Annotated in this window: 102 protein-coding genes, 4 tRNA genes and 1 pseudogene (2 of these 107 running past the window's edge); 48 read left to right on the plus strand and 59 right to left on the minus strand. The window is 70.6% G+C overall.

The window, feature by feature from the left end:
• The 3 genes and pseudogenes from Q8A52_RS20330 to Q8A52_RS20340 all read right to left on the minus strand — a co-directional run.
• Positions 1 to 176: pseudogene (locus Q8A52_RS20330) on the minus strand (hypothetical protein) (its annotated part extends 74 nt beyond the left edge of the window); the annotation flags it as partial.
• Positions 177 to 236: 60 nt separating this feature from the next.
• Complete coding sequence (locus Q8A52_RS20335) at positions 237 to 608, minus strand: hypothetical protein (protein ID WP_316754084.1); 372 nt, start codon at positions 606 to 608, stop codon at positions 237 to 239.
• A gap of 80 nt (positions 609 to 688) precedes the next feature.
• Positions 689 to 1,060, minus strand: a complete 372-nt coding sequence (locus Q8A52_RS20340; protein WP_316754085.1) for a glycine-rich domain-containing protein — start codon at positions 1,058 to 1,060, stop codon at positions 689 to 691.
• A gap of 146 nt (positions 1,061 to 1,206) precedes the next feature.
• Between Q8A52_RS20340 and cyaB the strand changes: the two genes are divergently transcribed.
• Positions 1,207 to 1,785 carry a class IV adenylate cyclase gene (gene cyaB, locus Q8A52_RS20345; RefSeq protein ID WP_316754086.1) on the plus strand — a complete coding sequence of 193 codons (579 nt, stop codon included), beginning with the start codon at positions 1,207 to 1,209 and terminating at the stop codon, positions 1,783 to 1,785.
• Positions 1,786 to 1,876: 91 nt separating this feature from the next.
• Complete coding sequence (locus Q8A52_RS20350; RefSeq protein WP_316754087.1) at positions 1,877 to 2,914, plus strand: YDG/SRA domain-containing protein; 1,038 nt, start codon at positions 1,877 to 1,879, stop codon at positions 2,912 to 2,914.
• A 51-nt stretch (positions 2,915 to 2,965) separates the two neighbouring features.
• Here the strand turns inward: Q8A52_RS20350 and Q8A52_RS20355 are convergent, their stop codons facing one another.
• Complete coding sequence (locus tag Q8A52_RS20355) at positions 2,966 to 3,979, minus strand: SEC-C domain-containing protein (RefSeq protein WP_316754088.1); 1,014 nt, start codon at positions 3,977 to 3,979, stop codon at positions 2,966 to 2,968.
• Positions 3,980 to 4,297: 318 nt separating this feature from the next.
• Between Q8A52_RS20355 and Q8A52_RS20360 the strand changes: the two genes are divergently transcribed.
• On the plus strand, positions 4,298 to 5,119 hold the full coding sequence (locus Q8A52_RS20360) for a class E sortase (RefSeq protein WP_316754089.1): 822 nt from the start codon (positions 4,298 to 4,300) through the stop codon (positions 5,117 to 5,119).
• A 15-nt stretch (positions 5,120 to 5,134) separates the two neighbouring features.
• On the opposite strand, the gene Q8A52_RS20365 is transcribed toward Q8A52_RS20360, so the two are convergent.
• A complete protein-coding gene (locus Q8A52_RS20365; protein ID WP_408649221.1) occupies positions 5,135 to 6,619 on the minus strand; it encodes an MFS transporter in 1,485 nt (494 codons plus the stop codon).
• A gap of 68 nt (positions 6,620 to 6,687) precedes the next feature.
• Here Q8A52_RS20365 and Q8A52_RS20370 point away from each other — a divergent pair, with 68 nt between their 5' ends.
• The 4 genes from Q8A52_RS20370 (at position 6,688) to Q8A52_RS20385 (ending at position 9,430) form a co-directional block, all read left to right on the plus strand.
• On the plus strand, positions 6,688 to 7,215 hold the full coding sequence (locus Q8A52_RS20370; RefSeq protein ID WP_316754090.1) for a winged helix-turn-helix transcriptional regulator: 528 nt from the start codon (positions 6,688 to 6,690) through the stop codon (positions 7,213 to 7,215).
• A gap of 60 nt (positions 7,216 to 7,275) precedes the next feature.
• Positions 7,276 to 7,587 carry a DUF6412 domain-containing protein gene (locus Q8A52_RS20375; RefSeq protein WP_316754091.1) on the plus strand — a complete coding sequence of 104 codons (312 nt, stop codon included), beginning with the start codon at positions 7,276 to 7,278 and terminating at the stop codon, positions 7,585 to 7,587.
• A 95-nt stretch (positions 7,588 to 7,682) separates the two neighbouring features.
• On the plus strand, positions 7,683 to 8,399 hold the full coding sequence (locus Q8A52_RS20380; RefSeq protein WP_316754092.1) for a YidC/Oxa1 family membrane protein insertase: 717 nt from the start codon (positions 7,683 to 7,685) through the stop codon (positions 8,397 to 8,399).
• 173 nt (positions 8,400 to 8,572) lie between these two features.
• A complete protein-coding gene (locus Q8A52_RS20385) occupies positions 8,573 to 9,430 on the plus strand; it encodes a fumarylacetoacetate hydrolase family protein (protein ID WP_316754093.1) in 858 nt (285 codons plus the stop codon).
• Positions 9,431 to 9,515: 85 nt separating this feature from the next.
• Here the strand turns inward: Q8A52_RS20385 and Q8A52_RS20390 are convergent, their stop codons facing one another.
• The 3 genes from Q8A52_RS20390 to Q8A52_RS20400 form a co-directional block, all read right to left on the minus strand.
• Complete coding sequence (locus Q8A52_RS20390) at positions 9,516 to 10,382, minus strand: LLM class F420-dependent oxidoreductase (RefSeq protein WP_316754094.1); 867 nt, start codon at positions 10,380 to 10,382, stop codon at positions 9,516 to 9,518.
• 77 nt (positions 10,383 to 10,459) lie between these two features.
• Positions 10,460 to 10,969, minus strand: coding sequence for a heme-degrading domain-containing protein (locus Q8A52_RS20395; protein ID WP_316754095.1), 510 nt, complete (start codon positions 10,967 to 10,969; stop codon positions 10,460 to 10,462).
• Positions 10,969 to 12,039 carry a Gfo/Idh/MocA family protein gene (locus Q8A52_RS20400; RefSeq protein WP_316754096.1) on the minus strand — a complete coding sequence of 357 codons (1,071 nt, stop codon included), beginning with the start codon at positions 12,037 to 12,039 and terminating at the stop codon, positions 10,969 to 10,971. The genes Q8A52_RS20395 and Q8A52_RS20400 overlap by 1 nt, the downstream gene beginning before the upstream one ends.
• Positions 12,040 to 12,087: 48 nt before the next feature.
• On the opposite strand from Q8A52_RS20400, the gene Q8A52_RS20405 reads away from it, so the two are divergent.
• The 14 genes from Q8A52_RS20405 (at position 12,088) to Q8A52_RS20470 (ending at position 26,601) form a co-directional block, all read left to right on the plus strand.
• A complete protein-coding gene (locus Q8A52_RS20405; protein ID WP_408649222.1) occupies positions 12,088 to 13,194 on the plus strand; it encodes an ROK family transcriptional regulator in 1,107 nt (368 codons plus the stop codon).
• Between the two features lie 461 nt (positions 13,195 to 13,655).
• On the plus strand, positions 13,656 to 14,552 hold the full coding sequence (locus Q8A52_RS20410) for a hypothetical protein (protein ID WP_316754098.1): 897 nt from the start codon (positions 13,656 to 13,658) through the stop codon (positions 14,550 to 14,552).
• 61 nt (positions 14,553 to 14,613) lie between these two features.
• Positions 14,614 to 15,369: a GntR family transcriptional regulator gene (locus Q8A52_RS20415; RefSeq protein ID WP_316754099.1), complete on the plus strand. Its 756-nt coding sequence runs from the start codon at positions 14,614 to 14,616 to the stop codon at positions 15,367 to 15,369.
• A 132-nt stretch (positions 15,370 to 15,501) separates the two neighbouring features.
• On the plus strand, positions 15,502 to 16,626 hold the full coding sequence (locus Q8A52_RS20420) for a TIGR03364 family FAD-dependent oxidoreductase (RefSeq protein WP_316754100.1): 1,125 nt from the start codon (positions 15,502 to 15,504) through the stop codon (positions 16,624 to 16,626).
• 5 nt (positions 16,627 to 16,631) lie between these two features.
• A complete protein-coding gene (locus tag Q8A52_RS20425) occupies positions 16,632 to 17,348 on the plus strand; it encodes a phosphonatase-like hydrolase (protein WP_408649223.1) in 717 nt (238 codons plus the stop codon).
• Positions 17,348 to 18,394 carry an ABC transporter ATP-binding protein gene (locus tag Q8A52_RS20430; protein WP_316754101.1) on the plus strand — a complete coding sequence of 349 codons (1,047 nt, stop codon included), beginning with the start codon at positions 17,348 to 17,350 and terminating at the stop codon, positions 18,392 to 18,394. Before Q8A52_RS20425 ends, Q8A52_RS20430 begins: the two co-directional genes overlap by 1 nt.
• A gap of 115 nt (positions 18,395 to 18,509) precedes the next feature.
• The gene (locus tag Q8A52_RS20435) at positions 18,510 to 19,259 is read left to right on the plus strand and encodes a 2-aminoethylphosphonate ABC transporter permease subunit (protein ID WP_408649224.1); all 750 of its coding nucleotides are present in this window, start codon (positions 18,510 to 18,512) and stop codon (positions 19,257 to 19,259) included.
• Positions 19,246 to 20,043 carry an ABC transporter permease gene (locus tag Q8A52_RS20440; RefSeq protein ID WP_316754103.1) on the plus strand — a complete coding sequence of 266 codons (798 nt, stop codon included), beginning with the start codon at positions 19,246 to 19,248 and terminating at the stop codon, positions 20,041 to 20,043. Before Q8A52_RS20435 ends, Q8A52_RS20440 begins: the two co-directional genes overlap by 14 nt.
• A 54-nt stretch (positions 20,044 to 20,097) precedes the next feature.
• Entirely contained in the window at positions 20,098 to 21,153 is a 1,056-nt protein-coding gene (locus tag Q8A52_RS20445) for a 2-aminoethylphosphonate ABC transporter substrate-binding protein (RefSeq protein ID WP_316754104.1), read from the plus strand.
• Between the two features lie 222 nt (positions 21,154 to 21,375).
• On the plus strand, positions 21,376 to 22,866 hold the full coding sequence (locus tag Q8A52_RS20450; RefSeq protein ID WP_316754105.1) for an alkaline phosphatase family protein: 1,491 nt from the start codon (positions 21,376 to 21,378) through the stop codon (positions 22,864 to 22,866).
• 141 nt (positions 22,867 to 23,007) lie between these two features.
• On the plus strand, positions 23,008 to 23,787 hold the full coding sequence (locus Q8A52_RS20455; RefSeq protein ID WP_316754106.1) for an HAD-IIA family hydrolase: 780 nt from the start codon (positions 23,008 to 23,010) through the stop codon (positions 23,785 to 23,787).
• Between the two features lie 107 nt (positions 23,788 to 23,894).
• Entirely contained in the window at positions 23,895 to 24,443 is a 549-nt protein-coding gene (locus Q8A52_RS20460) for a hypothetical protein (RefSeq protein ID WP_316754107.1), read from the plus strand.
• Between the two features lie 14 nt (positions 24,444 to 24,457).
• Positions 24,458 to 25,123 carry a class F sortase gene (locus tag Q8A52_RS20465; protein WP_316754108.1) on the plus strand — a complete coding sequence of 222 codons (666 nt, stop codon included), beginning with the start codon at positions 24,458 to 24,460 and terminating at the stop codon, positions 25,121 to 25,123.
• Positions 25,124 to 25,602: 479 nt separating this feature from the next.
• Positions 25,603 to 26,601 (plus strand): glycoside hydrolase family 6 protein, encoded by a 999-nt coding sequence (locus Q8A52_RS20470; protein WP_316754109.1) that lies wholly within the window; start codon positions 25,603 to 25,605, stop codon positions 26,599 to 26,601.
• 71 nt (positions 26,602 to 26,672) lie between these two features.
• On the opposite strand, the gene glxA is transcribed toward Q8A52_RS20470, so the two are convergent.
• From glxA to Q8A52_RS20490, 4 genes are all read right to left on the minus strand, one after another.
• The gene (gene glxA / locus Q8A52_RS20475) at positions 26,673 to 28,610 is read right to left on the minus strand and encodes a radical copper oxidase GlxA (RefSeq protein WP_316754110.1); all 1,938 of its coding nucleotides are present in this window, start codon (positions 28,608 to 28,610) and stop codon (positions 26,673 to 26,675) included.
• Complete coding sequence (locus Q8A52_RS20480) at positions 28,607 to 30,571, minus strand: glycosyltransferase family 2 protein (protein ID WP_316754111.1); 1,965 nt, start codon at positions 30,569 to 30,571, stop codon at positions 28,607 to 28,609. Before Q8A52_RS20480 ends, glxA begins: the two co-directional genes overlap by 4 nt.
• A 304-nt stretch (positions 30,572 to 30,875) precedes the next feature.
• Positions 30,876 to 31,598, minus strand: a complete 723-nt coding sequence (locus Q8A52_RS20485; protein WP_316754112.1) for a FadR/GntR family transcriptional regulator — start codon at positions 31,596 to 31,598, stop codon at positions 30,876 to 30,878.
• 119 nt (positions 31,599 to 31,717) lie between these two features.
• Positions 31,718 to 31,791, minus strand: a tRNA-Lys gene (locus Q8A52_RS20490).
• A gap of 207 nt (positions 31,792 to 31,998) precedes the next feature.
• On the opposite strand from Q8A52_RS20490, the gene Q8A52_RS20495 reads away from it, so the two are divergent.
• The 5 genes from Q8A52_RS20495 (at position 31,999) to Q8A52_RS20515 (ending at position 37,773) form a co-directional block, all read left to right on the plus strand.
• The gene (locus Q8A52_RS20495) at positions 31,999 to 33,333 is read left to right on the plus strand and encodes a peptidoglycan-binding protein (RefSeq protein ID WP_316754113.1); all 1,335 of its coding nucleotides are present in this window, start codon (positions 31,999 to 32,001) and stop codon (positions 33,331 to 33,333) included.
• A gap of 177 nt (positions 33,334 to 33,510) precedes the next feature.
• Complete coding sequence (locus tag Q8A52_RS20500; RefSeq protein WP_316754114.1) at positions 33,511 to 34,632, plus strand: SPFH domain-containing protein; 1,122 nt, start codon at positions 33,511 to 33,513, stop codon at positions 34,630 to 34,632.
• 148 nt (positions 34,633 to 34,780) lie between these two features.
• Positions 34,781 to 35,386: a lytic polysaccharide monooxygenase auxiliary activity family 9 protein gene (locus tag Q8A52_RS20505; RefSeq protein WP_316754115.1), complete on the plus strand. Its 606-nt coding sequence runs from the start codon at positions 34,781 to 34,783 to the stop codon at positions 35,384 to 35,386.
• Between the two features lie 172 nt (positions 35,387 to 35,558).
• The gene (locus Q8A52_RS20510) at positions 35,559 to 36,023 is read left to right on the plus strand and encodes a DUF3592 domain-containing protein (RefSeq protein ID WP_316754116.1); all 465 of its coding nucleotides are present in this window, start codon (positions 35,559 to 35,561) and stop codon (positions 36,021 to 36,023) included.
• Positions 36,024 to 36,066: 43 nt separating this feature from the next.
• Positions 36,067 to 37,773: an AMP-binding protein gene (locus Q8A52_RS20515; RefSeq protein WP_316754117.1), complete on the plus strand. Its 1,707-nt coding sequence runs from the start codon at positions 36,067 to 36,069 to the stop codon at positions 37,771 to 37,773.
• A 55-nt stretch (positions 37,774 to 37,828) separates the two neighbouring features.
• Here Q8A52_RS20515 and Q8A52_RS20520 read toward each other — a convergent pair.
• From Q8A52_RS20520 to Q8A52_RS20550, 7 genes are all read right to left on the minus strand, one after another.
• Positions 37,829 to 37,902 (minus strand) — tRNA-Lys (locus tag Q8A52_RS20520).
• A 103-nt stretch (positions 37,903 to 38,005) separates the two neighbouring features.
• On the minus strand, positions 38,006 to 38,764 hold the full coding sequence (locus Q8A52_RS20525) for an IclR family transcriptional regulator (RefSeq protein ID WP_316754118.1): 759 nt from the start codon (positions 38,762 to 38,764) through the stop codon (positions 38,006 to 38,008).
• Positions 38,765 to 38,960: 196 nt separating this feature from the next.
• Positions 38,961 to 39,743, minus strand: a complete 783-nt coding sequence (gene ehuA, locus Q8A52_RS20530; protein ID WP_316754119.1) for an ectoine/hydroxyectoine ABC transporter ATP-binding protein EhuA — start codon at positions 39,741 to 39,743, stop codon at positions 38,961 to 38,963.
• Positions 39,733 to 40,383 (minus strand): ectoine/hydroxyectoine ABC transporter permease subunit EhuD, encoded by a 651-nt coding sequence (gene ehuD, locus Q8A52_RS20535; protein ID WP_316754120.1) that lies wholly within the window; start codon positions 40,381 to 40,383, stop codon positions 39,733 to 39,735. Before ehuD ends, ehuA begins: the two co-directional genes overlap by 11 nt.
• Entirely contained in the window at positions 40,380 to 41,108 is a 729-nt protein-coding gene (gene ehuC, locus Q8A52_RS20540; RefSeq protein WP_316754121.1) for an ectoine/hydroxyectoine ABC transporter permease subunit EhuC, read from the minus strand. The genes ehuD and ehuC overlap by 4 nt, the downstream gene beginning before the upstream one ends.
• A complete protein-coding gene (gene ehuB, locus Q8A52_RS20545; protein WP_316754122.1) occupies positions 41,105 to 42,028 on the minus strand; it encodes an ectoine/hydroxyectoine ABC transporter substrate-binding protein EhuB in 924 nt (307 codons plus the stop codon). Before ehuB ends, ehuC begins: the two co-directional genes overlap by 4 nt.
• Before the next feature lie 81 nt (positions 42,029 to 42,109).
• A complete protein-coding gene (locus Q8A52_RS20550; protein WP_316754123.1) occupies positions 42,110 to 43,063 on the minus strand; it encodes a D-2-hydroxyacid dehydrogenase in 954 nt (317 codons plus the stop codon).
• A gap of 268 nt (positions 43,064 to 43,331) precedes the next feature.
• On the opposite strand from Q8A52_RS20550, the gene Q8A52_RS20555 reads away from it, so the two are divergent.
• On the plus strand, positions 43,332 to 44,063 hold the full coding sequence (locus Q8A52_RS20555) for a maleate cis-trans isomerase family protein (protein WP_316754124.1): 732 nt from the start codon (positions 43,332 to 43,334) through the stop codon (positions 44,061 to 44,063).
• A gap of 479 nt (positions 44,064 to 44,542) precedes the next feature.
• Entirely contained in the window at positions 44,543 to 45,631 is a 1,089-nt protein-coding gene (locus tag Q8A52_RS20560) for an LLM class flavin-dependent oxidoreductase (protein WP_316754125.1), read from the plus strand.
• Here Q8A52_RS20560 and Q8A52_RS20565 read toward each other — a convergent pair.
• Positions 45,610 to 47,451, minus strand: coding sequence for a putative bifunctional diguanylate cyclase/phosphodiesterase (locus tag Q8A52_RS20565; RefSeq protein WP_316754126.1), 1,842 nt, complete (start codon positions 47,449 to 47,451; stop codon positions 45,610 to 45,612). The two genes, Q8A52_RS20560 and Q8A52_RS20565, sit on opposite strands and share 22 nt — an antisense overlap.
• 316 nt (positions 47,452 to 47,767) lie before the next feature.
• Here Q8A52_RS20565 and Q8A52_RS20570 point away from each other — a divergent pair, with 316 nt between their 5' ends.
• Entirely contained in the window at positions 47,768 to 49,027 is a 1,260-nt protein-coding gene (locus Q8A52_RS20570; RefSeq protein WP_316754127.1) for a M6 family metalloprotease domain-containing protein, read from the plus strand.
• Positions 49,028 to 49,132: 105 nt separating this feature from the next.
• Here Q8A52_RS20570 and Q8A52_RS20575 read toward each other — a convergent pair.
• The 7 genes from Q8A52_RS20575 to Q8A52_RS20605 all read right to left on the minus strand — a co-directional run bounded on the left by Q8A52_RS20575 (position 49,133) and on the right by Q8A52_RS20605 (position 55,580).
• A tRNA-Lys gene (locus Q8A52_RS20575) sits at positions 49,133 to 49,206 on the minus strand.
• Positions 49,197 to 49,874 carry a bifunctional DNA primase/polymerase gene (locus Q8A52_RS20580; RefSeq protein WP_332845896.1) on the minus strand — a complete coding sequence of 226 codons (678 nt, stop codon included), beginning with the start codon at positions 49,872 to 49,874 and terminating at the stop codon, positions 49,197 to 49,199. The genes Q8A52_RS20575 and Q8A52_RS20580 overlap by 10 nt, the downstream gene beginning before the upstream one ends.
• 55 nt (positions 49,875 to 49,929) lie before the next feature.
• Positions 49,930 to 50,301: a hypothetical protein gene (locus Q8A52_RS20585; RefSeq protein WP_316754129.1), complete on the minus strand. Its 372-nt coding sequence runs from the start codon at positions 50,299 to 50,301 to the stop codon at positions 49,930 to 49,932.
• Positions 50,302 to 50,574: 273 nt separating this feature from the next.
• A complete protein-coding gene (locus Q8A52_RS20590; protein WP_316754130.1) occupies positions 50,575 to 51,912 on the minus strand; it encodes an AAA domain-containing protein in 1,338 nt (445 codons plus the stop codon).
• On the minus strand, positions 51,909 to 53,498 hold the full coding sequence (locus Q8A52_RS20595) for a hypothetical protein (RefSeq protein ID WP_316754131.1): 1,590 nt from the start codon (positions 53,496 to 53,498) through the stop codon (positions 51,909 to 51,911). Before Q8A52_RS20595 ends, Q8A52_RS20590 begins: the two co-directional genes overlap by 4 nt.
• The gene (locus tag Q8A52_RS20600) at positions 53,489 to 54,730 is read right to left on the minus strand and encodes a hypothetical protein (RefSeq protein WP_408649225.1); all 1,242 of its coding nucleotides are present in this window, start codon (positions 54,728 to 54,730) and stop codon (positions 53,489 to 53,491) included. The genes Q8A52_RS20595 and Q8A52_RS20600 overlap by 10 nt, the downstream gene beginning before the upstream one ends.
• On the minus strand, positions 54,627 to 55,580 hold the full coding sequence (locus Q8A52_RS20605) for a phosphatase PAP2 family protein (RefSeq protein WP_316754132.1): 954 nt from the start codon (positions 55,578 to 55,580) through the stop codon (positions 54,627 to 54,629). Before Q8A52_RS20605 ends, Q8A52_RS20600 begins: the two co-directional genes overlap by 104 nt.
• A 191-nt stretch (positions 55,581 to 55,771) precedes the next feature.
• On the opposite strand from Q8A52_RS20605, the gene Q8A52_RS20610 reads away from it, so the two are divergent.
• On the plus strand, positions 55,772 to 56,368 hold the full coding sequence (locus Q8A52_RS20610) for a histidine phosphatase family protein (RefSeq protein ID WP_316754133.1): 597 nt from the start codon (positions 55,772 to 55,774) through the stop codon (positions 56,366 to 56,368).
• A 1,183-nt stretch (positions 56,369 to 57,551) separates the two neighbouring features.
• On the opposite strand, the gene Q8A52_RS20615 is transcribed toward Q8A52_RS20610, so the two are convergent.
• Entirely contained in the window at positions 57,552 to 58,991 is a 1,440-nt protein-coding gene (locus Q8A52_RS20615) for a hypothetical protein (protein WP_316754134.1), read from the minus strand.
• Positions 58,992 to 59,257: 266 nt separating this feature from the next.
• Between Q8A52_RS20615 and Q8A52_RS20620 the strand changes: the two genes are divergently transcribed.
• Positions 59,258 to 59,662, plus strand: a complete 405-nt coding sequence (locus tag Q8A52_RS20620; RefSeq protein ID WP_316754135.1) for a hypothetical protein — start codon at positions 59,258 to 59,260, stop codon at positions 59,660 to 59,662.
• Positions 59,663 to 59,706: 44 nt separating this feature from the next.
• Positions 59,707 to 60,576: a spermidine synthase gene (locus tag Q8A52_RS20625; protein ID WP_316754136.1), complete on the plus strand. Its 870-nt coding sequence runs from the start codon at positions 59,707 to 59,709 to the stop codon at positions 60,574 to 60,576.
• A 33-nt stretch (positions 60,577 to 60,609) separates the two neighbouring features.
• Here the strand turns inward: Q8A52_RS20625 and Q8A52_RS20630 are convergent, their stop codons facing one another.
• The 3 genes from Q8A52_RS20630 to Q8A52_RS20640 form a co-directional block, all read right to left on the minus strand.
• Entirely contained in the window at positions 60,610 to 61,218 is a 609-nt protein-coding gene (locus Q8A52_RS20630; protein WP_316754137.1) for an acyl-CoA-like ligand-binding transcription factor, read from the minus strand.
• A complete protein-coding gene (locus Q8A52_RS20635; RefSeq protein ID WP_316754138.1) occupies positions 61,215 to 62,762 on the minus strand; it encodes an MFS transporter in 1,548 nt (515 codons plus the stop codon). Before Q8A52_RS20635 ends, Q8A52_RS20630 begins: the two co-directional genes overlap by 4 nt.
• Before the next feature lie 118 nt (positions 62,763 to 62,880).
• Positions 62,881 to 63,399: a hypothetical protein gene (locus tag Q8A52_RS20640; protein ID WP_316754139.1), complete on the minus strand. Its 519-nt coding sequence runs from the start codon at positions 63,397 to 63,399 to the stop codon at positions 62,881 to 62,883.
• A gap of 122 nt (positions 63,400 to 63,521) precedes the next feature.
• Here Q8A52_RS20640 and Q8A52_RS20645 point away from each other — a divergent pair, with 122 nt between their 5' ends.
• The 3 genes from Q8A52_RS20645 to Q8A52_RS20655 all read left to right on the plus strand — a co-directional run bounded on the left by Q8A52_RS20645 (position 63,522) and on the right by Q8A52_RS20655 (position 67,197).
• Positions 63,522 to 64,229: a response regulator transcription factor gene (locus Q8A52_RS20645; protein WP_316754140.1), complete on the plus strand. Its 708-nt coding sequence runs from the start codon at positions 63,522 to 63,524 to the stop codon at positions 64,227 to 64,229.
• Positions 64,226 to 65,629: a sensor histidine kinase gene (locus tag Q8A52_RS20650; RefSeq protein ID WP_316754141.1), complete on the plus strand. Its 1,404-nt coding sequence runs from the start codon at positions 64,226 to 64,228 to the stop codon at positions 65,627 to 65,629. The genes Q8A52_RS20645 and Q8A52_RS20650 overlap by 4 nt, the downstream gene beginning before the upstream one ends.
• Positions 65,630 to 65,736: 107 nt before the next feature.
• A complete protein-coding gene (locus Q8A52_RS20655; protein ID WP_316754142.1) occupies positions 65,737 to 67,197 on the plus strand; it encodes a glycoside hydrolase family 18 protein in 1,461 nt (486 codons plus the stop codon).
• Between the two features lie 61 nt (positions 67,198 to 67,258).
• Here the strand turns inward: Q8A52_RS20655 and Q8A52_RS20660 are convergent, their stop codons facing one another.
• From Q8A52_RS20660 to Q8A52_RS20675, 4 genes are all read right to left on the minus strand, one after another.
• The gene (locus tag Q8A52_RS20660; protein ID WP_316754143.1) at positions 67,259 to 68,692 is read right to left on the minus strand and encodes a GH1 family beta-glucosidase; all 1,434 of its coding nucleotides are present in this window, start codon (positions 68,690 to 68,692) and stop codon (positions 67,259 to 67,261) included.
• 115 nt (positions 68,693 to 68,807) lie between these two features.
• Positions 68,808 to 69,710 (minus strand): carbohydrate ABC transporter permease, encoded by a 903-nt coding sequence (locus tag Q8A52_RS20665; protein ID WP_316754144.1) that lies wholly within the window; start codon positions 69,708 to 69,710, stop codon positions 68,808 to 68,810.
• Positions 69,707 to 70,732 (minus strand): carbohydrate ABC transporter permease, encoded by a 1,026-nt coding sequence (locus Q8A52_RS20670; RefSeq protein WP_316754145.1) that lies wholly within the window; start codon positions 70,730 to 70,732, stop codon positions 69,707 to 69,709. The genes Q8A52_RS20665 and Q8A52_RS20670 overlap by 4 nt, the downstream gene beginning before the upstream one ends.
• Complete coding sequence (locus tag Q8A52_RS20675; RefSeq protein WP_316754146.1) at positions 70,729 to 72,060, minus strand: ABC transporter substrate-binding protein; 1,332 nt, start codon at positions 72,058 to 72,060, stop codon at positions 70,729 to 70,731. The genes Q8A52_RS20670 and Q8A52_RS20675 overlap by 4 nt, the downstream gene beginning before the upstream one ends.
• Positions 72,061 to 72,464: 404 nt before the next feature.
• Between Q8A52_RS20675 and Q8A52_RS20680 the strand changes: the two genes are divergently transcribed.
• Complete coding sequence (locus tag Q8A52_RS20680; protein ID WP_316754147.1) at positions 72,465 to 73,520, plus strand: LacI family DNA-binding transcriptional regulator; 1,056 nt, start codon at positions 72,465 to 72,467, stop codon at positions 73,518 to 73,520.
• 120 nt (positions 73,521 to 73,640) lie between these two features.
• Here Q8A52_RS20680 and Q8A52_RS20685 read toward each other — a convergent pair.
• The 4 genes from Q8A52_RS20685 to Q8A52_RS20700 form a co-directional block, all read right to left on the minus strand.
• Positions 73,641 to 73,713, minus strand: a tRNA-His gene (locus Q8A52_RS20685).
• Positions 73,714 to 73,829: 116 nt separating this feature from the next.
• Positions 73,830 to 74,432 (minus strand): oligoribonuclease, encoded by a 603-nt coding sequence (gene orn, locus Q8A52_RS20690; RefSeq protein ID WP_316754148.1) that lies wholly within the window; start codon positions 74,430 to 74,432, stop codon positions 73,830 to 73,832.
• A 176-nt stretch (positions 74,433 to 74,608) separates the two neighbouring features.
• Positions 74,609 to 75,814 (minus strand): helix-turn-helix domain-containing protein, encoded by a 1,206-nt coding sequence (locus Q8A52_RS20695; RefSeq protein WP_316754149.1) that lies wholly within the window; start codon positions 75,812 to 75,814, stop codon positions 74,609 to 74,611.
• Positions 75,815 to 76,194: 380 nt separating this feature from the next.
• A complete protein-coding gene (locus tag Q8A52_RS20700; protein ID WP_316754150.1) occupies positions 76,195 to 76,452 on the minus strand; it encodes a hypothetical protein in 258 nt (85 codons plus the stop codon).
• 352 nt (positions 76,453 to 76,804) lie between these two features.
• Here Q8A52_RS20700 and Q8A52_RS20705 point away from each other — a divergent pair, with 352 nt between their 5' ends.
• Both Q8A52_RS20705 and Q8A52_RS20710 read left to right on the plus strand, forming a co-directional pair.
• Complete coding sequence (locus tag Q8A52_RS20705; protein ID WP_263209035.1) at positions 76,805 to 77,332, plus strand: universal stress protein; 528 nt, start codon at positions 76,805 to 76,807, stop codon at positions 77,330 to 77,332.
• Between the two features lie 127 nt (positions 77,333 to 77,459).
• Positions 77,460 to 78,023 carry a GPR1/FUN34/YaaH family transporter gene (locus tag Q8A52_RS20710; RefSeq protein ID WP_316754151.1) on the plus strand — a complete coding sequence of 188 codons (564 nt, stop codon included), beginning with the start codon at positions 77,460 to 77,462 and terminating at the stop codon, positions 78,021 to 78,023.
• A 150-nt stretch (positions 78,024 to 78,173) separates the two neighbouring features.
• Here the strand turns inward: Q8A52_RS20710 and glmS are convergent, their stop codons facing one another.
• Positions 78,174 to 79,991, minus strand: coding sequence for a glutamine--fructose-6-phosphate transaminase (isomerizing) (glmS, locus tag Q8A52_RS20715; RefSeq protein WP_316754152.1), 1,818 nt, complete (start codon positions 79,989 to 79,991; stop codon positions 78,174 to 78,176).
• Between the two features lie 45 nt (positions 79,992 to 80,036).
• Complete coding sequence (locus Q8A52_RS20720; RefSeq protein WP_316754153.1) at positions 80,037 to 80,294, minus strand: hypothetical protein; 258 nt, start codon at positions 80,292 to 80,294, stop codon at positions 80,037 to 80,039.
• Between the two features lie 186 nt (positions 80,295 to 80,480).
• Here Q8A52_RS20720 and Q8A52_RS20725 point away from each other — a divergent pair, with 186 nt between their 5' ends.
• A complete protein-coding gene (locus tag Q8A52_RS20725) occupies positions 80,481 to 82,046 on the plus strand; it encodes a purple acid phosphatase family protein (protein ID WP_316754154.1) in 1,566 nt (521 codons plus the stop codon).
• A gap of 54 nt (positions 82,047 to 82,100) precedes the next feature.
• Here the strand turns inward: Q8A52_RS20725 and Q8A52_RS20730 are convergent, their stop codons facing one another.
• Positions 82,101 to 82,982 carry a DUF4429 domain-containing protein gene (locus tag Q8A52_RS20730; protein ID WP_316754155.1) on the minus strand — a complete coding sequence of 294 codons (882 nt, stop codon included), beginning with the start codon at positions 82,980 to 82,982 and terminating at the stop codon, positions 82,101 to 82,103.
• A 92-nt stretch (positions 82,983 to 83,074) separates the two neighbouring features.
• Here Q8A52_RS20730 and Q8A52_RS20735 point away from each other — a divergent pair, with 92 nt between their 5' ends.
• Positions 83,075 to 84,643, plus strand: a complete 1,569-nt coding sequence (locus Q8A52_RS20735) for a beta-N-acetylhexosaminidase (protein WP_316754156.1) — start codon at positions 83,075 to 83,077, stop codon at positions 84,641 to 84,643.
• A gap of 66 nt (positions 84,644 to 84,709) precedes the next feature.
• On the opposite strand, the gene Q8A52_RS20740 is transcribed toward Q8A52_RS20735, so the two are convergent.
• From Q8A52_RS20740 to Q8A52_RS20795, 12 genes are all read right to left on the minus strand, one after another.
• Entirely contained in the window at positions 84,710 to 86,485 is a 1,776-nt protein-coding gene (locus Q8A52_RS20740; protein WP_316754157.1) for an IucA/IucC family protein, read from the minus strand.
• The gene (locus Q8A52_RS20745; RefSeq protein WP_316754158.1) at positions 86,482 to 87,006 is read right to left on the minus strand and encodes a GNAT family N-acetyltransferase; all 525 of its coding nucleotides are present in this window, start codon (positions 87,004 to 87,006) and stop codon (positions 86,482 to 86,484) included. The genes Q8A52_RS20740 and Q8A52_RS20745 overlap by 4 nt, the downstream gene beginning before the upstream one ends.
• Entirely contained in the window at positions 87,003 to 88,289 is a 1,287-nt protein-coding gene (locus Q8A52_RS20750; protein WP_316754159.1) for a lysine N(6)-hydroxylase/L-ornithine N(5)-oxygenase family protein, read from the minus strand. Before Q8A52_RS20750 ends, Q8A52_RS20745 begins: the two co-directional genes overlap by 4 nt.
• Positions 88,273 to 89,739: a lysine decarboxylase DesA gene (gene desA, locus Q8A52_RS20755; RefSeq protein ID WP_316754160.1), complete on the minus strand. Its 1,467-nt coding sequence runs from the start codon at positions 89,737 to 89,739 to the stop codon at positions 88,273 to 88,275. The genes Q8A52_RS20750 and desA overlap by 17 nt, the downstream gene beginning before the upstream one ends.
• A gap of 107 nt (positions 89,740 to 89,846) precedes the next feature.
• Positions 89,847 to 90,668 (minus strand): siderophore-interacting protein, encoded by an 822-nt coding sequence (locus Q8A52_RS20760; RefSeq protein ID WP_316754161.1) that lies wholly within the window; start codon positions 90,666 to 90,668, stop codon positions 89,847 to 89,849.
• 145 nt (positions 90,669 to 90,813) lie between these two features.
• The gene (locus tag Q8A52_RS20765; protein ID WP_316754162.1) at positions 90,814 to 91,872 is read right to left on the minus strand and encodes an ABC transporter substrate-binding protein; all 1,059 of its coding nucleotides are present in this window, start codon (positions 91,870 to 91,872) and stop codon (positions 90,814 to 90,816) included.
• A gap of 153 nt (positions 91,873 to 92,025) precedes the next feature.
• Complete coding sequence (locus Q8A52_RS20770; protein ID WP_316754163.1) at positions 92,026 to 92,460, minus strand: hypothetical protein; 435 nt, start codon at positions 92,458 to 92,460, stop codon at positions 92,026 to 92,028.
• A gap of 88 nt (positions 92,461 to 92,548) precedes the next feature.
• Positions 92,549 to 93,295: a peptidase inhibitor family I36 protein gene (locus Q8A52_RS20775; RefSeq protein ID WP_316754164.1), complete on the minus strand. Its 747-nt coding sequence runs from the start codon at positions 93,293 to 93,295 to the stop codon at positions 92,549 to 92,551.
• A gap of 421 nt (positions 93,296 to 93,716) precedes the next feature.
• Entirely contained in the window at positions 93,717 to 94,880 is a 1,164-nt protein-coding gene (locus Q8A52_RS20780; protein WP_316754165.1) for an acyl-CoA dehydrogenase family protein, read from the minus strand.
• A gap of 5 nt (positions 94,881 to 94,885) precedes the next feature.
• Positions 94,886 to 95,830: a hydroxymethylglutaryl-CoA lyase gene (locus Q8A52_RS20785; protein WP_316754166.1), complete on the minus strand. Its 945-nt coding sequence runs from the start codon at positions 95,828 to 95,830 to the stop codon at positions 94,886 to 94,888.
• Positions 95,827 to 97,767 carry an acetyl/propionyl/methylcrotonyl-CoA carboxylase subunit alpha gene (locus tag Q8A52_RS20790; RefSeq protein ID WP_316754167.1) on the minus strand — a complete coding sequence of 647 codons (1,941 nt, stop codon included), beginning with the start codon at positions 97,765 to 97,767 and terminating at the stop codon, positions 95,827 to 95,829. The genes Q8A52_RS20785 and Q8A52_RS20790 overlap by 4 nt, the downstream gene beginning before the upstream one ends.
• A gap of 11 nt (positions 97,768 to 97,778) precedes the next feature.
• A complete protein-coding gene (locus Q8A52_RS20795) occupies positions 97,779 to 99,395 on the minus strand; it encodes a carboxyl transferase domain-containing protein (protein WP_316754168.1) in 1,617 nt (538 codons plus the stop codon).
• Positions 99,396 to 99,490: 95 nt separating this feature from the next.
• On the opposite strand from Q8A52_RS20795, the gene Q8A52_RS20800 reads away from it, so the two are divergent.
• The 5 genes from Q8A52_RS20800 to Q8A52_RS20820 all read left to right on the plus strand — a co-directional run bounded on the left by Q8A52_RS20800 (position 99,491) and on the right by Q8A52_RS20820 (position 103,558).
• Entirely contained in the window at positions 99,491 to 100,093 is a 603-nt protein-coding gene (locus tag Q8A52_RS20800) for an SACE_7040 family transcriptional regulator (protein WP_316754169.1), read from the plus strand.
• Between the two features lie 50 nt (positions 100,094 to 100,143).
• On the plus strand, positions 100,144 to 100,719 hold the full coding sequence (locus Q8A52_RS20805; RefSeq protein WP_316754264.1) for a Uma2 family endonuclease: 576 nt from the start codon (positions 100,144 to 100,146) through the stop codon (positions 100,717 to 100,719).
• 104 nt (positions 100,720 to 100,823) lie between these two features.
• Positions 100,824 to 101,981 carry an acyl-CoA dehydrogenase family protein gene (locus Q8A52_RS20810; RefSeq protein WP_316754170.1) on the plus strand — a complete coding sequence of 386 codons (1,158 nt, stop codon included), beginning with the start codon at positions 100,824 to 100,826 and terminating at the stop codon, positions 101,979 to 101,981.
• 36 nt (positions 101,982 to 102,017) lie between these two features.
• Positions 102,018 to 102,884 (plus strand): acyl-CoA thioesterase II, encoded by an 867-nt coding sequence (gene tesB / locus Q8A52_RS20815; RefSeq protein WP_316754171.1) that lies wholly within the window; start codon positions 102,018 to 102,020, stop codon positions 102,882 to 102,884.
• A 317-nt stretch (positions 102,885 to 103,201) separates the two neighbouring features.
• Positions 103,202 to 103,558 carry a hypothetical protein gene (locus Q8A52_RS20820; RefSeq protein WP_316754172.1) on the plus strand — a complete coding sequence of 119 codons (357 nt, stop codon included), beginning with the start codon at positions 103,202 to 103,204 and terminating at the stop codon, positions 103,556 to 103,558.
• A gap of 95 nt (positions 103,559 to 103,653) precedes the next feature.
• On the opposite strand, the gene Q8A52_RS20825 is transcribed toward Q8A52_RS20820, so the two are convergent.
• Both Q8A52_RS20825 and Q8A52_RS20830 read right to left on the minus strand, forming a co-directional pair.
• Positions 103,654 to 104,451 carry a phosphatase gene (locus Q8A52_RS20825; protein ID WP_316754173.1) on the minus strand — a complete coding sequence of 266 codons (798 nt, stop codon included), beginning with the start codon at positions 104,449 to 104,451 and terminating at the stop codon, positions 103,654 to 103,656.
• A gap of 65 nt (positions 104,452 to 104,516) precedes the next feature.
• A complete protein-coding gene (locus Q8A52_RS20830; RefSeq protein WP_316754174.1) occupies positions 104,517 to 106,025 on the minus strand; it encodes a PucR family transcriptional regulator in 1,509 nt (502 codons plus the stop codon).
• Positions 106,026 to 106,232: 207 nt separating this feature from the next.
• Between Q8A52_RS20830 and Q8A52_RS20835 the strand changes: the two genes are divergently transcribed.
• Genes Q8A52_RS20835 through Q8A52_RS20845 form a run of 3 tightly spaced genes read left to right on the plus strand, consistent with a single transcriptional unit; the run spans position 106,233 to position 110,426 of the window.
• Positions 106,233 to 107,693 (plus strand): sodium:solute symporter, encoded by a 1,461-nt coding sequence (locus Q8A52_RS20835; protein ID WP_316754175.1) that lies wholly within the window; start codon positions 106,233 to 106,235, stop codon positions 107,691 to 107,693.
• Between the two features lie 56 nt (positions 107,694 to 107,749).
• Positions 107,750 to 108,718, plus strand: coding sequence for an agmatinase (speB, locus tag Q8A52_RS20840; RefSeq protein WP_316754176.1), 969 nt, complete (start codon positions 107,750 to 107,752; stop codon positions 108,716 to 108,718).
• Positions 108,719 to 108,740: 22 nt separating this feature from the next.
• Entirely contained in the window at positions 108,741 to 110,426 is a 1,686-nt protein-coding gene (locus Q8A52_RS20845) for a thiamine pyrophosphate-binding protein (protein WP_316754177.1), read from the plus strand.
• 12 nt (positions 110,427 to 110,438) lie between these two features.
• Here Q8A52_RS20845 and Q8A52_RS20850 read toward each other — a convergent pair whose 3' ends face one another.
• From Q8A52_RS20850 to Q8A52_RS20860, 3 genes are all read right to left on the minus strand, one after another.
• The gene (locus tag Q8A52_RS20850; protein ID WP_316754178.1) at positions 110,439 to 110,798 is read right to left on the minus strand and encodes a peptidase inhibitor family I36 protein; all 360 of its coding nucleotides are present in this window, start codon (positions 110,796 to 110,798) and stop codon (positions 110,439 to 110,441) included.
• 128 nt (positions 110,799 to 110,926) lie between these two features.
• On the minus strand, positions 110,927 to 111,529 hold the full coding sequence (locus Q8A52_RS20855) for a DUF7691 family protein (protein ID WP_316754179.1): 603 nt from the start codon (positions 111,527 to 111,529) through the stop codon (positions 110,927 to 110,929).
• Positions 111,530 to 111,637: 108 nt separating this feature from the next.
• On the minus strand, positions 111,638 to 113,081 hold the 3' portion of the coding sequence (locus Q8A52_RS20860; protein WP_316754180.1) for an ArnT family glycosyltransferase. 776 nt of this gene lie beyond the right edge of the window; the window shows 1,444 of its 2,220 coding nt (coding positions 777–2,220); its start codon lies off the right edge, out of view; the stop codon is at positions 111,638 to 111,640.

The following is a 113,081-nucleotide window of genomic DNA, read 5'->3' on the forward strand; positions in this document are numbered from 1 at the left end:
CCGTTTCCAGTGGCGGAAGATCGACGACCGGGAACTCCACCGCGACCTCGCGATAGCGCTGAATCAGCTCCGGCCTGCTTCCGGCTGGAGGCGGCTCCGGGATACGGAGGTCGCCGCAGGGCTTCGTCATTGAAACGCGCCTTCGGCCCGATCCATAGATAGCTGTGGTGGTGCACCGATCGTCTCATTCGGTATCGAAGATCGATGAGGTTGGATCAGACGTTGGACCTCAGACCTCAGCTCTCAGACAGCACGATCCGTCCGGTCATCAGGACCCCGTGATTCGCAAAGAGCGCGCCCAGGTCGAAGCGGCGCCGGATGTGCGCCATCCACGTCGCGTTCGGCAGATCCCTGTATGTCGCGACCATCCGAGCGCAGCTTGCCTGAGTGAGGATCCACCGTGCCCGGTCTCCCTCACCTGTGCGTCCACCGAGATCCAAAGCCAGGCGCCACAACTCTTCCCCGTCGCTTTGCTCGCTGACGACGGTGACGAGCCCGATGTCACCCAGGCAGCGCTCATCACTGGACTGCGTCGTGTAGGCGACAGTGAGGCTGTCGGGGAGGAATACCGTCACGCGGCTGGTCGCGGGGAGCTCGGTCAGGGACACGTGTGTCAGTTCGTTTCTCGCGTGGGGGTGGCGGGCCGGCCAACGAGAGAACCGGCCCGCTTTGACGGGTGGAACATGGGTCAGCAGCAGGGTCCGTCGCCGCAGCAGGCAGGCGGATTGCAGTCGGCCGCTGTACCCCACAGCCGTTCATCGACCTCGAATCCGGCTTCACGGATCCTGCCGACGACATCGACCATCAGCCCGCGAGTGCGGACATTGGAGTTTGGCTGGTGATGCAGGAAGTACCCGAAGTGCCGCTCGCACCAGCCGGCGTACCAGCTGGTGTGCAGGATGAGCGTGTGCCATCCCGGATCGACCTGTTGGGACGGGGCCATGTCGGCCCCCTCGCCCGTCGAGCCCATGACGAAGACCAGGGCAAGCGCCTGGTCGACGATACGCTCGGCGACGCAGCCTTCCAGGCCGTATTCGTCGGCGCAGAACGCGGCGAGCATGTCGAACTCGTCGTCATCGACGAGGGAACGGCCGGTACGACTCGCGGACAGTGACGGTCATCGTGTTCCCTCCCATGTGCTGCGATGTCTGAGGCCGTCATTGCCGACGCACGGCGCACGGTGTGACGACGAGAGGGGAAGGGCCCGTGATCGAGGCGGAGTTGAAGGCCCGAGTCCACTCACCGGAGTCGGTCATGAGGCACCTGGACGAGCGCGCCACGGCACGCGTCGAGGTGTACCGGGATACGTATTACGACCGTCCCGACGACGCGCTGGAAAGGGAGGACCAGGAGTTGCGCGTCCGGACGGTGCACGGGGCGGACAGCACACGGACGCTGCTCACCTTCAAGGAGGCCGCGGTTGACGAAGACTCGGGATCCAAGCCCGAGCACGAGACACTCGTTGAGGATGCAGAAGCCGCGCACGCCATCCTGCGCGGTCTCGGTTGCGTCGAGGTCATCGCGTTCGAAAAGCGCTGTCGTAACTACGAGTTCGTGACGCGCGGCCGCCGTATGCTCGCCACCCTCGTCCGTGTACCTGAGATCAACGGGACATTTCTCGAAGTGGAGACGCTTGTCGACGAGGGTGAGGTGAGCAAGGCCCTCGACGACATCCGTTCCGTCCTGGCCGAGCTAGGTATTGGGCCAGAGGACCTGACCCGCGAGACCTATACGGGTTCCGTGGCGGCGCAACGCGGCTGCCGAACTCCGGGAAGCGGTCGGTAGTTAGGATCATGGTGATCACGGACCTACAGCTACCAGCCAAGTTTTCGCTTGATGTGTGACACGAGTGATCAGCATGCGCGACCATGGGGCTATGGGAGAGCGAGTCATCGGTCACATACACGGCGTCGTCCCTGGTGCGGTCTTCCCGCGTCGGACGGATGTGAAGAACGCCAATCTGCATGGCGACACCATGCGAGGCATCTCTCGGCTGAAAGACAAGGACGGCAGCTACGTTGCGGACGCCATCGTCTTGAACGGGGGGTACGAAGACGATGAGGATGGTTGGAACTGGATTCAATACACGGGCGCCTCGCCGGATAAAGACAAGAGCAAGGACGGTAGGACGCTCCTGCGGAGCCAATCCTGGGAGTACCGAGACAATGCGGCGCTGAAGCTTAGTTTTGAGCGTGGGTATAGGATTCGAATAATTCGCGGCCCTGAAGGTGACCAGCGGTATTCGCTTCCCGACAGCTACCGATATGACGGCCTGTACGAGATCACCGCCGTCCGTACCGCCATGTCTAAATCTTCAGCCCCCGACGGCTCACCCGTCGAGATATGCCAGTTTGACTTGGAGCGACTTGCTGGCCCTGAGCAGGAGTTGACCTCCGCGGAGCGTGGGATCGCCTCGGTGTTGGAGCGGCAGGAAGAGTTGCTCGACGACGAATCGGAGAGTGGATCGGACGAGCGAAGGGATCACGAGTGGCCGGACGGGGAGAAGTTTCCGATGACGCGCGCGACGCACATACAGCGCATAGTGCGCGATGCTGCCGCGGCGCGACGCATCAAGGAACTCTACGGCGATGAGTGCCAGATATGTGGCCTTCGTTTGGCTGGTCCAGATGGGAAGTCGTACAGCGAAGGTGCCCACATAAAGCCCCTAGGTACGCCACACAATGGCCCAGACGTTGAGAGGAACATCCTGTGCCTCTGTCCTAACTGTCATGTGCGACTGGACATTGGGTCGATTCTCATCGGGGACGACTGGTCGATCATTGTGCGCGCTGGAGTGTTCGGTGAAAACGTGCGGGCAAAACTCAAGACGCACAAGAAGCACAGGGTGCACCAGGAATATATCCGGTACCACCGAGAGTGGTGGCAAGAGGTCGGTGGCCCCAGCCAGCCGTAAGGCCGGGGCTCACAGCCTCAAGTAGGACGCCAGTGTTCGGGGCTGAAGTGTCTACTCGGCTCCGTGACACGCCCCGTAGGCCTGCCCTGTCCCGCACCAACACCCCGCCCCCCTCTGCGGAGGCCAAGCCACAGCCCGCCCCCGTGCCGCCAGCGTCGTCGCATACTGCGGCAGCAAGGTCACGTCCCCCGGCGATGCCCCCTCCGACGCAGCGAACGCCTCATAAGAAGGCACCGTCCCCGTCACGATTCCCAGGTTCGGCGTCCCGGAGGACGCCAGCTCCCGCAGCGAGGCCTCTATCGTCGTGAGGTGTTCCTCGCGGGACGGGTACTCGGTCGCCAGGGCGGGGTAAGCCTCTACCAGCTCCTCCAGCTCACCCTGCGGCCAGTGCAGCACGGCCACCGGGAAGGGGCGGGACAGTGCCTCTCGGTAGGCGCCGAGTTCCGCGCGGAGGCGGGAGATCTCCGCTTCCAGTTCCGCCGGGTTGTCCGAGCCCAGGGACCACACCCGCTTGGGGTCGTGCAGCTCGTCCAGGGACACCGGTGAGGAGTGCAGGGTGTCCGCCAGGGCGTCCCAGTCGTCGTGGGCCAGGCCCAGCATGCGGCGTACCCGGTGGCGGCCGAACAGGAGGGGACGGGTCGAGTACGGGGGCTCCGTCACGTCCGTCAGGAGCAGGGTCGTCCCCTCCGTGAACGTGGCCTGCGCCGCCTCCAACTCGTCGTGGGACTCCAGGGCCTCGGCGACGATCACCCAGGGGGCCGCGTCCCGCGGGGCGGACGCGCGGACTCCGTCGATGATCGCGCGGGCCTCGGCCTCATGGCCGTACTCCCAGAGGTTCGAGGCCTTCAGGGCCCGTACCAGGTGGGGGTTCTCCAACGCGTCCGGAGTGGACAGCAGGCGGTCGTAGAGCGTGGTCGCGGCGGGGCGGTCGCCGGCCAGTTCCAGGTGGGCCGCGGACTGCAGCAGCAGGGCCTCGGCGTCCGCGGGGTACAGGCCGGCGGTCCGCTCCAGGCGTGCCGCTTCGGCGGTGTGGTCGACGTTCTCGGCAGGCGTGTCGGGGCGCATGGGGGACACCGTACTGCCGACCTATGACATAGGGAGAGGTATGCGCTGGTCGGCAGAGCTACGGAGGCGTCAGGATTTCCGGATTCCTGTGGGGCCGGGACCGGGGCCTGTGCGGCGGCTCACGCCGCCACTGCGTCCACCTGGAGCGTCTGCGCCGACTTCGCCGCGAAGGGTACGGCGACCGTCTTTCCGGAGAGAACCGTGTACGAAGCAGATGTACGGCCGGTGTCCGGCAGGAATGCCCACGGCTCTGGCGAGTTGGCGGTGTGCGCCTTATCGTGCGGGCGGCGTCCCGGGGCCGGTGAGGGAGGCGTTCGTATGCGGGCTTCCGTCGTTCGCGTGGTGCAGCACAGCAGCCGACGGAGGCGTGCCCGGCGCCGGCGGGCGGTGTGGGCCGGGGGTGAGGTCCTCGTGACCGTCGGGGTCGTACTCCTGCTGCTGGTCGTGCATCAGTTGTGGTGGACCAATCGGGAGGCCAGGCGAGGAGCCGAGCGGAAGGTGGAGGCGCTGGAGCGGGAGTGGGGGACGGGGGGCGGGGGTGGTTCCTCCGGTTCCTCCGGTTCTTCCGGGGAGTCCGCCGGCACCGAGGCGCCTTCCGTGGAGTCCTCCTCTCCGACGTTGGGCTCGGGGGCGGGCGGGCGGCAGCGGTCGTCGTACGTCACCGTCGGCTCGTCGCTTCCGCGAAGCTCCCAGGCGTACGCCATCCTGACCATCCCCCGACTCCACCTGCGTGTGCCGGTCGCCGAGGGGGTGAGCAAGCGGAACGTCCTCAACAAGGGGTACGTCGGTCACTATCCCGGCACCCAACAGCCGGGCCAGGCGGGCAACTTCGCGGTCGCGGGGCATCGGAACACCCACGGCGAGCCGTTTCGGTATCTGCCGCGGCTGCGCCCCAAGGACGTCGTGGAGGTCGAGACCAGGTCGGCGACGTACACGTACAGCGTCGACAAGATCCTTCCGCGGACCTCGTCCCGGGACTCGGGCGTGGTACGGCCCGTACCGCGCTCCGTTGTGAGGCCCGCGTACGGCTACGACGACCCCGGGTACTACGTCACCCTGACCACCTGCACTCCGGAGTTCACTTCCAAGTACCGGATGGTGGTGTGGGGGAAGCTGACTTCGATGCGGCCCCGGTCGTAGGCCGACGGACGTCGTTCAGCCACGCTCCCGCAGCGCCACCACACTCACCGCCCCCACCACGGCCAGCGCCGCCGACACCACGATCGCCACGTTCGTCCCCTGGCCGAGGCCGCCGGAAGAGGACGTGACGAGGGCGATCGTCAGGGCCACGCCCGCGCAGGAGCCGATGTAGCGGAACGTCTGCTGGGCGCCGGAGCCCATGGCCGCGCGAGCGACCGGGACCGACTCCACCGCCAGCAGGGGCAGCGCGGCGTTCAGCAGGCCGCTGCCGACGCCGCCGAGGATCAGGCCGGGGATCAGGCGGGGCCAGGAACCCGCGGCTATCGCGCCGAGCATCGTCAGGGCGCCGGCGGCGTGCAGGAGGAAGCCGATGGCCATTTGCCGGCGCGGGGCCACGCGGCCCGCCAGGCGCTTGGCCTGCAGGGCCACCCCGAAGGACAGGCCGGACCACAGGAGGAACAGCCAGGCCGTATTCATGGCCGTCATGTGCAGCGCCTGCTGCAGCACCGCGGGGAGGAAGCTGAACAGGCCGATCACCGTCAGGCCCGTGAACAGGCCGGCCGCCGAGGACGCCAGGAAGCGGCGGTGGCGCAGCAGGCCCAGGTCGATCATGGGGGTGCGCACGCGCCGCTCCACCAGCGCGAACACTCCGAGCAGCAGCACGGCCGCCACGAACAGCAGCTCGACCGGTGCCCGCAGCCAGCCGTCCCGGCCCAGGGTCAGCGCCGCGACCAGTGCCACCAGCGCCGGGCCGAAGGTGAGTGCGCCCAGCAGGTCCGGACGGCCGCCCCGCGGTGAGCGGGACTCTGCCAGGGGGCGGACGGCCAGCGCGGCCACGGCCAGCGACGCCGCGCCCAGGACGCCGTACGCCACCCGCCAGTCGGGCAGTGATCCGGCGATCAGCGGGCCGACCGCAATGCCGCCGCTGACGAAGGCGCCCCACACGCCCGTCGCGTGCAGCCGGCCACGCGGGCTCGGGAAGGCGGCCACCAGCAGGCCGAGACTGCTCGCCAGGATCGCCGCGCTGGCCGCGCCCTGGGCTATGCGGGTCAGCGTGAACACCCAGGTCGTGGTTGACAGGGCGCTGAGGGCCGTCGTCACGCCCAGGGCCAGGGTGCCGAGCAGGAAGATGCGGCGGCGTCCGTAGTCGTCGGCCAGGCTGCCCGCCACCAGGAGCAGGGCGGCGAGGCCCAGCGGGGTGCCGTTGAGGAGCCAGGCCTGGGCGGAGACGGGGGTGTGCAGGGCGGCCACCGTGCCGGGGAGCGTGACCACCGGGGCCGTGTACGTCATCAGCGCCACCGCCGTCGCGGCGCTGGTCAGGGCGAGCGTGGCCCGGGGGTGCGGGGGTGCTTCAGCCTTCGGTGCCGACTTTGGTGCCGCGTTCGCTGCCGCGTGCGCTGCCGTGTGCGCTGCCGTGTGCGCTGCCGTGTGCGGTGCGCTTTGCGTGGCTGCGGGCGTGGCTGCCTCTGCCTGGAGAGTTCTTTCATTGAACCTTGTCATGGGTGTACCGTAACACCGTCGGTTCGGTCATTGAACCAACACTTCGGAAAGTGGCTAAGGTGGACGCCATGGCACTGGGCAAGGACTACGCGACGCAGGAATGCTCGATCGCCCGCGCGCTGGAGGTCGTCGGCGAGCGGTGGACGCTGCTGGTCGTCCGCGACGCGCTCTACGGCGTCCGGCGCTACAACGACTTCCTCGTCCACCTCGGCATCCCGCGCGCCGTCCTCTCGGCCCGCCTGAAGACGCTCACCGAGGAGGGGATCCTCGAAAAGCGCCGGTACCAGGAGTCGCCGCCACGGGACGAGTACGTCGTGACCGACCGCGCCATCGCCCTGTGGCCGGCGCTGCGGGCGCTCGCGGTCTGGGGGCGCGAGCATTTCAGTGAGACCCGGCTGCGCTACTTCCGGCACGTGGACTGCGGTACGGAACTCGGGCCGTACGGCGAATGCCCCGCCTGCGGAACCTTCGTACCCCCTGCGGACGTCCTCATTACGCCGGGACCGGGACTCGATCCCGACCCGGCCGATCCGGTCAGCCGTGCGCTCCTCAAGCCCAAGCGGTTGTTGGAGCCCCTCGAGACCGGACACGCATAAGCAGCGGGAGTACGACGGGCCGTAGACCCGAGTTCAGGTCGTCGAGGGGAGGGGCAGCTCATGGTTCGCCGCTGGGCATCCCCGCGTCCCGCCGCCGTCGTGCTGCTCCTGCTGCTCGACATCGCGCTCCTCGACACCGGCACCCTCTCCGCCACCGTCGCGCTCGCCGCGACCGCCGCGGCCGGGTCCGCTCTCGCCGTCTGCTCGCTCATTGCCGCGCGCTGCGCGCCCGCCGTGCCGCCCACCCGGGTGCGTACGGCCATCCGCGACCGCGACCGCCGTACGGCCTTCCTGCCGCAACGCGATCCCGACGCCTCGGGGCGGCCGCGTCCGCGAGCGCCCGGAAACGCCCTCCCGGCGACCACCGCGTAGGGCGATCACCCCGACACACGTGGGTGACCCCGCGCGGGTCGTCATGCCGCCATCCCGCATCACTCGGCACGACGAGACCCACGGAGGGCTCACCCATGTCCGTTTTCGCCAACCTGGTCGAGCGGCTCGCCGACCTGCTCCAGCCGCTCTTCCACGCCTCCGCGGCCGCCGCCGCGATCATTGTGTTCACCGCGCTCGTACGGCTCCTCGTGCATCCACTGTCCCGGGCCGCCGCCCGTGGTCAGCGCGCCCGGGCCGCGCTCCAGCCGAAGGTCGCCGAGTTGCGGAAGAAGCACGCGAAGAATCCGGAGAAGCTCCGGAAAGCGGTGCTGGAGCTGCATGCCGAGGAGAAGGTCGCGCCGCTGTCCGGGTGTCTGCCCAGCCTCCTCCAGTTGCCCGCCTTCTTCCTCCTCTACCACCTGTTCTCGAACTCGACGATCGGCGGGGACGGCAACGGGCTGCTGACGCATCAGCTGTTCGCGGCGCCGCTGGGCGGGCGATGGGCCGATGCCCTCGGCGACGGTGGGGTCTTCGGGGGCGCCGGGCTCGTCTACCTCGCACTCTTCGCCGTCGTCGCCGCCGTCGCCACCTTCAACTACGTCCGTACGAAGCGGATGGCGGCCGCCGGCGGTCCGTTGCCGGTGGGGGACGGGGACGAGCGGGTCCCGGGGTTCGCCGCGGTCGGCAGGATCATGCCCTTCATGTCGTACCTCACGATCGTCACCGTCGCCGTGGTGCCGCTGGCCGCCGCCCTGTATGTCGTGACCAGCACGACCTGGAGCGCCGTGGAGCGCGCGGTGCTCTATCGCTGAGGGATCGCCGGCGGATCGCCGGCGGATCTTTGAGGGATTGCCGAGGCGGGTCTGGTTACGGTCCAGTACGTGAACCGGGTATTGCGGACTGGACGTCGACCTTGGAGGATCGACCAGTCCTCCGATGGCTGCACCCATCGGCGGGGCGTTCGCGATCGAGGGAGATTGTGACCATGAAGCTGCTGCGAGTCGGTACGGCGGGGGCGGAGCGCCCCGCGCTGCTCGACGCCGAGGGGACCCTGCGGGACCTGTCGGGGATCGTGGACGACATCGACGGGGCGCTGCTCGCCGACGACGCCGCGCTCGGCCGGGTCCGGACCGCCGCCGAGGCCGGGGAACTGCCCGCGCTCGACGCGCCCGGGCTGCGGGTCGGGCCGCCGCTGGGCCGGATCGGGAAGATCGTGTGCATCGGGCTGAACTACCACGACCACGCCCGGGAGACGGGGGCCGAGCCGCCCGCCGAGCCCGTCATCTTCTTCAAGGCCGCGGACACCGTCGTGGGGCCGAACGACACCGTGCTCGTGCCGCGCCGGTCCGAGAAGACCGACTGGGAGGTGGAGCTGGCGGTCGTCATCGGGCGTACGGCCCGCTACGTCGAGTCGGCCGAGGAGGCGCTCGCGCATGTGGCGGGGTACGCGGTCGCGCACGACGTGTCCGAGCGGGAGTTCCAGATCGAGCGGGGCGGCACCTGGGACAAGGGGAAGAACTGCGAGACGTTCAATCCGCTGGGGCCGTGGCTGGTGACGGCCGACGAAGTTCCGGATCCGCAGAATCTGTCGCTGAAGCTGTGGGTCAACGGTGAGCTGAAGCAGGACGGGACCACGGCCGAGCAGATCTTTCCGGTCGCGGAAGTCGTCCGGTACGTCAGTCACTTCATGACGCTGTACCCCGGTGATGTCATCAACACCGGTACGCCGGCGGGGGTGGCGCTCGGGCAGCCGGAGCCGAAGCCGTTCTTGCGGGGCGGGGATGTTGTCGAGCTGGAGATTGAGGGGCTCGGGCGTCAGCGGCAGGAGTTCAAAAACGCGTAACGGGTGGGGAACTGCGGTCGTACGGCGGCTACGGGTCCGTTGTGGCTGATCGCGCAGTTCCCCGCGCCCCTTCGGGCGCCTCCGGTCACGCCAGCACAGTCGCCAGCCTGCGCCACGCCTCCCTCGGCAGGGCGTCCCTCGAGCCGCCGTCCACCACTTGGAGCGCCACGTGGTCCGCGCCCGCCTCGAGGAAGGCGGTCACACGGTCCCTGATCCGGGCCTCGTCGCCCCATGCGTACAGCGCGTCGACCAGCCGGTCGCTGCCGCCGGAGGCCAGGTCGTCCTCGGTGAAGCCCAGGCGCAGGAAGCTGTTGGTGTAGTTGGGCAGGGTCAGGTACAGGGCGAGGCTCTCGCGGGCGAGTGCGCGGGCGCGGGCCGGGTCGGTCTCCAGGACGACCATGAACTCCGGTGCCAGCAGCGCCGCTTCGCCGAGGATCTCGCGGGCCTGGGCGGTGTGCTCGGGCGTGACCAGGTACGGGACCGCGCCCGTCGCCCGGTCCCGGCTCAGCTCCAGGGTCTTCGGGCCGAGGGCGGCGAGGACCCGGCGGTTCGCGGGGACCCCGGCCGCGTCCAGGACGTCCAGATAGGAGGCCAGGGCCGAGTACGGGCGCCGGTACTGGTCCGCGAGCTTGGCGTGGCTCACCCCGAGGCCGAGCACGAAGCGGCCGGGGTGGGCCTTGTCCACCTCGGCGAAGGCCGCGGCGCTCGCGTCGGCCTCGTACTGCCAGATGCTCTGGATGCTGGTGCCGACGGCGAGCCGGGAGGTGGCCGCCAGCAGCGGCACGGCGTGGTGGGCTGCGCTGCTGCCGCCCAACCAGGCCGCGCCGTAGCCGAGTTCCTCCAGTTCGGCGGCCGCCTCGGCGATCTCGGCGCGGCGGGCCGGGTCCTCCGAGCGGAGCCCGACGCTCCAGATGCCGTACCGGCCGACCGTTTCCTTCAGGGTGCCGCTCATCGGGTCCCTTTCCCTCCGGCTGTCAGGTGTATGGACGGTGCCAACCGGAGGGAGCCTCGGGTTAATCCCGCCGGTGACTACTGCGACGGCCGGCCCAGGAACTGCTCCAGCGCCTCCACCACGAAGCGGTGGTCCTGGAGTTGGGGCAGACCGGAGACGGTGACCGCACCGATGATGCCCACGTTCTCCACGTTGACCGGGAACGACCCGCCGTGGGCCGCGTACGTGTCGGGGTCGAGGCGGGAGGACTCCTCGAACGTCGTGCCCTTGGCCCGGAAGCGGGCGCCGACGAGGTAGGAGGAGGCGCCGTAGCGCTCCACCACCCGGCGCTTGCGGGCGATCCAGGCGTCGTTGTCGGGGGTGGAGCCGGGCAGCGCCGCGTGGAAGAGCTGCTGGCCGGAGCGGTGGATGTCGATGGCCACGGGGGCCTGGCGCTCGCGGGCCAGTTCGACGAGGAGGGAGCCGAGGGCCCAGGCGTCGTCGTGGGTGAACTGCGGGAAGACCAAGCGCCGTTCCTGGGTCTCCAGCTCCTCGACGGACGGGGTGATCTCGGGGGTGAACTTCGGGGCGATCTTCGGGTGGTGCATCAGAGGGTCACCGCCACACCGTCACGGGCGGAACGCAGGGCCGCCTCCAGCACGTCGAGGGCGGCGGCCGCCTCCAGCGCGGTCACCGGGTTGGGGCCGGCGCCGGTGAGGGCCGCGGCCACGGCCGCGTAGTAGGCGGGGTAGTCGCCGGGCAGGGTCGGCACGGGATCGCCGCCGCCGGTCAGCGGGGACTCGCCGGCGCCGAGCCGGCCCCACAGCGACTCGGGCTCCGCGCCCCACTGCGGGCCGGGCCGCAGCCCCTCCCGCAGCGCCGCCTCCTGGGGGTCCAGACCGTACTTCACATAGCCCGCGCGCGAGCCGAGAACCCGGAAGCGAGGGCCGAGTTGGGCGGTCGTGGCGGAGACGTAGAGGTGGGAGCGGACACCGCTCGTGTGGGTGACGGCGATGAAGGTGTCGTCGTCGGTCTCCGCGCCCGGGCGGCGGACGTCGGTCTCGGCGTACACCTGCGTGGCGGGGCCGAACAGGACCAGGGCCTGGTCGACGACATGGCTGCCGAGGTCGTAGAGCAGACCTCCGATCTCTGCGGGGTCGCCGGACTCGCGCCAGCCGCCCTTGGGCTGCGGCCGCCACCGCTCGAACCGGGACTCGAACCGCCATACGTCACCGAGCTCGCCGTGGCTGATCAGCCGGCGGAGGGTCAGGAAGTCGTTGTCCCAGCGGCGGTTCTGGAAGACCGACAGCAGCAGGCCGCGCTCCTCGGCGAGTGCGGCGAGACCACGGGCCTCGGCGGCCGTGCCCGCGATCGGCTTGTCCACCACGACCGGGAGGCCCGCCTTCAGGGCGGCGGTGGCGAGCGGGACGTGCGTCTTGTTCGGGGACGCGATGACGATCAGGTCCAGCTCGTCGGCGCGGTCGAGCAGCTCGTCCGGGGCGGTGGCGAGCCGGACGTCCGGGAACTCGGCGCGGGCCTGCTCCTGCCGCTCGGGGTTCGAGGTGACCACCGTGTCGAGGGCGAGGCCCTCGGTGGCGGCGATCAGTGGGGCGTGGAAGACGGAACCCGCGAGGCCGTAACCGACCAGGCCCACTCGGAGGGGTGTACCAGCAGTCATGCGTCCCACTTTCGCAACGCTGTTGCCAAAGTGCAAGTGGAGGGGAGAATGGGTGGCGTGAACAGGACGAAGAGCGGCAGCGGCCCGACGGGGGCGAATCTGCTCGCCGTACGCAGTCACAACACCGCGCTGGTGCTGGATCTACTGCGTACGGCCGGTGCGGAGGGCATCAGCCGGCTCGAGCTCGCCGAGCGGACCGGGCTCACCCCGCAGGCCGTCAGCAAGATCACGGCGCGGCTGCGGGAGGAGGGGTTCGCGGCGGAAGCGGGGCGGCGGGCGTCCACCGGAGGCAAGCCGCGGACCGTGCTGCGGCTGGTGCCGGAAGCGGGGCACGCGGTGGGGGTGCAGCTGGACCGCGACGAGCTGCGGGCGGTGCTCTGCGATCTCACCGGGGCGGTGGTCGGCGAGGTCCGGACCGGCCTGGACTTCGGGGCCGGGGCGGAGCCGGTGGTCGAGGCCGCGGCACGGGAGGTGGAGGGGCTGGTGTCCGGGGCGAGGGCGTCCCTCCTGGGGGTGGGCGTCGCCTCTCCCGGTCCACTCGACCACACCAACGGGGTTCTGCATCGCGTCACCGGCTTCCCGGAGTGGGACGGCTTCGCGTTGCGGGACGCGCTGGCCGGGCGGCTCGGGATTCCCGTCGTGGTCGACAAGGACACCAACGCGGCGGCGCTCGGGCTGGCCGTCGCGGGCGAGGGCGGCTCGTTCGCCTATCTGCATCTCGGCACGGGGCTCGGTGCCGGTCTGGTGATCGGCGGGAGCGTGCACCGGGGGGCGCGGACCGGGGCGGGTGAGTTCGGGCACCAGGTCATCCAGCTCGACGGTCCGGTGTGCGGGTGCGGGGGGCGCGGGTGCATCGAGGCGCTGTGCCTGGCGGCCGTGAGGCGGGGGGACGTGGCGGAGGCGGCCCGGGTGCTGGGGGCGGGGGCGGCGAATCTCGTCGGGCTGCTCGACATCGATCAGGTGCTTCTCGGCGGTCGTACGGTCGCCGCGGCGCCGGAGGTCTTTGTGCGGGGCGTCGCCAGGGTGCTGGCGGAGCGCGCTCGGCGGGAGGGGGCGCTCGGCGGGGCGGTTCCCGTGCGGGTCGCCTCCGGCGGGGTGGCGGAGGGGGCGGCCCAGCTGATGCTGGCGCCGGTGTTCGGGCGGGCCGACGGCTGAGGTCTGCCGCAGGCGGCGGCGCGGTTGCTTTCAGGTCGTACGTGTCCGTGTCTTCGGGGTGTGCGTGTCTGGCCCTTGAGGGCGTGCGCGTCTGAGCCTGCCGGGCGTATGTGTCCGTGTCCGCAGGGTGTGTGTGTCTGGCCCTTGAGGGCGTGCGCGTCTGAGCCTGCCGGGCGTATGTGTCCGTGTCCGCAGGGTGTGCGCGTCTGGCCCTTGAGGCCGTGGGCGCCTGAGCCTGCCGGGCGTATGTGTCCGTGTCCGCAGGGCGTGTGTGTCTGGCCCTTGAGGGCGTGCGCGTCTGAGCCTGCCGGGCGTATGTGTCCGTGTCCGCAGGGCGTGTGTGTCTGTGCCTGCCGGGCGAACGCGTCTGCGCCGATCGGGCGGATCCGCGCCGCCGTTCGAGGTGGCCGCCCGGGATGGCGCCGTACATCTGCCGCCCTGCCCGGGATGGTTATGTGTTCATGCGACTGTGCACGCCTCTGTCCCTCTGCCTCGCCGCAGCCGCCGTGCTCGCCCCCCTGCCGTCGGAGGTCGCGTGGGCGGAGTCCGCTGCCCCCTGCGCGGGCGCCGACGACCAGCGCTTTCCGCTCGCCAGCCGGATCCATGACGGTCCCACCTCCTACGAGGCCGGGGGCGGGTACGGCACCTGGTACATCGACCTGACCAACGCCACCCGCCAGACCTGCGCCGCCGTACACCCCGTCGTCGTGCTCGTCGACGACAAACGTGCCCTCAAGGCCTCGCAGCCCAAGCTGGAGTTCTACGACGGTACGACGGCCCGGAGCGTCCGCTTCGAGACCACCGACCAGAACGAGCTGGTCGGCGTGTTCGACGCGGACGGCTTCCCCGGGTTCACCGTGGGTCCCGGCAAGACCGTCTCCGTCAAGGTCCGGCTCTCCCTCACCTCCGACGCCGTGACGAACGAGGTCACCGCCAACGCGGCCCTCGTACAGCGCCACAACCAGGACGGGGACTGGATCGGGCAGTCCAACGACTACCGGTTCGGGATCGGCGTCGAACCCGGGCCCACCCCCACCGCGACTCCCCGGTCCGCCGCACCCAGCGGCTCGGGCACCCCGGTCCCCACCGCCGAGGAATCCACGCCGACCAAGGAGCCGGAGCAGACCCCGGTGGTCGAGGAGAGCGGAGGCAGTGGAGACGGCGGGGATGAAGGAGACGGAGGAGACGGAGGAGGGGGCGGGGACAGGGACGACATCCGGGCCGATGGCGGCGCCGGTGCGCGGGCCTGGGAGCTTGCGCGGACCGGGCTCGGAGCCGGGCACGGTGCTCTCGCCGGTGCCTCCGTCCTGCTGGCCTTCGGCGGGGGCGCGTATCTGATGGCACGCAGGCGGCGCTGAGCCGCCCGGGTGCGGGGGTCCGCGATCACCGCCGGTCACCCCGTCTGCGACGATCCCTCCCGTGGACTACCCGAACGACCAGGCCCCCGGCGCCCCCGTCCGCTCCGGCATCCCCGAGCACGGGCGCATCCCCAAGTACTACGCAGTGAAGGCGCGGATCGCCGCCCTCCTGGAGGAACTGGGGGAGGGCAGCCTCATCCCCACCGAGCGCGACCTCTCCGAGCGGTACGACGTCGCCCGCGAGACCGTGCGGCAGGCCGTGCGCGAGCTGGTGCTGGAGGGGCGGCTCAGACGGCAGGGCCGGGGGACCGTCGTCGCCGGGCCCAAGCTGGAGCAGCCGCTGTCCCTCGCCAGCTACACGGAAGGCGTGCGGCGGCAGGGGCGCCGGCCCGGTCGTCACCTCGTCGGCCTCGACCGCTTCCCCTGCCCGGAGGCGCTCGCCGCCGAGATCGGCATCACCCGCGGCGAACCCGTGTGGCACCTGGAGCGTGTGCTGCTCGCCGACGACGAGCGGGTCGGCCTGGAGAGCACATACGTCGCCGTCTCCCGCGTCCCGCGCCTCGACACCGACTTCGAGCCCGACTCCTCCTTCTACCTCTACCTCCAGGAGCAGGGCATCGGCTTCGGCGACGCCGACGAGCGCATCGAGACCGTGCTCGCCACCCCGCGCGAGGCCCTGCTGATCGGCACCCCGCCCGCCCTGCCGATGCTGCTGATCCACCGGGTCTCCAGGGACACCGAGGGACGGCCGCTGGAGCGGGTGCGGGGCCTGTACCGAGGGGACCGGTTCTCCTTCACGGCTCACCTCACGGGCTGAGAACGACCCGCACGGCACCCTCTGTGAATATCACGAAAAGATAACGGGTCTAGCCCAAACGTGACGGCTCGTTCACGCTCTCGTTGTCAGCCGGACCTTTCCGGTTCCCCGATCGCGAGGAGCGTTGCCGCCGTGAGAGTGACAGTCGTCGGAGCCGGCGTGGTGGGCACCATGCACGCCTGGCAAGCAGTGGAACGCGGCCATCGGGTCGTGCAGATCGAGCGGGAAGCGGAGGCGCGCGGCGCCTCGCTGCGCAACTTCGGGCAGATCTGGGTCAGTGGACGCGCGGGCGGGGAAGAGCTCGAAACCGCGCTCAGGGCCCGGGAGTTGTGGGAGGGGATGGGCGGGCGCGTGCGCGGCCTCGGGTTCCGGGCCAACGGATCCCTGACCCCCGTGCGCGGCCCCCTCGAACTTGCCGTCGCCGAGGCCGCCGTGGCACGTGCGGACGCCGCCGCCCGTGGTTACAAGCTGCTGACCCCCGGCGAGGCACGCGCCCTCAACCCCGCCCTGCGCGGTGACTTCACCGCTGCCCTGTACTGCGAGCGCGACGCCGCCGTCGAGCCGCGCACCGCTCAGCTCGCCCTGCGTGCCGAGCTGTTGAAGTCCCCGAACTACACCTTCCTGCCGGGACGCGAGGTGCGGGAGGTGGTCGGTGCGGGTGCCGTCCGCGACGACCACGGCGATGTGCACCACGCGGACGTGGTCGTGCTGTGCACCGGCGCCTGGCTGGGCGGGCTCGTCCGTGAGCTGACGGGCCCCGACCTGCCCGTCCGCCGCGTGCGGCTCCAGATGATGCAGACCGACCCGCTGGGCGAAGCGCTCACCACCTCGGTCGCCGACGCGGACAGCTTCCGCTACTACCCCGCCTACGCCTCCCCGGCCCTGGACGAGCTCAACGCCCGGCAGCAGCAGCCTCGGACCGCCGCCGAGCACAAGATGCAGCTGCTCATGGTGCAGCGCGCCGACGGCGGGCTGACCATCGGCGACACGCACGAGTACGAGCACCCGTTCGCCTTCGACACCCTCGAGGACCCCTACGACCACCTCACCGAGGTCGTCGAATCCCTCCTCGGCCGGCCGCTCCCGAAGATCCGGCGCCGCTGGGCCGGCGTGTACGCGCAGTGCACCGACACCAGCCGGGTGGTGCACCGGCAGCAGGTGAGCGACGGGGTGTGGCTGGTCACCGGGCCCGGCGGGCGCGGCATGACCTGCTCGCCCGCGATAGCCGAGACCACCGCGAACGAACTGGGCTGGTGAGGAAGTTGACCACAGACATCCGCGAGACCCGCGACGCCCGCGACATCCGGCTCGTCGTCCTCGACATGGCCGGCACCACCGTCGCCGACGGCGGCCTGGTCGAGCGGGCCTTCGAGGCCGCCGCCGCCGAACTGGGCGTTCAGCCCGGATCGGCCGACCACACCGAGAAGCTGGCCTACGTCCGCGCCACCATGGGCGAGTCCAAGATCTCCGTCTTCCGCCACCTCTTCGGCACCGAGGACCTGGCCCAGCGCGCCAACTCCGCCTTTGAGAAGGCATACGGCGGCCTCGTCGACGGCGGCCTCGTGGCCCCCCTCCCCGGCGCCCGCGAAGCCATCGAGGAACTCGCCGCCGAAGGCCGTACCGTCGTCCTGACCACCGGATTCGCCCGCGTCACCCAGGACGCCATCCTCGACGCGCTCGGCTGGCGGGACCTCGTGCCGCTGACCCTGTGCCCGGCCGACGCCGGCGGGCGTGGACGCCCCTTCCCCGACATGGTGCTGGAGGCCTTCCTCCGGACAAGGGCGGCGGACGAGGTACGGCAGGTCGCCGTCGTCGGCGACACCTCCTACGACGTGCTGACCGGCGTACGCGCCGGGGCGGGCCTCGTCGCCGGCGTGCGCACCGGAGCCCACGGGGACGCGGAGTTCCGAGCCGCCGGTGCCACGCATGTGCTCGACTCGGTCGCCGACCTGCCCGCCCTCCTCAAGGGAGCCGGCTGATGGGCATCCGCTTCGACTCCGTCACGGTCGCCTACGACGGCAACGTCGTCCTCGACTCCCTCGACCTCACCGTCGAGCCCGGCGAGGTGATGGCCCTGCTCGGGCCGTCCGGTTCCGGCAAGACCACCGCGCTGCGGGCGGTCGCCGGGTTCGTACGGCCCGCCTCGGGGCGGGTCTTCCTCGGCGAGCGGGACGTGACGGACCTGCCGCCCCACCGGCGCGGCATCGGCATGGTCGTCCAGCAGTACGCACTGTTCCCGCACATGCGGGTCGAGGACAACGTGGCCTTCGGGCTCAAGGCCCGCAAGGTCGCCAAGGCCGAGATCCGGACGCGGGTCGCCGAGGCGCTGGAGATGACCGGTATGGCCGGCTACGCCCGCCGCTTCCCGCGGGAGCTGTCCGGTGGCCAGCAGCAGCGCGTCGCCATCGCCCGCGCGCTGGCCATCCGGCCGGACGTGCTGCTGCTGGACGAGCCGTTGTCCGCGCTGGACGCCCAGCTGCGGTCCGGGATGCTGGCCGAACTTGCCCGGCTGCACCGGGAGTTGCCGGATGTGTCGATGCTGTACGTCACCCATGACCAGGTCGAGGCGCTGACGCTCGCCGACCGGATTGCCGTGATGGACAAGGCGCGGTTGCAAGCCTGCGGAACCCCGCGGGAGCTGTACCGGGCTCCGGCGAACGAGTTCACCGCTTCCTTCGTCGGGAACGCCAACCTGCTGCCCGTGAGCGTCGGCTACGGGGGCGTCGGCTTCGGGGGAGTCGACCTGAAGGTCGACACGGCGGACGCGGTCGCGGGCGCGCGGGCCACCCTGTGCGTACGGCCGCACCTCGTCGGCCTCGGTGACGGGCCCAACCGGCTCACCGGCACCGTCCGCGACATCCAATGGCGGGGCGCCACGCACCGGTTGTACGTCGAGGTGGACGGGCACGCGATCATGGCCGACGTCCGCGAACTGAAGGACCCGCCCGGGTACGGGGACGAGGTCACCGTGCACTTCGCTTCCGAGGATGCGGTGTTGCTGCCCGCCGGGGTGGGCCATGGCTGAGGCCGTCCGGAAACCGCGGGTCGGTCGTGGCCGGTCGCGCCCAGGCGGCGGCAGCCGCAGATCGAACAGAGCCGCGCGCCCCCGTGCGGCGCGGCTGGTGTGGGCCCTTCCCCCAGTGGCCCTTCTCGCCCTGTTCTTCCTCTATCCCCTGGGCCTCGTCCTCAAGCAGTCCTTCCAGCCGGACAGCGGAAGCACCTCTCTCCAGCCCTACGCCGACGTCTTCGCCTCCGAGAGGTTCCGGCATGCGCTGTGGACCACCGTCTGGCTGGCCCTGGCCTCCACCGCCGGATGCCTGGTCCTCGGGTTTCTGCTGGCGCTGGTCATCGCGTTCGTGCCGTTCCCCGGGGCGAAGGCGGTGGCGCGGTTCATCGACGTTTACCTGTCCTTCCCGTCCTTCCTCATCACGCTGGCGCTGCTGTTCATCTACGGCACAACCGGCATCATCGGTTCCTTCCAGTTCCTGACCACGCCCTGGGGGGTGCTGCTCGCGGAGGTCACCTACTTCACCCCCTTCGTGATGCGGCCGCTGCTCGCCGCGTTCTCGCAGCTCGACACCGCGCAGCTGGAGGCGGCGAGTTCGCTCGGCGCCCGTGCGCCCCGCATCGTGCGGCGGGTGATCCTGCCGGAGGCGCTGCCCGCGCTCGCGGCCGGCGGGAGTCTCGTTCTGGTGCTGTGCCTCAACGAGTTCGGGATCGTGCTGTTCACCGGCGCGAAAGGGGTCACGACCCTGCCGATGCTCGTCTACAGCAAGGCGATCCTGGAGTCCGACTACCCGGGCGCGTGTGTGGTCGCCGTCGTCAACGTCCTGATCTCCGTGGGGCTGTACGGCCTCTACCGGGTGGTGAGCCGTCGTGTTGGTGCATAGCCGCAAGGCCAAGTGGGCGGTGTGGGCGGTGCTCCTCGTCCTCTTCCTGCCCCTGTTCGCCCTTCCCCTCCTCGTCGTCCTCGGCGCCTCCTTCGCCACCCACTGGTCCGGCGTCCTGCCCTCGGACCCGACGACGGCCAACTACCGGACCGCCACCCGCGGCGAGGCCCTCCAGGCGCTGACCACCAGCCTGGTCACGGCCATCACCGCGAGTCTGCTCGCGCTGGCCGTCGGGACCTGGGCCGCGCTGGCCGGGGCCGCCCTGAAGAAGCGCCACCGCCGGATCCTCGACGCCCTGTTCGTGCTGCCGGTCGCCGTGCCGTCGGTGGTGGTGGGACTGTCGGTCCTGGTGGCGTTCTCCCAGCCGCCGATCCTGCTCAACGGCACCCGCTGGATCGTGATCCTCGCCCATACGGTCCTGGTGACCGCCTTCGCCTACCAGTCGGTGTCGGCCGCGCTCGTCCGCCTCGACCCGGCCTACGAACAGGCCGCCGCCTCTCTCGGCGCCCGGCCCGCTTACGTCCTGTGGCGGGTGCGGCTGCCGCTCCTGCTGCCCTCGCTCACCGCCGCCGCCGGCCTCTGCTTCGCCCTGTCCATGGGCGAGCTGAGCGCCACGATGATGCTCTATCCGCCCGACTGGACCCCGCTTCCGGTCCTCATCTACGCGGCCACCGACCGCGGCGCCCTGTTCACCGGCTCCGCCGTCGCCGTGGTCCTGATGGCGTCGACCCTGCTCGCCCTGTTCGCCGTCTCCCGCGTCCGCACCAAAGCCTCCTACCGCTGACCCCCTGAGTACCCCGCCCAAAAACCCCTTTCGCCGCAAGGAGTTCATCCCGCCATGCCCAGAAACACCCTCAAGCTCGCCATCGCCCTCTCCCTCCTCGCCACCCCGCTGCTGTCCGCCTGCGGCGGTTCCTCGGCCGCCTCCGACGAGAAGGTCGTCACCGTCTACAGCGCCGACGGTCTCAAGGGCGAGAACGGCGACGGCTGGTACGACCAGGTCTTCAAGGACTTCCAGAAGGAGACCGGCATCAAGGTCAAGTACGTCGAGGGCGGCTCCGGCGAGATGGTGCAGCGCGCCCTCCGCGAGAAGAGCAACCCGCAGGCCGACGTGCTGGTCACCCTCCCGCCGTTCATCCAGCAGGCGGACAGCAAGGGGCTGCTGGAGAAGTACGAGCCGAAGGACGCCGTGATGGTCGGCGGAGGCGACAAGTCCTCCGACGGCACCTGGACCTCCGTCGTCAACAACTACTTCGGCTTCGTCTACAACAAGAAGGAGCTGAAGCAGGCGCCGAAGACGTGGGACGAGCTGCTGGACGGCAAGTACAAGAACAAGCTCCAGTACTCCACCCCCGGTGTCGCCGGTGACGGCACGGCCGTCCTGATCAAGGCGATGAACGACTTCGGCGGCAAGGACGCGGCCCTGGCCTATCTGAAGAAGCTCCAGGCCAACAACGTCGGCCCGTCCGCCTCCACCGGCAAGCTCGCCCCCAAGGTCGACAAGGGCGAACTGCTGGTCGCCAACGGCGATGTGCAGATGAACTACGCCCAGTCCAAGGACATGCCGGGCCTCGGCATCTGGTTCCCGGCGAAGCAGGGCGGCAAGCCCACCACGTTCGCCCTGCCCTACGCGGCCGGCCTGGTCACCAAGGCTCCGCACAGCGAGAACGGCAAGAAGCTCCTCGACTACATGCTCAGCAAGAAGGCCCAGCAGCAGGTCAGTGAGATCGGCGGCGGCTTCAGCGCCCGCTCGGACGTCAAGGCCGCCGACGCCAACGCCGTCGCGCTCGCCAAGCTGATGGGCGGCGTCGACATCTTCAGCCCGGACTGGAACGACATCGACAAGAACCTCACGTCGTACGTCGAGGACTGGAAGTCCGCCACCGGCAGCTGAGCCTTTGGGGGTTCAGCCGCCCAACCGGTTCTGCCCCCTCGTACGTATTCGCCTCCGCCGTCGTGCCTGGTCGCGTCCGCGCGGCGCCGCCCGCACATCAAAGACCGCCCCGCGCCCCTGGGGGCTGCCCGCTCCGTCGGCTGCTCAGCACCGCCCCTGGTACCGCCTGGGGCGGTGTCATGACCACTTCTTGTGCGCCCATCCTCTCCTCCGGAGGACTCCGTGCCCACCCTGTCCCGCCGCACCTTCCTCGTCTCCGCCGCCGCGGTCGCCGCCACCGCCGGCCCGCTCACCGCCGCCGCCCGCGCGGCCGCCAAGACTCCCAAGGTCCTGGTCATCGGCCTGGACGGCGCCCTGCTCCAGCGCATCAAGGACGCCGACGCCCCGAACCTCGACGCCCTGATGGCCGCCGGGCTCACCGCGCCCAGCAGCATCTACGCCAACCCGCTCGCGCCCACGCTGTCCGGCCCCGGCTGGTCGACGATCATCACCGGTGTCTGGCCCGACAAGCACAACGTCAAGGACAACAGCTTCACCGACGCCCGGTTCGCGCAGTACCCGGACTTCCTCACCCGCGTCCAGACCGCGAAGCCGTCCCTGAACACCTACGCCGTCGCCTCCTGGGCACCGATCACCGACACGGTGTTCTCGGCGAAGGTGGACACCCGGGTCTCCACCCCGAGCAGCGAGTACGACACCGGCACCACCTCCCGCGCGGTCGCGCAGCTGCGCGACGGCAACCCGGACGCGGTGTTCGTACACCTCGACAACATCGACCACGCCGGCCACACCTCTGGCGCCGCGTCCCAGCAGTACCTGGACGCCGTCCACGGCGCCGACGCCCAGGTCGGCCAGATCGTCGCCGCCGTGAAGTCCCGGGCGACGTACGCCACCGAGGACTGGCTGATCATGGTCACCGCCGACCACGGCCACACCGACGCCGGTGGCCACGGCGGCTCCACCCTGCAGGAGCGCCAGACCTTCCTGATCGCCACCGGGCCCACCCTGGCGGCCGGTTCGGTGCGGTACGACGTCAAGATGCCGGACGTCGCCGCCTCCGCGCTCGCCCATCTCGGCATCGCGATCGACCCGGCCTGGAGCCTGGACGGCCGCCCCGTCCAGCAGCCGGCCCCCGACGACTTCGACGCGCTGCGCGGCCGGCTGCAGTCCCGGGTCGACGAGACCGGCATCCCGGCGGGCATCCTGGGCTTCACCCACACCCCGCCCGCCGGCTGGTCCATCGACAACTCCGCGATGGGCAGCGGCGGGGTCACCGAGTGGCGCGGCTGGTCCTTCACCACGGACGAGTTCTGGACCCAGGCCCAGCGGGACCAGAACCGCGAGTGCAACGTCCGGGCCCGGAACGTGTTCGCGGTCGCCGACGGCGACGAGTGGAACGACAAGGCCCTCACCGGCACCTTCGACTCCACGCTCGTCAGCCCGGCCTACCCGGTCACCGGCGGCCGCACCGCCACCCTCAGCTACACCACCTACTACCGCCAGGAGTCCCCGCAGAAGGGCGAGGTCCTCGTCTCCTACGACGGCGCCGCTCCCGTCTCCGTGCGCACCTACAGCGCCGACGTCTCCTCCCGAACCGAAAACGTCACTCTCCAGATCCCCGCCGGAGCCACCACGGTCCGCGTCCGTTTCCGCTACACCGGCGGCAACAACTGGTACTGGGTGATCGACGGGGTCGCTATCACGCAGGGCTGACTCAGGGCTTGCCGCCGGTCTCCCGCCTGCCCCGCGGGCGGACGACGTGAGACCGGCGGCAAGCCCTAGTCTGGGGGCGTCGGTACGCCGTGGTTCCGGCGCCCCCAGCTCTGACCGTACGTACGCCAGGAGACGCAAGACATGGCAGACCGCAAGCCCATCGAGTCGTGGCTCACCGACATGGACGGGGTGCTCATCCACGAGGGTGTACCCATTCCCGGTGCCGACGCCTTCCTGAAGAAGCTGCGTGAGTCCGGCAGGCCGTTCCTCGTGCTCACCAACAACTCCATCTACACCCCGCGCGACCTGCACGCCCGGCTGCGCCGTATGGGTCTGCACGTGCCGGAGGAGAACATCTGGACGTCCGCGCTGGCCACCGCCCAGTTCCTGGACGACCAGCGGCCCGGCGGCAGCGCGTACGTCATCGGTGAGGCGGGTCTGACCACGGCCCTGCACGACGTCGGCTACATCCTCACCGACCACGATCCCGACTTCGTGATCCTCGGCGAGACCCGCACCTACTCCTTCGAGGCCCTGACCAAGGCCGTACGCCTGATCAACGACGGCGCCCGGTTCATCGCCACCAATCCCGACAACGTCGGCCCCTCCGCCGAGGGCGACCTGCCCGCCACCGGCTCGGTCGCCGCCCTGATCACCGCGGCGACCGGCAAGAAGCCGTACTTCGTCGGCAAGCCCAACCCGCTGATGATGCGGGCCGGGCTGAACGCGATCGGCGCCCACTCGGAGACCTCGGCCATGATCGGCGACCGCATGGACACGGATGTCCTCGCGGGCCTGGAGGCCGGGATGCGGACCTTCCTGGTGCTGACCGGTGTCACCCAGCCGCACGAGGTCGACCGCTTCCCGTTCCGGCCGTCCGAGGTCGTTGACTCGATCGCGGAGCTGGTCGACCGGGTCTGAGACCCGGGTCCGAAACCCGGACCAACCCGTTCGGAGTAGTGCAGGGCCCCTCGAGGATGCGTCGGCGGGCCCGTGGGGGGAGTCTCCAGATATCTGGAGGTTTCACGATGGGCTCACTACGCCTCACTCTCTGTACAGGACTCCTGGTCGCCACCGCTCTCGTTCCGACGGCCCACGCGGCGGAGGGCGGAGTCTCCGTGACCCCGTCGACCCCGGCACCCGGCGGCATCGTGGCGCTGCGGGTGAGCGGCTGCGGCGGGACGACCGGCACCGCCGCCTCGTCGGCGTTCGTGTCCGACGCACGGCTGGTCGGCGTCGCCGGCGCGCTGGCCGGCGAGACACAGGTCCGCTCCGCAGCCGAGCCCGGCTCGTACGACGTGAAGGTCACCTGCGCCGACTCCGTGGTCAACGGCAAGGTCACCGTCGCCGGGACGTCGTCGCAGAACGCGTCGCAGCCGGACCCGCTCTCCTCCGGCGCCGCCTCGCCCGCCGCCCCCGTCGACGCGGGCGGTGGCGGCACCGCGCACTTCGCCTCCGTGGACGCCCACGCGGACGGGCCGGGCACCGCCCACGCGGTCGTCGGTCTCGTCCTCGCCGGACTCGCCGCGGTCGCCGTCGGGCTGCGCAGTGCCCGCCGGAGCCGCGAGACGGACTGAAAGCGCCGGTCACCATGTCCGACGGTGCGGGATCCACCGGGACCGGGCGGCTCGTGACCTGCGCGGCCTGGGCCGTGCTGCTGTTCGGCCTGTGGCTGTGGGGCCGCGAGCTGACCGGCGTACCGCCGGGAACATCCGGTGCCGCAACGGGCGACGTGGCCGCGGTGGGCCGGCCGGCCGGGGTGGAACTCCCGCCCGCGGCCGAGCCGTTGGGGGACGCTCTGCCGCAGCGCATCGACATCCCCGAACTGGGCGTGCAGGCGCCCGTCGTCGGCCGCGGCCTGGACCGGCAGGGGGCGATCGAACCGCCGCCCTTCGACCAGCCGGGAGTGGTCGGCTGGTACGCGGCCGGGGTCAAACCCGGGGCGGCCGGCACCGCGCTGATGGTGGGGCACGTGGACACCACGACGCGGCCCGCCGTCTTCTACAAGATCAGCACGATGCAGCCCGGCGAGACGGTCCGGGTGGTCCGCGCCGACGGCAAGGTCGCCGACTTCACCGTGGACGACGTACAGGTCCTGCCCCGCGACGACTTCGACGCCCGGCAGGCCTACGGGCCACGCCAGGCGGGCCGCGCCGAGCTGCGGCTGATCACCTGCGGCGGCAGCTTCGACCGAACGACCCATCGCTACACGGCCAACGTGGTGGTGTCGGCGTATCTCACCGGCACGGGGTCGTAGGCACTGGGCACCTGGCCCGGTCGGCGGCCCGCTCCCCCCGAAGCCGCCGACCGGGCTGGTCCTCGACCGCGCTCGCGCGGGATGCGGGAGTAACCCGGCGACCGGCGCGGGAGGTCTGGAAACCGCGGTGGGTGCACATCCGGCCGGGGGCCGGGGCCGGATGGAACGACTCTAGAACGGATGACGCCCCTGGGCCTAGAGGTAGTTGACGTGAAGTCCCAACCCGGTGGCTCTCCGTCATCCCCGCAGGTGACACTGCGCCGGGCCGACGGACGGCCCGACGGCACACCCTTGGCCTGCGCGACGCAAATCCTGCTGGACGGCGCCCCCTTCTTCGCGCCCGCCGAGCCCCGTCCGCCGAACCGCTCCAGGCACGCCGGGCTGTAACAGGTCACCGACAAGCCCCATGCGATCTCGTGACCGGCACGGCGGGTATGTCACGATTGAGCCTTGGAACGGTGCACCCAAGGGGGAGTTGGATGTACGGCAGCAGGGCGGCCGCAGTGGTGCTCGGGTCGGCACTGCTGATCGCGGGATGCTCCTCCGGGGACGGAGGGGACGACGCCGGTCAGGGTGCGAAGATCACCCAACAGCCCAAGGGCGCGGACCCGTTCTGGGTGAACCCGGACGGCAACGCGGCCCGGCAGGTCGCCACCTACGAGAAGGACGGCAAGAAGGACGACGCCGAGCAGATCAGAAAGATCGCCGAGCAGCCGACGGGGGAGTGGATCGGCCCGGAGAACCCCGAGCAGGAGGCCCAGGGCTTCACCGAGGCCGCCGAGAAGTCCGACCGCACGGCGCTGCTCGTCCTCTACAACATCCCGCACCGCGACTGCGGCCAGTACTCGCAGGGCGGCGCGGCCGACGGCAACGCCTACCGGGCCTGGATCGACGGCGTGGCCAAGGGCATCGGCGACCGCTCCGCGATGGTCGTCCTGGAGCCGGACGCCATACTGCACCTGGTGAACGGCTGCACCCCGGACGAGTTCCACGAGGAACGCTACGACCTCCTCAAGGGTGCCATCGCCAAGCTGAAGTCCCTCAAGAACACCAAGGTGTACCTGGACGCCGGGAACGCGGGCTGGGGCCACCCGGACCAGATCTTCCAGCCCCTCCAGTCGGCGGGCATCGACCAGGCCGACGGCTTCGCCCTCAACGTCTCCAACTTCTACTCCACCCAGGACTCCATCGCCTACGGCAAGCAACTGTCGGCGAAGGTCGGCAACAAGCACTTCGTCATCGACACCAGCCGCAACGGCAACGGCCCCTACACGGGGGGCAACCCGGACGAGCGCTGGTGCAACCCGCCGGGCCGGGCGCTGGGAGAGGCCCCGACGACGAAGACGGCGGACCCGCTGGTGGATGCGTATCTGTGGGTCAAGCGTCCGGGGGAGTCCGACGGCCAGTGCAAGGGAGGCCCGAAGGCGGGAGCCTGGTGGCCGTCGTACGCGATCAAGCTTGCGAAAGCCAGCAAATAGTCGGCAATTGGCAGGCAAGTAACCCAAGGGGGCGCCCTCCCGGCCGGAGGGCGCCCCCAAGTGCACTGCGACTAGGGAACCTTGACCCACTGCGCCTTGGACGGCGTCCCCTGATCGTCATCGACGAACAGCATGTACCAGCCGGACTGCACCAGATTCCGGCTCTTCGGCACGGTCACCGTGATCTTGTCCCCGGACGTCTTGAAGTCCAGCGCGACCGATCGCTGATCGACGTCCGTCACATGGGTCGAGGCACTCGGCCGGATCAGCCGGACCTTCTTGATCGTCGATGCGTGCCGCGAGGTGAACGTCCCCGAAGCGCCGCGGGCGATCGTCTGCGGTCCGCCCGACAGGGACGGCCGTGAGTCCCGGTACAGATACGGCGGCGTGTAGATCTCGATGCGCTGCTCGAACTTGCCCGGCTTGGTGTTGGCCTTGTCCGCGTACAGCGAGTCGGACCCGAAGAACATGATCCGCCCGTCGGGCAGCAGGATCGACCCGGAGTGGTAGTTCCGGCCCACCAGAGGGTCGGCCACCCGCGTGAAGCTGTTGCTGTCCGGGTGGTAGAGCCGTGCCTGCAGGATGTTCGAGTCGCCGCGACCCCGGTAGTCCTCCGAGCCGCCCGACACCAGCACGGTGTCGTCGGGCAGGACCGAGGACTGCGGGTAGCGCGTGCCCTTCTCCAGCGTCGGCCCGTCCACGAACTTGGGGTTCGGTGACTTCAGGTCGATCAGCCGGGTCTTGTTGCTGGACAGCTTGGACTCACCGACGCCGCCGCCGCCGATGACCATGTACTTCTCGTTCTGCGCCGGAGGCAGCAGCACGGTCCCGGACGTCTCCATCTCCTTGGCGTCGCTCAGCCCCGGCAGCTTGCTGAACTTGTTGGAGGTCACGTCCCAGATGCCCGGGTCGCGGCCCACGTTGTCGGGGCCGTAGCCCGCGTTGGAGCCGGAGTAGAAGATCTTCCCGTTCTGCATCAGGAACAGTGCGGGGTAGGTCGGGAACTGCCGGATCTTCGGCGTGTACGTCCACTTCTTGGTCTTCGGGTCGAAGATCTCGTTCTTGCCCGGGACCAGCTGGCCGATGTCGTCGAGGCCGGAGACACTGAGGATCTTGCCGTCGCTCAGGGTGGTGAGCGTCGGGTACCAGCGGGCCTCGTTCATCGGGTCGACCTTGATGTACTTCTCGGCGACCGGGTCGAACTCGTAGGCGTCCCGGATCCCCTGGAAGTCCTTCTTGTCGAGGGCGAGCTTCTGCGCGATGCCGTACGTGTTGCGCGCGTCGGCGCCGGTCAGGCCCTGCACCCGGTAGTTGTCCTGGGTGCCGGTCTCGTACTTGGAGCCGCTCTGCTTCGCCTCGACGTAGATACGGCCAAGACCCGGGTCGTTGCGCAGGAACGCGCCGGTCTTCGGGTCGAAGACCTTCTTCGCGCGCGGCACGAGGACCGGGTCCTTCGACACGAAGGTCTTGCCGTTCTCCTTGCCGGTGAACTTGGTCCCCGCGGGCAGCGTGATCGGCTTGTCCGGGTTCTCGTTGTGCACCACCATCAGGCCGCCGGCCTTGGTGACATCGCCCTTGAGCTTCTCGTACCGCCTGGTGCCGCCGGCGATCAGCAGATTGCCGTTGGCCAGCTGGGTGTGGCCGGTGCAGAACAGGTCGGCGGGCGTCGGCACCTTCTTGATGGTGCCCTTGACCGGGTCCCAGATGCGGGTGTCGAACTTCTTCGCGTTGAAGTTGTCCTGGTTGTTGCCCGACCCCGCGATCAACAGCACCTTGCCCGTGTGCAGGAGCGCCGCGTGAATGGTGTCCTGGCGGTACTCCTTGGGGAACTCGATGATGTCCCAGTGGCCGTTCTCGGCCTTGTACTCGGGTCTGTTGATCTTGTACTGGTGGTACTGCTCGGTTCCGAAGCGGTACAGCCACGGACCGTTCATCCCGGCCAGCGCGAGTACCACCGCCGTGCCTATCGCAAGTCTGCGGGCGCGGCGGCGACCGGCACTGTCGTTCATTCCTTACGTCCCCCAAGTCCACCGAGTGCGATCTGCATGTTCTGGTCGTTGCCCCCGCTCGAAGCGGCCCAGCTCGGCCGTTGCTGCGGAGCGTGCGGCGCGTGCGGCGGCGGAGCCGCCGGGGCCGGGGGCGGAACCGAGTCCTGCGGCTCGGTGACCACAGGATCGGCGGGCTTCTTCTTGTCCTGGCGCAGCGCGTAGCGCCAGGCGAAGATCGGAGAGGCGGTGATCAGCATGGCGAAGGCCGCCCAGGTGATCATCGCGGGGTGGGAGTGCCCGTACACGAAGCCGGCGGCGAGCGAACCACCGAAGACCAGGATGAAGAACCAGTGGATCCGGAAGGTCCCGAACAGCGTGTCGGGGCTGGCCGAGTCACCCTTGGGCGTCACCACGAACTTGCTCTTGCGGCGCAGCACGGCGTCCATCAGCGACCGGGCGTAGATCGGCGCCGACAGCGCCGACATCACCATGCCCGCGACACCGCCGGAGCCCTCCGGCTCGTGCGGCGAAACGTTGTGGCGGCGGTTCCAGATGTACAGGCCGATCTGCAGCGCGGACGCGTTGCCGTAGAGCATCAGCCACACGGTCGGGTCGATGTTCACACCCGAGGCACCCAGGCCCAGGAACAGCGCGCAACTCAGCGCCGCCAGGATCCAGTTGAGGGCGGACATCGGGTAGAAGATGATCATCATCGTGTAGTTGAAGAGCTTGCCGGGCGGCAGCGAGAAAAAGCCCTTCCAGTACTGCTTGAGGATCGTCTCGTACGTCCCGCGCGACCAGCGCATCTGCTGCGTGAAGAAGTCCGTCCAGGCGTTCGGGCCCTCACCGACGGCCAGCACGTCCGGCGTGTACACGGAGCGCCACTTCCTGCCCGTCGCGGGGTTCTTGGCGCGGTGCATCTCGAAGCCGGTGGCCATGTCCTCGGTGATCGAGTCGTACAGGCCGCCGATCTGCTTGATGGCCTTGATGCGTACGGCGTTGGAGGTGCCCACGAACATCGGGGCGCCGTAGCGGTTGCCGGCCCGCTGGATCAGCGCGTGGAAGAGGAACTGCTGCGACTCGGCGGCCTTGGTGACGAACGTGTCGTAATTGCCGTACACCTGCGGGCCGATGACGAAGCCGACGTCCGGGTCGCGGAAGTAACCGAGCATCCGCTCCAGGTAGTTGGGCAGCGGCACATGGTCGGTGTCGACGGAGGCGAAGAAGTCGTACTCGTCGCCGTGCGCCTCGAGCCAGGCGTTGTAGTTGCCGTGCTTGGTCTTGGCGCGGTGCGGGCCCTTGGGCTGGTTCCAGTGGGCGACGCCCTTGCGGGTGAAGTGGTGGACGCCGAGCCGGGCACAGACCTCCTTGACGGCCGGGTCGTCGCCCTCGTCCAGCAACCAGACGTGCAGCAGGCCCCGGTGACGCAGCCTCACGGCCGCCTCCAGGGTCTTCGTCACCATCTCCAGCGGCTCCTTGCCGGGCACGAAGGAGGTGAGGAAGGCGACGCGGGTGCCGGTCTCGGGCACGACCGGGACCGGGTCGCGGGCGACCAGGGTGGCGTGCGCGTTCGACAGCACGTTCATGCAGCGGAAGAACTCGATCAGTCCGATCGAGACCAGCATGACGATGTCGAGGGCAGGCAGGAAGTCGTAGGCCGGGTAGTCCCGTTCGGTCCAGTGCTCCGGCTGGAGCAGCCAGGCGAGCAGGACCAGCGAGAGCAGCGGGGCCGCGCCCAGCATGAGCGCGGCTCGTACCCGGTGCGGCTCCTGCGAGAGCAGGGAGCGGTACTGCACCTTGTACGGCTTGTTGGGATCCGGCTGGGTGAGGGGGCCGGCCAGCCGGCTGTAATGCTCATAGTCGTATCTCGGCAGGGTCTTCTTTATCCGGCGGAACTGTCCCGTCCGGTGCGAAGGCATCCTCAGCTGGGTGGTCTGTGACGGGTCGAATTCCCGCCGGGCGCCAGAAGGCGTCGACGTCATGAGTCATCCCCCCACACGCAGGTCACCGCGTGTCTGTCGGTTCCAATCGGGCGTCAGGTCCCCCTCGACCCGCACGGCCGCGTCAAATGGGCCACACGCTCTCCACACCTTATAGACATGGACTGCGACCCTCCGGTTGCATGATGCCCCGCTCGGCATCCGTTCATGAACGGGGCCCCTTCTCCCCGCAGACCTGGCAACCGCTTACCCACCCCCCAAGTGCCGCGAAATCGCCGCAGCTTGAACAGCCAGGGTCATACGGCGTTCAGCATGATCGCAAGATGCGAAACGCGGTGTTTACCGGTCATACGCGTTCATTGTGGCGCGTGTGGGGATCTTGTGGATCAGTCGTGTCGGTCGTTGACAGGCGGGCACGGATGTTGCCGAAGTGGTCTCTTATGGCCTCCTCCGCACGTATGGAATCGCCGGACCGGACCGCGTCCAGGATCTCCCGGTGCTGGCGGCAGGTGACCCTCGGGTCCTGCGGCAGGTCCAGCAGATCCCGCTGGACGCGGTGGAAGGCGTCCCAGAACGCCTCCAGCACCTCGCTCAGCAACACGTTGTCCAGCCCTCGGTAGAGGGTGGCGTGAAACGCTCGGTCGGTCTCGGCGAGGCCGGCTCCCTGGGTGGCCTCCTGTTCCATACGGACGACAAGACCTTCCAGTTCAATCAGGTCGGTTTCCGGCAGTCGTCCGGCCAGCCGGGCGACCAGTCCGCTCTCCACCGCCTCCCGCAGTTCGAGCAACTGGAGCAGGGAGTCCTCGCCCCGGTAGTGCCCGGCGACGGTGCGGAAGGCGAGGCCCTCGATCATGGGTGCGAGGGACATCGGGCCGACATATGTGCCGAAGCCGTGCCGGATCTCGACGATGCCCATCGCCTGGAGCGCCTTCAGCGCCTCCCGCACCGAGTTCCGGCTCGCGCCGAGGAACGCCATCAGCTCGGGCTCGGTCGGCAGCGGGGCCCCGGAGGGCAGTCGCCGGTCGACGATGAGCTTCTTGATCCGCTCCTGGAGGTCTCGGGCTGCCATGGCCAGAGGGTATCCGGCCAATCGGGAGGAGGCCCTGGTTCCGGCCATACGAAAGAACCCGGCCATGGCCCAGCCATGCGGAAGGCCCCCTCGCGATGGCGAGGGGGCCTTCCGGTCGGTGCGCCGCCAGGGACTCGAACCCCGGACCCGCTGATTAAGAGTCAGCTGCTCTAACCAACTGAGCTAGCGGCGCGTGCTGACGACAAGAACTCTACCTGACCTCCAGGGGTGCTCCCGACCAATGGAGAGGTCCGGGCCCCCGGCCCTCCGTGATGCCGAGGGGGCGCTCGGGCCGCTGTACATCATTCGGACCGTCAACATGCGCGTCGGGAAGACAGTTGGGAAACTAGGCAATGTGCACAGTTGCGGACATTTCAACCAGGAACGTGAGGGGAATCGCATGGCGGCTCCGGCCTTCGAGGAATTCGATCCCGTGAGTGACTGCGATTGCCCCGGATGCGTCCACTGGCGGCGGGTGGGCCCGCATCCTCTCGCCGGCCGCTTCGGCGGTCACCCGGCCGCCCGGCGCGCCCTGGTCGTGGCCGCCGCCGCGTCCGCCGCCGTCGGCGCGGGCCATCCGGCCGTCGCCCTCACCGCCTCCCACGCCCCCCACCGGCCCGGCGTCCCCGCGGACGGTGGGTCCGACACCCCGCAGGGCGGCAGGTCGCCGCTGCACGGCCCCCGCGGGAAACCAGCCGGGCCCGTCTCCCCGGCCGACGCGCCTGCGACCACCCGTACGGACATCATCAACCGGGCCAAGACCTGGATCGCCGCGAAGGTGCCGTACAGCATGGAGGACTACTGGTCCGACGGCTACCGGCAGGACTGCTCGGGCTATGTCTCCATGGCCTGGGGGCTGCCGGGAAACGAATGGACGGGCAGCCTCGGCGAGTACGGGGTGAAGGTCTCCAAGGAGAAACTCCAGCCCGGCGACATCCTGCTGTTCCACAATCCCGACAACCCCGAGAAGGGCTCGCACGTCGTGATCTTCGGCGGCTGGACGGACTACACCCACACCTACTACACCGCCTACGAACAGACACCCCCGCACGCCCGCCGCCAGTCCACCCCCTACACCTACTGGAGCAACTCCGACCGGTACGTCCCCTACCGGTACAAGGGAGTGAGCGAGAGCGCGGCTGGTGCGGAACCGGCCGGGACCACCAAGGCGGTGCCGTACCCGGGAGCGGAGTTCTTCGGTCCCGGGGCGAACAACGACTACGTCACCCAGCTGGGCCGGATGCTGGTCGCCCGCGGTGCCGGGTCCTACTACACCAAGGGCCCGGGCCCGGTCTGGTCGGAGTCGGACCGACGGGCGACCCAGGCGTTCCAGCAGGCCCAGGGCTGGACCGGCACGGCCGCCGACGGCCTGCCCGGACCGGTCACCTGGGACCTGCTGACGACCGGGAAGGGCAACAACATCCCGGCCGCGGCGGGCGCAACGGCCAAGACACCCGTGGCGGCAGGCACCGCCGGCCGGCCGGCCTCGCACGGCGTCCCCGGCTATCCCGGCCGGAACCTGTTCCGTCCCGGGGCGGAGAACAAGTACGTCACCCAGCTGGGGCAGCGGCTGGTGGAGAAGGGGTTCGGCGCTTTCTACGCCACCGGACCGGGGCCGCGCTGGGGCGAGGCGGACCGGCGGGCGGTCGAGGCCTTCCAGCGCTCCCAGGGGTGGCGGGGCGGGGCGGCGGACGGCTACCCGGGTCCGGAGACCTGGCGGCGGCTCTTCTCGTGACCCGGAACGACCTTTGCGGCCCGTATGTCCCTATGACTCGCCCGTCCCTATGGCTCGCCCGTCGCTGTGACTCGCCCGTCGCTGTGACTCGCCCGTCGCTGTGACCCGTCTGCACCACCTGATGACCCGTCTGTACCAACTGTTGTGACGCATCTGGCGCGGAGGCTGGAGGCACGCATGAGTACGACCACATCCCACTCGCCCGAGCCGGAGGGACCTCCCGAGGGGCCGTCCCGCCCCGCCCGGCTGATCCAGAACGAGGCGACCACCGAGATCCCCGTCCATCTGCTGTTCCGTGACGACCCCGACCCGTCACCGGTGCCGCTGCGGACCGCGGTGGTGGCCCGCAGACAGGGCACCGGCGAGCAGCCGCGGCTCAGACGTCCGGTCCCCGCCAAGGCCCGGCCGGTCCTGGAGCTCGACCCCGACCTGTCCGAACGCCCGGCGCGGGTACTGCCCGGGGCGGCCGGGGTGTTCGCCGGAGCCGGCGGGATGGCCGGGTGCCTCGCCGCCTCCTGGTGGGCCGGGGTGCTGCCGGCGTTCGCCGTGGAGGCACTGCGGCTTCCGGACTACACCGGTGCCGGTGTCGGCCCGGCCCAGTGGGCGGCGTACGCCGGAGCCGGGGCGCTCGGTCTGTTCGGCTTCGGCGGGCTGGCCCGCGGCACCACCGGACGGGCCTGGGTGCTCGGTCTGTTCGGCCGCTACCGGGGGACGGTCCGGCGTACCGGCCTGCTCTGGGTCAATCCGCTGGTGCTGCGCCGCCGGGTCGACGTACGGCTGCGGCACTGGCGCAGCGAGCCGATGCCCGCGGCCGACGGCAACGGGGTCGCGCTGCGGGTGGTGGTGCTCGTGGTGTGGCGGGTGCGGGACACCGCGCGGGCCGCCCTCGGGGTCGAGGACCACGAGTCGTATCTGCGCGAGTGCGTCGAGGCCGCGCTGGCCCGGGTGCCGGTGGAGATGCCGGGTGCGTCGAAGGGGGCGGTGGAGGCGGCCACGGACGCGCTGACCCGGATGGTCGTGGCGGATGCGGCGCCCGTCGGGCTCGAGGTGTTCTCCGTGCAGCCCGTCCGGGTGGAGTACGCCCCGGAGGTGGCCGCCGCCATGCACCGCCGCCGGATCGCCGCGCTGGACGCGCAGCAGCGGGCCACCATGCTCAGTTCGGTCGTGGACTCGGTGGAGGACACGGTGACCCGGCTGACCATGCGGGGTCTCGTCGAACTGGACGACTACGAGCGCAAGGTGTTGGTGCGGGACCTGACCGTGGCGTTCTGTTCGGGGCGCGGGGAGGCGGCGCCGTGATGCGGTGGCGCTCCCGGGTCGCGCTCCCGGGCCGCGATTCGACCCTCGTGATTGGTATGGACATGTTCAACTAACGGCAATAATCTGAGACTTGGTCTAGACCTGCACAGCTCACTGAACTTCCCCCACGTTCTCCAGGAGCGGCAGCATGCGCACAAAGACCAAGTTGTCCGCAGCCGTGCTGGGCGTGGCAACCGCCGGAGCCTTCGTGCTCTCCACCGGCGGTGCCAGCGGGCACGGCTACACCGACCTTCCCATCAGCAGGCAGAAGCTCTGCCAGAACGGCACCGTGACCAACTGCGGCGACATCCAGTGGGAGCCGCAGAGCGTCGAGGGTCCCAAGGGCTTCCCGGCGGCCGGTCCCGCCGACGGGCAGATCTGCAACGGCGGGCTGAGCCGGTTCGCCCAGCTCAGCTCGCCGAGGACGCCGTCCGGCGCGGCCTGGCCGACGACCAGGGTGACGGGTAATCAGAGCTACACCTTCCGCTGGCAGTTCACCGCCATGCACGCCACGACCGACTTCAAGTACTACGTCACCAAGCAGGGCTGGAACCAGAACCACGCCCTGTCCCGCTCCGACGTCAACACCACACCGTTCCTCACGGTCCCCTACAACGGGCAGCGCCCGCCCGCCACGCTCAGCCACAGCGGCACCCTGCCGTCCGGCCTGAGCGGTCATCACGTCATCCTCGCGGTGTGGACGATCGCCGACACGGGCAACGCGTTCTACGCCTGCTCGGACGTCACCTTCTGAGCCCGCCTCAGTAGGGATTCGCGTGCGTCGGCAGCACCGGTTCCGGCCCGGCCGCCGACGCACGTGGGCAGTGCCGCAGTTCTGAGCTTTCTTTGAGACACTCCCGCGGGTGACGGGGGTAGGTTCCCGCCACGCCGATCATCCAGTCGGCGTACCGACCTCGGGGGACCGCATGGAAGTTCTGTTCTACGTCATACCGCTCATCATGATCGCCGGCGTGTCCGTCATGGCCGTCAAGACGGTCGCCCGCTCCCGGCAGATCAGCGGTGCCTGGAACCACGGCCTCACGGCCGAGGCGCGCTGTCTGCGGTCGTACACGACGACCAGCGGTGGCGGCGGCGACACCTCCGTGAGCACCACCCTGCACCATGTCTACGAGTTCACCACGCGCGAGGGGCGCGCCGTCCGGTTCGACGAGGTGAACGGCCCGTCGACCGTCGTCGAGGGCGACATCGTCACCGTGCACTACCTGCCGGACCGCCCGGAGCGGGCCACGGCCCACCCGCCGGCCCGGGGGAAGCTCGCCGCCGGCACGGGCTGCATGCTGGTCTTCTTCGGCGTGTTCGTCGCCTTCTGCATCGCCTTCATGGCCATGGCCCATGTGATCTTCGCCGAGTCGGACGGGCTGCTGCCGTAGCGGGGCTCCACATCTGACGGTATGTCAACTACCGTGCCCCTCCATGGAGGACCGGAGGGGCACGGTTGCGCAGATGGTGGCGGCGCGGTGGGGCGACCACCGGCCGGGGCTGTGGTTCGAGGACCAGGAGCTGACCCACCACGAGGTGGCAGCCGGCGCGGCCGCCCGGGCGGCGCTCCTGGCGGACCTGCTGCCGCGCGCCGCCGAACCGCATGTCGGGGTGCTGCTCGACAACACCCCCGAGTTCCCGCTGTGGCTGAGCGCGGCCGCGCTCGCGGGCGCGGCGGTCGCCGGGATCAACCCCACGCGCCGGGGCCCGGAGCTGGCCCGCGACATCCTGCACTCCGAGTGCCCGGTCCTCGTCACCGAGAAGGCCCATCTGGCCCTCCTCGACGGCCTCGACCTGCCCGGGGTACGGCTCCTGGTGACCGACACCCACGCGTACGACGACCTCCTCGCCGCGTACGCCGGCGCCGTGCCCGACCCGGACCGCGCCGGCCCCTCCGACCGCGTCCTGCTCTACTTCACCTCCGGCTCCACGGGCGCGCCCAAGGCCGCGATCTGTTCCCAGGGCCGGCTGGCCGCGGCCGGACGCTCGCTCGTCGAGCAGTTCGGCGTCCGTGCGGACGACGTGCACTACGTCTGCATGCCGATGTTCCACGGCAACGCGGTGATCGCGGACTGGGCGCCCGCGCTGGCGGCCGGGGCGGGGGTGGCGCTGCGGCGGCGGTTCTCGGCGTCCGGGTTCCTGGCGGACGTCCGGCGGCACCGGGCGACGTACTTCACCTATGTCGGACGGGCGGTCCAGTACATCCTGGCCACCGGGGCGCGGCCGGACGACCGGGACAACCCCCTCCGCATGGGCTTCGGCACCGAGGCGGGGGCGGTGGACGCGGCGGCGTTCGAGCGGCGGTTCGGGGTGCGGCTGGTGGAGGGATACGGATCGTCGGAGGGCGGGGCGGCCATCCAGTGGGCGCCGGGGACACCGGCGGGGGCGGTGGGGCCGGCGGGGCCCGGTCTGGTGGTGCGGGATCCGGGTACGGGGGGGGAGTGTCCGGTGGCCGCATTCGATGCCGCCGGGCAGCTCCTCAACGGTGAGGAGGCCATCGGGGAGCTGGTGAATCAGGGGCCCAGTCCTTTCGAGGGGTACTGGCGCAATCCGGCCGCGGAAGCCGAGCGGCGGCGATCGGGGTCCCCCCGCTCGAGCGAAGCCGGGAGTGGGGGAGGGGCCTACTGGACCGGGGACCTCTTCTACCGGGATGCCGAGGGGTATCTGTACTTCGCCGGCCGCACCGACGACCGCATCCGGGTCGACGGGGAGAATCTGGCCGCCGCGATGATCGAGAACATCGTCGCCCGGTACGCGGGGGCGGTGGCCGTCGCCGTGTACGGCGTGCCCGACCCGGTGACCGGGGACCAGGTGATGGCGACCGTCGCCGGGCGGTTCGACCCGGGGTCCTTCGCGGAATTCCTGCGGGCCCAGCCCGACCTCGGGACGAAGATGGCACCCCGGTTCGTGCGGGTGGTGGAGCGGATGCCCGTGACCGCCACCAACAAGATCGAGCGGACCCGGCTGCGGCGCGAGGGGTTCCGGTGTGCCGACCCCGTGTGGTGGCGGCCGCCCGGGGAGGCCGCGTACCGGAGGCTGACCAGGGAAGACGTCGAAGGGCCCCTCGCTGCGGCGAAGGGCCCTTCAGCGGGGGGTGTGGATGGCGGAGCCCCTACCACGCGCGGCGTAGCCACGCAATAACAGAGATGGCGAGCCAGGTCCACGCTTCCGCGGACATGTCTCGCCATCGTCGTTGTGCGCCGCCAGGGACTCGAACCCCGGACCCGCTGATTAAGAGTCAGCTGCTCTAACCAACTGAGCTAGCGGCGCATGACTCCCGCCTTCCGCGTCCTGCGGTCGGCGACGAAGAAAATACTACCTGGTCCGCAGGGGTGCTCGTGACCACCCCGGGCACACCCCAGGACGACAGGGCCTAGATCGCCAGCGAGAGCAGCACGGGCGCTGCGCTGCGGTTGAGCGCGTCCGCCGCACGCTTCAGCCGGTGCGCGTGCTCCACCGGCAGGGACAGCGCCAGACAGCCCACCGAGGAACCGGCCGTGATCGGCACCGCCGCGCACACCGTGCCGATCGCGTACTCCTGGAGGTCCAGGACGGGCACCGTCGCCGGCTGGGACTCCAGACGGGAGAGCAGGAGCTTGTCGCTGGTGATGGTGCGCGAGGTGAGGCGGGCCATCCTGTGACGGGAGAGGTGGTCGCGGCGGGCGTTGTGGTCCAGCTGGGTGAGCAGGCTCTTGCCGATCGCGGTGGCGTGGGCGGAGGAGCGGAAGTCCACCCACTCGTTGACCGCGGGCGTGTCCGGACCGTCGGCGTACTGGCCGATCCGCACCTCGCCGTCCACGTACCGGCTCAGATACACGGCGGCACCGACCGAGTCGCGCAGCCGGTCCAGGGTCTGCTGGAGCTTCTCGGCGAGCGCCTGCTCGCGGCCGTGGGCGGAGCCGAGGCGCCTGAGGGTCTCCCCGGTGACGTACGCGCCGTCGGCGACCTGCTCCACGTACCCCTCGCGGCGCAGCATGCGCAGCAGCGCGGTCAGGCGCTCGGGGGCCAGGCCGGTGCTGCGGGTCAGCTCCGTGTCGGTGACGCCGGTCGAGTGTTGTGCCACGGTCTCCAGGACACGCAGGGCGTCCTGTGCGGAGTGGTACGGGGCGGTCGGCTCGTGCATCAGCGCCACGGTGGTCCCCCCTGCGCTTGCTCTTTGGCCGTAGTCCGGACGGCGAATCTTCTCCACGATAACCGGCAAGAGCCATGTGTGGAGGGGGCGTTGGTCAGATTCTGGCGCTCTCAGCTGCGGCGCAGGCACACTGGCATATGCCCTCGTCATGACCCGGCGTCGAGACCTCGGGTGTTCGTGCGTTCACTTCCCGTAGTCACAGCACGGCGCTGAGAAATTCCCGGGTCCGTTCCTGCTCCGGATCGCCGAAGATCCGCTCCGGCGGGCCCGCCTCGACGATGCGGCCGGCGTCGAACATCAGCACCTGGTCGGAGATGTCCCGGGCGAAATTCATCTCGTGGGTCACACAGAGCATGGTGATGTCGGTGGTGCGGGCGATGTCCCTGAGCAGATCGAGGATGCCCGCGACCAGCTCGGGGTCGAGCGCGGAGGTCACCTCGTCCAGGAGCAGCACCTTGGGCCGCATCGCCAGGGCCCGGGCGATCGCCACCCGCTGCTGCTGGCCCCCGGACAGCTGGGTCGGGCGGGCGTCGCACTTGTCGGCGAGCCCCACCATGTCCAGCAGCTCGCGGGCGCGGGCCTCCGCTTCGTCCTTCGACAGGCCGAGGACGGTGACCGGGGCCTCGGTGACGTTCCGCAGCACGCTCATGTTCGGGAACAGATTGAACTGCTGGAACACCATCCCGATCTTCTTGCGGACCTCCCGGACCTGCTTCTCGGGCGCCGGGAAGAGCGGCTGCCCGTCGACGGTGATCGTGCCCTCGTCCGGCTCGGTGAGGGTCATCAGCAGCCGCAGGATCGTGGTCTTGCCGGAGCCGGAGGGGCCGATCAGGGTGACGTGCCGCCCCGCCTCCACGGACAGGTCGAGCCGGTCCAGAACGGTGTTGTCCCCGAACCGCTTGGTCACCCCCGCCAGCCGGATCAGTTCGGTCGGACGGGTGTCGGTGGCGACTGGCTGCTTGCTGGTCTCAACGGACAAGGCGACGCTCCAGGGTGCGCAGAAGAAGGGAGGCGAGATAGGAGATGACGATGAAGGCCACGCCGATCACCGTCACCGGCTCGGTGAACTGGAAGTGCTGCTGGGAGAAGAGCCGCGCCCGGCCCAGCATCTCCAGCACGGTGATCGACATCAGGATCGGTGTGTCCTTGAGCATCGCGATGACGTAGTTGCCGAGCGGCGGCACGACCCGGCGCAGGGCCTGCGGCAGGATCACCACCGTCCAGGTCCGCCGCACCGGCAGACTCAGCGCCGTCGCCGCCTCCCACTGCCCGGCGGGCACGGCTTCGATGCCGGCCCGGTAGACCTGCATCGTGTACGTCGAGTAGTGCAGCCCGATCGCGAAGACACCGGTGGTCAGCGCCGAGAAGGTCAGTCCCCACTCGGGCAGCACGTAGAAGAGGAAGAACAGCTGTACCAGCAGCGGGGTGTTGCGGACGAACTCCGTCACGATCCCCACCGGCCAGCGCACGAAGCGGGTCGGTGTCCGCATCAGCAGCGTCCAGACCAGCCCCAGCGTGAACGAGATCAGCGAGCCGAGGACCAGCGCCTGCAGGGTGACCAGCAGACCGTCCCAGAAATGCGGCATGAACTCGCGTACGGCACTCCAGTCCCACGTCACGCGACACCACCGCCCGCGGCTCCGACCCCGGTCGTCTGCGCGCGCTTCAGCTCACGCGCCGAGGATTCCGTCCCGGGATCCTTGCCGATCCCGGCTTTCAGACGCTTCTCCAGGCCACGCATCAGCCGGGTGATCACGAACGCGATCGCGAAGTAGATCAGCAGCAGATAGGTGTAGATGTGCGCACTCTCCTGCAGCGCCAGCCGCACCAGGTTGCCGCTGAACGCCAGGTCGCCCATGCCGGTGATCGAGACCAGGGCGGTGCCCTTGAGCAGCTCGACCAGCAGGTTGCAGAAGGACGGGATCATCTCCGGCACCGCCTGTGGCAGCAGGATCAGCCGCAGCCGCTGCCAGGGCGTGAAGCTCAGCGCGACGCCGCCCTCCCGCTGCGCCGGGTCGACCGCGGTCAGCGCGCCGCGCACGATCTCCGCACCGTAAGCCCCGTAGGTCAGCCCGAGCGCCAGGGTGCCCGCCCACAGCGGCACCAGCTGCCAGCCGAAGGCGACCGGCAGCACGAAGAACACCCAGAAGATCATTACCAGGGCCGAGGTGCCGCGGAACACCTCGGTGTAGAAGCCGGCGAGAAAGCGGACGGTCCGCAGCCGGTGGGTGCGGGCGATGCCCACGGCGAAGGAGACCGCCGTGGCCAGCAGGGCGCTGAGCACCAGCAGCTGGAGGGTGGTCCAGACTCCTTCGAGTACGAGTTTCCACAGGCCCGTGGTCATCCGCCGCACAGCTCCTTCGCGGTGAGGTCGGTCATCTCGGCCTCGGTGAAGCCGAACGGCCGCAGGATCCGGAAGAGTTCGCCGCTCTTCTTCAGCTTGTGCAGCTCCACGTTGAAGGCGTCCCGCAGTCGTGTCTCGGCCGACCGGAACGCGAACGCGCCCCCGTCCACATGGGGTTTGCCGTCGACCAGCGGGGTGAAGGCCTTGGTGGCCTCGGCCTTGGCGGACTTCTTCACGACCTCGCGGGTGGTGAGCGCCGTACCGGCGAACACGTCGGCGCGTCCGGCCTCCACGGCGTTCAGTCCGGCGACCTGGTCGGGGACGATCAGGATGTCGTTCTCCTTGTACCCCGCCTCGACGGCGTACTGGATCTCGGCGTATCCGGTTCCGGTGGCGAATTTCGCCTTCTTCGCCACCACGTCCTTGTAGTCGTGCAGGCCCATCGGATTGCCCTTGCGCACGATGAAGGAGTCGAGCATCTGGTAGTCGGGATCGGCGAAGATCACCTGCTCGCAGCGGTCGGGATTGACGTACATCCCGGCGGCCACGACGTCGAACTGCTGGGATTTCAGTCCGGGGATGAGCGAGCCGAACTCGGTCGGCACCGGCTGGACCCGGTCGACCCCGAGCCGTTTGAAGACGGCCTTCGCCAACTCCGGGGCCTCGCCCGTGAGACGACCGTCCTTGTCGATGTACCCGAAGGGGATCTCGCCGGCGATCCCGAGCCGTACGACACCCTGCGCCCGGAGCCGGTCGAGCAGGTCGCCGCCGTTCGTGCCGGCCGCGGTGGCCACGCGCGTGCAGCCCGCGGCACCCAGCGCGCCGAGTCCGCCGAGCGCGGCGAGCACCGACCGCCGGGAGTGTCCGGACCCGGGCGGGGGCCCGGCTGTGCGCTGCGGTCTGCCAAGTCGTGGAGCCATGGCGGCGCGGCTACCCGGGACCACGCTCCTTATGCGTCGCAAACCTTGTGCATCGCAAATCGGGGGGCCAGGGATGTCCGCTCAGTGGCCCGGCACGTATCCGCGCTGCTTGTCGACCACGTTGACCAGGGGTCTCCCCGCGGCCCACCGCTCGAACAGCTCCACGAACTGCACGCCGAGTTCGTCCCGCCAGCCGACCGTGTCGCCGCTCATGTGCGGGGACACGATCAGACCGGGGATCCGCCACAACGGACTGTCCGGGCTGAGGGGTTCGTCCGCGAACACGTCCAGGGCCGCGCCCGCGATCCAGCGCCTTGTCAGCGCCTCGGCGAGCGCGTCCTCGACGACCAGTGCGCCGCGGCCGACGTTGATGAAGTGCGCCGAGGGCTGCATCACGCCGAAGCGGCGCAGGTCGAACATGCCCTGGGTCTGCTCGGTCAGCGGCGCCGCCGCGATCACCCAGTCCGCCCGGGACATCAGCCGGTCCAGGTCGTCGGGGCCGTGGATGCCGGTGCGCGGGACACGTCCGACGAGGGCGGTGGTGACGTCGAGTGCCTTCAGCGTCCGGGCGATCGTACGGCCGATGGGCCCGGAGCCGACCACGCACGCGCGCGTGCCCGCCAGCCGCCGGGTCTCGCGGTGGCACCAGGTCCGCTCCCGCTGGAGATCCAGGGTCCGGGGCAGGTCCTTGGTGATCGCCAGGACCAGGGCGGCGACGTACTCGGCGACGGGCTGGTCGAAGATCCCGCGCGCGTTGGTCACCACGGTGCCGGAGGCGGCGAGCTCCGGGCACATCAGATGGTCGACGCCCGCGCTCGCCGTGTGCACCCAGCGCGGGCGGGGGCCCTCGCCCGGCCAGGCCTCGCGCACCGCGTGCGAGGTGAAGTCCCAGACCAGCAGGACGTCGGCCGCCGGGAGGCGCTCGGCGAGGGCGGCCGCGTCCGTGTGTACGACGCGGGCGCGACCGGTGAGGCGGCCGAGGCGCGGGAGGGGGTCGGCGTCGAGCACGAGGAGGGTCGGGACGGGCGTCGGCAAGCGGTTCCTCCGAGCGGGAGAGGGGTGTCTGACATGCGCGGATTGACCACGCTCGCACCTGGACCCACCCTCGTCAACACATGGGTGCCCACGAGTCGTTGTCCTCCGGTGATCACGTTCGCCGGAATCGGAGCAACCGATTCCGGCGTTGTCCGCCAACCAGGTCACGGTGCGGGGCGGGGGCGCGGTGACTGGGTACCCGAGCCGTGGGGCCGTATCAGGCGTCGCCGGACGAATACACCGGACGAATACAGCAGGAGGGCTGGCCATGACCGCACTCGGATTCCTCTACCCGGGCCGTTTCGCCGAGGACGACTATCCGCGCATCGAGCAGCTCCTGGGCGGCGGCATCCGGGTGGACATGGTCCGTACGGACGTCGGCGAGGGCGCGCACCGGGTGGACGCGCTGCGACGCACGGGCGAGCCGGAGCGGCTGGCGGCGGCGGTGGAGGAGCTGCGGCTGGCGGGGGCGGAGACGGCGGTGTGGGCGTCCACCGCCGGCAGCTTCGTGTACGGCTGGGAAGGCGCCCGGGACCAGGTGCGCGCCCTGGCCCGGACGGCGGGCATGCCGTCCTCCTCGACGTCCTTCGCCTTCGTGCACGCGGCGCGGGAGATCGGGGTGCGGCGGGTGGCGGTCGGGGCGACCTACCCCGAGGACGTGACGTCCCTGTTCACGGACTTCCTGCGGGCCGGGGGCGTGGAGGTGACCGCGGCACGGGCGGCCGGGGCAACCTCGGCGACGGAGGTCGGCACCTGGGGGGAGGAGGAGGTCCTGACGCTGGCGCGAGCGGCGGACGCCCCGGACGCGGAGGCGATTCTGCTCCCGGACACCGCACTGCGCACGGCCGCCTACATCCCCCTACTGGAGAAGTCCCTCTCCAAACCCGTCCTCACGGCGAACCAGGTCACGGTATGGGAGGCCCTGCGTCTCACAGACCGCCGAGTGAACGCCCCGGAACTGGGCACGCTGTTCACCCGGGAACCGGTCGTACAGGTGTGACGGCCTGCGGCCGTGATGGGGGACGTCCCCGTGCCGGGGACGGGGATGCGCCGTGCTCGTGGCGGGGGACCTGCGGCGCCGGGGGCAGGGGCGTCTTCGTGCCGGGATTGGGGGCCCGCCGCGTCGGGATCGGGTGACGTGGAGACGGCGGAGCGCGCCGCGCCAAGGATGGCGAGGTGCTGCGCCGGGAGGGGGAGCGTCGTCGCACCGGACTTGGAGGCGCGGAGACAGAGGCGCGCCGCGCCGGCGTCAGGGATGCGCTGCGTCGGGGACGGGGACGTCTTCGTGTCGGGATGGAGGACGCCTCCGAGCCGGGGCCGGGGCTTGGGAAGCGTCGGGCCGGGGGCGGGGACGCAGTTGCCGGGAGTGCAGCCGGCCCGTGCCCGGGAGCGGCAGCGTCTCGTCGGGAATAAAGCGGAGAGTGCCTCCTGTTAGGTCCGCAGGACAGCGCACGGCCGAGACAGCAGGAGGCGCACACCGTGTCGGCAGATGAGATCCGGGGGACGACGTACGGGACCGCCCCCGTCCCCCTCTCCGTACTGGACCTGGTGACCGTCGGCGCGGGGCGTACCGCCGGTGATGCGCTGCGTACCAGCGTCGCGCTGTCGCGGTTCGCGGAGGCGCGGGGATTTCACCGGTACTGGGTCGCGGAGCACCACTCCATGCCGGGCGTGGCCTCCTCCTCGCCCGCGGTGATCCTGGCGCATCTGGCCGCCCACACCGAGCGGATCCGGCTCGGGTCGGGCGGGGTCATGCTGCCCAATCACGCTCCCCTGGTCATCGCGGAGCAGTTCGGCACGCTGGAGGCGATGGCACCCGGCCGGATCGACCTCGGCCTGGGCCGCGCCCCGGGCACGGACGGGGCCACTGCCGCCGCCCTGCGCCGTACGGACATCCTCGACGAAGGCGCCGACGACTTCCCGCAGCAGCTCGCCGAGCTCACCCGCTTCCTGGACGACGACTTCCCGGACGGCCATCCCTACGCGCGGATCCACGCGATCCCCGGACCGGTGCAGGGCACCGCGCCCGGCGGGGTCCAGTCGCCGCACCGCCCGCCGATCTGGCTGCTCGGCTCCTCCGGCTTCAGCGCCCGGCTGGCCGGCCTGCTGGGCCTGCCGTTCGCCTTCGCCCATCACTTCTCCGCGCAGAACACCGTCCCGGCCCTCGACCTGTACCGGGAGTCCTTCCGCCCGTCCGGCGTCCTCGACGCCCCCTACGCCCTCATCGGCGTCTCCGCCCTCGCCACCGACGAGGAGGAGGAAGCGCGCCGCCAGGTGCGGGCCACCGCGCTGAACATGATCCGGCTGCGCAGCGGCCGCCCGGGGCTCTTCCCCGACCCGGACGACGCCGCCAAGTACGAATTCAGCCCGTACGAGGAGGAGTTCGTCCGCTCCTGGGCCGGCAACATCGTGCACGGCACCGCCGACGAGGTCCGCTCCGGGCTGGACGACCTCCAGAAGCGCACCGGCGCCGACGAGTTGATGCTCACCTCCCACGCCCACCGCGGCGAGCTGCGGCTGCGCTCGTACGAACTGATCGCGGACGCCTACGGGTTGCCGACCGCATAGGCCTCGGTCCCCAGCAGCTCGGAGATACGATCCGGCGACACCGGGCGGGAGTACAGCCAGCCCTGGCCGGTGTCGCAGCCGATGTGGCGCAGCCGGGTCGCCTGGGCGGACGTCTCCACGCACTCGGCGGTCACCGTGAGGCCGAGGCGGTGGGCCAGCTGGATCATCGCCTCCACCACGACCTCGTCGGCCGGGTTCGGGCGATCGCCGGGGTCGTCGTACTGGAAGCCCCGTACGAACGAGCCGTCCAGCTTGAGGACCGACACCGGCAGTCGGCTCAGGTACGCCAGGTTCGAGTAGCCGGTGCCGAAGTCGTCGATGGCGATGCGGACACCCATGTCGCTGAGTGCCTGGAGCGTCTGCAGCGGGCGGCCCGCCGAGCCCATCACCGCGGACTCGGTCAGTTCGAGCTGCAACAGATGCGGGGCCAGGCCCGTTTCCGCGAGGGTCTCCGCCACGTCCGCCACCAGGTCCGAGTCCCACACCTGACGGACCGCCACATTGACGCTCACGAAGATCGGCGGCTCGTCGGGGTGGTCCAGCTGCCAGCGGCGCGCCTGGCGGCAGGCGGTGGCCAGCGCCCAGCGGCCGAGCGGGACGATGGAGCCGTCCTCCTCGGCCAGTCCGATGAACCGATTCGGCGTCAGTGTGCCGAACTGAGGATGATTCCAGCGGACCAATGCCTCCACGCCGCGCAGCCTTCCGTCCTCCATCCCGACCAACGGCTGGTATTCCAGGGCGAATTCGCCCCGGTCGATCGCGGGGCGGAGCGTCGAGGAGAGCGCCTGGCGGGTCATGCGGTGCGCGTTGCGCTCCGGGTCGAACAGCGTCCAGCGGGCCTTGCCGTCGGCCTTCGCCCAGTACAGCGTCGTATCGGCGGCCTGCATCAGGCCGGTGGCCGTCGTCCCTGCGGCGTGGCGTTCGACGACACCGATCGACGCCGTGAGCGACAGTCGCTGGCCCGCCAGGTCGAAGGGGGCCTGCAGGGCCTCCAGGGCCGTCTCGGCCAGGTCGGCCAGCTGTTCGGTGCCCGTCGAGTCCTCCACCAGCAGGGCGAATTCGTCGCCGCCGAGCCTGGCGACCAGGGGCGCGCCGGTGCGGGCGCACCCGGCCTCGTCGGCGACCCTGGTCAGGCGTTCGGCGACGGCGGCCAGCAGCCGGTCGCCGATGCGGTGGCCGAGGGTGTCGTTGACCGCCTTGAAGCCGTCCAGGTCCAGGTAGCACAGACCGATCCGGCCCGTGCCGCTCTGCTCGTACGACTCCGCCTCCAGCGCGGCCGACAGCCGCTCGAAGAACAGCGTGCGGTTGGGCAGCCGGGTCACCGGGTCGTGCATCTGCAAGTGCCGTAGTCTGGCCTGGAGTTCACGGCGCCCGCTGATGTCGACGACGGACAGCAGGACACCGGGTGCGGAACCGGCCAGCGGCGCGACCGAGACCTGTGCCCACACCGAGCGGCCGTCGGGGTGCTTCAGCCGGCGGGTGCAGCGCAGCTTCGCCTGCCTGCCGCGCAGCACCTCGCGGTAGGCGTGCCAGGTGCGGGCGTCGGAGGCCAGGTCCACCAGGTCGGCGGCGATGCGGTCGGCGAGCGCGTCGGGGGCCGTGCCGAGCAGCGTGCCGAACGCGTCGTTGGCGTCGACGACCAGGCCCTCGCGGTCGACCACCGCCATGGCGAGCGGGGCGGTCGCGAAGACGGTGCGGTACGCGTCCGCCGGGGGATCGGGGCGGGACTCGGCACAAGCAGGCGCACTGAAGTCACTCTCTGTGACGGCCGACCGGTCGAGGTCTGCCGTGGGCGTCGGCCCTTCGGACGTTCCGCTCACCGCTCGCTCCCGCAGTGCACTCGATGTCTGTCCGTGCAGGAAAGTGTGCCGATCATAGGGGCTGGCCCCGGGGCCTTCCAGCCACTCTCCAGTGTCCCCGACGAACCGGCGGTTCTGACAGATCGTTTCTGCCCGCACGTGGACGGCTTCTTCAGGCCCGCGACCACTTGTGACGTTCCGTGAGTGTTCCGGGGTGTCGCCCACTCGGCCCAATTCGCGGCCCCTCACTCTTCTGGTGCAGACAAACAGGACGAAGGGCAGCAAAGTCACACACGCTGGGTGCGGTGTCCCGTGAACCGCAACCGGAGGTCCTTTCGTGCCGCGTCCTCAGCTGCGCAGCACCGCCGCGGCGTTCACCGCGTTGTCGGCGCTCGCGGCGACCTCGATCCTGTCCGGCCCCTCGGCCGCCGAGCCGTTCTCCACGGCTCCGTGCGCGCTGCGCCGGACCGACGCGCACCACTCGGAGGGCGTGGACACCTGGAACCCCGCCTACGCCCGGCCGACCCGCCCGATGTCGGCCGTGATGGTGTTCCTCTCCTTCCCGGACGCCACCCCGCACACCACTCCCGCGGAGCTGACCGCCGACCACTTCCCGGCCACCAGCCGCTTCTTCGAGCAGGCCTCCTACGGGAAGTTCACGCTGCTCCCGCACCCGCTGACGCACTGGCTGCGCATGCCGCACCCGTCGACGTCGTACGCCATACGGCGCGACTGGAACCCGACACGGCGGGCCGCCTATCTGCGCGACGCCTTCGCCGTGGCCGACCACGAGGTCGACTTCTCGCGGTACGACATCGTGTACTTCGTGGCCGACCCGGACGCGCCCGGCGTGGACTCCGACGCGACGAAGGTCGTCAACCTCGACAGCCCGGTCCATGTCGACGGCACGGACGTACGGCGGGTCGTCACGGTCTTCGAGCACCATCCGCCGGACCGGCTGGTCCTCGCGCACGAGACGGGGCACCTCTTCGACCTGCCGGACCTGTACCACCGCCCGGCGGACGGGAAGGGCGACTGGGACACGTACGTCGGGGACTGGGACCTGATGGGCAGCCAGTTCGGACTGTCCCCGGATCTGTTCGCCTGGCACAAGTGGAAGCTGGGCTGGCTCGATCCCCGCCAGGTGGCCTGCGTCCAGGGAGCCGGACCCACACGGCTGACCCTCGAACCCCTCGCCGCCGGACCGGGGACCCCCGTCGCGGCCGCGTCCGGCGCGCCGGCGTTCGGGCTGGGCGACGGCACGAAGCTGGCCGTCGTGCGCACGGGGGCGGACAGCGCGCTGGCTTTCGAGGCCCGTGGCCCGGCCGGGAACGACCATGCGACCTGCCGGGAGGGTGTGCTCGTGTACCGGGTGCGTGGTGAGGCGGCGTCCGGGGGCGGCCCGGTCGAGGTCGTGGACGCCCATCCGCACACCGAGGCCTGCTGGGAGGACTCGGTGTACGCGCCGCTGGCCGATGCGCCGGTCGGTCTCGGGGAGAGCTTCACGGTGCCCGGGGAGGGCGTGAAGGTGGAGGTGGAGGGGCGCACGGCGTCGGGGGCGTGGACGGTGAAGATCACACCACGGGTCGTCGCCTGAGCGCGTGCGGTGCCCTGCGAAGTCACCTGCGGCGCGGGCAGAAGGTTGAGAGAACAACAATGGCGGGTCGAGTTCTCTCGAACTCGGCCCGCCATCGTGGATGCGTGCGCCGCCAGGGACTCGAACCCCGGACCCGCTGATTAAGAGTCAGCTGCTCTAACCAACTGAGCTAGCGGCGCCTGCTGACGTCGTAGACCTTAGCATCCTGATCGGCGGGAGGAAAAATCGATATCCGTACGCCTGCGCGGGCCGCCCGTACGGCCGCCCAGAGCAGGATCTCGGGGCCGGGCAGCCAGGGGTGCCGGGTGTCGGGTGCGACCAGCCAGCGGGAGCCGCCGGAGGCGGGTGCGCCGTCGCCGGTGAGCGCCGGGACGGTCACGGCGTCCCCGGTGCCGTGGCAGATGAGGGGAGGCACGGCCCCCGTCCGGCCGCTGACACCCTCCCGCGCCCCCCATTCCTCCCAGGCCAGCAGCGAGGGCAGCCGCTGGGCGGTGCCCGGTGCGGCGAACAGGAGCATCCGGCCCCGGAACACCGCGACGGGCCCGGACCCCGGCCCCTCGTCCCACAGCCGGTCCAGCATCCGGCGTCCGAAGACCGCCGGCACGTTCGCCACGTCGAAGGTGGCACCGCAGGGCAGGACCACCGGTGCGTCCGGGCGTTCCGCCCAGAAATCGAGTGTGCTGGGCGGATACGTTCCCGCAGAGGCGAGCCAGGCGGCGCCGTCGGAGGTGACATTCCGTGTACTGCTCATGGGCATACATCTACCGCCGGTGAGCGGGCACTTCCGGAGGGTTGCGGAAAACGAGGACGGGAGGAGGCGGGGAGGGGTATCTTGCCCGCCTGGCATATGCCGCGCGGGGTGTCCACGGCGCCTGCGGCGCTTCGCTCACCCGCTCAGGCGCTCATACGGGATCGGCGGTACCCCGGCCCTCGGCACTGGCGCCGCGCATCAGATCCCGCCCGAACTCGACCATTCTCCTGGCGTAGTCCTCGGTCCACTCCGCCCGCTCCGCGATGTCGGCCGGGGTCAGCCGGTCGAACCGCCGGGGATCGGCCAGCTGTGCCGCGGCGATGGCCTGGTACTCCATCGCCCGGTCGGTGGCCGCGCTGAACGCTTGCATCAGCTCTGTCGCCCGCGCCAGCAGGGCACGCGGATCCTCGATCGACTCCAGGTCGAAGAAGTGCTCAGGGTCGGAAACCGCCTCCACGGGCTCGAAGAGCAAGGGCGCGGGGCGTAGCCGCGGTTCGTTCCGACGCGGCGTGGGCTCCGCCATGTCTTCTCCTCCTCTTACGGTTCGATGGGCACCGCCTTCTGGGTGGGCCACCGTCCATTGTCGCGCGCCCGCGCAAGGGGCCATGGGGAGCGCTTCAGGGCTGTCGTCCGGGTCTGCGGGCCGTGCTGGTCAGGGCCGCCGGGCCACCTTGTGCTCGGCCAGGTGTGCGAGCACGGCGTGGTTCGCCTGCCACCCGTCCGGGCTGTGTTCGTCGGCCGCCTCCGGCGGTGTGCCGGTCTCCGGCCGGCGGGAGTGGTGTGGGGGTGGATTCGGTCAGGGCCGCCAGGCCACCTTGTGCTCGGCCAGATGCGCCAGCACGGCGTGGTTCGCCTCCCACCCGTCCGGGAACTTCACGACCGTGCCCAGCTGCACCGGTTCCGTCGACGGGTAGTCGTCCAGGAGGTCGGTCACGCCCGCCCGGCAGACGACGATGCAGGCCTGGCGGTGGCGGGAGGCGAGAACGCACAAGCGGCCCGTCTCCAGGTGGAAGGCGGTGGCGTCGGGGCGGCCGGAGAGCGGGTGCAGCACCACCGTTACGTCGAACTCCCGGCCCTGCAGTCGGTTCGCGGTGTCGACCGTGACGTCCGGCACGCCCAGCTCCGCCAGTGCCGCCCGCACCGCCGCCGCCTGGTCCCGGTGCGCGGTGCCGACCGCGATCCGGTCCGCGGTCAGGGGAGCGGGCTCGGGCGAGCGTTCCGACGTGGCCGCGCCACCCCGGTCCAGCAGCCGTCGTACGACACTCGCCACGGCCCGCACCGCCTCCGGATCGGTCCGCGGAGTGTGCCGCGCGGGCAGCTCCAGCAGGCCCCAGCCGGACTCCGCCGCCTCGTCGATCACCCGGTCCGGGCCCGAGCCGTCCGACGGGACCGCGAAGGTGAGGTGCCGGTCGCCGTGGTCAGTGCCGCTGCGGAAGGGCGTGTAGGGGTAGAAGGCGTCCGAGACCAGGGGAGCCGCCGAGGCGGGCAGCCGCCACGAAACGGGGAGCCGGTGCTGCGGCAGCTCCGGGTTGTGCGCGAGCAGCGTCGACACCGCCGAGGCCGAGGGGTCGTACGACAGCCCGGCCCACTGCTCGCTGGCCACGATCGCGAACGGGTCCAGCTGCCCCGGGTCGCCCACGAACAGCGCCCGCTCGAACAGCCCGGCCACGGCGAGCAGCGCGTCCGAGCGCATCTGGTACGCCTCGTCGACGATCGCGTGCCGCCACGGCTCGTCCACCTTGACGTGCGCCCACTTCGCGGCGGTGGACAGGACGACCGGGATGCCGGCCAGGTCCGCCGCCTTCGCCGACTTCCGTACGTTCGGCAGGTCGTCCAGCGCCTTGTCGTACGGCTCGGCGTCGCTGCTGTGCAGGCGCCCCACGGGCAGCTCGGGGCTCTTCTCGGCGAGCCGCAGGACCAGGTCGTCGACCTGGGCGTTGGTCTGCGCGACCACCATCAGCGGGCGCCCGGCGTCGGCGAGTTCGAGCGCCGCGCGGACGACGAGAGTGGACTTGCCGGCACCGGGTGGCGAGTCCACGACCACGCCCCGGTCGGTGCCGTGCAGGGTGTCGTGGAGGATCGCGTCGGTGGCGCGCGCGGCCGCCGTACCGGGGTCGAAGGCCGGGGCGGTCACAGCATGTCCTCCTCGGTCACGGCGTCGGCGGCCTCCGCGACGGCCTCGCCCGGCGGGCCGCCGTGCGTCCACGGGGTCTGCTCCGGGTCGGGCAGCTTGGCGCCGCCCCGCTGCTCGTGCTCGAACAGCGTGAAGCAGAGCCGGTCGCCCTTCTCCGGCACCGACCCCTCCTCCGGCTCCTTGCCGCGGCCCATCTTGTCGACGATTCGCAGCACCACCAGCCCTTCGCCCTCGTATCCGACGAACTCGGCGGCCTGCGGCTTCCCGCCCAGCGAGCGGTACACCTTCGCCCGCTCCCCGAGATGGGGCCGGTCGTCCGTGCGGACCGTGACGAGCGGGCGCGGACTGGGCCGCTTGCCCTCGCTGTACGCCATGGCCACATCGACCACCTCGCCCGCGAAGGCCTCCCCGGACAGCTGACGCCCGGCCATCACCAGCGGGTCGTCCAGCGCCTCCTGGGCCTCGAGGCGGGCCTGCTCGCGCTCGCGCGTGGCGAGTTTGTTGGCGGCCGTCACCGCGTCGTCGCGGCGCGGCTGCGGGGGCTCCCCGGCGACGACGCGGTCGCGGTGACCGGTGAACGACCAGCGGTCGCGGGTCCACCGCTCCTCGACGTGGGCGCCCTCCGGAAGCGTCCGCAGCAGGTCGATGCCGCGCCACACCGCGTCCCAGGTGGGCCGGGTACGGCTCTCCACCAGGGCCCGGATCTCCTGCTCGGCGGCGGTGAGCACACCGAGCCGGTCATCGGCCTGCAGGCCGTCCTCCGCGGCGGCGAGGGCGATACGCGCGCGGTCGTAGCGCTCGAAGGCGGGGGCGAGCAGCTTGTTGTCGAAGGCCGGGTCCGTGGCCGGGCCCGCGGGCGGGCAGAGCAGCTGGTCGTCGGCGTCCCGCGCATGCCCGGCACGCAGGGCCGCCGCGGCGCCGCTCTCGCCCTCGGGCGGGTCGATCCAGGCGAGCAGCGCGCCCAGGTGCTGGTCCTCCAGGCTGGACTGCCCGGTCGCCCAGTGCCGGGCCAGTACGTCGGTCGCGGCCAGCAGCAGCGAGGAGCCGGGCACCCGGGCCCGCTCTGCGAAGTGGGTCAGCCACCGCCCGAGCAGCGGCACCCGGGGCGGCGCCGGATACGGGGCCTCGGGCTCCTGCTCGGCCGTGCGCCGGAACCGCATGGAGCGGCCCAGCAGCCGGACGAAATCGACGCCCGCGCGGCCCGGGACGATCAACTGCGGGGCGTCCGCGCACAATTCGACCTCGACCTTGACCCGCTTGCCGGTCTCCGGGTCGGTCTCGGTGCGCTCGGCGGCCTCGACGGCGCCGGCGCAGGAGTCGATGTACGGCAGGACGATGTCGGCCAGTTCGGCGAGGAACGCGAAGCGCAGGTCGCGGTCGCGCGGCTGCGGTACGACGAGCAGGCGCGGGGCGTCCCGGTCGGTGCCGACCAGGGCCCCGAGCGGGGCACCGGCCTCACCGGCCGTGGTCAGCGGCACGAACACCAGGGGGCGGTCGGACAGATGCCGGTGCCGGACGGTGGCGGCGGGCCGGGCGCGGCCGGTGCTGATGGCCTCCAGCCGGGCGAGGGTGGCGATCAGGGACAAGGGACCACCTCGTGGCCGGCTTGGGCGTCCTGGCCGGCCCGGGCGCCGGGCAGCGCCCCCTGACCGGCGCCCGCCAGTGCCTCGGCCCGCAGGGCAGCCGCCCGGCGCAGTGCCGCGACCGCCGGGTCGTCCGGGTCGCCGCTCTCGCCGCGGGCCGCCGACAGGACCTCGTCGACCGTGGTCAGGCCGCCCAGTTCGGCGCGGACCGGACGGCCCAGGGTGGTCACCGCGCCAGCCGCGCGTGAGCGTTCCCGGCAGTGGAAGGCCAGTTCGCAGGCGGCCAGGCACTCGGGCGCATACGTCGCCGGGACCGCGTCGACCGCGGCCGTGAGCTCCTCGGCCGGCAGGCCCGGGGCGAAGCAGGTGCCCTCGGGCAGCGCGTCGGCGATGTCCCGGATGCCGGTGAGCCGGGTCAGCTGGCGGGCGGTGACCGCACGCTGCTTGCGCACGTCGACGGCAGAGGCGGTGGCGAGGTTGGAGAAATCCTTCGGGCAGACCAGCAGGATCCGGTGGCGCACGCGCGGGGCGGGCTCAAGGCGCGCGGCGACCTCCTCCAGCGCCAGCACATACACCGCGGCCTGCCGCGCGGCCGCGCCGACCTTCGCCGGGTCCGCCGAACCGTCCAGCAGCGGGAAGGACTTGATCTCCACGACCGTCCAGCTGCCGTCCGGGTGCACGACCACAGCGTCCGGCTCCAGGAAGGCGGGGGAGCCCGCGACGTCGAGTGCGAGCATGGGGTGGTCGAGCAGCGTCCAGCTGCCGCGCGCCTCGGTGGCCTCGCGCAGCGCCAGCGCCGTACGTGCCGTGCGCCCCTCGGGGCCGATGGCGGAGAGGTCCGGCACGGCGGCCTCGTGCGGGGCTTCGGCGCCCGGGTCCAGCCGGGTGTGCGCCAGCCGCAGCAGCTCCGCGCCGCCGTCGGCCTTCACCCGCGCCTCGAACGCGTTGCCCCGGGTGAGGGCGAACTGGGACTGTCCGAAGGCGGACGGCGCGCCCAGTGCGCTCGCCAGCGCCACCTTGTCCACTCCGGCGCCGTCGAGGATCGCGCGCCGCCGGCACCCCGGGTTCGCGGCGAGCGCCGCGAGGGCGCGCGCGTCCAGTGCCTTGGCCGGTACGTCCGGTCCGCGCAGCTCAGCGAGCCGCTGCCGGAGCGCCGTCCCCCGCGTCCGTGGAAGAGGCGTCCGGCTCGGCTGTGGATCCGAGCCGCTCCTCGCGCTGCCGTGGAATTCGCTCACCCGCGGAAGTCTGGCATCCGCCACTGACAATCGGGGAACCTGCGCCGCCGGAGTGTGCTGCGACGACCGGGGTGCGCGAGGCCAGGCGGACCCTGACCAGGTCCGCGACGCGCATCCCGTACGGCGCGAGCAGCAGGCCGGCGCCCATCACGGCCACGCCCGCGACCGCGTCGAGGAAATAGTGGTTGGCGGTGCCCATGACCACGATCGCGGTCAGCAGCGGGTAGGCGATGCCGAGGGCCTTCGTGATGCGCGTGCCGCCGTGGCGCCACAGCATCACACCGCACCACAGGGCCCAGCCCACGTGCAGGCTCGGCATGGCCGCGTACTGGTTCGTCATGCCGCCCATGCCCCGCGGGGCGCTGGCCTCGCCGCCCCACCAGCCGTACGAGCTGTACTGGGCCATCGTGTCCACGAAGCCGTGGCCCGACGTGAGCAGCCGGGGCGGGCAGGTGGGCAGTAGCGTGAAGCCGATCAGACCGATGAACGTGGACGTCATCAGCCAGGTGCGGGCGGCGGAGTAGAACTGCGTGCGTTTGCGGAACAGCCAGACCAGGATCACGGGTGTGACCAGGTAGTGCAGCGACGCGTACCAGAAGTCGGCCGGCACACCGAGCCACGCCTCGCGGGTGAACAGCCGGTTGAGCGGGTGCTCGGCGTTGAGGTGGAGGGACTTCTCGATGCGCAGGATCGCAAGGCCGTGGTCCACGGCGCTGGAGACGTCGCCCCGGGCGAGCAGGCGGCCGGCCGAGTAGCATCCGTACACCAGGAGGATCAGCGGCAGCTCGGTCCACCAGCGCAGCCGTGTCCTCGGGGACACCTCGGTGCCCGGTGCCTCGGTCTGCGGCATCCGATCGCCCTCCCCCTTCTTGTTCCGCGGCGCCCGGTGGGCCGACCGTGACACTTTACGGTGCGCGCGTTCGCCCCTCGTGGGGTGCTCCAGACCTCAAAGACGCAGAGATCGCCCACCGGGTTGCCCCCGCACAGGGTGCGCGATGATGGAGGGGTTCCGCCTCCGATTTCCGCCCGGAAAGGTCACCCATGGCACCGCGCATCCTGCTGGCCAGGCACGGACAGACCGAGTGGTCGATGTCCGGCAAGCACACCGGCAGGACCGATGTGCCGCTCCTCGACGAGGGGCGGCGGGGTGCCAAGCTCCTCGGCGAGCGGCTGCACCGGGCGCCGTTCGACGGGCTGCCCGGCGTCGAGGTGCGCACCAGCCCGCTGGCACGCGCGCGTGAGACATGCGAACTTGCCGGGTTCGGCGGGCGCGCGGAGGTCTGGGACACGCTCATGGAGTGGGACTACGGCGCCTACGAGGGCCTGACCCCCGCCGACATCCAGGCCGTCCGGCCCGGCTGGCTGATCTGGCGCGACGGTGTGCCCGAGGGCGAGACCCTCGCCGAGGTGACCGCACGGGCGGACGGGGTGGTCGCCTGGGCCCGGTCCGCGGACCGCGACGTCCTGGTCTTCGCCCACGGGCACATCCTGCGCTCCATAGGGGCGAGATGGCTGGGCCTGCCCCTCGACTTCGCCGCTCGCATCCGCCTCAACCCCACGTCCCTGTCGATCCTGGGCTGGGCCTACGGAGAACCGGCACTCGAGAGCTGGAACGACTTGGGGCACATGGCCGCGTAGCCCTGCGCGGCAGGCACCCCCGCACGCGGCGGGCTGCCGCAACTCGACCGGTCCCGCTCGCCTGCCGCGCGCGGCGCCCGCTCGCACGCAACCGCCTCGCCGTACGCGGCAGCGGGCCGTTCCCGCTCGGCCGGTCGCGCTTGCCGCGCCCAGGCGGGCCGTCGGCCGTGCGCGGCAACTGCCCGGTCGGCCGGGGAAGCACTGCCCCGCCGCAAGCGGCGACTGGCCGCCGTCGTTCGGCCGGATCGCGCTCGCCGCGCCCAGGCGGGCCGCCTGCCGCGCGAGGCAATCGCCCGGTCGTACGCAGTTTTCGGCCGTTCCCGCTCGGCCGGTCGTGCTTGCCGCGCCCAGGCGGGCCGTCGGCCGTGCGCGGCAACTGCCCGGTCGGCCGGGGAAGCACTGCCCCGCCGCAAGCGGCGACTGGCCGCCGTCGTTCGGCCGGATCGCGCTCGCCGCGCCCAGGCGGGCCGCCTGCCGCGCGAGGCAATCGCCCGGTCGTACGCAGTTTTCGGCCGCAGCCGCTCGGCCGGTCGTGCTTGCCGAACCCCCGGCCGGTCGTCGGGCATGCGCGGACCCCGCCCATTCGTACCGCGGCGACAGCCGTCGTACGCGAGACCTGCCCGTCGTACTCGGCAACCGGCCGCCGCCGCGCTCGCCTACCCGAACCAGCGCCTGCTGTCCGCGGAACCGCGCATTCGTACGGCCTCTGCCGCCGGCGTGCGCCAAGACCGGCAGTCGGACGCGAAAGCCGCCCGCCGTGCTCAAAAGTCGCCCGGCATGACCGTGGCGGACGCCCGCCCGGTCGCTCCCGAAAGCACTGCCCCGTTTGTAAGCGGCGACCGGCCGGCGCCGTTCGGCCAGGTCGCGCTCGTCGTACAGGCATGAACCGTCCGCTGTCCGCGGAACCGCGCACTCGTACGGCTTCAGCCGCCAGGGTCCGCCAAAACCGGCAGCTGGACGCGATAAGCGCCCGCCGTCCTCGAGAGCCGCCCAGGCGATCTGGCCGCCGCCCGTCAGCCGGGGGCGCTCGTCGTACCCCAAACCAGTTGGCTGCTGTCCCACGGAACCGCCCAGTCGTACGGCTTGAGCCACCGACGTGCGACAAAACCGGCCGCTGGCCGCGAGAGCCACCCTTCGTCCTCGAGGGCCGCCCGCCATACCCCCCGGCGGGCGCCCGCCCGCTTCACACCGAACGTGGCAGTGAGGTGTGCTTCTCCAGGAATTCCGACACCCCCGACGCGCGCCGGTGTGGCAGCAGTACCCGGGCCGTGCCCGCGAGCATCGTCTGGATGCGGGAGGACTGGACCTGGTCCAGCAGGTCGAGGACCTGCATTCCGGCCAGTGCCGCCTCGTCGGGCCGCCCCCCGCGCGCGAGGTCGTCGGCGAGTTCGGCGGTGTACAGGGCGATGTTCCGGCTGAAGTGGGGGTCCTGGAGGTGCGCGGCACGGCGGGCGTGCCGGGCGGCGCGCGGCCAGTCGCCCAGCGTCGACCAGCACTGCGCTTCCAGTCCCTCCAGTTCGGCCTCTCCGTAGAAGCTCATCCACTCGGGGTCGGCGTCCGAGTGGCCCCGCTCGTAGAGGGCCTGCGCGCGGGCCAGCGCCTGTTCGCACCCGGTGCGGTCGGCCAGCCCCGCCCAGCCGCCCGCCTCGCGCAGCGCGAGCAGCGACATCAGGCGCGCGGAGCCCAGTGAACGCCCAGCCCGCTGCGCGGCCTGTGCCGCGCGCACCGCCTCCCGGGGCCGGCCCGCGTCCCGTGCGAGGAACGCCGTGTTGCAGAAGGCATGCGCCTCCAGGGCGTCGTCCCCGATCATCCGGGCGGTGGCCAGTGCCTCCGCGTAGTGCGAGCGGGCGTCGTCGAAGCGCCCGGAGTCGTGCGCCAGCCAGCCCACCGAGATGGCGAGTTCACCGGCCCCCGAGTGCAGCCGGTCGGCGGTCGTCTGCCGGGTCGTACCGGCGTCCAGCAGCTCGTACGCGGCGCGCAGCGGAGCCGCCGCGCGCCGGTAGAGGCCGTCCGCGCCGTGCCGGTCGTCGAGCAGCCGGATTCTGCGGACGGCCTCCTCGAGGGCGGTCGCCTCCCCGGACCCGGCGCGGCGGCTGGGCCGGTCGGCGGCCACGGCGTCGATGGTGAGCCCGAACGGGCCCAGCGCGGCGGCCACCGTGGCGCCCCCGCCGGTCATGAATGCGCGACGTAGCACGTCGCTCTCCTCGTGGTTCTCGTGCGTGACGTACGGGTCCTGCGTGTCATACGGCTCGTGGGCCCCCCGCGTCTCACTCGTGGCGAACGCCGGGCTCGTGATGCGCGAGGGGGGCTCGTCCTCGGCCGGGCGCGCCCCGCGTCCGCGGACGGACGAGCGGGGGGCGAAGCCGAGGTCGGCGAGCGTGCGGCCGGGGAACATGTGCAGGAACACCCGTTCGTACGCATAGTTCGGGCAGCGGATCTCGCCCGCCTCGACCCGGCCGATGTAACGAGCATCACAGCTGACCCGCTCGCCGATCTCGCGGGCGGCCCACCGCACCAGAGCCGCGAACTCGGCGGGTGACCGCCGGCCACGCAGCTGCCGGAAGGCGAGATTCGGCCGTGGTGGCCGCTCGGGCTGTGACGAGGTCACGGTTGACGACGCCATGGCCGGGTCCTCTCGTGCGAACCGTCGAACCGCGCCGGATTCGGTGCAAAACGGGCTGAGTCGCCCGTACGACACCCTGGTTCCGGCCGGGCAAGAACGTACCTGCTGTGCACGCTCCGCCACGCAGTGTTTAGCTACAAACCGGATATCTCATCCACGATCTGCCATGAACTGCCATCCTTTGCGGCTGACTTGCGCCGTAGCCGTTGACGCCGTGACGCGTTGGACCGCATGGACTGCAAGAGGGCTGCGTGGTGGAGGCCGGGATGGAGACCAGCCAGAGCAACGATCCTTGTACGCACGACGTTCCTTGTACGCCGTCGGAACCGGCGTGCGACCTCGTGACGGTGCCGGCCAGGCAGGGGCTTGAGGCGGTCGACATCCTGCGGCGGGGGACCGGGGAGGCGGTGGGGCCCGTACTGCACGACGACGGGTGCGACACACTCGGCTTTCTCGTGCCGCCGGGCACCGCGGCCGCGTGGGACGTCCCCGGAAGCACATGCACGGAGACCAACGGTCGCGGACTGAGCCTGAATCCGCAGCCGCCGCTGGAGGGTTCGGACTGGCTGCTGCCCCCCGGCGAGGCCGATCTCGCGACGGATCCGGTGGTGCTGCGAAGAGCCCTCGGTGAGGCGGCACGACTGATCGAGGCCGCGGACAGCCGCCGCTGAGGCTCCGCGCGGCGCGCCCCTCACCCACCTGCGAAAATGGTGGAGTGGGGAAGTCCAGGAATCAGCGTCGCAGGTCGGCCGCCGTCGAGGCCGTCACGGAGACCGTCGACGGAGGGCTCGCGCAGCTCATACCCGACCCCGACCGCAGCCGGGCCTGGACCCTGCTGATCGACGGCGCCCCGCAGTCGCACGTCGACCTCGACGACCCGTCCTATCTCTTCTTCGAGTACCAGCGGCGGCTCGGACACGTCATCGACCTGGTCGCCCCGCCCGGCAGACCCGTCCACGCCGTACACCTCGGCGGTGGCGCCTTCACCCTCGCGCGGTACGTCGCCGCCACCCGCCCCCGCTCCACCCAGCAGGTCGTCGAGCGCGACGCGAGCCTCGTCCAACTGGTCCGCCGGGAACTCCCGTTGGACCCAGGCGCCAGGATCCGGGTGCGGTCGGTGGACGCCCGCGAGGGGTTGGCCAAGGTGCCGGACGGCTGGGCCGACCTGGTCATAGCCGATGTGTTCAGCGCGGCCCGCACACCCGCCCACCTCACCTCCACCGAGTTCCTCGACGAGGTCCGCCGCGCCCTGAGCCCCACCGGCGTGTACGCCGCCAACCTCGCCGACGGTCCGCCGCTCGCCCATCTGCGCGGCCAGATCGCCACCGCTGCCGCCCGGTTCGCCGAGCTCGCCCTGGTCGCCGACCCGGCCGTGCTGCGCGGCAAGCGGTTCGGCAACGCGGTCCTCGTCGCCTCCGACCACCCGCTGCCGCTCGCCGAACTGACCCGCCGCGCCGCCTCGGACCCGCATCCCGGCCGGGTCGAACACGGCCGACAGCTCACCGACTTCACCGGCGGCGCCGTACCCGTGACGGACAAGGCGGCAGTGGCCTCCCCGGCTCCGCCGCCCTCGGTGTTCCGCTGACCCTTCAGGTGCCCGGTCGGCCCCGCGGCGCTCTCAGAACGCCAATCCGCGCGACAGCAGCGGCAGATACCGCTCGTACAGCGCCGCCAGGTCCTCCGTGCCGTCGCCCTCCACCCAGTGCCGTACCAGGGTGGTGAAGACCGCGATGATCGCGGCGGCCGCGCACTTGACCTCCAGGTCCGAGGCGTCGCGGCCGGAGCGTTCGGCGATGATCTCGGCGATGGCGCGTTCGCTGCGCTCCTGCTCGGCGACGTTGCGGGCGCGGATGGCCGGGTCGGTGAAGGAGATCCGGGTGCGCAGCAGGAGGTCGTCCCGGTCACGTTCGATCATCTCGCCCACGGGTCCCTTCAGGGAGTTGAGCACCGCGTCGACGATGGGCTCGTCGGCCGGGCGGGCGCGCAGGGCGGTGGCGAGGGCGGGGTCGTACTCGTCCTGGAGGACCACGTCCTCCTTGGTGGGGAAGTACCGGAAGAACGTGCTGGGGGAGACCTCCGCCGCGTCCGCGATCTGGTCGACCGTGGTGGCCTCGTAGCCGTGCTCGGCGAAGAGGCGGTAGGCCTCCCGGCGGATGCGCTCGCGGGTCTTCTGCTTCTTGCGCTCGCGCAGGCCGGGGGGTGCGGCGGAGGTCTCGTGCGTCGTCATACGACCGATTCTGCGGGCTGCGCGGTCGGCCGGGCCACCGTACGGGAGCAGGGGCCGCGGCCGGGCAGGAAGGCGGCGGCCAGGACGGCCCCGAGCAGGGCGATCGTCCCGCACGCGGTCAGGACCAGGTTCATGCCGTGGACGAAGGCCTCGTGCGCGGAGAGCGCCAGTGAGGTGTCGTGCAGCCGGGCGGCCACCCCGTCGGCGCCGGACACCGAGTCGCGGGCCGCGTCCGCCGCCTGCGAAGGCAGCCGGCCGGTGTGCAGGCGGGCCAGGTAGCCGTAGCCGAGCAGGCTGCCCAGACCCGCGACGCCCAGGACTGCGCCGAGCTGCTGGACGGTTTCCAGGAGGCTGGTGCCCGAGCCGGTGTTGTTCTCGGGCAGCGCGGACATGACCAGGCTGGTGGCGGGCACGACCGCGAGTCCGAAGCCGAGGCCGGTCAGGGCGAGCCACAGCGCGGTGAAGCCGTAGCCGTCCGAGACGCCGGTGGTCGCGCCGAGCAGCGCGCCCGTGCCGAGCACCAGCAGGCCGACCGGGACGACCGTCCGGGCGCCGACCCACGGGACCAGGGGCTCGCTCGCCGCGGCCGCCGCCATCAGACCGCCGATCAGGGGCAGGACGCGCAGCCCGGTGCCGAAGGCGTCGTGGCCGAGGACGGCCTGCAGGTACTGCGGGACCACGAACAGGATGCCCATCACAGCGAAGTTGACGAAGACGGCGATCAGCGTGCCCCACAGGAAGCGGCGGTCGGTGAACAGCTTCAGGTCGACGACGGGGTGCGGGCGACGGCGCTCGCGCAGCACGAAGCAGGTGAGCAGGACGGCCGCCGCGGCCAGCGAGACGAGCACGGACGGGCGGGCCCAGCCGTCCGCGGGGATCAGGATGGTGCCGTGGACGAGCGCGGTGATGCCGAGGCCGCCCAGGACGGTGCCGAGGGCGTCGAGCGACGTGGCCTTCGCTCGGTCGGCGTCCTTGGGCAGCAGCCACACTCCGGCGGTGACGGCGAGGGCGGCGACGGGCGCGTTGAACAGGAACACCGAGCCCCACCAGAAGTGGTCGAGCAACCACCCGCCGACGACGGGTCCGACGGGCATGCCGAGCGCGGTGGCCGCGGTCCATACGGCGATGGCCTTGGGCAGTTCTTCCTTGGCGAAGACGCGGGGCAGGATGGCCATGGACAGCGGCATGATCGCGGCGGCGCCGAGACCGAGGACGGCCCGGGCGGCGATGACCGCCGACGGCGCGGTCGCCAGGGAACCGGCCAGCGAGGCCACTCCGAAGAGCGCGATACCGCAGAGCAGCAGCTTCTTGTGGCCGTAGCGGTCGCCGAGCAGGCCGACCGGAAGCATCGCCACCGACAGGGCGAGCAGATAGCCGCCGCCGATCCACTGCAACTGCGCGCTGTCGGCGTGGAGTTCGCCCGCGATGGTGGGCAGCGCGACGTTGATGACGGTGCCGTCGAGGCCGACGATCAGCACGCTCAGGGTGAGCGCGGCGAGGGCGAGCCAGCGGCGGGGGGACTTGGACAGGTCGTGCAGAGACATCTGAACCTCCCAAGAGGAAGCAACCTGATGAAAGGCTACTCTCAAATGGGAGTCGACTGTCAATATCTAGTTGTCTTTCGCTTTCCGGTCTCGGGCGGCGGTGCCAGTGGCGGCGCCGTCAGTAGGTGCCCACCTCCACATGGGGTGGTCCGTCGTGCCAGGTGCAGAACACCGACACCCGGTCCGCGCCCTTGCTGTACTCCACCCGGATCCATGTCTCCGTCTTCCACACCTGCATCGACCAGCCGGTGCCAGGCGTCGCCGAGACGAGCGTCGCGCTGGCCCTTCCCAGGTCGAAGACCGCCCGCCCGCCGGCCGTGTCATAGCTCTTGATTTGTCCGGAGGCGGTGGGGTTGGGGGAGACGGTGGCGTTCGTCGCAGGCTTCCGCGAGGGCGCCGGAGAGCCGGCCGCGGACGGTTTGTCCGACGGCGACGTGGAAGTGGCCGGCGGCCGGGACGTCGCGGACGCCACCGCCTTCGAGCCCTGCGTCGTCGCGTCCGCCGCCGTGATGGGCAGGGCGCGCGGCGGGTCGTACGCCGTGCCCGCCATCACCGTGTGGACGCCCCACCACGACAGCGTGACCGCCGCGCCCGTGGCGAGCGACCAAGCCAGTACGTGTACGAGTCCTCTGCGCATCGCGAGCCATACTGCCTCAGGCGCCCCATGGCGCGCATCCGCCCGGAGTTGACCCGAGTTATCCACAGGCGGTTGTCCACAGGGCCGGACCTGCGTCGCTCCCATGGCGTACGGTGCGGCGCATGGCAAGTGTGCTCGTGGTCGAGGACGACCAGTTCGTACGCTCGGCGCTCATCCGGCATCTGACCGACGCCTCGCACACCGTGCGCAGCGTCGGTACGGCGCTGGAAGCGCTGCGCGAGGTCGCCCATTTCCGTTTCGACGTCGTCATACTGGACCTCGGTCTGCCCGATCTGGACGGCTCCGAGGCCCTGAAGATGCTGCGCGGCATCACCGATGTGCCGGTCATCATCGCCACCGCCCGGGACGACGAGACGGAGATCGTCCGGCTGCTGAACGCCGGGGCGGACGACTATCTCACCAAGCCGTTCTCCGTCGAGCACCTGTCGGCGCGCATCGCCGCCGTCCTGCGCCGCTCCCGCGCTTCCGTGGCCGACGTCCCGCCGTCGGCCGTCATCCGCGTCGGCGGCCTGACCGTCGACCCGCTGCGCCGCCAGGCCGAACTCGACGGCATGCGGCTCGATCTGACCCGCCGTGAGTTCGACCTCCTGGCCTTCCTGGCCGGCCGACCCGGCGTCGTCGTCCCGCGCAAGGAACTGCTCGCCGAGGTCTGGCAGCAGTCCTACGGCGACGACCAGACCATCGACGTCCATCTGTCCTGGCTGCGGCGCAAGCTGGGCGAGACGGCGGCGCGGCCGCGCTATCTGCACACCCTGCGCGGTGTCGGCGTGAAGCTCGAGCCACCCGCGGAAGCGGAGCCGGCACGATGAGATGGGCACTGGTCAAGGTCTGTCTGGCGGTCACCACGATGGTCGTGGTCGCCTTCGCCGTCCCGCTCGGGCTCGTCATCAAGGAGATGGCCCGGGACCGCGCCTTCTCCAACGCCGAGCGGGAGGCCGCGGCGGTCGCCCCCGCGCTGTCCATCACCACCGACCGCGACAAGCTGGAGCGGGTGGTCGCCTCGGCGGGCGCCGACTCCGGAATGGCGGTGCACATACCGGCCGTGGACGCGGCGGCCGCCGTCGACATCGGCCGGCAGCGCGCCGCCGGCCGGGACATCGCGACCGTGCGCCGGCTGGGCCGCGCCTCCACCACCGAGGTGCCTGGCGGCTCCACGCTGCTCCAGCCGGTCGCGCTGAGCTCCGGCGCGATCGCCGTCGTCGAGGTGTACGTCCCCGAGTCCGAGGTCAGCAATGGCGTCGGCACCGCCTGGGCGGTCCTCGCCGCGGTCGGCATCGCGCTGATCGTCGGCTCGGTCGCGGTCGCCGACCGGCTGGGCGTCCGTATGGTGCAGCCCGCGCAGCGGCTGGTCGAGAGCGCGCATGAGCTGGGGGAGGGGAAGCTCGGGGCGAGGGTGCCGGAGGAGGGGCCGAACGAACTGCGGCTGGCGGCGGTGGCGTTCAACTCCATGGCCGACCAGGTCGTGCAGCTCCTGGCGAACGAGCGTGAGCTGGCGGCGGACCTGTCCCACCGTCTGCGCACCCCCCTCACCGTCCTGCGGCTGAACACGGCCTCACTCGGCGAAGGGCCCGCCGCGGAGCAGACCCGGGCCGCCGTCGCCCAGCTGGAGCGCGAGGTCGACACGATCATCCGTACCGCACGGGAGGCCAAGCCGCAGACCGCAGCGGCCGGGCCGGGCGCGGGGTGCGACGCGGCCGAAGTGGTCCGCGAGCGGATGGGGTTCTGGTCCGCGCTCGCCGAGGACGAGGGCCGCAAGTGGCGGGTGGCCGGGGTCGAGCGGCCGGTGCGGATACCCGTGGCCCGGGCCGACCTGGCCGCCGCGCTCGACGCGCTGCTCGGCAACGTCTTCCGGCACACCGCGGATGGCACGGCCTTCGCGGTGGACGTGCACAACGGCGAGGACGCGGTGATCGTGCTCGTCTCGGACGCGGGCCCCGGCATACCCGATCCCGAGGCGGCGATGGCCCGCGGCCGCGGCTCCGGCAACGACGGCTCGACCGGCCTCGGCCTGGACATCGTGCGCCGGCTCGCCGAGTCGACGGGCGGGGACGTGCGGATCGGCTCGTCCGTCCTCGGCGGCACCGAGGTGCGCATCTGGATCCAGCTCGACGGGCGGGAACCGGTGCGCAGGGGCCACCGGGGGGCCGTGCGCCGCCGCCGTTCCGGCAAATTGGTCTCTACCTTTAACCGGTCCCGATCCCTCCCTTAAGCGCACCCTAAGATCCCCAACGACCGTCCCTATCAAGCCGTTTGTCCGATTCCCTGCCGCTAGCGTGCCGCACCTCACCCCACGGAACAGTGAAGGCAGGCACGAGGATGAGCACTCACCGGCGCAGGATCAGTGGCAGGAACAAGGCGATCGGCGGTCTGGTGGCCGCGGCCGTGGTCGGCGGCGGAGCGGTCGTGTTCAGCGGCATCGCGCAGGCCGCGGGTGTCGGTGCCGCGTACACCAAGACCAGCGACTGGTCGACGGGGTACACCGCGCAGTACGTCGTCACGAACAACAGCGGCCAGACGGAGAAGGACTGGACGCTGGAGTTCGACCTGCCGGCCGGCTCGAAGCTCAGCTCCCTGTGGAACGGCGAGTCGAGCGTGAGCGGGCAGCACGTCACCGTGAAGCCCCCCAAGTGGGACACGGACGGCTTGGCGCCCGGCAAGTCGGTCACCGTCGGCTTCGTGGTCAACGGCACCGGCGCCCCGACCGGTTGCCGTATCGACAACGCGAAGTGTTCCGCCGACGACACGGCGACGCCCGAGCCGAGCGGCCGCCCGACGCAGTCGGCTACCCCGACGCCGACCCCCACGCACAGCACGACCCCCACCCCGACCCCGACTCCGACCGCCACCGCCTCCCCGTCGCAGAGCACCGGCACCGGCACCACCACCTCCGCCGGCTTCGCCCCCTACGTCGACACCTCCCTCTACCCGGCCTTCGACCTGGTGGCGAGCGCGAACGCGACCGGCGTGAAGAACTACAACCTCGCCTTCATCACGGACGGCGGCGGCTGCACGCCCAAGTGGGGCGGGGTGACGGACCTGGCGAGCGACGGCGTGGCAAACCAGATCGGCGCCCTGCGCGCCAAGGGCGGCGACGTCCGCGTCTCCTTCGGCGGCGCCTCCGGCTCCGAACTGGCGACGACCTGCTCCTCGGCGGACGCGCTGGCGGCGGCGTACGGCAAGGCCGTGGACCAGTTCAAGCTCACCAAGGTCGACTTCGACGTGGAGGGCGGCGCGCTGCCCAACACGGCGGCGAACACCCTGCGCGCCAAGGCGATAGCCAAGCTCCAGGCGCAGCACCCCGACCTGGACGTCTCCTTCACCCTCCCGGTGATGCCCGAGGGCCTCACCCAGGACGGCGTGAACCTCCTGTCCAACGCCAAGTCCAACGGCGTGAAGATGAGCGCGGTCAACATCATGGCGATGGACTACGGCCCTGCCTACAGCGGTGACATGGGCACCTACGCCGAACAGGCCGCCACCGCCACCCAGGCCCAGGTCAAGAGCGTGCTGGGGCTGTCCGACAGCGCGGCCTGGAAGACGGTCGCCGTGACCCCGATGATCGGCGTCAACGACGTCTCCTCCGAGGTCTTCAAGGTCGACGACGCCACCCAGCTGGTCAACTTCGCCAAGTCCAAGGGCATCGGCTGGCTGTCGATGTGGTCGGCGACCCGCGACAAGCAGTGCGACGGCGGCACCAAGCCCACCGCGGACGCGACCTGCAGCTCCATCACCCAGGACAAGTCCGCCTTCTCGAAGGCCTTCGGGGCGATCGGCTGACCGCCCCCACCCGAGCGGGCGCGGCACTCCCCTGCGGGTGCCGCGCCCTGTCCATGAGGCGTCAGGCCAAGGGCTCCACCGGCGGCAGCGAGCCCGTCCGCGCCGCCCGTGCGTACCACCGCGCACTCGACTTCGGTGTCCGCGCCAGCGTCGCGTAGTCCACGTACACCGCGCCGAACCGCTTCCCGTAGCCGTACGCCCACTCGAAGTTGTCCATCAGGGACCACAGGTAGTAGCCGCGCACGTCCGCGCCGTCCGTGATGGCGCGGCGGACCGCCGACAGATGGCCGTGCAGATAGGCGATGCGCTCGGGGTCGTGGACGCGGCCGTCCGGGTCGGGCTTGTCGTCGTAGGCCGCGCCGTTCTCGGTGACGTACAGGGGCAGGCCGGGCACCTCCCGCGAGTAGCGCATGATCAGGTCGTGCAGACCCGTCGGGTCGATCGTCCAGCCCATCTCCGTGCGCTCGCCCGGCGTCTGGTGGAAGGCCACGTCCTCCGCGCCCGGCCAGGGGGAGTGGTCGCTCGCGCCGTGTCCGTCCGCGCGCCGGTCGGACGGATCCACCGACTCGGCCGCCGAGACCAGCGTCGGCGTGTAGTAGTTCAGGCCCAGGGCGTCCAGCGGCTGGTTGACGGCCTGCAGATCGCCGGCGCGCACATACGACCAGTCGGTGATCTGTGCCGTCGCCTCGAACAGCGTCTGCGGGTAGGCGCCGCGCAGCATCGGGCCGTGGAAGACGCCGTTGGCCAGGTCGTCGATCTTCCGGCCGGCCGCCAGGTCCGCCGGGTCCTGGGAAACCGTGCGTACCACCGAGGAGTTGAGGCTCACCGCGACCGAGTTGCGGGCCGGCATCACCGAGCGCAGGGCCGAAGCGCCCAGGCCGTGGGCCAGATTGAGGTGGTGCGCGGCCCTCAGCGCGGCCGCCGGCTCGGTACGGCCCGGGGCGTGCACACCCGAGCCGTACCCCAGGAAGGCGCTGCACCACGGCTCGTTGAGCGTGATCCACTGCTCCACCCGGTCGCCGAGCGCCTCGCCGACGATCTGCGCGTACTCGGCGAAGCGGAGAGCCGTGTCCCGCTCCGGCCAGCCGCCCGCCTCCTCCAGCTCCTGCGGCAGGTCCCAGTGGTAGAGGGTGATCGCGGGCCGGATGCCGTGGGCGAGGAGCTCGTCCACCAGACGCCGGTAGAAGTCCAGGCCCACCTGCACCGCCGGCCCCCGGCCCGTCGGCTGCACCCGCGACCAGGAGACCGAGAACCGGTAGGCGTTCAGGCCCAGCTCCGCCATCAGCCGCACGTCGTCGCGGTAGCGGTGGTAGTGGTCGACAGCGATGTCACCGGTCTCACCGGCGGCGGTCCTGCCCGGCGTATGACTGAAGGTGTCCCAGATCGAGGGCGTGCGGCCGTCCTCCCGCACCGCCCCCTCGATCTGGTACGCGGAGGTCGCGGCGCCCCAGAGGAAGGCGGGAGGAAAGGTCACGGGGGTAATGGGCTCAGACATGGAAGCGCTCCCATATGAGGTCGTGGAGACCGACGGTGAGTGGGGGGAGGGAATGAGGGGGCCGGGGCGGCGGTGGCCCGGCCCCCGAGGCCTTCCGGCACGGGGCGGGCGGGGCTCAGCCCTTGATCGCGCCCTGCATGATCCCGCCCACGATCTGCTTGCCGAACAGGAGGAAGGCGATGAGCAGCGGCAGGGTGCCGAGCAGCGCGCCCGCCATGATGACCGCCTGGTCCGGGACATAGCCGGTACCGAGCGAGTTGAGCGCGACCTGCACGGTCGGGTTCTGCTGGTTCAGGGCGATGATCGGCCACAGGAAGTCGTTCCAGGCGAACACGAAGGTCAGCAGGCCGAGTACGGCCATCGCCGGCCGTGCCGCGGGGAAGACGACGTGCCAGACGATCCGGATGCTGCTGGCCCCGTCCACCCGGGCCGCCTCGATCAGCTCGGACGGCAGGGCCTGCACCAGGTACTGCCGCATGAAGAACGTGCCGAACGCGGTCACCAGGCTCGGCAGGATCACCGTCTGCAGCTGGTTCGACCAGCCCAGGTCCGACATCCACAGATACAGCGGTACGACGGCCAGCTGCGGCGGGATCATCATCGTGCCGATGGTCAGCAGCAACAGGATGCCGGAGAACCGGAACCGCAGTTTGGCGAAGGCGAAGCCGGCGAGCGTGGAGAACAGCACCGTGGAGACGGTGATCGCGCCCGCGACGAGCGTGGAGTTGAACATCGCGGTGCCGAGACCCGCCTGGTCCCAGGCGGCCTGCATGTTCTTGAAGAGGTTGCCGCCGAACCACAGCGGCGGCGGGGTCTCGGCCAGCCTGCGGTCGGTGCGCGAGGCGGCCATCGCCGTCCACACCAGCGGCGCCAGCGAGACCAGCGCGAACACCACCAGCACGACATAGGTGAAGGGGCCCGCGTGCAACTGCTTGCCCGCGCCCATGACCCGGCGGCGCCCGGGCCTGCGGCCGGAGGTGCCCTTCGCCGCCTGCGGAACCGTCAGTTCACTGGTCATTGGGACTTCCTCAGACGTCGGGTGAGCACCAGATTGACCACGGCGATGATCAGCAGGATCAGGAACATCGACCAGGCGATCGCGGATGCCTTGCCGAGGTTGCCGATGATCCAGCCCTGGTCGTACATGTACAGGCCGAGCGTCTGGTACTGGTGCTCGGAGCCGCCCTTCGAACCGCTGACCCCGCCGAACAGCAGCGGCTCACCGAAGAGCTGGGTCGCGCCGATGGTGGAGACGACCACCGTGAACAGGATCGTCGGCCGCAGCTGCGGGATGGTGACGTGCCGGAACTGCTGCCAGCGATTGGCGCCGTCGATCGCCGCCGACTCGTACAGGTCGGCCGGGATCGCCTGCATCGCCGCGAGGTAGATCAGCGCGTTGTAGCCGGTCCACCGCCAGATCACGATCGAGGACACCGCGAACTGCGAACCCCAGTCCGACTCGCGCCAGTTGACCGGGTCGAACCCGAGGAAGTGCAGCACCCAGTTGACCATGCCGCCGTCCCAGGAGTACAGCAGCGTGAAGACCAGGGTCGCCGCGGCCACCGAGGTGGCGTACGGGGTGAGCATCACGACCCGCCACACGGTCGAGCCGCGCAGCTTGTAGTTGAGCAGATGCGCCAGCCAGATCGCCGCGAGCAGCTGCGGCACCGTGGAGATGAGGCCGATGGAGAAGGTGTTCTGCAGGGCGTTCCAGAAGAAGTCCGAGGACAACAGGTTCTTGTAGTTGTCCAGGCCCGCCCAGGTCTGGTGGTCCAGCGAGGACAGCTGCACGTCGTGCAGCGAGTACCAGGCCGTGTACAGCAGCGGGACCAGCGAGAAGGCCCCGAACAGGACGAAGAAGGGGGCGACGAACGCGTACGGAGACGCCTTCATGTCCCAGCGGTACAGCCGGCTGCGCCAGGATTCGGCGCCCCCCGGCGCACCGCGACCGTGAGCGCCCCGGGCCGCGCCCGGCTGGGAGCCGGACGCGGCGTCGGCGCTCGACGCGGCCTGCGCGAGAGCCTGCTTGGGGCTGGTCACTGGCCGAGCACGTCCTTGATCTCCTTGGAGGCGGCGTCCCAGCCCTGGGCCGGGGTCTTGCCCTTCTGCTCCACCTGGAGGATGCCGACGTCGGTCAGCGCGGTGTTGATCGGCTGGTCCTTGATGCCGAAGTACTGCGTCGGGATCGTCTTGGCCGAGTCGGAGAAGATCTGTGTGATCGGCGCGTCGGAGAAGTACGAGGTCGTGTCCGCGGCCGGCTTCAGGCTCGGGTAGGCCGACGGCGTCGACGGGAAGCTGGCCTGCTTGGCGAAGACCTTGGCCTGCTGCTCGGGCGCGGTCAGCCACTTGGCCAGGGCGATCGCCTCCTTCTGGTGCTTGCCCGCCGTCGGCACGCCGAGGAAGGAGCCGCCCCAGTTGGCCGCGGTCGGCGCGGCCGCCACGTCCCAGTTGCCCTTGCCCGAGTCACCGGACTTCTGCTCGATGTAGCCGATCATCCAGGCCGGGCAGGCCACCGTGGCGAAGGTGCCGTTGGCGTAGCCCTGGTCCCACGGCTTGTCGAACTGCTTCAGCTTGGCCGACATATTGCTGGTCGCCACGGTCATCGCGACGTCCCAGGCCTTCTTCACGCCGTCGGACTTGTCCCAGACGACGTTGCCGTCCTTGTCGTAGTACCGCTCGCTGCCGCCGCCGAGGGCCGCGTTGTAGACCGAGGAGGCGGAGTCCACGAACTTGGTGCCCTTGGGTGCCTTCTTCATGTACTCCTTGCCGAGGTCGACGTACTTGGCCCAGTCGCCCTTCCACTGCGCGGCGAGCTTGGTCCGGTCGGTCTCCAGGCCGGCCTTCTTGAACAGGTCCTTGCGGTAGCAGATCGCCATCGGACCGATGTCCGTGCCCAGGCCGATCGTCTTGCCGTCCTTGGTGGTGGCCTGGGCCAGCTTCCAGTCCAGCCACTGGGACTTGTCGACCTCCTTGCCGAGGTCCGCGAACTTGTTCGCCTGCGTCTGCACGGCCTCGGTGATGTTGCCGACCTCGATCGCCTGGATGTCGTCGGTGCCGGAACCGGCCTGCAGCCGGGTCAGCACCTTCGGCCAGTACACATCGGTACGGGTGGTGACGTTCTCCTTGATGTTGATGTCCGGGTGGAGCTTCATGTACTCGTCGTAGAGGCCGGCCTGCTTGTAGCCGAAGACGCCGAAGGTCCCGATGGTCAGCGTGGTCTTGCCCTTGCCGCTGCCGTTGCCGCCGTTGTCCGAGTTGGACGAGCCGTCGTCCGAGTCGTTGGCGCAGCCGGCGAGCAGTCCCGTGGCCAGCGCGGCGACGGCCGCGAGGGCCACCAGTCTGCGGGAGCGGCGGGTACTCGTGCGCATTGCGTCCTCCTGTTGCCTGACGTGCCGACCCCCCGGCCAACTGCACTGGTTGGGCCCGTTCGTACTCGCTGCGGCTCGGGCGGGGAACGTGCGGGATGTGTATGTGTCAGGTACTGTGGGAGCGCTCCCACAAGTGATGTGTTGAAGGGTCGCCGGTCCGAGGCGGGGTGTCAAGGGAGCGGACGAGGAGCGCTGTGTTCAGTTATCGGGCTGTTAGCTAACTTCGGTTGGCGGCCGAAGGGCAGTCGAGGTCAGGACAATTCGGCGCGGTCGGCGGTCGGAGAGGAGGCCGCCCGGGCCGGAGCGGGGGGCCGCGGCCCGCAGCGCCCGGCGGGCGGTCACCCCGGCGGACGGGACTGTTAGATTCCAGGCCAGCGACATGAACGTCGAGGGAGGCGGAGCCCATGGCAAGCCACGGAACGCGGGGGCGCAGTGGTGGTCGGCCCACCCTCGAAGAGGTCGCCGCCCGCGCCGGTGTCGGCCGCGGCACGGTCTCCCGGGTGATCAACGGCTCGCCCCGGGTCAGCGACGCCACCCGCGCGGCCGTCGAGGCGGCGGTCGCGGAGCTCGGATACGTCCCGAACACCGCGGCCCGCGCCCTGGCCGCCAACCGTACGGACGCGATCGCCCTGGTCGTCCCCGAGCCGGAGACCCGGTTCTTCGCGGAGCCGTACTTCTCGGACATGCTGCGCGGTGTCGGCGCCGAACTGGCCGACACCGAGATGCAGTTGCTGCTGATCTTCGCGGGCAGCGACCGGGAGCGGCAGCGGCTCGCCCAGTATCTGGCCGCGCACCGGGTGGACGGCGTCCTGCTGGTCTCGGTCCACGCGGACGACCCGCTCCCGGATCTGCTGGCCCAGCTGGAGATCCCGGCGGTGATCAGCGGCCCCCGCTCGGCCGCGGAGACACTGACCTCGGTGGACTCGGACAACTACGGTGGCGGCCGCTCGGCCGTCGAGCATCTGCTTGCCCGCGGCCGCCGCACGATCGCCCACATCACCGGCCGCCTGGACGTGTACGGCGCCCAGCGGCGCGTGGACGGCTACCGTGACGCCCTGCGCGACGCGGGCCACGAGGTCGACGAACGGCTCATCGAGCCCGGCGACTTCACCGAGGAGGGCGGCCGCCGTGCGATGGTGAACCTCCTGGAGCGCACCCCCGACCTGGACGCGGTCTTCGCCGGCTCGGACGTGACGGCGGCCGGCGCCCGGCAGGTGCTGCGCGAGACGGGCCGCCGCATCCCCGAGGACGTGGCCCTGGTCGGCTACGACGACTCGGCGATCGCCCGCCACATGGACCCGCCGCTCACCAGCGTCCGCCAGCCGATCGTGGAGATGGGCCGCGCGATGCTGGACCTGCTCCTGACGGACATCGCGGACCGCCGGCCGGCCGCGTCCCGGGGGCTGGAGCGCCGGCATCTGGTGCTGCCGACGGAACTGGTGGCGCGTACGTCGTCGTAGGCCCGAAGGGCCGTCGTGACCCCGGAAGTCCGAAGGCCCGGGGTTTCGGGCCCCGGAGGCCCGGACAAACGAATCAGCCGGTGACCCGTCTCGCGACATGGTCACCGGCTGACTACTCAGGGTGAGTGACGGGACTCGAACCCGCGACATCCTGGACCACAACCAGGTGCTCTACCAGCTGAGCTACACCCACCACGACCGGCGGTTCACTTGGTGGTTTCCCCGACCGGCCGAGAAAAAGTGTACAGGGTCCGAAGGGGTGCTCGCGCACGGCTTTTCGCGGCGGCCCCTTCCGGCCCCCGTGGGCGCCTACTGCGCAGGCAGGACGTACTTTCCGGCGATGGCCTTGGCGGTCTCCGAGTCCGGTCCGGGCTGCGGCACGAAGATCGCCTCCCGGTAGTACCTGAGCTCCGCGATGGACTCGCGGATGTCGGCGAGTGCCCGGTGGTTGCCGTTCTTCTCCGGGCTGTTGAAGTAGGCGCGCGGGTACCAGCGGCGGGCGAGCTCCTTGATGCTGGAGACGTCCACGATCCGGTAGTGGAGGTAGTCCTCGAGCGTCGGCATGTCCCGCAGCAGGAAGCCGCGGTCCGTACCGACGGAGTTGCCGCACAGCGGGGCCTTGCCCGGTTCCTTGACGTGCTCGCGTACGTACGCCAGGACCTGCTCCTCGGCCTCGACCAGCGTCGTACCGCCGGCCAGCTCGTCGAGCAGCCCGGAGGCGGTGTGCATCTGCCGCACCACGTCCGGCATGGTCTCCAGGGCCTTGGCGGGCGGGCGGATCACGATGTCCACCCCTTCGCCGAGTACGTTCAGCTCGGAGTCGGTGACCAGCGCGGCCACCTCGATGAGCGCGTCGTCGGACAGCGAGAGACCGGTCATCTCGCAGTCGATCCACACCATGCGATCGTTCATGTGTCTAACCTTACGGCGCGTATGCGCTCGACGGGCCTGCCGTGCAAGGGGTTGCTGTGACGTGGGGCGTCCCATGGTGTCGGTGTGACTTCCGGGAACGAGAAAACAGGAACCGAAAACGCGGAACGAGACAAGAGGAAGGGGCCCGGGCTTGTCCCGGACCCCTTCTTACTTGCTCAGCTACCGCTTCTCGGCCCCGGCAGGCTCGCCGACAGACCCAGTGCGGCCGTACGCCGTGTCTGCATCGGCACCGCGCTCTCCGGATGGAGCAGGGCGGGCCCCGGTCCCATCGGCCCGGGCGGCAGTGCGCCCGCCGGCCCGGGCGGAGGCATCGCGGGCTCGCTCTCGCCGGGCTTGTCGCCCTGCGGCCGGCGCGCCCGGTACGCGGCGCGGTACGCCGCCGGGGACGAGCCCAGCTGGCGGCGGAAGTGGCCGCGCAGGGCCACCGGCGAGCGGAAGCCGCAGCGGCCAGCGACCTCGTCCACCGAGTAGTCCGACGTCTCCAGCAGACGCTGCGCCTGCAGCACCCGCTGGGTGATCAGCCACTGGAGCGGGGCGCTGCCGGTGAGCGAGCGGAAACGCCGGTCGAACGTCCGCCTGCTCATGTATGCGCGCGCCGCCAGTGTCTCCACGTCGAACTGCTCGTGCAGGTGTTCCAGCGCCCAGGCGACGACCTCCGCGAGCGGGTCGGCGCCGATCTCCTCGGGTAAAGACCGATCGAGGTAGCGCTCCTGACCGCCGCTCCGGCGCGGCGGGACCACCAGACGGCGGGCCAGCGCTCCGGCCGCCTCGTTCCCGTGGTCACTCCGCACGATGTGCAGACACAGGTCGATCCCGGCCGCCGTACCCGCCGACGTCAGGACGTCCCCGTCGTCGACGAACAGCTCACGCGGGTCGACGTGCACCGACGGATAGCGCTTGGCCAGCGTCGGTGCGTACATCCAGTGCGTGGTCGCCGGGCGGCCGTCCAGCAGGCCGGCGGCGGCGAGCACGAAGGCGCCCGTACACAGCCCGACGATGCGGGCCCCCTCCTCGTGTGCCCGGCGCAGCGCGTCCAGCGCTTCCTCCGGTGGTGGAGAGGTGATCGAGCGCCAGGCCGGCACCACTACGGTGCCCGCCCGTGAGATCGCCTCCAGACCGTGCGGCGCGGTGAGTTCGAGGCCCCCTGTGGTCCGCAGCGGGCCTTCCTCACCTCCGCACACCAGCAGTCGGTAGCGCGGCACTCCGGCGTCCTGGCGGTCGATACCGAACACCGAAAGCGGTATGGAGCTCTCGAAAATGGGGCCGCCGCTGAACAGCAGCACCGCGACGATCTCCTTGCGGCGTCGCCCGGAAAGCTTCCGGGCCGCGGCTTCCGGCGCGGCAGTGGAGTCGTGGCTCATCCTGCTAAGCCCCCCTCGGTGGTCGCGGCTCCTCGGTTGTGTCGCTCCTGCACGTTTCCCCTTGGTCCTGCACGAGTCCCCCGCCGTAAAGAAAGTCAAGATCGAATCTACTGGGTCCCGCGCAGTCGCGGTGACCCAGGTAGACACTCGGCACATTGTCGACATGACAACTTGGCGTGAAGCATTCGATCACGAAGCGTTGCACTCGTGGGCCGTGCGGGGAAGTGCGCCTCGTCGCAGTGGCCAAACCGCGTAGGGTGCGCAGGGCCTCCTGGACCCTTTCCGTGCAGGTGGAACGGGGGTTGGGGGGTGGTAGGGGCACCTCTTGCACAGTGTCCAGAAGTTGGCTGAAAAGATGCGTCGGTGTGCGCGGAAACCGGTCAGTCGACCGGTGTATTCGGCTTGCTGTGACGCCCGCCTCTTTGGGACGCGCAGCGTTCGGAGTGACGGAGCAGGAAGCGGCAGGCGCCGGTGAGTGCGGCCAGGCCGAGCGCGGTGCCGGTGGCGCCGGCGAGCGAGGTGCCGTACCAGAGAAGCACCACCGGGACGAGGACGCAGCTGAAGGCCGCCCAGCGGACCAGTTCGCTCACGGTGTCCGGCGTGGAACGGTGTTCGGTGGTGGGGCGCGGTCCGGACATGTCGCTCTCCCTGCGGCTCCCCGGGACGCACCCCGGGCGATGGCTCAATGGAGTCAACGCGCGTTCGATCCGTCGGTCACTGTGTGTACCCGTCGGACGGAGCGCAGTTGCTTGAATCCTGTGCAAACCGCCTGTACGGGGCAGCAACCATTGCGTTACGGGCGCGGCTCGTGCATGCTCCGGTGAACCCCTACCGGGCTTCGAGGGATCCCCTACGGAGCGTGCACGGGCTCTGGGCTAAGGAGGCGTGCCGCCGTACCCTTGGGGGTATGGGGTTGGGAAGATGTTTCCCGGACACGGCTCCGCCGCACACTGTCGTCCCACCCACGAGGATCTAAACGCCGAGACACTCATGGCCGGTCACGAATTCTTCGAACCCGCGGACCGCAAGCGGAACGTCGCCGACCCCACGGCCGACGAGCCCCTGGCGGCGGAAGAGTCACGCCCATCCTGCGACCCCGCTTTCAAGCACGGCGTGGTCGTGGGCTTCGACGGCTCCACGTCGAGCGAGCGCGCCCTGGCCTACGCGATCGGCATGGCCCATCGCTCCGGGTCGGGCCTGATCATCGTCCATGTCGCCAACCGGCTGCCCACCACGGTGTGGGCCGGCTGCGAGCCACCCGTCTTCGTCGACGTACCGGACCACCGCACCGAGGTGCTGGGGCTGGAACTCGCCTGTGCGGACTATCTGTCCGAGGTGCCATGGATCCTCGTCGAGCGCGGCGGTGACATCTGCCACGAACTCGAAGAGGTCGGGCGGGAGTACGAGGCCGACGCGATCGTCGTCGGGTCCACCCACGGCATCGTCGGCCGGATCTTCGGCTCCGTCGCCGGACGGCTCGCCAAGCGGGCGAAGCGGCCCGTGGTGGTCATTCCGTAGCCGCTTCACGCACCGTCAACTCCCTTTGTGCAGTGCCTGAATCTACTCGCGCGTAGATGTGTTTGTGCCCTTGTGAAGGGCATATATCGGTCACCGCACAACTGCACATGCATGAAGGGAGCCCGCCGTGGACAACGACGTCTCTGCGGGAAGCACCACCACCGTCGTCGGTCGACTCGCCCTCGGAATCACCCTGTTGGCGTTCGGACTCGGATACACCGATGTGATCGACGGCGTGTCGGCGGCCGACGCCGTCTCACTGGCCCACTACGTAGGCGGCGTTGCACTCTTCGTCGCCGGTCTGCTGGCGTTCCGCGACCACGACAACGCCACCGGTACGGCCTTCTCGGCGCTCGGCGCACTCTGGTTCACCTGGGCGGTCTCGGCCGGGAACCAGATGTCCGACAACGCCGCCGGGCTCTTCCTGCTCCTGTTCGCCCTCGTGGCGCTCTCGTTGACCCTCGCGGGCGGTGACATGCTCGGTCAGGGCATGCACGGGCTGCTGTTCCTGTCGATGCTCGTGCTGGCCGTGTCCCGGTTCGCCGACAGTTCGGCTCTCGCCAAAGTCGGTGGCTGGGTTGGTGTGGCCGCCGGGGCGGTGGCCTGGTACGCGGCGACCGCGGCCCTGGCTCACTGGCCCACAGCACTTCCTCGACGCGCTGCCGGCCGGGGAGTGACGGCCACCGGCTAATTCGGCAGCCATGCCGGGGAGTTGGGCGTCCCCGGCGATCTATGAGCGGACCCCCCGTGTCAGGTGGCACACGTGGGGGTCCGTTCTGATTGTCTTGCCTGTGCAGGTGCGTGGGGGCTGGTCGCGCAGTTCCCCGCGCCCCTGGGTCGGCTATTCCACCGTTACCGACTTGGCCAGGTTCCTCGGCTTGTCGATGTCCCTGCCCAGGGCCTTTGCCGTGTGGTAGGCGAGGAGCTGGAGGGGGATGCCCATCAGGATCGGGTCCAGTTCGTCCTCGTTCTTCGGGACGACGATCGTCTGGTCGGCCTTCTCCTGCTCCTGGTGCGCCACCGCGAGGATCTTGCCGCTGCGGGCCTTGATCTCCTCCAGGGCCGCGCGGTTCTTCTCCAGGAGGTCGTCGTCCGGGACGATCGCGACCGTGGGCAGGGCGGGCTCGATCAGGGCCAGCGGGCCGTGCTTGAGCTCGGAGGCCGGGTAGGCCTCGGCGTGGATGTAGGAGACCTCCTTGAGCTTCAGGGAGGCCTCACGGGCCACCGGGTAGCCCCGGACGCGGCCGATGAAGAGCATCGAGCGGGCCTCGGCGTACTCCTCGGCCAGCTGCTTGACCTCGTCCTCGTGCTTGAGGATCTCGGCGATCTGCTCCGGCAGCTTCCGCAGGCCCTCGATGATCCGCTTGCCGTCGCGGACCGATAGGTCACGGGTGCGGCCGAGGTGCAGGGCGAGGAGGGCGAAGGCGACGGTGGTGTTGGTGAAGCACTTCGTCGAGACCACGCAGACCTCGGGGCCGGCGTGCACATAGATGCCGCCGTCCGCCTCGCGGGCGATCGCCGAGCCGACCACGTTGACCACACCGAGGACCCGGGCGCCCTTGCGCTTCAGTTCCTGGACGGCGGCCAGCACGTCGTACGTCTCACCGGACTGCGAGACCGCGACGTACAGCGTGTCGGGGTCCACGACCGCGTTGCGGTAGCGGAACTCGGACGCGGGTTCGGCGTCCGCGGGGATGCGGGCGAGCTCCTCGATCATCTGGGCGCCGATCATGCCCGCGTGGTACGAGGTGCCGCAGCCGAGGATCTTCACGCGGCGGATCTGCCGCGCCTCGCGGGCGTCCAGGTTCAGGCCGCCGAGGTGCACGGTGGAGAAGCGGTCGTCGATGCGGCCGCGCAGCACGCGGTCCACGGCGTCGGCCTGCTCGTGGATCTCCTTGTGCATGTAGGTGTCGTGGCCGCCCATGTCGTACGACGCGGCCTCCCACTCCACGGTGGTCGGCTCGGCCGTGGTGCGGGTGCCCTCGGTGGTGTACGTGCGGAAGTCGTCGGCCTTGAGCGTGGCCATCTCGCCGTCGTCGAGCGTGACTATCTGGCGGGTGTGGGTGACCAGCGCCGCGATGTCCGATGCGACGAACATCTCCTTCTCGCCGATGCCGAGGACGACCGGGGAGCCGTTTCGAGCCACCACGATGCGGTCCGAGAAGTCGGCGTGCATCACGGCGATGCCGTACGTGCCCTCGACGACCCTGAGCGCGTGGCGGACCTTCTCCTCCAGGGACTCCGCCTGGGAGCGGGCGATCAGGTGGACGAGGACCTCGGTGTCGGTCTCGGAGAGGAACTCGACACCGTCCGCCTCCAGCTTGCGGCGCAGGTCCGAGGCGTTGTCGATGATGCCGTTGTGCACGACGGCGACCTTCTGGTCGGCCGACATGTGCGGGTGGGCGTTCACGTCGGACGGGGCGCCGTGAGTGGCCCAGCGGGTGTGGGCGATACCGGTGGTGCCCTTGAAGCGCGCCGGGACCTTGGCCTCCAGGTCGCGGACCCGCCCCTTGGCCTTGACCATCTTCAGGCCGGCCGTCTTCGGGGAGGTGACGACGATGCCCGCGGAGTCGTAGCCGCGGTACTCGAGGCGTTGCAGGCCCTCGAGGAGCAGCGGGGCGACATCACGCTTCCCGATGTATCCGACAATTCCGCACATATATAGGTATCCCTCAGCCTGTCGTTCTGTTGTTCCGACTGGTTCTCAGCCGTAGACCATGCGGCGCAGCTGCCTGAGCGTGAGCTCCGGCGGCGCCACCGCCCGGTACTTCAGGTCCGCCTCGATCCGTTCGAAGATCGTCGTGTTCACCAGGCCCTGGGCCTGCAGCTCGCGATGGCGGCGACGGACGAAGTCCTCGGTCGTCTCGTCGAAGTAGGCGAGCACGTCCTGGACCACGCGCAGCGCCTCGCCCCGGCTCAGGGGCGTGGACCGCGTCAGATGATCAACAAGTTCGTCGTGCACCCGGTAGATCCTGGGGCACCGGCGCCGGTTTCGCAAGAATCCTGCCCGATTACGGGCACGAGGGTGTTGAAAATCCTTTGGCGAACATTGAATCTCTCATGGATCCCTGTTCGTGATCTGTCCATCCTGTGTCTTGCGTCTCGTCGCCCGTGGAGACGAGTTTCAGACGCCATGGACATTCCTCGTATGGGAGTACCCGAGAAGCTGGCCGAGCGCATGAGCATGGCCGAGCAGCACGAATATCTGCGCGCCAGATTCTCGCGGCGCACGATGATCAGAGGCGGTGCCGTCACGCTGGGCGCCGTCACGGGTGGCGCGTTCATCCAGGGCGGGACCGCCCAGGCGGCCGTTCCGACCCAGTCCACCGCCCCGGCCACCGAGAGGGTCGACGGCGCCCTTGTCGCCCCCTTCGGCCGCCACCTCGCCTACGGCAACGACCCGCGCACCGAGATGACCATCTCGTGGCAGGTCCCGGTCGCCGTGCAGAAACCGTTCATCCGCATCGGCGCCCACCCCTGGGACCTCTCCCGCAAGATCGAGGCCGAGGTCCGCACCCTCTACACCCCGGCCGGCGTCGGCGCGAGCGGCGACCACACGCAGTACTACCTGCATGCCAAGCTCACCCACCTGCGCCCCGGCAAGCCCTACTACTACGGCGTCGGCCACCAGGGCTTCGACCCGGCCGAGCGGCACCTCGCCGGCACCCTGGGCACCTTCACCACCGCCCCCGACTGCAAGCAGCCGTTCACCTTCACGGCCTTCGGCGACCAGGGCGTCAGCTACCACGCCCTGGCCAACGACAGCCTGATCCTCGGTCAGAACCCGGCCTTCCACCTGCACGCCGGTGACATCGCCTACGGCGACCCGGCCGGCCAGGGCAAGACCACCGACACCGGCTTCGACTCGCGTACCTGGGACCAGTTCCTGTACCAGACCGAGTCGGTCGCCAAGCAGATCCCGTGGATGGTCAGCTACGGCAACCACGACATGGAGGCCTGGTACTCGCCCAACGGCTACGGCGGCGAGGAGGCCCGCTGGACGCTCCCGGACAACGGTCCGGACGCGAAGAACCTGCCGGGCGTCTACTCCTTCGTCTACGGCAACACGGCGATCATCTCGCTGGACCCCAACGACGTCTCCTTCGAGATCCCGGCGAACCTGGGCATCTCCGGCGGAACCCAGACGAAGTGGTTCGAGGCCCAGCTGAAGAAGTTCCGCGCCTCGAAGGACGTCGACTTCATCATCGTGTTCTTCCACCACTGCGCCTACTGCACCTCCACCGCGCACGCCTCGGAGGGGGGTGTGCGCCAGGAGTGGGTGCCGCTGTTCGACAAGTACCAGGTCGACCTCGTCATCAACGGCCACAACCACCAGTACGAGCGCACCGACGTCATCAAGGGCAACGAGGTCACCAAGAAGCTGCCGATCGGCGGCACGGCGTACTCGGACACCGAGGGCGTGGTCTACGTGACGGCGGGCGCGGCCGGCCGCAGCCTGTACGCGTTCAGCGCCCCGGACTCCTACGAGGGCCACGAGCACGAGGTCGACTCCGTCGCCTCGTTCATCAACCTCAAGGACGGCAAGCAGAACGAGACCGTCACCTGGTCCCGCGTCCGCTACCTGAACTACTCCTTCCTGCGCGTGGACGTCACCCCCGCGCAGAAGGGCCGCTACACCACCCTGAAGGTCCAGGGCATCGCCGAGACCGGTGACCGGATCGACCACTTCACGGTGGCTCGCCGGGCGAAGTAACCGCGTCCGCGCCCCGAATTCGGGGTGCACGCGGACACGGCGGGCGGGCGGTCCTCACATGCGCTTGAGGACCGCCTGCTTGGCCATGGCGAACTCCTCGTCCGTCAGGACGCCCGTGCGGTGCAGCTCGCCCAGCTCACGCAGCCGCCGCAGCAGCGCGTCGTGGTCGTCCTCGATCGCGGTCCGCTGCTCCGGGACCTCGGGCAGCTGCGGCCGCACCTCCGGCGCGGCGGCGGCCGAGGGATGCGGCAGCCGCGCCTGCACGGCGGCCGCGACCAGTGCCATCAGCGGGTCCTTCTTGAACCCCCACAGCTCCACGGAGTTGGGGTCGTACTTCGGCGGTGCCTTGGTGGGCGCGCCCCGCACCGTGAAGCGCAGATGGCCGTTCTCCAGGCCGGCCGCCGGCTGCCACTCCACGGCGTCGATGTCGGCGACGGCGAGCGTCCGGGCGCCCGCAGCGGCCTTGGCGTCCTCGGTCTTCCAGTTCCACTCCAGGCGTACCTGCTCACCGTCGAAGCCCGCCGTGCCGTCCCCGGCGGAGACGGAGAGCGGAACCGACGGGCCGGGCAGCAGATACTCGGTCACCGGGTCGGCCGGAACCCCGTCCAGGAGCAGGGCGTTGCGCACCTCGTCCACGAAGTACTCGGCGACTCCGTAACGGTCGGACTCGACCGTCAGCTGGTAGGGGTCGTTGGGCTCGGCGAGGCGGCCGCCGGTCGCGTGCAGCAGCGGGTCGGCGCCGTCGCGCAGCCGCAGTCGCAGCCGGCCCGACTTCTTTCCCTGCTCGAACGAGATGCCGGCCAACGCCCCCAGGGGAACCACGAGTTCACCCAGGGTCCTGCGGAGCAGACTCACGTTCTTGTCCCGGCCCGGGGTCAGTCGAAGGGCGTCGGCGTCGAAGGCCCACGTGCCGTCCTTCTGGATGATTTCCGCCATGAGGGGATTGTTTCATCGGTTCTGCGAGAGAGTGGTCTCTACCAATTCCGAAGGGAGCGCATGTGAGACGGCACCCCAGAACGACTCCCCGTATGGCCCGCATCCTCGGATCCCTGCTCCTCGTGGCCGCGGCCGGCGCCTTCACCGTCGGCGCGGCACCGTCGGCGAGAGCCACCCCCACCCCCCTCGACCGGGTGGTGCCCGCGCCCGCGTCCGTCACCCCGGGCGGATCCCCGTACCGCATCACCCGTGGCACCCACATCAGCGTCACCGGCTCCGGCGAGGCCCGCCGGGTCGGCGAATATCTGGCCGCCGTCCTGCGGCCGTCCACCGGCTATCCGCTCCCGGTGACGGCGAACGGGCGCGGCGGCATCCGACTCCGCCTCACCACGGGCGTGTTCGGCGAGGAGGGCTACCGCCTCGACAGCGGCCGCGGCGGCATCACCATCACGGCGAGCGCACCCGCAGGCCTTTTCCACGGCGTCCAGACCCTGCGCCAGCTGCTGCCCGCGGCCGTGGAGAAGAAGTCCGTACAGCCCGGCCCCTGGCTGGTCGCCGGCGGCACCGTGCAGGACTCCCCGCGCTATGCCTACCGGGGCGCCATGCTCGATGTGTCCCGCCACTTCTTCACCGTCTCCCAGGTCAAGCGCTACATCGACGAACTCGCCCTGTACAAGATCAACAAGCTGCATCTGCACCTCAGCGACGACCAGGGCTGGCGCATCGCGATCGACTCCTGGCCGCGCCTCGCCTCCTACGGCGGCTCCACCCAGGTCGGCGGCGGCCCCGGCGGCCACTACACCAAGGCCGACTACCGGGAGATCGTCCGCTATGCCGCCTCCCGCTATCTCGAAGTCGTCCCCGAAATAGACATGCCCGGCCACACCAACGCGGCCCTCGCCTCGTACGCCGACCTCAACTGCGACGGCGTCGCGCCCCCGCTCTACACCGGCACCGACGTCGGCTTCAGCTCGCTGTGCGTGCCGAAGCAGATCACCTACGACTTCGTGGACGACGTCATCCGCGAACTGGCCGCGCTCACCCCGGGCCGCTATCTCCACGTCGGCGGCGACGAGGCGCACTCCACCAGCCATGCCGACTACGTGGCCTTCATGGACAAGGTGCAGCCCGTCGTCGCCAAGTACGGCAAGACGGTGATCGGCTGGCACCAGCTGACCGGAGCGACCCCGGCCCCGGGCGCCCTGGCTCAGTACTGGGGCCTGGACGACACCAGCGCCGAGGAGAAGGCCCAGGTCGCCAAGGCCGCACGCAACGGGACCGGGCTGATCCTGTCCCCGGCCGACCGGATCTACCTCGACATGAAGTACACCGAGGACACCCCGCTGGGCCAGGACTGGGCCGGCCTGGTCGAGGTGAAGCGGTCCTACGACTGGGATCCGGGCCACTACCTCGCCGGAGCCCCCGCGTCGGCCGTCCGGGGCGTGGAGGCCCCGCTGTGGACCGAGACCATCACCGACTCGGCCGACGTCGAGTACATGGCCTTCCCACGGCTGGCGGGCGCCGCCGAGCTGGGCTGGTCACCCGCGGCCACGCACGGATGGGACGCCTACAAGGTGCGGCTGGCCGTGCAGGGGCCGCGCTGGGAGGCACTCGGTATCAAGTACTACCGGTCTCCCCAGGTACCCTGGCCGACGAGTTGAGAGAAGACTGACGGGCACCCCGGAGGACCGTACTCCGGGGTGCCCGCCGGTTCGTGGGGCCTTGCTCTACCGCCCCGCGAGGGGATTGAGCAGACTGCCGACGAGCTGGAGCGCGCCGGAGGGGTCCGCGAGATCCACCATCTGCCTGTTGTCGCGCAGCTGGAGCCGGTTGAGGCAGGACAGCGCGAACTCCGGGGCGAACATGTCGTACTGCCGGAACCTGTCGGCGAGTTCAGGCGCCGAATCCTGATACTCGCGGGTCACCTCCGCGACCGTACGCCAGAAGTCGTCCTCCTCCAGGATCCCCTCGGTGGCGAGGTTCGCCGCGAGGAAGCGGAAGAAGCAGTCGAAGACGTCCGTGAAGACCGACAGCAGCTTCGTGTCCTCCGGCACCTCGACCCGGATCCGCCGCACCTCGGGCGGCAGCACCGCGTCCGGGTCCATCACCACGATCTCCTCGGCGATGTCCTTGTAGATCGCGCGCCGGACCACGCCGTCCTTCAGGACCAGGATCACGTTCTCGCCGTGCGGCATATAGGCCAGGTCGTAGGCGTAGAAGCTGTGCAGAAGGGGCGTGTAGTACGCCCGCAGATACTGCCGCAGCCACTCGCTGGGCGGCAGCCCGGACCGCTGGATCAGGGCGCCGGCGAAGGACGCGCCCTCGTGGTCCACATGGACCAGGGAGGCCATCGTGGCGAGCGATTCGCCCTCCTGCAGGGAGGGAACCGGGCTCTCGCGCCACAGCGCGGCCAGCATCTTGCGGTACGGCGAGTACCGGTCGGTCGCCGCCTCGTACTCCAGATGCCGGTAGCCGACGGCCGCGCGCTCCCGGATGATCGACAGCCCGGTCGACTTCAGCACCGGGTCGTTGTCGATCAGCTGGGCCAGCCAGTCGTTGATCGCCGGGGTCGCCTCCATGTAGGCGGCCGAGAGCCCGCGCATGAAGCCCATGTTGATGACCGACAGGGCCGTCTTCACATAGTGCTTCTCGGGGTTCGACCGGTTGAAGAAGGTCCGGATGGACTGCTGGGCCAGATACTCGTCGTCGCCCTCGCCCAGGCAGACGAGATGCCTGCGGGCGACCTCGGCGGCGAAGGTGACGGTGAGCTTGTTCCACCACTGCCACGGGTGGACGGGTATGAGCAGGTAGTCGGCGGGGTCGAGCCCCTGCTCGCGCAGGATTCCGTCGAACCGCTCGACCGCCTGCGCGCCCAGCTCCTGCCGTACGAAGGTCTCGTACTCGATGCCCGCACCGGCCGTGAACGCCGCCCGCGAGCGGTGCGCGGCGAGCCACACGAGCCGGACGGGGCTCGCGGTCTCCGGGGCGTACGACAGGTACTCGTGGATGCCGAAGCCCAGCCGCCCGTTGTTGGCGACGAAGCAGGGGTGGCCCTCGGTCATCCCCGTCTCGATCGCCTGGAAGCCGCTCTCCGCCAGCTCGGCCACCGGGATCTGCGGCTTGGTGAGCTTGTAGCAGGTGCCGGAGAGGGTGGAGGAGATCTCCTCCAGATAGACCGGCAGGATCTCGTCGCTCAGGCCCAGCGCGCCCTTCAGCTCGATAAAGAAGTCCAGGGCCTCTAGGGGGAGTTCGGCGCCGTCCCTGGTACGGGTGATGGAGCCGGCGTCCACCTGCCAGTGGTCGAGCGCCCGGCGCACGGCGGTGAAGCGGTACCGGGTGAGACCGTCGTCGCTGCGCACGACGTACGTGTCTCCGTCGCCCTCCCGCTCCGGCGTGATGAGCCGCTCGTGCGCGAACTCGGCGATCGCCTTGCGGACGAGCAGACGGTTGGCCGTCTCCCACCGCTCGGGGGACAGATGGGCCACGACGTCGGCGATGCTCATACCGCCACCGCTTTCTCGAACCGCTCTCGCGTGCAGAAGCTCAGCAACGCCTTCTTCTCCGGCTTCCGGATCTCCCGCTCGGGCACGAACCCGACGGCCTCGTTCAGGGCGTGCACCGCCTTGTTGCGCACATCCGGCTCCACGACGATCCGGGTGGTCGCCGGGTCCTCGAAGAGGTGCGCCACCACGGCGGTGATGACGGCCCTGGTGAAGCCGTGCACGGGCGTCCGGGTCGGCGGCACCAGGAAGTGCATGCCCACGTCCCCCGGCTCGGGCTCGTACAGGCCGACCAGCTCGCGAAGGGCGGGGTCGTACTGCTCCATGAGGAACGCGGGCTCCCCGTCGAGCAGCCCGAGGAGGGCGTGGTGGTGCTCGTCGGCCGCGATCTCCATGTAGGCGCGCTCGACGTCCTCCAGCTTCGCGTCCTGCATCATCCAGAAGGCGGCCTTGGGATGCGTGACCCAGGCGTGCAGCAGCTCGGCGTCCTTGAGGGGGTCGAGGGGGCGGAAGGTGAACTTCATACCGCAAACTCCTGGAAGGCGATGCTCTTCTCCACGGGGTAGTACTCCGTGCCGAGCAGTTCGCGGATGATGTAGCTGTTGCGGTACGCGCCCATGCCCAGGTCGGGGCTGGTGATGCTGTGGGTGTGCACGCCGGCGTTCTGCAGGAACACCCCGCGGCCCGTCACGTCGATCGCGTAGTTGCGGGCGATGTCGAAGCGGCCGTGGTCGTCGAAGCGGAGGCGGTCGCGGAGCGGGTCGAGGAAGGCCGGTGGCTCGTAGTGGTAGCCGGTGGCCAGCACCAGGCCCTCGCTGCGGATCTCGAAGTCCTTGTCCTGCTCGTCCTGGTGGAAGCCGAGGGTGTATGCGCCGTCCGCGTGAGCGGCGGTCGTCAGTGAGGAGTTGGTCAGCAGGCGGGTGCGGACCGGGCGGTCGCCGCTCTCGACGTTCTTCTGGTAGAGCAGGTCGAAGATCGAGTCGATCAGGTCCGAGTTGATGCCCTTGAAGAGGCTCTTCTGCTGCTTCTCCAGGCGGTAGCGGGTCTGCTCGGGCAGCGCGCGGAAGTAGTCGATGTAGTCCGGGGAGGTCATCTCCAGGGTCAGCTTGGTGTACTCCAGCGGGAAGAACCGCGGGGAGCGGGTGACCCAGTTGAGCTCATAGCCGTGGACGTCCGTCTCGGTGAGGAGTTCGTAGTAGATCTCCGCGGCGCTCTGGCCGCTGCCGACGATCGTGATGGACTCCATCGCCTGCAGTTCCGCCTTGCGGGGCATGTACTGCGCGGTGTGGATGAAGCCGCCGGCCAGACCCCGGCAGGCCTCGGGAACGAAGGGGACCGTACCCGTGCCGAGGACCAGGTGACGGGCGCGGAACGCCCCGCCGGCCTCGGTGCGGACGACGTACAGATCGTCCTCGTACGTCACCTCGGTGACCGTCGTGCCGAAGCGCACGCTGCTCAGCTTGCCCGCGGCCCACCGGCAGTAGTCGTCGTACTCGACCCTGAGCGGGTAGAAGTTCTCGCGGATGTAGAACGAGTACAGCCGGCCCTTCTCCTTCAGATAGCTGAGGAAGGAGTACGGCGAGGTCGGGTCGGCCAGCGTGACCAGGTCCGACATGAACGGGGTCTGGAGATGGGCGCCGTCGAGGAACATTCCGGCGTGCCACTCGAAGTCGGGCTTCGAGTCGAGGAACACGCCGTCCAGTTCGGCGATCGGCTCGGTGAGGCAGGCGAGGCCGAGGTTGAAGGGGCCGAGCCCGATCCCCACGAAGTCGTAGGTCTTGTTCGGGGCTTCAGGACGCGCGGTCAAGAGACTCTCCCAGGTACTGCTCGGCGTGGCCGGCGATCAGGTCGAGGACGGCGGCGATGTCGGTCGCCCGCGTCTCGGGGTTGAGCAGGGTGAACTTCAGGTAGTGGCGGCCGCCGACCCTGGTGCCCGCGACCACGGCTTCACCGGAGGCGAACAGGGCCTTGCGGGCGTACAGGTTGGCGCGGTCGATCTCGGCCGGGTCGGTGACGGCCGCCGGGATGTAGCGGAAGACGAGGGTGGACAGGGACGGCCGCACGACGACGTCGAAGCGCGGGTCGGCGGCGAGCAGCCCCCAGCCCTCGGCGGCCAGGTCGCAGACCTCGTCGAAGAGCTCGCCGATGCCGTCGGCGCCCATCACGCGCAGGGTCATCCACAGCTTGAGGGCGTCGAAGCGGCGGGTGGTCTGCAGGGACTTGTCGACCTGGTTGGGGATGCGCTCGTGCACCATGCGGCGCGGGTTGAGGTACTCCGCGTGGTAGGTCGCGTGGCCCAGCGTGGCGGCGTCCCGGACCAGCACGGCGGAGGAACTCACGGGCTGGAAGAAGGACTTGTGGTAGTCGACGGTGACCGAGTCGGCGCGGTCGATGCCGTCGATGCGGTCCCGGTACTTGAGGGAGGCGAGCAGCCCGCAGCCGTAGGCGGCGTCGACGTGCATCCACACGCCGTACTGGGCGCACAGCTCGGCGATCTCGGGCAGCGGGTCGATGGACCCGAAGTCGGTGGTGCCGGCGGTGGCGACGACGGCCATGGGAATGAGGCCGTCCCGGCCGCAGCGCTCCAGCTCGTGGGCGAGCGCGACGGTCTGCATGCGCTTGTCGTGGTCGACGGGGACGCAGACCACGGAGTCCGGTCCGAGGCCCAGGAGCGTGGCGGCCTTCTTGACGCTGAAGTGGCCGGCCTCGGAGGCGAAGATGCGCAGTTTCGCGAGGGAGGCCGGGTGCTCCCATCCTTCCCGGCCGGGCTTGGCCTCCTCCCGGGCGAGGAGGAGGGCCTGCAGGTTGGACTGGGTGCCGCCGGAGGTGAACACGCCGTCGGCAGCCGCGCCGAGGCCGATCCGTTCGGCCGTCCAGTGGATGAGCCTGCGCTCGATGAGGGTGCCGCCGGCCGACTGGTCCCAGGTGTCGAGCGAGGAGTTGACCGCGGAGAGGACCGCCTCGCCGAGCACCGCCGGTATGACGACCGGGCAGTTGAGGTGGGCGAGGTAGCGGGGGTGGTGGAAGTAGATCGCGTCGCGGAGGTAGACCTCCTCCAGCTCGTCGAGGGCGGCCGTGGTGTCGTACAGCGGCCTGTCGAGGTCGATCCGCTCGATACGGGGAGCCAGGGCGTCGACCGTGACGCCGGTGAACGGACGGTCGGTGGTGGCGAGTTTGGCCGCCACCCGCTCGACTCCTTCGGTCACGGAGCGGCGGTAGTGCTCCGCGGTGAGGTCATTGAGCAGGTGCGAGCGCATGTGGGGGTCCTCCGGGGGACGGTCCGTGCGGGTTCAACTTAGGTTAGCCTAACCTAAGTAGGCGCGAAACCTCACTCCTCCCGTGACTGCCGTCACTTCGAAGGGAGTTACTCCGCCACGCGGAGCTGGTCCTCCGTCAGTCCGCGCCGCCAGTAGCCGACGAAGGTGACGCGCCGCCGGTCGATCCCGCGCTCGCCCACGAGATGCCGGCGCAGCTCCTTCACCCGGCCGGACTCACCCGCGATCCAGGCGTACGGCCGTTCGGTGGGCGGCAGTTGAGCGGCCCGTACGGCGTCGACGGCCATGGGGGAGTCGTCGTTGCCCACGAGCCAGGTGATGTGGGCGTCCGCCTCGGTCGCCACGTCCTGGATGTCGGCGGCGTGCGGCACCGTCAGCCAGGCCCGGGCGGGCGTGCCGGCCGGAAGCGACTCGAGAATGGCGCAGGCGGCGGGTACGGCGGTCTCGTCGCCCCAGATGACGACGAGGTCGGTGTCCTCCGGGGGCCGGAAGCGGATCGCGCGGTTGTCGGCGATCGCCGGGCCGAGGAGGAGGACGCGGTCCCCTGGGGAGGCCTGGGAGGCCCAGCGGGAGGCGGGGCCCGACGGGCTGTGCAGCGCGAAGTCGATGTCCACCTCGTCGGGGTGCCGGCGCAGGGCCCGCAGAGTGTACGAGCGCATCACGGCCCGTACGTCGTCGGGGAGTTCACGCCAGCCCTGCCACCAGCCGTCGCCCAGTTCGACGGGCACGGCGGGCTCGCGCTGCCCCGGGTGCGGCAGGAACAGCGACAGGGACTGGTCGCGCCCGTGCGAGTGGAAGTCGTGCAGGTCCGGGCCCGAGAAGGAGATGCGGACGAGAGACGGGCCGAGCCGCCTCGTCCGTACGACCCGGAGGGAGAAGAAACGGAACGGGGCGGCCACGGCCGTCGTCATGCGGGCTCCTGAGGTGTCGTCAGGGATCAAGGGGCGGAGGGCAGCCGGCCCAGGGGCGCGGGACTGCGTCGATATGCCGCTCCGCCGCGTGGGCGCGACCAGCCGCACACGGCCCGCAGTCGCCCACGATGCGGACCGCCCTCTCTCAGCGAAGCGCCTGGCCGACCTTCTTGGCCTTCTCCAGGGCCTCGGCGAGGCCGGTGAGCAGCGGCACGCACTTGTCGTACGACAGGATCGGCTCGGGGGAGCGTGCGATGACCTGGCCCGCCTTGACCGCGGGCAGCTTCTTCCAGGTCGCCTTGGTGATGTCGGCGGGCTGGATGGTGGCGGAGCGGTCGTCCATCATGATGATGTCGGCCTGGTACTTGTCGACGTTCTCCCAGCTCAGCGACTCGTACCAGCCGCCGCCCTCCTTCTTGGCGCTCTCCGGCGGCTCGACGAAGTTCACGCCGAGGGCCTTGAAGTACTCCAGGTCGACGGAGAGGTTGGTGCCGGAGACGTAGAAGAGATCGGCGCTCGCGGAACCGGCCATCACCTTGATGTCCGGCTTGGCCTTGGCGGCCGCGCGCAGGCGGGCGGCGGCGTCCTCGAAGCGCTTCTTCGCGTCGGTGACCGCGGCGGCCTTCAGGTCGGCGCCGAGCGACTCGGCGAGCTCCCACATGCGCTGCAGCGACGCGCTGAGCCGGCGGTCGTACACGGAGATGCCGACGCTCGGGGCGAGCTTGGCGATCTTGTCCTTGGACTCCTCGGGGACGTACCAGAGGGTGCCCGCGGAGTCGAACATCGTGCTGATGAGCACGTCCGGGGCGAGGGCCGCGTACTTCTCGACGTTGAACTGGCCCCAGGTGTTGCCGAGGACCGTGACCTTGCTGACGTCCATGTCGCCGGCCTGGACATCGGCCTTGCCGTCCTTGGTCTTCGTCGGGCCGAAGACGCCCTTGACCGAGATGCCGTAGTCGTGGAGGGCGGCGGCGACGCCGGTGAACGCGACGATGTTCGCCGGGACCTTGTCCAGCTTCACGGTCGTGCCGCGGTCGTCCTTGAAGGTCCAGGGGCCGGACTTGGCGGCCTTCGCCTGCTCGCCGGAGCCCGCGTCTTTGCCCTTGTCGTCCCCGCAGGCAGCGAGTGCGGCGCCGAGTCCGAGGGCGCCGCCCGCGGCGAGCAGACCGCGGCGAGTGAGGTGGGTGGCACGGGCATGGGGCATGGGTATGACTGCTTTCGACCGGGGCGAAGCGCCCGCCGGACAAGTCCGAAGGTAGGTTAGCCTAACCTCACTCGTTGTCCAGAGGGCGGAACGGATCCGGGCGAGTTGGCGGCTGCGCCCCGGTGCTCCTCGCCCCGATCGCCAACGCGGCTGTCAGAACTTGTAGTTGGTGATGACGGCGTTGCCGTAGACGTCGTAGACGGACGCGTACCCTTCCTTCGAGTCCTTCCAGGAGGCGAAGGCCTTGGCGATCGCGGTGGCGGCCGCCTGGGAGTCCGTCACCGGTGTCTTCCCGCCGTTGATGTCGGTGGAGATGTACGCGTTGCCCGTCTGCTTGTTCCACTCACCGAGGATGCGGTCCACGCGGGTGGCGGCGGTCTTCTGCTCCGCGGTTCCGTGCTCCTTGACCCAGGACCGGAACTCCGCGGCGGTCTGCTTCGACTGCGCCCTGTCCGTGTCGTCGGGCAGTTTCTCCACAACCCCGATCTTGTCCGGCTTCGCGGTGTTCTCGGTGGAACAGGCGGTGGTTCCGGCAGCGAGGACGGCGCCGAGTGCGAAAACGGCGGCGATGTGGGGGGTGCGCTTCACAGAGGTCTCCATCGGATACATGGGTCAGACGGGAAATGCCACGGTACCGGCACCCCGTGCGGGGTGCCGGTACGGCTGGAATTACGTATCAGAACTTGATGGCGTCGGCCCTGTCGTTCCAGCTGCCGCCGTAGGTGTAGTCAATGTCCTTGAAATTCGCATAAAGGCTGTAGCCCGCCCCCAGGAAAAGGTGGGGATCCGGCATGCCCGTGCGGAAGTCGTACAGCTCGACACCGCGCTGCGGCCGGTTCACGAACGCGGAGCTGGCCTTGTCCCGGAACGAGGGCGAGTACTGGTCGAGGTGACGGGTCTTCGCCTCCGCATAGGTCGGCCACTGCAGGCGCCGGCCGGAGTAGTTGGCGTCCTGCCACAGGCACACATAGGAGCTGGGGCAGTCCGAGTAACCCCGGGCAGCGACTCCCTGCTTCGCCTGCTTCGGGCTCGTCAGCGCCACCCTCGCCTGCTTCGGGCTCGTCAGTGCCAGCTTCGCGCCCGCCCGCGCCTGGGCCGTGGGCGCGTGCGCGGCAAGGTACTTGTTGGACTCGGTGTCGCTGTCGAAGCACCGCATGGTGCCGTCCTCCGACACCTCGGCGCAGACGTTCGCGCCCTTCCAGTCGGACGCGGGGTCGATCTTCTCCCCCTTGTAGTACATGTCCACCTTGTCGGTGGAGCCCGGAGCCGTACGGACCGCCGTCTCCTGGTCGGGCGTGAGAACTCCCGTCACGACGTCGGTGGTGGAGCCGGTCTCACCGGCCGCCAGCGAAGGCGCGGCGGTCAGACCGGTCAGCGTCATGGAACCGACGGCCGCAATGGTCAGCATGGTGCGTATGCGCACAAATACCCCCTGGTTCAGTTGGCGCACAGCGGGAAAGAGAGCACGTCGAATCGTCCGGGCGGTCGGCCGAGAACCGAATGGCCCGGAGGCAGTCGTGAAAACCGTCAGCGAATGCGCCGCCGTGCCGAAAGCACGCGGAACTGCAATGGAATGTCGCTCACGACGAAATCTCTCCCCCGTTTTCCCTTCCGATCCTGCGCATCCCCGATGGTCGGCGGGGTGTCATGGGCAGGTGATCGGAATCTGATGGGAATCTAACATGACCGTCAACTTTTGGCCAAGTGTTATCCGTTGAGGGTGCGTCAGGACACGTCAGGGTGTGTCAGGGGGTTTCGGGGTTCGGAGGCTGAATACGAAGACGCGGGGCACCGGCGGGCAAAGCCCGCGCCGGTGCCCCGCGTCCGCAGCCGTCGGGGCCGGTTCAGCCGGCGACCAGTCCCAGCTCCCGGGCGATCAGCATCCGCTGCACCTCGCTCGTCCCCTCGCCGATCTCCAGGATCTTGGAGTCGCGCCACATCCGGGCCACCGGGTACTCGTTCATGAAGCCGTAGCCGCCATGGACCTGCGTGGCGTCACGGGCGTTGTCGACCGCGATCGTGGAGGAGTAGAGCTTGGCCAGGGCCGCCTCCTTCTTGAAGGGCTCGCCGGCGACCAGGCGGCTCGCCGCGTCGCGCCAGGCGAGGCGGGCCGTGTGGGCCTTCATCTCCATGTCGGCGATCTTGAACTGGATGGCCTGGTTGGCGCCGATCGGGCGGCCGAAGGCGTGCCGCTCCTTCGCGTACTTCACCGACTCGTCCACACAGCCCTGCGCCAGGCCGGTCGCGAGCGCCGCGATGGCGATGCGGCCCTCGTCGAGGATGCGCAGGAACTGCGCATAGCCCCGGCCCTCCTCGCCCAGCAGATTGGCCGCCGGGACACGGACGTCCGAAAAGGACAGCTCACGGGTGTCCGAGGCGTTCCAGCCCACCTTCGAGTAGGGGGCCGCCACGGTGAAGCCGGGGGTGCCCGACGGGACGATGATCGCGGAGATCTGCGGCCGGCCGTCCGGCCCCCGGCCCGTGACAGCGGTGACCGTCACCAACCCCGTGATGTCCGTACCCGAGTTGGTGATGAAGCACTTCGAGCCGTTGATCACCCACTCGTCCGTCTCCGGGTCGAGGCGGGCCGTCGTACGCGTCGCGCCCGCGTCCGAGCCGCCGTCCGGCTCCGTGAGCCCGAACGCGCCCAGGATCTCGCCGCTGCACAGCCGGGGCAGCCACTCGCGCTTCTGCTCCTCCGTGCCGAAGAGATGGATCGGCATGGCACCGAGCGAGACTCCGGCCTCGAGCGTGATCGCGACCGACGAGTCCACCCGGGCCAGCTCCTCCAGCGCCAGTCCGAGGGCCAGATAGTCGCCGCCCATGCCGCCGTACCCCTCCGGGAACGGCAACCCGAACAGGCCCATGCGGCCCATCTCGCGGACGATCTCGTAGGGGAACTCGTGCCGCTCGTAGAAGTCACCGATCTTCGGCGCCACGACGTCGTGGGCGAACTCCTCCACCGTGCGGCGGAGTTCCTCGAGTTCGGGGGAGAGTCGGTGGTCCATGGTGATCACTGCTCCTTGTGGGACAGGGCGCGTACGGTGCGGGACGGGCTGGGTCGGCCCAGATGGGCGGCCATCCACACGCTGGTGGCGACGAGGCGGCCGAGGTCGACCCCGGTGTCGATGCCGAGGCCCTGCAGCATCCAGACGAGGTCTTCGGTGGCGAGATTGCCGGTCGCGGACTTGGCGTAGGGGCAGCCGCCGAGGCCTCCGGCGGAGGCGTCGACGGTCGTGACCCCGTGTTCCAGTGCCGCGTAGGTGTTGGCCAGCGCCTGGCCGTAGGTGTCGTGGAAGTGCACGCCGATGACATTCGTCGGCACGCCCTCCTCGTTGAGCACGGAGAGGAGTTCGAGGACATGGCCCGGGGTCGCGACCCCGATCGTGTCGCCCAGGCTCAGCTCGTCGCAGCCCATGTCCATCAGCGCCTTGCACACGCGCACGACCTGGTGGATGGGGACCGCGCCCTCCCAGGGGTCGCCGAAGCACATCGAGACATAGCCGCGCACATGGGCGCCCGTCTCCTTGGCGCGGGCCACCACCGGCGCGAAGACGCCGAGCGACTCGTCCACCGTCCGGTTGAGGTTGGCCTTGGCGAAGGACTCGGTCGCGCTGGCGAAGACGGCCACCCGGTCCGCGCCCAGGGCCAGCGCGCGGTCGAGCCCGCGCTGGTTGGGCACGAGGACCGGCAGCTGCACGCCCTTCAGCTCCTTGACGAGCGGGAACAGCTCCTCGGCGTCCGCCAGTTGGGGCACCCACTTGGGGTGCACGAAGCTCGTCGCCTCGATGGTCGTCAGGCCGGCGTCGGCCAGGCGGCGAATGAACTCCGCCTTGATCTCCGTCGGTACGGCCAGCTTCTCGTTCTGCAGGCCGTCGCGTGCGCCCACCTCGTGGATCCGCACCCGCTGGGGCAGGTCCGAGGCCGGTACGACCATGGGGAGTTGCTCGGCTGTCATGACTCCGCCGCTCCTTCTTCCTCGTGCGGTGTGATGACCGCCAGCACCTGGTCCATGGCGACCGTCGTGCCGGGCTTCACGTCCAGCTCGGCGACCGTGCCGGCGTGCGGGGCGGAGATGACGTGCTCCATCTTCATCGCCTCGACCACCAACAGGCTCTGTCCGGCGGCCACTTCGTCGCCGACGGCCACCTTCACGACCGTGACCGTGCCCGGCATGGGCGCGGTGAGCGAGTCTGCGCCCGCGTGCCCGGACCGGGTGAGGGACGCCGCCACCGGGTCGTGGTCGCGCACGTGCCAGGCCTCGCCGTCGCGGCCGAGCCAGTCTGCGGCGCGGTGGAAGGTGTGGCGGACCCCGTCGAGGGTGACGGCCACCGAGTCCGCGGTGACGGTGTGGGTGCCGCGCGGGACGTACGCCACGGGGTCGCTCACCCGGACATGGAAGCCCACGGGCTTAGGCGTGCCGCCGAGCCGCCAGCCGTTCGGCACCGAGAACGGGTCGGTCCAGCCGTCGCCCCGGGGACGCAGGCCATCGAGCCGCACGGCCGCCGCGGCCTCGTACACCTCCTCCGGCACGTCCGTGGAGACGAGCTCGTCCACCACCCGCTCCACCAGACCCGTGTCCAGCTCGCCCGCCACGACCGCCGGATGGGCGAGGAGCCGCCGCAGGAACGCCGCGTTGGTCTGCACGCCCAGTGTGACCGTCTCCGCCAGCGCCGCCCGCAGCCTGCGCAGCGCGGTCTCGCGGTCGGGGCCGTAGGCGATCACCTTGGACAGCATCGGGTCGTACAGGCTGCCCACCTCGGTGCCCTCGCTGAGCCCGGAGTCGGTGCGCAGACCGTCGCCCTGGGGTTCGTGGAGCCGCAGCACCGTGCCGCCGGACGGCAGGAACCCGCGCGCGGGGTCCTCGGCGCAGATCCGGGCCTCGACCGCGTGGCCGGTCAGCCGGACGTCCTCCTGCGCGAACGGCAGCCGTTCGCCCGCCGCCACCCGCAGCTGCCACTCCACCAGGTCGAGCCCGGTGATGAGTTCCGTGACCGGGTGTTCCACCTGGAGACGGGTGTTCATCTCCATGAAGTAGTACGACGACGGGTCGCCGCCCGGCACGATGAACTCCACCGTGCCCGCGCCCCGGTAGCCGCACGAGCGCGCCGCCTGCACGGCGGCCTCGCCCATCGCGGCCCGGGTCTCCTCGTCGAGGAGCACGCTCGGCGCCTCCTCGATGATCTTCTGGTGCCGGCGCTGCAGCGAGCACTCGCGCTCGCCGAGGTGCACCACATTGCCGTGGCCGTCGGCCAGGACCTGGATCTCGATGTGCCGGGGGCGGTCCACCCACCGCTCCACCAGGAGCGTGTCGTCACCGAAGGAGGCGCGTGCCTCGCGGCGGGCCGCGGCGATCTCCTCCTCCAACACCGACAGTTCGCGCACCAGGCGCATGCCCTTGCCGCCACCGCCCGCCGACGGCTTGAGCAGTACGGGCACACCGATCTCCCGGGCCGCGTCGGCCAGCTGGGCATCGGTCAGCCCGCTCCCGCTGGAGCCGGGCACGACCGGCACCCCGGCTGCCCGCACCGTCTCCTTGGCGCGGATCTTGTCGCCCATGAGGGAGATGGCGTCCGCGGGCGGACCGATGAAGACCAGCCCCGCCTCGGCGCACGCGCGCGCGAACTCGGCGTTCTCCGCCAGGAAGCCGTACCCCGGGTGGACCGCCTGGGCGCCGGTGCGGGCGGCGGCCTCCAGCAGCCGCTCCACCGACAGATAGCTCTCGGCGGCCGGCGCCGGACCGATCCGTACCGCGGTGTCGGCCTCCCGTACGTGCCGTGCGTCGGCGTCGGCGTCGGAGAAGACGGCCACCGAGCGCACGCCCAGCGAGCGGAGCGTACGGATGACGCGTACGGCGATCTCGCCCCGGTTGGCCACGAGCACTGTGTCGAACACGGTTCCCCTCCTCACATCCGGAAGACGCCGAACTGGGGGTCACCCAGGGGCGCGTTGGCACAGGCGGTCAGGGCGAGGCCCAGCACCTGACGGGTCTCCAGCGGGTCGATCACGCCGTCGTCCCAGAGCCGGGCCGTGGCGTAGTAGGCATTGCCCTGCCGCTCGTACTGCGCGCGGATCGGTGCCTTGAAGGTCTCCTCGTCCTCCGCGGGCCACTCCTCACCCCGCGCCTCCAGCTGGTCCCGCTTGACGGTCGCGAGGACGGAGGCGGCCTGCTCGCCGCCCATGACGGAGATCTTGGCGTTGGGCCACATCCACAGGAAACGGGGGGAGTAGGCCCGGCCGCACATCGAGTAGTTCCCCGCGCCGTACGAACCGCCGACCACCACCGTCAGCTTCGGCACGCGTGTGCAGGCGACCGCCGTCACCATCTTGGCGCCGTGCTTGGCGATGCCGCCGGCCTCGTAGTCCTTGCCGACCATGAAGCCGGAGATGTTCTGCAGGAACACCAGCGGGATTCCGCGCTGGTCGCACAGCTCGATGAAGTGGGCGCCCTTCTGGGCCGACTCGGAGAACAGGATGCCGTTGTTGGCGACGATCCCGACCGGGTGGCCGTGGATCCGGGCGAACCCGGTGATGAGGGTCTGCCCGAACTCGGACTTGAACTCCGCGAAACAGGAGCCGTCGACCACACGCGCGATGATCTCGCGTACGTCGTAGGGGGTGCGGGAGTCGACCGGTACCGCCCCGTACAGCCCGTACGGGTCGACCTTGGGCTCGACCGCCGCGGTGACCTCCCAGGGGAGCGCCCCGCGCGCGGGCAGCGTGGCGACGATGTTGCGCACGATCCGCAGCGCGTGGGCGTCGTCCTCGGCGAGGTGGTCGGTGACACCGGAGATCCGGGAGTGCACCTCGCCGCCGCCCAGCTCTTCGGCGGTCACGACCTCACCGGTGGCGGCCTTCACCAGCGGGGGCCCGCCCAGGAAGATCGTCCCCTGGTTGCGGACGATCACGGCCTCGTCGCTCATCGCCGGGACGTACGCGCCACCGGCTGTGCAGGACCCGAGGACGGCGGCGATCTGGGGGATGCCCGCGCCGGACATCCGGGCCTGGTTGTAGAAGATCCGCCCGAAGTGCTCGCGGTCCGGGAACACCTCGTCCTGCATGGGCAGGAAGGCGCCGCCGGAGTCGACGAGGTAGACACAGGGGAGGCGGTTCTCCAGGGCCACCTCCTGCGCGCGCAGATGCTTCTTCACCGTCATCGGGTAGTACGTCCCGCCCTTGACGGTGGCGTCGTTGGCGACGACCACGCACTCGCGCCCGCTGACCCGCCCGATCCCGGCGATGACGCCGGCGGCCGGGGCCTGGCCGTCGTACATCCCGTCGGCCGCGAGCGGCGCCAGCTCCAGGAACGGCGAGCCCGGGTCCAGCAGCGTGTCCACGCGGTCGCGCGGCAGCAGCTTGCCGCGCGCGGTGTGCCGGGCGCGCGCCTTCTCGCCGCCGCCGAGCGCCGCCGCGGCCAGCTTGCCGCGCAGCTCCCCGACGAGTGCGAGGTGGGCTTCCTCGTTGGCCCGCCAGGCCTCCGACGCGGGATCTGCCGCGCTCGTCAGCTCCGGTGCCTCTTGCATCCTGCGGTCCCCTCACCCAGCGATCGACTGTTAATGAGCGTTAACCATTTCCTTCAGGTTAACGACCGCTAACCTCCCTGTCTAGAATTGCCTGCATGGTCACCAGAACCGACGCCCCCACCCGCCGTGAGCAGATCCTCAAGGAGGCCGCTCGGCTCTTCGCCGAGCGCGGCTTCCACGGCGTCGGAGTCGACGAGATAGGGGCCGCGGTCGGTATCAGCGGCCCCGGTCTCTACCGGCACTTCGCGGGCAAGGACGCGATGCTCGCAGAGCTTCTGGTCGGGATCAGCGGTCAGCTGCTGACCGGGGCGAAGCGGCGCCTGGCGGAGGCCGACGGCGCGGCCGGTCCCTCGGCGGTCCTCGACTCCCTCATCGAGGGCCACATCGACTTCGCCCTCGACGACCGCCCCCTGATCACCCTGCACGACCGGGAGCTGGACCGCCTCCGGGACAGCGACCGCAAGCTGGTGCGCCAGCTCCAGCGGCAGTACGTCGAGCTGTGGGTGGAGGTCGTGCGGGAGGTGTACCCGGGCCTGGCGGAGCCGTCGGCCCGGTCGGCGGTGCACTCGGTCTTCGGCCTCCTGAACTCCACCCCCCACCTCGGCCGCGCCGGCTCCCTGCCCGGCCGCGGCGCCACGGCGGAACTGCTGCACCGGATGGCCCGGGGGGCGTTCGCGGCGGCGGAGGCAGCCGACTGAGCCGGGGGCGGGTCGGTGCTGGTTTGTCTCAGTACGCTGGGGGCATGGGCATGGACTACGCCAAGATGCGCGCGATCGCCGAGGAACTCGGGGCCTACGCCGAGCAGCTCGAAGGGACCTGGAGCGTGGAGATCGGGCCGTCGGGTCCGATACTGGCCATGATGTGCCCCTCGAAGCGGCACGAGGGCACGATCCGCCGCATCTGCAAGCAGCTGGACGAGCAGCTTCTTGTGACGCACCCCGGGTACATCTGCGCGAGTGGCCCCGAGATCGAACACCCCGCGATCGGCCGCATGCGCCTCCCCGACGCGGTCGTGATCCCCGAGGCGGTCCTCGACGAGGAGGGCGTCGCCGTCGATGCGACGCAGGTGCTGGCGGTCGTCGAGATCGTCTCGCCCTCCAACCCGAACAACGACTACATCGACAAGCTGTCGGACTACCCGGCCATGGGCATCGCCCACTACCTGATCGTCGATCCCCGCACCGGCACGATCGAGGTGCACTCCGATCCGTGCAAGGGCCGTTACGCCCGCAAGGACGCGTACATCTTCGGCGACTCGGTGCCGTTCGGTCCCTGGATCGTGGACACCTCCGCATTCCGCCGCTACGGCAAGGCCGGGGACTGACCCGAACGGGTGGGGAAGGTCACCCTGGACGTATGAACGTACTCGCCGGTATCTTGGAGTCTGAGCAAGCGCTTAGACATACCGAAGTACGTGGAGGTGGCGGAGTGCGCCGTACGCTGTTCAACGAGGATCACGAGGCGTTCCGGGAGACCATCCGCGCCTTCATCGAGGCCGAGGTCGTACCCGTGTACGACGAGTGGCTCGCCGCCGGCCAGGCGCCCCGCGACTTCTACTACAAGCTTGCCGAGCTCGGCGTCTTCGGCATCCGTGTCGACGAGGAGTTCGGCGGCGCCGGCATCGACTCGTACAAGTTCGAGGCCGTCCTGTACGAGGAGACCGCCCGCGCCGGAATCACCTTCGGCGGCTCCGGCGTGCACGTGCTGCTCGGCCTGCCGTACATCAAGCTGCTCGCCAGCGACGAGCAGAAGAAGCGCTTCCTGCCGAAGTTCGTCTCCGGCGAGGAGATGTGGGCCATCGCGATGACCGAGCCGGGCACCGGCTCCGACCTCGCGGGCATGCGGACCACCGCCAAGCTCTCCGAGGACGGCACGCACTACGTCCTCAACGGCGCCAAGACCTTCATCACCGGCGGTGTGCACGCCGACCGAATGATCGTCTGCGCCCGCACCGCCGCGCCCACCGCCGAGGACCGCCGCCACGGCATCTCCCTCTTCGTCGTGGACACCAAGGCCGAGGGTTACTCCATCGGCCGCAAGCTCGACAAGCTGGGCCTGAAGACCTCCGACACCGCCGAGCTGGCGTTCGTCGACGTCAAGGTCCCGGTCGAGGACCTCCTCGGCGAGGAGAACAAGGGCTTCTACTACCTCGGCCACAACCTCGCCTCCGAGCGCTGGGGCATCGCCTACGGCGCCTACGCGCAGGCCAAGGCCGCCATCCGGTTCGCCAAGGACTACGTCCAGCAGCGCACCGTCTTCGGCCAGACCGTCGCGTCCTTCCAGAACACCAAGTTCGAGCTGGCCGCCTGCCAGGCCGAGGTCGACGCGGCCGAGGCCGTCGCCGACCGCGCGACGGAGGCCCTCGACGCCGGTGAGCTGACCCCGGCCGAGGCCGCCTCCGCCAAGCTCTTCTGCACCGAGGTCGCCCACCGCGTGATCGACCGCTGCCTCCAGCTGCACGGCGGCTACGGCTTCATGAACGAGTACCCGATCGCCCGCCTGTACGCGGACAACCGCGTCAACCGCATCTACGGCGGCACCAGCGAGATCATGAAGTCGATCATCGCCAAGGACATGGGCCTGTAAGGCCCAGGACATCACTGGCCGGTACAACCGTCTCCCATGAGCCAGGCACTCCAGGAGCTCCTCGATCTGCTCGACCTCGAGCAGATCGAGGAGAACATCTTCCGCGGCCAGTCCCGGTCCGCCGTCGTCCCGCGGGTCTTCGGCGGACAGGTCGCGGCCCAGGCGCTCGTCGCCGCCGGGCGCACGGTACCGGCCGACCGGCTCGCCCACTCGCTGCACGCGTACTTCCTGCGCATCGGCGACCCGGGCGCGCCCATCGTCTACAACGTCGAGCGCATCCGCGACGGCCGCTCCTTCACCACCCGCCGGGTGGTCGCCATCCAGCACGGCAGGCCGATCTTCGCCCTGTCCGCGTCCTTCCAGACGTACGAGGACGGCCTCGAACACCAGGCCCCCATGCCGTCCGCACCCGCCCCGGAGACGCTGCCCACCTCCCAGGAACGGCTGCGCGGCTACGACCACCTCGACCGCACGATCGTCGAGAGGTTCCTGGAGGCGCGCGAGGCGGTCGATCTGCGCTATGTCGACGAGCCGCCGTACGGGAAGTTCGGCGAGCCGCGCGAGCCGCACTCCCAGGTGTGGTTCCGCACCAACGGCAAGCTCGACGACGACCCTCTGCTGCACGTCGTGCTCGCCACGTATGTCTCCGACATGACGCTGCTCGACTCGGTGCTGCTCGCGCACGGTCGCGGCGGCTGGGCCGTGGGTGACGTCGTGGGCGCCTCGCTGGACCATGCGATGTGGTTCCACCGGCCGTTCCGCGCCGACGAGTGGCTGCTGTACGACCAGGAGTCGCCGTCCGCGCACGGCGGTCGGGGGCTCGGGCAGGCCCGTATATACACCCAGGACGGACAGCTCGCGATCTCGGTCATCCAGGAGGGCGTGGTCCGGGTCCCACGTTAGAAGTCCGTAAGAGGGTGTTCTGACCGGTATTTCCCAACTGGCCGATATGTGAATGCTGTACTAGGCTCTTTGGTTGAAAGCCGCATAACAAACACTGCATGACCGGCCGACCCGGTCCCGAAACCGCGGGACCAGGGCCGCGGGCCCAACAGGCGCAACCGTGCGCGGCCCGGCGGCGTCGGCGGTCGGCTACGTGTCTCTCCTGAATACGCGGTGACACCTGAGACCGCGCCGCACTTCCCCTTTGCGGCAGCGGCCATCAATCTCGCGCTCCCCTGCGGGAGTTGCGAGAGGCGATGGAACGAAAGGTATTTCCCATGCGAGCACAACGCGCGAGGCGTCTTCTTGCGGTGTCCTCCGCCGGTCTGCTGATGGCCGGTGGTGCCGCGCTCGGCGCGGCGGGCACGGCATCGGCGTCCGCCCCGTCCCATGAGCACAGCAGCTACAGCAACGACTGCGGCGACTGGTGGGGCGGCAACTGCGACCACGGCGACCACGGCTTCGGCGGTGACCGCGGCGATCACAACGGTGACCGCGGCGATCACGGCGGTGACCGCGGTGATCACGGCGGTAACGGTGGTGACCACGGTGGCAACAGTGGTGACCACGGCGGTAACGGTGGTGACCACGGCGGTAACGGCGGCGGCAACGGAGGTGGCAACGGCGGCCGCTGAGGATTCGGTTCCGAACGCACACAGAGCACGACGTGCGGCTCCGAGGAGGGAGCCGCACGTCGCGGTGCGTCAGGAGAACGAGCCGTGAGCCGTCGTCAAACGCCTTGCGTCAAACCCGCTTCCGCCAGCAGATACGCCGTCATGGGGTCGTAGTACCGCGGGCTGACCACATGGTCGTCGAGCGGCACCGCCACCTGCAGGGTGCCCTCCGACTCGGCCAGGAACAGGGCAGGGTCGTTGCAGTCGGCGTAACCGACGGAGTCGACGCCGGCCTGACCGGCGTACCCGGCCCAGCCGTGGTCCGCGACGACCAGGTCGGGCAGCGGGCGGCCCTCGCGCTCAAGTCCCGTGAGAATGGCCCGCATCGGCTCACCGGAGTGGGTGTGCCACAGCGTGGCGCCGTGCTCGAGCACCGCCACGTCCGCGAACTGCATGACGTAACCCTCCTCCGTCTGCAGCCCGTCGGGGATGACCACGATCTCGCAGCCGGCGGTGCGCAGCGCGGCGGCCGTGGCGCGGTGCACGTCCAGCAGGCCGCCCGGGTGGCCGGTGGCGAACAGCACCCGCTGCTGCCCGTCGGCCGCCTTGCGCAACCGTCCCGCCAGCCGTTCCACGGCGTCGACGGTGAGTTCGGGGTCGATCGTGTCCTGTCCGTAGCGGTATTCGGGGTCGTCGTTCACCCCGACCCGCTCCGCCATCACCGCGAGCACGTCCTGCTCGTCCCGCCAGCGGTCCCCGAGTTCCAGCCCGAACCAGAAGTTGCGCTCGCCGTTCGCCAGCCTGCGGTAGTGGTTCAGGTTGTTCTCGCGAGGGGTGGCTACGTCGCCCGCGATACGGGTCCTCACAAGGTGGTCGACGAGCTCGGCGCGGCTGGGTGTCCCGGGTATCGGCATGCTCCCATTGTGGGGCAGCGCGCTGTGCGATTTCCCTGCGTATGGCGCGCTGGGACGTGGGTCACTCACAGGTGTTTCAACGCGAACCAGAGCTCCATGCGCACATCGGGATCGTCGAGATCCGCGTCAAGAAGCGTGGCACAGCGGGCGATCCGCTGCCGCACGGTGTTGCGGTGCACCGCGAGCGCCACCGCCGTGCGGTCCCAACTGCCGTGCAGGGAGAGCCAGGCGCGCAGGGTGTCGGTGAGCGCCGGGTTGGCCGCGATCGGGGCGAGCACGGCACGGGCGTGCGCCGCGGCCTCCGCGCCGGGGACCAGGTCGTCGAGTCCGGGGCGGTCGCCGTGCCGGACCAGCGCGGTGCGGGTGGCACGGGCGCGGGCCAGGGCGCGGGCCGCCCGGGTGTCGGCCGACCGCCACTCGTGCGGGGCGACGGCGGCGCTGACGCCGAGGGTCCAGCCGGGCTGCGGGGCCGGTTCGCGGTCGGCCGGCACGAGGACCCGTACGACGTCATGGGCGAGGTCGACCAGCGGTGACCCCAAAGCTGCGCCCAGCGCCGAGGCGGCCACCGCGTCCGGCACCTGCGCATCCGGCCGCGCGTGCACGACGAGCCACCGTTCGCCCCCCACCAGCGGGGCCACGTCCTCGGGCGGCGCCCCCAGCAGCAGCCGTACGAGCGCCGAGGACCGTGCCGCGCCGGCCCCGCTCTGATGCTCCCCGGTCAGCAGGGAGAGCAGGACGGCGGCCACGGAGGCGATGGTGTGGTCGCCGGGTTCGCGATGGGCGGTGGCCACTGCGAGGACGAAGCCCTGTCCGGTGCCGAGCGCGTAGGCGGCGAGGTGGGTGCCTGCGGCGGTGTCGGCGGCCGAGGTGGGTGCCTGTGCCCGGGTGGGCCGTACCACCCCCGCCAGCGCCTCCAGGGCCTCCCGCACCTCGTCCTCGGGCGCCCGGCCCGCCGCCGCGATCCGGGTGCCGTCCGGCCCGTACAGCACCGCCCAGCCGCCCAGCCGCTGGGCCAGCTGGCGCAGGACCGAGGGCACCGGGTCGGGGCGGGAGGCGGCCGCGGCCAGGCTCTGCTGGGCCTCGGTCGTGCGGCGGAGCTCGGCCAGCCGGGCCTGGGCCATGAGCTGCCAGACCGCGCGGGCCACACCCGAGAACGTGGTCTGCGGCGGGACCTCCAGCAGGGGCAGCTCGTAGGCGTCGCAGGCGGCCACCAGGGCGCGCGGCACCGTGTCGTGGACCGGGGCGAGGCCGAAGCCGAGGGCCGCGCCGCCCGCCGCCACGATCCGGGAGACGTAGCCGTCGAAGTAGTCCCCCAAGCTCTCGACGTCGCTCGAGCTGGGGGGACCCCCGTCCGAGCCCGCCGCCGGGACGTGCACGCCCGCCGTCAGCAGCAGCTCACCGCCCAGCAGATACGGGTACGGGTCGGCCATCTCCGAGGTGTGCGCCCAGTGGATCACGATGCCCTCGGCCGGGGGTCCGGCGATCTGCCGCAGGGCCAGGTCCTCGCGGGCCAGCAGGGCCGCCAGCGGGACCGGTGGGGTGGGTGGGACCGCTGGTGCGTGTGTGTCCGGCATGGTGTGCGTTCCCTCCATCCCGTACCGCTCGAATGGATGAAACGTACACTTCGCAGTCTCTTTCCGGCCACCTAGTGTCAAGTCCAGACCGGCAGCCGCGGGTACGGGCGGATGTCCCCGCGATCCGCTGCCGATGTCCCTGTTCTCAGGAACCCCCCACGTAACTGCACGACACGCCACCGGAATGTGCGCGAAGGAGGGCCCCACATGGCCGTCGACTACACAGTGATCGTCGTCTATCTGGCCGGCATGCTGGCTATGGGCTGGTGGGGCATGCGCCGCGCCAGGTCCAAGAGCGAGTTCCTGGTGGCCGGGCGCCGCCTCGGGCCCGCCATGTACTCAGGCACCATGGCGGCGATCGTCCTCGGCGGCGCCTCCACCATCGGCGGCGTGGGCCTCGGCTACAAGTACGGCCTCTCCGGCGCCTGGATGGTCTTCACCATCGGCCTCGGCCTGCTGGCCCTCTCCGTCTTCTTCTCCGCCCGCATAGCCCGCCTCAAGGTCTACACCGTCTCCGAGATGCTGGACCTGCGCTACGGCGGCCGGGCCGGCGTCATCTCCGGGGTGGTCATGTGGGCGTACACCCTGATGCTCGCGGTGACCTCGACCATCGCGTACGCCACGATCTTCGACGTCCTGTTCGACATGAACCGCACCGTCGCGATCATCCTCGGCGGCTCGATCGTCGTCGCGTACTCCACGCTCGGCGGCATGTGGTCGATCACGCTCACCGACATGGTGCAGTTCGTGGTCAAGACGATCGGTGTGCTGCTCCTGCTCCTGCCGATCGCGGTCGTCAAGGCGGGCGGCTTCTCCGCGATGAAGGCCAAGCTGCCCACCGAGTACTTCGACCCGCTGGGCATCGGCGGCGAGACGATCTTCACCTATGTGCTCATCTACACCTTCGGCATGCTCATCGGCCAGGACATCTGGCAGCGCGTCTTCACCGCCCGCAGCGACCGGACGGCCAAGTGGGGCGGCACGGTCGCCGGCACCTACTGTCTGGTGTACGCCCTGGCCGGCGCCGTCATCGGCACGGCCGCCCGGGTCCTGTACCCCAAGCTCGGCAGCGCCGACGACGCCTTCGCCACGATCGTCAAGGACGAGCTTCCCGTCGGCGTCCGCGGCCTCGTGCTGGCCGCCGCGCTGGCCGCCGTGATGTCCACGTCCTCCGGCGCCCTGATCGCCTGCGCCACCGTCGCCAACAACGACATCTGGTCCCGGCTGCGCGGTGCCGTGCGCCGCACGGAGGACGCTCACGACGAGGTCAGGGGCAACCGCGCGTTCATCCTGCTCATGGGCCTCGCCGTGATCGGCACGGCCATCGCCCTCAACAACGTCGTCGAGGCGCTGACCGTCGCCTACAACCTGCTCGTCGGCGGACTGCTCGTCCCGATCCTCGGCGGTCTGATGTGGAAGCGCGGCACCGTCCAGGGCGCCCTCGCCGCCGTGATCGTCGGCGGCCTCGCGGTGATCGGTCTGATGGCCGGATACGGCATCCTCGCCAATGAGCCCGTCTACTACGGCCTGCTGTCCTCCCTCGTCGCCTACGTCGCCGTCTCCCTGGCGACGAAGCCCACCGACGCGGCCGTCCTCGCCACCTGGCGCGAGCGGCTGGCCGGGCGGTCCCCTGAACTCGTGTCCGAACCGGTCCCGGCTCACCAGTAGAGTCGTATGACAAGCAGCACATGCGCGACCAAGCGCAAGAAAGAAGGCATTTCAGCATGAGCAGCAACGAGACGCCCCGCGGCCCCGTCGATTCCTCCCGCATCCCGCGGTACGCGGGTCCCGCGACCTTCGCCCGGCTGCCCCGCCTCGACGAGGTCGGCACCGCCGACGTCGCCGTCGTGGGTGTGCCGTTCGACTCCGGCGTCTCGTACCGGCCGGGCGCCCGCTTCGGCGGCAACGCCATCCGTGAGGCGTCCCGGCTGCTGCGCCCCTACAACCCGGCGCAGGACGCCTCCCCCTTCGCCCTCGCCCAGGTCGCGGACGGCGGCGACATCGCCGTGAACCCGTTCAACATCAACGAGGCCGTGGACACCATCGAGGCGGCGGCGGACGAGCTGCTCGGTACGGGCGCCCGCCTGATGACCCTCGGCGGCGACCACACCATCGCCCTCCCGCTGCTGCGCTCGGTCGCCAAGAAGCACGGCCCGGTCGCCCTGCTCCACTTCGACGCCCACCTCGACACCTGGGACACCTACTTCGGCGCCGAGTACACGCACGGCACCCCGTTCCGCCGCGCGGTGGAGGAGGGCATCCTCGACACCGAAGCGCTCTCCCACGTCGGTACCCGCGGCCCGCTGTACGGCAAGCAGGACCTGACCGACGACGAGAAGATGGGCTTCGGCATCGTCACCTCCGCGGACATCTACCGCCGCGGCGCCGACGAGGTCGCCGACCAGCTGCGCCAGCGCATCGGCGACCGTCCGCTGTACATCTCCATCGACATCGACTGCCTCGACCCGGCGCACGCGCCCGGCACCGGCACCCCCGAGGCCGGCGGCATGACCTCCCGCGAGCTCCTCGAGATCCTGCGCGGGCTGGCGTCGTGCAACCTGGTGTCGGCGGACGTCGTCGAGGTGGCCCCCGCGTACGACCATGCGGAGATCACGTCGGTGGCCGCCTCGCACACCGCGTACGAACTGACCACCATCATGAGCCGCCAGATCGCGGCGGCCCGCACCTCCTGATTCCCGAGGAGACCGAGACCAAGTGACCCACGACCACGACCTGGTGCTCCGCCCGACGCCCGCGCAGACGGAGGCCGCGCTGAACCCTCCCCCCGGCCGCAACGGCGGAGACCTGGTCGTGGAGACCCTGGCCGGGCTGGGCGCGACGACCGTCTTCGGTCTGCCCGGCCAGCACGCCCTCGGCATGTTCGACGCACTGCGCCGCTCGGAGCTGCGCTATGTGGGCCTGCGCGTGGAGAACAACGCGGGCTTCGCCGCGGACGCCTACGGCCGGATCACCGGCGAGGCCGCGCCGCTGCTGCTGTCGACCGGCCCGGGAGCCCTCACCTCCCTGGCCGCGCTCCAGGAGGCGGCGGCGGCCAGCGCGCCCGTCCTGGCCATCAGCAGCCAGATCCCCACCGCGGGACTGGGCGGCGGCCGGCACGGCTTTCTGCACGAACTCCCCGACCAGGCGGCCTCGTTCCGGGGCGTGGTCAAGTCGGTCCACACGGTCCGCACCCAGTCCCAGATCCCGTCCGCCGTCGCGGCGGCCTGGAAGTCGGCGCTGACGGCCCCGCACGGACCGGTGTGGGTGGAGATCCCGCAGGACGTGCTGCTCGCACCGACCTCGCTGCCGGTGGTGACGGCGCTCGACGCGACCCCGGACGAGCTGGCTCCGCGCCCCGAACTCACCGCCGTGGCAGCCGACTTCCTGTCGCGTGCGGCCCGTCCGGCGATCATCGCCGGCGGGGGAGCGGTACGGGCGGACGCCTCCGGCAAGCTGAGGCGGCTCGCCGAACTGCTCGACGCCCCGGTCGTCACCACTTTCGGCGGCAAGGGCGCCTTTCCCTGGACCCACCCGCTGTCCCTCCAGTCCTGGCTGGAGGACCGCCACACCACCGACTTCCTGGAGGACGCCGACGTGCTCCTCGTCGTCGGCTCGGGCCTCGGCGAACTCTCCTCCAACTACCACACGTTCAAGCCCCGCGGCCGAGTGATCCAGATCGAGGCGGACCTCGGCAAACTGGAGTCCAACCACCCGGCGCTGGGCATCCACGCGGACGCCCGACTCGCCCTGCAGGCGCTGCTGGAGACGGTGCGGGAGCGCACGGACCCGACGGCGCCGGAGCGCGTACGTGACCTGCTCTCCCGTGTCTCGCAGCGCATCGCCGCCCAGGAACTGACCCTGGAGCAGGATGTGTTGGCGTCGGTTCGCAGGGCGCTGCCCGCCGACTCCCCGTCCTTCTGGGACATGACGATCCTGGCGTACTGGGCGTGGTCGGCCTTCGACCCGCGCCACACGAATCTGATGCACTCCGCGCAGGGCGCCGGCGGCCTCGGCTACGGCTTCCCCGCGGCGCTGGGCGCGGCCGCCGCCGACCCGACCCGCCCGGTGCTGGCGGTGTCCGGCGACGGCGGCGCGCTGTACTCGATCGCCGAACTGGCGACGGCCCGCCAGTACGACCTGAATGTCACCTGGCTGATCGTCGACGACGGCGGCTACGGCATCCTGCGCGAATACATGACCGACACCTTCGGGCAGGCGACGGCGACGGAACTGACCCGCCCGGACTATGTGGCACTCGCCGAGTCCTTCGGTGTCCCGGGAATCCGTACGAGCCCCGAGACACTGGAGGAGGACCTGGCGAAGGCCCTGGCGTCTCCCGGCCCGTCGGTGGTCGTGCTCCCGGCGGTGCTGCGGATGTTCGCGCCGACGCACCTGGGCTGAACGGACGCCGTATCAGCAGGCGCCCGGCCCCACACCGTCGATACGGCCGCCGAAGTCGCCGTAGTACTGGGAGCGCCAGTCACCGTTGAACACGTCCCGCTTCTCGACCGGGTCCCAGTTGATGAAGCAGGCACGGGTGCTCGCGACGAAGGATCCGACGTTGTCGTGGAGATTGGGCGGCATGTCGCGGTAACCGCTGCGTGCCGTCCACTCCCAGTAGTCGCCGCCGAAGCCCTCACCGCTCCAGAAGCACACGGATCCGTCCGGGCAGGAAGGGGCGGCGGCCTCGGCGGAGGCGGCCCGCGCGGGCACGGCGAAGGTGGCCAGGACGAGGGCGAAGGCGGCGGCGAAGGACCAGGAGCGAATCTTCACGAGGCTCTCCAGAAAAGGAAGTTGGGTCGCCTCGGCGGGTCGGCCGAGGCGAGTCCCATGGTCCCGGCGGCGGGTGGCGACATGCCCGGGATGAAGATCGACATCACTGGTGTGGGCGAACTAGTACGTCAAGCGAACCAGAAGAAGATCGTGTCGGTCGTCTGCCCGAGCTTCCGCGCCGTCTCCCACCCCTTCGCCTCGAACCGCATGATCTCCGCGAACTGCCGTGTGGTGTCCCGGAATTCGGGGTCGAGGCGGTCCAGTACGGCCCCGTACGACTCGGCCAGTGCCCCGGCGCGCGGTGTGGGCAGCACCCCGATCTGCGGAAAGGCGTCGCCGGGATGCGGCAGTCGCAGCGGCGGCCCGCTGAACAGGAAGGAACCCGGCAGAAGGTCGGCCGGGACCCCGTGCCGGGCCAGTTCGTCGTCCAGGACGTAGAACCACGAGGGCCGGGACCACACGCCGAGATCGGTGGTGTGGGAGAAGTGGCAGGCGACGGTCTCGTGGAAGGCGTAGGTGTAGGCGGGCCCCATGTCCGCGCTGGGCGCCCCCTCGATGAGCTCCTCCAGCGCCTGCCCGACGGACACCTCGAGATCGATGCCCTGCTCCCGCAACCGCGCGTCGGCCCTCGCACACCGGTCCCGCACGACCCCGAGCCGACGCTCCTGCTCCGCCGATCGCTCCAGCGAGGTGAGCAGCCTCACCACGCTCCGCATGTCCCCGGTACTCATCTCCAGGCAGTGGCCCACGCTTTCCTCCCCGTTCGCCGGACTTCAAGATCCATGATCCGCGGGGGAGGGCCAGGGGGCGTGGGCGGGGTGCCGGTGAGGCCGTGTGCGTCAGCCGACGTCCGCCGGGTCCAGGCGGTAGAGCATCGATGAAGTCGAGCCTGCGGACGAGGAGTTGGCGGGAGTGCTCTTGCCGTACGCGCTCTCCTTCACCGCCGTCCCGTGCTTCTTCACCCATGACGTCACCGCAGAGCCGACACTGCTGCTGCCCCCGCCGGGGCCGCCGCCCATGCCGGCGCCGCCGAGCTGGATGTAGTGCAGCTCGCCCTTCTTCACCAGCTCCTTCAGCTTGGCGACGGTCATCGCGTTGTCGGTGCCGGTGAAGCCCCACATGGAGATGACGGACACCTTGCTGCTCAGTTCGATCTGGGCCGCGCTCTGCGAATCGGACACCGCGAGCAGCCACTTGGCGCCGTCCCGGTGCTTCCTCAGGTACGAGATCAGCTCGCTGTCGGCCCCGCCCATGCCGCCGCCGGGCCTTCCGCCCGCGCCCGGACCCGAACCGGTGCCGCCCGGGGGTGTGCCGCCCAGCCGGCCGTCGCCGCCGGGAGCCTGGCCGTTCTGCCCGCCCGGAGCCCCGGGCAACTCGCCGTTCCCGCCGCCGGGCATCATCTCGCCGCCGCCGGGGAAGCCGCCGCCCGCCCGGCCGCCCTGCGGGGCGCCGCCCGGCATCTCGCCGGTGCCGGTGCCAGGGCCGCCCTTCCCGCCGCCGGGGAAGCCGCCCCGGTTGCCCCGTCCGCCCGGCCCGCCGCCGAAGCCGCTGCCCGTCGACGGCCCCGCCGTCGGGTTCGTACCGCCCATGCCGCCACCGCCCGAACCCATCGGCACCGACCAGGCGTACGCGGCCGGGCCCGCCAGCGCCGCGACCACCGCCGCGGCCACGGAAGCCGCCTGCAGCCGCACCCGGTCGCCGCGCCGGAAGGCCAACAGACCCGCGATCGCCACCGCCATGACCACACCGATCACCGGCCACAGCCAGGTGTTCCAGCCGGAGGCCCGGCGCAGCAGCACGATCGCCCAGATGCCGGTGACGGAGAGGGCGGCCGGCAGCACCCACGCCCAGCGCCTGTCCTCGCGCAGTGCGCGCAGCAGCAGCACGCCGCCGCCCCCGCACAGCGCCGCGACGCCCGGGGCGAGCGCGGTCGTGTAGTACGGGTGCATGGTGCCCTCGGCCATGCTGAACGTCAGGAAGTGCAGCGCGGTCCAGCCGCCCCACAGCACCAGCGCGGCGCGCGTGAGGTCGGTGCGCGGGGCGCGGCCGCACAGGACCAGGCCGGCGACGAGCGCGACCGCCGAGAAGGGCAGCAGCCAGGAGATCTGGCCGCCGAGGATGTCGTTGAACATCCGGCCGAGGCCCGCCGGTCCGGAGAAGCCGCCGCCTCCGCCACCGCGGCCCCCGCCGTTCCCCTCTCCGCCGAGGACCCGGCCGAGGCCGTTGTAGCCCGTGATCAGGTCCCAGGCGGTGCCGTCCGTGGAGCCGCCGATGTACGGCCGT

It is taken from the genome of Streptomyces herbicida (genome assembly GCF_032656585.1).
GTDB lineage: Bacteria > Actinomycetota > Actinomycetes > Streptomycetales > Streptomycetaceae > Streptomyces > Streptomyces herbicida.

Coding starts and splice junctions, on each gene's coding strand:
- Q8A52_RS20340 (WP_316754085.1), bottom strand. CDS start 1,060: ATGCTCGCCGCGTTCTGCGCCGACGAATACGGCCTGGAAGGCTGCGTC.
- Q8A52_RS20350 (WP_316754087.1), top strand. CDS start 1,877: ATGGGAGAGCGAGTCATCGGTCACATACACGGCGTCGTCCCTGGTGCG.
- Q8A52_RS20355 (WP_316754088.1), bottom strand. CDS start 3,979: ATGCGCCCCGACACGCCTGCCGAGAACGTCGACCACACCGCCGAAGCG.
- Q8A52_RS20360 (WP_316754089.1), top strand. CDS start 4,298: ATGCGGGCTTCCGTCGTTCGCGTGGTGCAGCACAGCAGCCGACGGAGG.
- Q8A52_RS20365 (WP_408649221.1), bottom strand. CDS start 6,619: ATGACAAGGTTCAATGAAAGAACTCTCCAGGCAGAGGCAGCCACGCCC.
- Q8A52_RS20370 (WP_316754090.1), top strand. CDS start 6,688: ATGGCACTGGGCAAGGACTACGCGACGCAGGAATGCTCGATCGCCCGC.
- Q8A52_RS20375 (WP_316754091.1), top strand. CDS start 7,276: ATGGTTCGCCGCTGGGCATCCCCGCGTCCCGCCGCCGTCGTGCTGCTC.
- Q8A52_RS20380 (WP_316754092.1), top strand. CDS start 7,683: ATGTCCGTTTTCGCCAACCTGGTCGAGCGGCTCGCCGACCTGCTCCAG.
- Q8A52_RS20385 (WP_316754093.1), top strand. CDS start 8,573: ATGAAGCTGCTGCGAGTCGGTACGGCGGGGGCGGAGCGCCCCGCGCTG.
- Q8A52_RS20390 (WP_316754094.1), bottom strand. CDS start 10,382: ATGAGCGGCACCCTGAAGGAAACGGTCGGCCGGTACGGCATCTGGAGC.
- Q8A52_RS20395 (WP_316754095.1), bottom strand. CDS start 10,969: ATGCACCACCCGAAGATCGCCCCGAAGTTCACCCCCGAGATCACCCCG.
- Q8A52_RS20400 (WP_316754096.1), bottom strand. CDS start 12,039: ATGACTGCTGGTACACCCCTCCGAGTGGGCCTGGTCGGTTACGGCCTC.
- Q8A52_RS20405 (WP_408649222.1), top strand. CDS start 12,088: ATGGGTGGCGTGAACAGGACGAAGAGCGGCAGCGGCCCGACGGGGGCG.
- Q8A52_RS20410 (WP_316754098.1), top strand. CDS start 13,656: ATGCGACTGTGCACGCCTCTGTCCCTCTGCCTCGCCGCAGCCGCCGTG.
- Q8A52_RS20430 (WP_316754101.1), top strand. CDS start 17,348: ATGGGCATCCGCTTCGACTCCGTCACGGTCGCCTACGACGGCAACGTC.
- Q8A52_RS20445 (WP_316754104.1), top strand. CDS start 20,098: ATGCCCAGAAACACCCTCAAGCTCGCCATCGCCCTCTCCCTCCTCGCC.
- Q8A52_RS20455 (WP_316754106.1), top strand. CDS start 23,008: ATGGCAGACCGCAAGCCCATCGAGTCGTGGCTCACCGACATGGACGGG.
- Q8A52_RS20460 (WP_316754107.1), top strand. CDS start 23,895: ATGGGCTCACTACGCCTCACTCTCTGTACAGGACTCCTGGTCGCCACC.
- Q8A52_RS20465 (WP_316754108.1), top strand. CDS start 24,458: ATGTCCGACGGTGCGGGATCCACCGGGACCGGGCGGCTCGTGACCTGC.
- Q8A52_RS20470 (WP_316754109.1), top strand. CDS start 25,603: ATGTACGGCAGCAGGGCGGCCGCAGTGGTGCTCGGGTCGGCACTGCTG.
- glxA (WP_316754110.1), bottom strand. CDS start 28,610: ATGAACGACAGTGCCGGTCGCCGCCGCGCCCGCAGACTTGCGATAGGC.
- Q8A52_RS20480 (WP_316754111.1), bottom strand. CDS start 30,571: ATGACGTCGACGCCTTCTGGCGCCCGGCGGGAATTCGACCCGTCACAG.
- Q8A52_RS20485 (WP_316754112.1), bottom strand. CDS start 31,598: ATGGCAGCCCGAGACCTCCAGGAGCGGATCAAGAAGCTCATCGTCGAC.
- Q8A52_RS20495 (WP_316754113.1), top strand. CDS start 31,999: ATGGCGGCTCCGGCCTTCGAGGAATTCGATCCCGTGAGTGACTGCGAT.
- Q8A52_RS20500 (WP_316754114.1), top strand. CDS start 33,511: ATGAGTACGACCACATCCCACTCGCCCGAGCCGGAGGGACCTCCCGAG.
- Q8A52_RS20505 (WP_316754115.1), top strand. CDS start 34,781: ATGCGCACAAAGACCAAGTTGTCCGCAGCCGTGCTGGGCGTGGCAACC.
- Q8A52_RS20510 (WP_316754116.1), top strand. CDS start 35,559: ATGGAAGTTCTGTTCTACGTCATACCGCTCATCATGATCGCCGGCGTG.
- Q8A52_RS20515 (WP_316754117.1), top strand. CDS start 36,067: ATGGAGGACCGGAGGGGCACGGTTGCGCAGATGGTGGCGGCGCGGTGG.
- ehuC (WP_316754121.1), bottom strand. CDS start 41,108: ATGACCACGGGCCTGTGGAAACTCGTACTCGAAGGAGTCTGGACCACC.
- ehuB (WP_316754122.1), bottom strand. CDS start 42,028: ATGGCTCCACGACTTGGCAGACCGCAGCGCACAGCCGGGCCCCCGCCC.
- Q8A52_RS20555 (WP_316754124.1), top strand. CDS start 43,332: ATGACCGCACTCGGATTCCTCTACCCGGGCCGTTTCGCCGAGGACGAC.
- Q8A52_RS20580 (WP_332845896.1), bottom strand. CDS start 49,874: ATGCCAGGCGGGCAAGATACCCCTCCCCGCCTCCTCCCGTCCTCGTTT.
- Q8A52_RS20585 (WP_316754129.1), bottom strand. CDS start 50,301: ATGGCGGAGCCCACGCCGCGTCGGAACGAACCGCGGCTACGCCCCGCG.
- Q8A52_RS20605 (WP_316754132.1), bottom strand. CDS start 55,580: ATGCCGCAGACCGAGGCACCGGGCACCGAGGTGTCCCCGAGGACACGG.
- Q8A52_RS20610 (WP_316754133.1), top strand. CDS start 55,772: ATGGCACCGCGCATCCTGCTGGCCAGGCACGGACAGACCGAGTGGTCG.
- Q8A52_RS20615 (WP_316754134.1), bottom strand. CDS start 58,991: ATGGCGTCGTCAACCGTGACCTCGTCACAGCCCGAGCGGCCACCACGG.
- Q8A52_RS20620 (WP_316754135.1), top strand. CDS start 59,258: ATGGAGACCAGCCAGAGCAACGATCCTTGTACGCACGACGTTCCTTGT.
- Q8A52_RS20630 (WP_316754137.1), bottom strand. CDS start 61,218: ATGACGACGCACGAGACCTCCGCCGCACCCCCCGGCCTGCGCGAGCGC.
- Q8A52_RS20635 (WP_316754138.1), bottom strand. CDS start 62,762: ATGTCTCTGCACGACCTGTCCAAGTCCCCCCGCCGCTGGCTCGCCCTC.
- Q8A52_RS20640 (WP_316754139.1), bottom strand. CDS start 63,399: ATGCGCAGAGGACTCGTACACGTACTGGCTTGGTCGCTCGCCACGGGC.
- Q8A52_RS20645 (WP_316754140.1), top strand. CDS start 63,522: ATGGCAAGTGTGCTCGTGGTCGAGGACGACCAGTTCGTACGCTCGGCG.
- Q8A52_RS20650 (WP_316754141.1), top strand. CDS start 64,226: ATGAGATGGGCACTGGTCAAGGTCTGTCTGGCGGTCACCACGATGGTC.
- Q8A52_RS20655 (WP_316754142.1), top strand. CDS start 65,737: ATGAGCACTCACCGGCGCAGGATCAGTGGCAGGAACAAGGCGATCGGC.
- Q8A52_RS20660 (WP_316754143.1), bottom strand. CDS start 68,692: ATGTCTGAGCCCATTACCCCCGTGACCTTTCCTCCCGCCTTCCTCTGG.
- Q8A52_RS20665 (WP_316754144.1), bottom strand. CDS start 69,710: ATGACCAGTGAACTGACGGTTCCGCAGGCGGCGAAGGGCACCTCCGGC.
- Q8A52_RS20675 (WP_316754146.1), bottom strand. CDS start 72,060: ATGCGCACGAGTACCCGCCGCTCCCGCAGACTGGTGGCCCTCGCGGCC.
- Q8A52_RS20680 (WP_316754147.1), top strand. CDS start 72,465: ATGGCAAGCCACGGAACGCGGGGGCGCAGTGGTGGTCGGCCCACCCTC.
- orn (WP_316754148.1), bottom strand. CDS start 74,432: ATGAACGATCGCATGGTGTGGATCGACTGCGAGATGACCGGTCTCTCG.
- Q8A52_RS20695 (WP_316754149.1), bottom strand. CDS start 75,814: ATGAGCCACGACTCCACTGCCGCGCCGGAAGCCGCGGCCCGGAAGCTT.
- Q8A52_RS20700 (WP_316754150.1), bottom strand. CDS start 76,452: ATGTCCGGACCGCGCCCCACCACCGAACACCGTTCCACGCCGGACACC.
- Q8A52_RS20705 (WP_263209035.1), top strand. CDS start 76,805: ATGGCCGGTCACGAATTCTTCGAACCCGCGGACCGCAAGCGGAACGTC.
- glmS (WP_316754152.1), bottom strand. CDS start 79,991: ATGTGCGGAATTGTCGGATACATCGGGAAGCGTGATGTCGCCCCGCTG.
- Q8A52_RS20725 (WP_316754154.1), top strand. CDS start 80,481: ATGGGAGTACCCGAGAAGCTGGCCGAGCGCATGAGCATGGCCGAGCAG.
- Q8A52_RS20730 (WP_316754155.1), bottom strand. CDS start 82,982: ATGGCGGAAATCATCCAGAAGGACGGCACGTGGGCCTTCGACGCCGAC.
- Q8A52_RS20735 (WP_316754156.1), top strand. CDS start 83,075: ATGGCCCGCATCCTCGGATCCCTGCTCCTCGTGGCCGCGGCCGGCGCC.
- Q8A52_RS20740 (WP_316754157.1), bottom strand. CDS start 86,485: ATGAGCATCGCCGACGTCGTGGCCCATCTGTCCCCCGAGCGGTGGGAG.
- Q8A52_RS20745 (WP_316754158.1), bottom strand. CDS start 87,006: ATGAAGTTCACCTTCCGCCCCCTCGACCCCCTCAAGGACGCCGAGCTG.
- desA (WP_316754160.1), bottom strand. CDS start 89,739: ATGCGCTCGCACCTGCTCAATGACCTCACCGCGGAGCACTACCGCCGC.
- Q8A52_RS20760 (WP_316754161.1), bottom strand. CDS start 90,668: ATGACGACGGCCGTGGCCGCCCCGTTCCGTTTCTTCTCCCTCCGGGTC.
- Q8A52_RS20765 (WP_316754162.1), bottom strand. CDS start 91,872: ATGCCCCATGCCCGTGCCACCCACCTCACTCGCCGCGGTCTGCTCGCC.
- Q8A52_RS20780 (WP_316754165.1), bottom strand. CDS start 94,880: ATGGACCACCGACTCTCCCCCGAACTCGAGGAACTCCGCCGCACGGTG.
- Q8A52_RS20785 (WP_316754166.1), bottom strand. CDS start 95,830: ATGACAGCCGAGCAACTCCCCATGGTCGTACCGGCCTCGGACCTGCCC.
- Q8A52_RS20795 (WP_316754168.1), bottom strand. CDS start 99,395: ATGCAAGAGGCACCGGAGCTGACGAGCGCGGCAGATCCCGCGTCGGAG.
- Q8A52_RS20800 (WP_316754169.1), top strand. CDS start 99,491: ATGGTCACCAGAACCGACGCCCCCACCCGCCGTGAGCAGATCCTCAAG.
- Q8A52_RS20805 (WP_316754264.1), top strand. CDS start 100,144: ATGGACTACGCCAAGATGCGCGCGATCGCCGAGGAACTCGGGGCCTAC.
- tesB (WP_316754171.1), top strand. CDS start 102,018: ATGAGCCAGGCACTCCAGGAGCTCCTCGATCTGCTCGACCTCGAGCAG.
- Q8A52_RS20820 (WP_316754172.1), top strand. CDS start 103,202: ATGCGAGCACAACGCGCGAGGCGTCTTCTTGCGGTGTCCTCCGCCGGT.
- Q8A52_RS20825 (WP_316754173.1), bottom strand. CDS start 104,451: ATGCCGATACCCGGGACACCCAGCCGCGCCGAGCTCGTCGACCACCTT.
- Q8A52_RS20830 (WP_316754174.1), bottom strand. CDS start 106,025: ATGCCGGACACACACGCACCAGCGGTCCCACCCACCCCACCGGTCCCG.
- Q8A52_RS20835 (WP_316754175.1), top strand. CDS start 106,233: ATGGCCGTCGACTACACAGTGATCGTCGTCTATCTGGCCGGCATGCTG.
- speB (WP_316754176.1), top strand. CDS start 107,750: ATGAGCAGCAACGAGACGCCCCGCGGCCCCGTCGATTCCTCCCGCATC.
- Q8A52_RS20855 (WP_316754179.1), bottom strand. CDS start 111,529: ATGAGTACCGGGGACATGCGGAGCGTGGTGAGGCTGCTCACCTCGCTG.